The organism is Streptococcus mitis subsp. hohhotensis (assembly GCF_020089495.2).
Classification (GTDB): domain Bacteria; phylum Bacillota; class Bacilli; order Lactobacillales; family Streptococcaceae; genus Streptococcus; species Streptococcus hohhotensis.
Map to the genome: position 1 here is coordinate 1 of NZ_JAIRCA020000003.1, position 115,343 is coordinate 115,343.

Genomic DNA, 115,343 nt, shown 5'->3' on the forward strand with positions numbered 1-115,343 from the left:
CTGGATCAAAACGATAAAGATTATGATATTAAAGCTGAAATTCAAGCTATTTTTACCGAACAAAAAGGAAATTACGGATATCGTCGAATCCATTTAGAATTAAGAAATCGTGGCTTCGTAGTGAACCATAAGAAGGTGCAGCGTCTGATGAAAGTACTTGGTTTAATTGCTCGAATTCGCCGTAAACGAAAGTATTCTTCCTACCAAGGAGAGATTGGCAAGAAAGCAGAGAATCTCATTCAACGCCAATTTGAAGCAACCAAACCAATACAAAAGTGCTACACAGATGTGACAGAATTTGCCATTCCAGCAAGTAGCCAAAAGCTTTATTTATCACCAGTTTTAGATGGCTTTAACAGCGAAATTATCTCCTACAATCTTTCTACTTCGCCGAACTTAGTACAAATGAAAGCTATGCTAGAACAAGCCTTTACAGAGAACCATTACGAAAATACAATTCTCCATAGTGACCAAGGAGGGCAATACCAACACGATTTCTATCATCATTTTTTTAAGAATAAGGGAATCCAACCATCTATGTCACGTAAGGGAAATAGCCCAGATAACGGTATGATGGAATCTTTCTTTGGCATTCTTAAGTCTGAAATGTTTTATGGTTATGAGAAGTCACTTCAGTCTCTTAAGCAATTGGAACAAGCCATTGTAGACTATATTGATTACTACAACAACAAACGAATTAAGGTAAAACTAAAAGGACTTAGCCCCGTACAATACAGAACTAAATCCTTTGCTTAAATTAATTGTCTAACTTTTTGGGGTCAGTACAATATTATGCGTTTTTAATTTTTCTTCAATCCATTACAATAGATAGAGAACTCAATTTCTTATAAGTAAAGGAATTTGAAAATAGCTACTGCCGCAATTGCTGCTGCGATCGGTGCTACTACTGGTACCCAAGAGTACCACCATTTTGAATCGCCTTTGTGCTCACCAAGAACTGATTTTGGAAGGAAAGCATGAAGGAGACGTGGTCCCAAGTCACGGGCTGGGTTCAAGGCAGGTCCTGTAGGTCCACCAAGTGATGTTACCAAGGCCATAACAAGGAATCCAAGTGCCAAGTGAGCTACTGAAAGTCCTGAAGCAGTATGTGGTGCTACTTGGGCTTTGATTGCTAAATCAGAAAAGTCAACATTTTGACCTGCTTGACTAGCCATTTGTTTCATGTATTGAAGCACTTCAGAACCAAAGAAGTTTTTAGTCATTCCAAGGGCTGCAAAGAAAAGAACAAATGATCCAACAAACTCATTTACAAAACCATTAACAGTTGCTGCAAAATGTGATTCTTTTGTACCATTATCCAAACTTGAAATTGTTGAGAAAGTACCCAAAATGTTGTTTGGATTTTCAGTTTTCAAGTAGTATGGGCGGTGTGTTGCCACAACCAAGGCTTGACCAAAGATAGCACCCAAAACTTGTGCGATGATATAAGGCGCAACTTGAGCCCAAGGGAAAAGACCGCTGATTGCAAGTCCAAGAGTGAAGGCTGGGTTGATGTGGTTACCAGATACGTTACCAAACATCAAGGCTGGGATCATAACCCCCATACCATAACCAACAGCGATAACGATCCAGCCACTTTGGTGACCTTTCGTACCTTTAAGTTCAACGTTGGCAACTGCACCATTTCCAAGAATGATCAAAATAGCAGTTCCCAAAAATTCAGTGGCATATTTAATTGCCCATGTGAAATCCATTTGATAGATTCTCCTTAAAATTTTTTAGACAATCCTTATTCTATCAATTTTTACATCTTTTAGCAACTACTTTCCCGAAAGATTGTGACAGAAAACGGTTCCAAATCTTATAAACTAATCTTTTTTCCAAGATATTCCCAGTTCATTATGTTATCTGAGCTAATCTGATGCTTTTATGTCAATTCCTACTGATACATAGTATAGGGAATAAGAAGTATCTTTCCCATTCACAAATAAAAGTTTTGCTATGAAAACAAAACTCTATCCTTCTAATGAAACAATCTTAACCTGATTTATATAAAAATTCTCGTCACATTGCCATAAAACCTCAGCCATATTTTTGTAAGAAATGGATTTATCGTGATCTGCTCTAATCGTAAGATTATAACCACTTTCATTCCTATCCATGTCAATATTTAGATTGTAAAATCCCTTCTGTTCAATGAGAATATTCAAGGTATCTATTGAAGGTTTATTGGTTACAAATCCAGTCATTCTGATATGATAATGAGTATCGCTTTTCAAAAATTTGGAGCTACTTTTCTGAACAGAGACAACAATTAGACTACAAAATAAGCCTAGAAAAGCAAAACCTGCTCCAATCTCCATCCCAATACCTGCAGTTGCCCAAATACCAGCTGCTGTGCTAATACCACTGATTTTTTTATCCCTCATCACCACCAATGAAACTAATTCCACTGACAATTTGGGCCGCAACCCTAGAAGTATCATAATTAGGCGTATCCAAGAAAGCTTCTTTTGATAAAATCATCATTAAAGTTGCAGTTAAGGCAACCAAAATATGAGTCTTTCTCCCAGCCTGCTTGTGCTTAGATTTTCTTTCATAACCAATGATAAAACCAGAAAAACAAGACAATAAAATGAGAATAATATGTCGGACTTCAATCGGTAGAGCTATCGTATCAAGCATTATTTCCCTCCTCTATCACTCATAATTTTATATTATAGTCCTAGTTGAAACTTTTTTCAAGAGAATATATTAGTTGAAAATTGTCCTTTTTAAAACAAAAAACCGCAGTTACTCTCTAGTAATAACTTGCAGTTTTCTGTAACTAATGGATTCTTACAATGTCTCAAACAATTCTTGCATTTGCACATCATCTGGAACCAGTTTTAAGTAAGCTTGAGCATTGACTTTTGCTTCCTCAAAGTAGCCCAATTCACGCAAGAGATAGATATAGTGTTCCAGAAACTCTGGATTGTCCTTTAAATCTACTGCCAACTCTTGGTAAAGCTCATAGGCAGTATCCAAATCGTCCATTTCTTGATAGGAACGAGCAATCATCCACTTGGTCAAGAGATTTTCTGGCTCCTCACTTTGCAAGTCTAGAATATCCTCATAACGTTCCTGCTCCAGATAAATAGTTGCTAGACGGAGTAAGATTTCTTCCGTATCCTCAGCATCTTCTTTAGCAGTAAGGAGGTAGTTCTCTGCTCCACTAGCATCATGCAATTCATAGGAAAATTGTGAAGCTACTAACAAGAGTCTTGTTTCAAAAGGATTTTTCTCCAAGCCTTGCTTAGCGATACGCAGGGCTTCTTGAACTTGATGTTCCTTATGTAAGGCCTGGCTATAACCATATTCATAGCCTTCAAAGTCAGGAGAAATGGTATCGATCTGCTTAAAGTAGAGGACAGCTTTTTGGTATTCTTCTTGATCAAAGTAAAGACTGGCCAACTCAAAAGCTGTCAGGTCATCGTATTCTAACTCCAGGGCTTTTTCTAAAAACTCTATAGCTGTTTCAAATTTCCCTAACTGGGCATAGGCAAAGCCAATTCGTTGATAGGTGGAAATGCCTGTTTGCTCATAAATAGTACGATTATCTAACTGAGCATAGCCTTTAATAGCTTCTTGGTAATTTTCCAACTCACTATCCAACTCTGCTAAACCCAATATCAAGAGAGGATCCTCTGAGTAAGTCAATGCTTCTAACAATTTCTCACGCGCCACATCTGTCAAACCTTCCATCTGGTAAAGGTCTGCCTTCAGAGCCAAAGCAGAAACATACCAGTCACTGTCAGCTTGGATTTCCTCTAGGTAAGCAAAGGCTTCTTCTATTTGACCATCTTCGCTAGCAATTGCTGCTAGATTTAGATTAACCTCTGGAAAGTCCTCTACGATTTTCAGGTAAATTTCCTTGGCCTGAGGATAGAAACCAATTCCTTCTAGATAAGTCGCTAATTCATAAAGAAGCTCACTTGGATCATTTTCTAAAGCTTTGACGAAATAATGTTCTGCCTTAACTAAATCTTGCTCTTCCAAAGCCTGTAACATCTGTTGACTATTGTTCACTCTTAGCTTCCTCTCCCTCTAGTTCATATAGGCCACTGACTACCTTATACCATTCAAAAATCGCTGAAATGACAACTTTAGCAGAGGCATAAACCGGAATACCGAGCAAGACTCCCCAGATGCCAAACATGGATCCTGAAGTTAACAAGACAAAGAGAACATTAATGGGATGGATGTTTAATTGACTTCCCAAAATCAATGGAGAGACAAAACGACCTTCAATAGTTTGTTCTACGATAAAGACAATCACTACTTTCAAAAGCATGACTGGCCCAGCAATCAAACCCAATACTAGGGCAGGAAGCATGGCTAGGAAACTACCAAGATAAGGAACCAGATTTAAGATACCAGCAGTAACACCAAGCGTAACCGCATAGCGTAGACCAATTATCTTAAAGAAGATCATAAACATTACCGCAACAATAATAGCCACTGTTACTTGTCCTCGAACATAGTTAGACAACTGCTGATTCACATCTGATAAAACTTGTCCAACAGGTTCTTTCAATTTCGTTGGCATGAATTGGGTCAAATAGTGACGCAGGCCTTTCCCATCACGTAAGAGATAAAAGAGCATGAAAGGAACGATAATCAAGGCAACAATCACTTGAGATGCCCCACTAATAAAGGCACTCACCCAGTTTACTGCCTGAGAAGAAACCTTGCTCGCCCAAACTGTAGCCTGACTAGAGAAGTTTGTCAAAACTTGCTCTAACTGAGGTCTGAAATCATCTGGTAAACGCTTGGTTACCAAATCATCAATAACCCGATCAGCATCTTCAAGATAGATTGGTACATTTCTTGCAAATGTTAAAACTTGACGTTGCAGATTTGGAATAGCTACTGCCAAGCCCCAAATGATAAAAAGAGCGATGATGACAAAGACAATAGTGATAGCTATAACACGATTAACCTTATGCTTCTCCATCCAATCAACAATAGGATTTAATAAATAATATAGCAAACCAGATAGAATAACTGGCAGCATCACGACTGCCAAAAAGTCTAAAACAGGTGAAAATAGAAAACTAATCTTACTTAAAATAAAAAGATTCAGTCCCAATAATAAGGTTACCAAAAATACCGTAATGGCCTTGTTATCCAAAAACCACTTGAAAAACCAAGACAGGCTAAAATGTTTCTCTTTTTGCTCCATAAATACTTCCTTTCTATTGTTCTCCCATTATACCATTTTTAAATCAAAATAACTCTTTTTTAAAGTGCTTACATGGAGACCGCGACATAAAAAATCTCCTCAAAAGAGGAGATTTGATTAGTCTTGAATATGACGGTCTAAGTTCTTCTGATAATCAGCATTGGATTTGGCTTTTTCATCAGCAAATTTCTTGCGGAACTCATCCATTTCTTTAGTAGTGACAATCTTATCTTGGATTTTCAGATACTTGTAGCTATTTTCACTAGTCTTGTCACCTACCCAGCCACCGGCACCACTGCCAGGAACCATTTTCGTCACTAGCATTTGAGCACCATCAGAGTATACTGGAATAACAAGTGCACTATCTGACAACCAAGCTTGGGCCTTAGAATATTTGGAATAACGTTTTTGAAGGTCTGTTTTCTCACTATTTGCATCATCAATCAGTTCTTTGTATTTATCCAATCCAACTGTTTTAATAACTGGATTGTCTGTTCCTGGTGCCACACCAAGAGCACTTAGGAGACTTGGACCTGAAGTTGGATCAAATACATCTAGATAAGTCGATGGATCTGCAAAGTCTGGAGTCCAACCACTGACTGCATTAATATCCCAGTCAGTATTTGCATTGGAAGTAGCTAGAGTAGTCATACTTCCCAATTCGTCATCAGAAACTTGTTGAATATCAACAACTACATTGTCAGAGCCTAAGGCTTCCTCAATGGATTGTTTATAAGACTGAACCTGACGAATAAAATCTGGATTTGATGAAGAAATTGGCAAATCTAAATGAATTGGGAACTGGACTCCATCAGCTTGAAGAGTTTTCTTAGCAGCTTCAAATTTAGCTTTAGCCTTATCTACATTATGAAGTGAATCCTGGGCATCATCAAGACTGACATCTTTCCATACACCATCTAATTTATCCAATTCTGCCTTAGCTACTTGTCCAAATGACTGCTCTCCTACCTGTACAAATGTTGGAGGGGTTAAACTTGTACGTAATTTACGCGGTGCTACTTCGTCCCCAAATACTTGAGAGATTCCTGCTTTACGATCTGTAGCAAAAGCCAAGGATTGACGGAAATCTTTGTTCAGCAAAGCCTTCTTAGTAGATGATTTTTCTGCATCACTTGTTTTAGCGGTGTGATTGTAGGCAACACGGTCAATATTGGTCGAAATATAGAAAGTAGTTCCTTGTTGTTGACTATAAATAATGTTATCTTTATATTTTTCTTTTAGCCGTTCATAGTTAGCAGAGTTTTTAAAGAGAGGTGCTGCAGGATAATTTCCTTCATCAAAACCACGTCCCAAAGAGTCTGCATCCTGACCATCAAAGTAAGACAACTTAATATCATCAATAAAGACATTTTGTTTATCCCAATAGTTTTGGTTTTTGGTCATTTCGATAGAAGATTTAGAGGTAAGCCCCTTAAGAAGGAAAGCCCCATTGTAGAGAATGCTCGTTACATCAGTCGCCTTACCAAAGTCATCTCCTTTAGAAGCCAAAAAATCTCCACTTACTGGAGCTAGAACTCCCATCGTTGTCTTAGAATTCCAGAAAGATTCTGGATGATTCAAAGTGTAAACAACAGTATAATCGTCTGTTGCTTTTACACCAACAGTAGAAAAATCCGTTGTTTTCCCATTTACATAGTCATCCAATCCTTTGATAGAATCCTGTACAAGATAAAGTGCTTCTGATTTCTTGTCAGCTGCGTGTTTTAAACCAGTTACAAAGTCTTGAGCCTTAACTTCTCCATACTCTTCTCCTTCATTGGTATACCACTTGATACCCTTACGAATTTTATAGGTATAGGTCAAACCATCTTTGGAAACAGTCCAATCTTCTGCAACTGATGGTACTAGATTCCCGTATTGATCATTTTCCAGTAGTCCATCAATGACATTACCAGTAATCTGTTTTGTAGACTTTTGCCCAGAAACTGTATAATCCAGAGTCGCAGGATCTGATGAAAATACATAGGCATAAGTAACTGGTTTAGTTGCTTCCTTATTCCCATTACCAGATGAACAAGCTGCTAGAACAGTTGCTGAGAGTACAGCAACTCCTGCTGCTAAAAAAACTCGTTTTTTCATAGTCAAACTCCTTTGATAATGAGATAGATTTATTATAGCACTTTTCAAAAGGAAATCAATACAAAACTAAGCTTAATTTGATATTTTATTATATTTATTTCTGTGTTATAGAGTTCCTCTAACTAAAATTTTTGTGATATAATAGTATTATCTTTATTATAGAGGTAAAGTTATGAAAGAAACTGTTTATTTTGGAACTTATACACGTCGTACTTCCCAAGGGATTTACAAGGCAGACTTTGATACAGAAACTGGTCAGCTTTCAAATCTAGAACTTTTTGCTCCTGAACCAAGTCCAACCTACCTTGCTTTTGACCAGCACCAACACCTATACACCGTTGGTAGTCAAGACAATAAGGGGGGGATTGCAGCCTATCAAACTGATGGAACTTTATTAAATCATGTCGTTGAAGAAGGAGCTCCCCACTGTTATGTTGCTGTTGATGAAAAGCGTGATTTGGTCTATGCAGCCAACTACCATAAAGGACAGGTCCTTGTTTATAAACGTCAGAAAGACGGTAGTCTTCTACTTAGTGACCTGTGATTTGGGTACTGACCAAGTCATCACTTATGACCTTGATCAAGAAGGGAAATTATCTAAGCTCTATACCTATCACAGCCAGCCAGGATCAGGCTCACGCCATATCGTTTTCCATAACCACTATAAAATTGCTTATCTGATTTGCGAACTCAATAGCACTATTGAAGTTCTAATCTACGATGGTGTTGGCGAATTTGAACGCATGCAGGTCATTTCAACTCTACCAGACGGTTATGAAGGCTTTAATGGAACTGCTGCTATTCGTCTCTCTAAAGACGGTAAATACCTCTACGCTTCTAACCGTGGCCATGATTCTATCGCAGTATATACAATCCTTGCGGACGGTAGCTTAGAGTTGTTAGAAATCGTTCCGACACATGGTCAGACTCCACGTGATTTTGATTTGACGCCAGACCAAGAATTTGTCATTGCTGTCCATCAAGACTCTGACAATGCAACCGTTTTTAAACGCAATACTGAAACTGGTCGTCTAGCCGAACTTTCCAACGACTTCCATGTTCCAGAAGCGGTCTGCATCAGTTTTGCCCCTTAAGAAACCATAAAAAATGAACTTGGTAACTCAAGTTCATTTTTTTCTTATAGTCTTTTTCCGACATTAATACGGTTAATGGCACGTTGCAGTGCAATCTTCGCACGACGTTCTTGATCAATCAAGTTTTTATCTTGTGCTTCTTCAATTTCACGCTCTGCTCGAAGTTTGGCACGTTCTGCACGACTGATATCGATATCACGAGCACGTTCTGCAGAATCCGCAACGATTGTGATGGTATTATTGGCAATTTCAATAACACCTCCGTTTACTGCAATCCAGTTCACGTGATCTTCATCATCAATACGTTTTACCTTTACTTCATCAACTGCTAAAACCGCAATCATATTTTCATGTCGTGGCAAGATCCCCATCTCACCATCCAGAGTTCGAACCGATACATAGCTGGCATGGTGATCATAGACGAGACCATCTGGTGTCACGATCTGGACAGTTAACTGAGCCATAGATCACCTCTTAAAATCCCATTTTTTCAGCTTTTGCAATCACATCTTCGATAGAACCTACACCACGGAAGGCATCTTCTGGCAAGTGGTCATGTTTACCATCAAGGATTTCCTTAAAGCCACGAACAGTTTCAGCAACTGGAACATAAGAACCTGGCTGACCAGTAAATTGTTCCGCAACGTTGAAGTTTTGTGACAAGAAGAACTGGATACGACGGGCACGTGCAACCAAGGTCTTTTCTTCATCAGAAAGCTCATCCATACCAAGGATAGCAATGATATCTTGCAACTCATGGTAACGTTGAAGGACACGTTTTACTTCAGCAGCAACTGCATAGTGCTCTTCTCCAACGATTTCAGGTGCTAAGGCACGTGAACTTGAAGCAAGTGGATCAACGGCTGGGTAAATACCCAATTGTACCAACTTACGTTCCAAGTTAGTTGTTGAGTCTAAGTGAGCGAAGGCTGTTGCTGGCGCAGGGTCAGTATAGTCATCCGCTGGCACATAGATAGCCTGGATAGAGGTTACAGAACCCTTTTTAGTTGATGTAATACGCTCTTGCAATTGACCCATTTCCGTAGCAAGTGTTGGTTGATAACCAACGGCTGAAGGCATACGACCTAAAAGGGCAGATACTTCTGAACCAGCCTGAGTGAAACGGAAGATATTATCGATAAAGAGAAGCACGTCTTGGCCTTCTACATCACGGAAGTATTCAGCGATTGTCAAACCAGTAAGGGCAACACGCATACGTGCTCCTGGTGGCTCATTCATCTGACCAAATACCATGGCTGTTTTCTCGATAACGCCTGATTCTTTCATTTCCCAGTAAAGGTCATTCCCCTCACGAGTACGTTCCCCAACACCAGTAAATACTGAAATACCACCGTGTTCTTGGGCAATGTTGTGAATCAATTCTTGAATCAAGACGGTTTTACCAACTCCGGCACCACCGAAAAGTCCAACCTTACCACCTTTAAGGTAAGGGGCAAGAAGGTCGATAACCTTAATCCCTGTTTCAAGGATTTCAGAAGAGGTAGACAACTCATCAAAAGTTGGAGCTTTTTTATGAATTGGCTGACGCTCTGCGTCTTCTGTAAAAGGAGCTTCCAAGTCAATGGTATCTCCCAAAACGTTGAAGACACGTCCCAAAGTTTCTTTACCTACTGGTACAGAGATTGGACGACCTGTGTCCAATACTTCCATTCCACGAGTCAACCCATCTGTTGATTCCATGGCGATAGTACGGACCATACCATCTCCCAACTCCAAGGCTACTTCAAGGACGATTTTTGTTTTTCTTTCGTCATTTTTGTAGACGACAAGTGCATTGTTAATCTCAGGAAGTTTTTCCCCTGCTGCAAACAAGACGTCTACAACGGGACCGATAACCTGAGCAATTTTAACTGAACTCATCTCCTTCTCCTATTCTATATAAGATACTGTCGGTTCCTAGCTCAACTAGGTCCTAATACTCTTCGAAAATCTCTTCAAACCACGTCAGCTCTATCTGCAACCTCAAAACAATGTTTTGAGCAGCCTGCGGCTAGCTTCCTAGTTTGCTCTTTGATTTTCATTGAGTATAAGTTCATTTTCATACGAGCTGGACTAGAGCCTACTCTAAGGCACTAGCTCCTGCTACGATTTCTGTAATTTCTTGTGTAATCGCCGCCTGTCTGGCACGGTTATACTGAATTGTCAAATCATTAATGACTTTCTTAGCATTATCTGTCGCTGTTTGCATGGCTGTCATACCGGCAGCATTTTCAGCTGTCTTGGCATCGATAATAGCCCCGTAAATCATACTTTCTGCAAACTGAGGCAACAACTGCTCCAAAATTTCTTCTCGGCCTGTCTCTAATTCAAAAGTCAAGCTGTAGTCTTCATCCGCTTCATTTGGATCCAAGTCAACAATCGGAAGCATTTGTTCCACACGCATTTGACTGGTTAGCGTATTGACATGGTGGTTGTAGCAAACATAAAGCTCATCAAAGAGTTCATTTTGGTACATTTCAACAGTTTTCGAAATAATCTTACGAACTTCATCAAAGCTAGGTTGATCTGCCAAGCCACGTAATTCATAAAGTGGTTGAATACCACGAGCCTTAAAGAAGTCAGCTCCCATTCCACCGATACAGATCATTTCAAAACCTTTACCATCTGGATGGTATTCTTCCTTCAACTCCATAACGGCTTTCAGAATAGAAGAATTATACCCTCCAACCAAACCGCGATCTGAAGTAATGACGATATAGCCTGTCTTCTTCACGGGACGGCTAATCAACATTGGATTGGTTGAACCACCAGCTCCATTACCATGAAGGATATCTGTCAAAAGTTTACGAACTTTCTGAGCGTAAACTTGGAAGTTGCGAGCAGCTTCTTCAGAGCGGCCAAGCTTAGCAGCTGAGACCATTTGCATGGCATTAGTGATTTGACTCGTATTTTTTGTTGAGGCGATTTTTGTTTTAATATCATTTAGAGATACTGCCATCTGACACCTCTATTCTTATTGGAAGCTGGTTTGATTGAGAAACTCTGTAATCGCAGCATCCAAGACTGCTTCTTCTGGCAAGTCTTTTGTATCACGAATGGTTTCCAAAATCTCTGGATGTTGAGCGTCAAAGAAGGCATGGAACTCTTCCTCGAAACGAACAATATCATCTACTGGAACAGTATCCAAGAAACCATGTGTCAAAGCATAGAGAATGGTTACTTGTTTCTCAACAGGTAATGGTTTATGAACAGGTTGTTTCAAGACCTCAACGGTACGACGTCCACGGTTCAACTTAGCCTGTGTTGCCGCATCCAAGTCAGAACCAAACTTAGTGAAGGCTTCCAACTCACGGTATGAAGCAAGGTCGATACGAAGTGTACCAGCAACCTTCTTCATAGCTTTGATTTGTGCAGAACCACCTACACGAGATACAGATGAACCCGCATCGATGGCTGGACGAATACCCGCATTGAAGAGACCATCGCCAAGGAAGATTTGTCCATCAGTGATAGAAATCACGTTGGTTGCGATATAAGCAGAGATATCTCCTGCTTGTGTTTCAATAAATGGTAGGGCTGTAATTGATCCACCACCAAGCTCATCAGAAACTTTAGCTGAGCGCTCAAGCAAACGGCTGTGGAGGTAGAAAACATCCCCTGGGAAGGCTTCACGACCTGGAGGACGACGAAGCAAGAGAGACAGTTCACGATAAGCTACCGCTTGTTTTGAAAGATCATCATAAACGATCAAAACATGCTTACCTTGGTACATAAATTCTTCCGCCATGGCAACCCCAGCATAAGGAGCTAGGAAGAGCAATGGAGATGGTTGTGAAGCAGAGGCAGTCACAACGATTGTGTAGTCCAAGGCACCGTACTGACGAAGTGTTTCTACTTGCGTACGAACGGTTGATTCTTTCTGTCCAATAGCGACGTAGATACAGATCATATCTTGACCTTTTTGGTTCAAGATTGTGTCAATCGCAATAGTTGTTTTCCCTGTCTGACGGTCACCGATAATCAACTCACGTTGACCACGACCAATCGGTACAAGGGCGTCAATAGCTTTCAAACCAGTTTGCAATGGTTCTGATACAGACTTACGTTGCATAACACCAGGAGCTGGCGCTTCTACTGGACGAGTTTTATCCGTGTGGATTTCTCCAAGACCGTCAACCGGACGACCAAGTGGGTCCACAACACGACCAATCAGACTTTCACCTACAGGGACTTCCATGATTTTACCTGTACGGCGGATTGTATCGCCTTCTCGGATATCTGTAAAGTCACCTAGGATGATAATACCAACGTCTGTTGACTCCAAGTTTTGAGCCATACCATAAGAGCCGTTTTCAAAAATCAACAACTCTCCACTCATGGCATTTTCAAGACCATGAGCACGCGCGATACCATCCCCGATATAGGTTACAACACCTGTTTCAGTCACATCAAAATTGGGTTTGAAATTTTCAATTTGTTGCTTAATTAAAGCGCTGATTTCTTGTGCGTTAATTGCCAAAAGAACACCACTTTCTATTTCAAATTTTCTTTAACAACTTTAAGTTGTTGTTTAATACTCACATCAATTGTCTTGTGATTGGCAAAAATGACAAAACCACCAATGAGACTTTCATCGATTTCTTCTTTTACACTCCTTACTTTAAGAGACATTTTTTTCTCAATCAAAGGGAGCAAGCGACTCTTCTGTTCATCAGTTAGAGGATGAGCAGATGTAATCGTCACTTCAAATCGATTTGTTTCTTTTTCAAGTCGGTTCAAGCAATCTACAAGCACATCATAAAAAAGATTTGCTCTGTGGTTGTAGGCCAGAACCTGGATCAAGTTTTGCAATAAAGGTGACACAGAGTCTTGGAAGAACGCAATCGTTTTTTCCTTATCAGACTCGTCTACTGCCACTTTTTTTAAAAAAGAAGGTAAACCTGTTTCTTCAGCAACTTGCTTGATTTGAGTCAAGTCTGAAAAGATACGGTCTTCTTCTCCTTTTTCAAGTACCAATTGGACAAAAGGCATGCTGTATTTTTCAATTACCTTTACTGTTTTCTTGTCCATTAAGCTTCTCCTAGCTGATCGATATACTGATCAATGAGTTCTTTATGGGCATGACCGTCAAGGTTTTGTGAGATGATTTTACCAGCCAAGCTGATTGTCAAATCTGCTACCTCACCCTTAATGCTTTGTAAAGCTTCAGCTTTGTTTTGAGCAATTTCTTGGTTTGCTTTTTCTTTTAAGCGTCCTGCTTCTAGTTTAGCATCTGCTAAAATACTAGCCTTACTTTTCTCAGCTGTTTCTTTCGCATTCTCAATGATTGTCTTAGCTTCTTTACGGCTACCAGCCAATTCATCTTCGCGTTTTTGAGCCAATACTTCCGCTTTTTGACGTGCTTCTTCAGCTCTATCAATATCTGAAGCAATTTTTTCAGCTCTTTCTTCGAAAATGCCTGTAATATTAGACCATGCAAATTTTTTAATCAAGACTAGCAAAAGGATAAAAGAGCCAGCGATTAAAATAAAATTACCAATTAATTCACCTACTGTTACGTGCATCAGTTACTCCTTTCTACTCTTCATCATTAATTTTATTTCCTAGGTACATAGAGGATAATAGTGTAAAGACATAGGCCTGTACACAAGAAATGAACACGGAAAATGCAGTCCAAACTAAGTTTGTCCCAAATGCGATTGGATACCAAAAAATAGCCTGATGTGAAAGTAAAAGAAGCAAGCTTGTCATTACTTCACCTGCAAAGATATTCCCAAAAATCCGCAAAGCAAGAGAAAGGAAATTCGTGACTTCTTCAAGTAGATTCATCGGTGTCATAAATGCAGGAGTTACAAAACCTTTTAGGTATTGTTTAATCCCACGACGACGAATCCCCTCAATGTGCGCCATCACAATAATACAGAAAGACAAGACAAGGTCAAATGAAAGATTTGCAGTTGGCGATGTCCAAAGGTTTGTCCCATCTGTTGTTTGAAGTTTAGCCATCAAACCAAGATTATTGGCGATAACCATAAAAAGAAATAAACATAAGTAAAAGAGTGAGTAATCTTTTATGTAGTGGGAACCAAGGTTAGGTTCTGTAAATCCAATTACAAAATCATAGAGATACTCTAGTACATTTTGTTTACCTTTGGGTTTCAAGGTCATATTACGACTTGCCCAATAGATAAATGCAAAAATCAGAAACACAGACAGCAAAGTCAAGGCTGTCAAAGTTAAATCAAAGGTAACAGGACCAATATTGATGGTTGGATTGATACTTTCTTCCATCTAACATTCTCCCTTCTCCAATTTATATTTCGTTATTTAATGATAAATGAGAAGACAAGAGTTACGAAGAAAGTTCCTTCAATAAAGGCAACCCCTAAAAACATCAAGCTACGAAACTCAGCGATAATATCTGGTTGGCGAGCTACCGATTTCAACAAACCATTCATCAATAACCCTTCACCAAGAGATACACCCATACAGGCAAGACATAGACCGAAAAATGTTAAATTCATGATGAATTCTCCTTTTAATTAAAATTTACTTACTTAGTTTAGTCCTAAAAATTCAATTTGTCAACTTTTTACCAACATTGAAAGCGTTTAATGGAAATTATTTACAATTTTACTATTTTTGAGCTTATTATATAGAAAACTTTGGAAAAGACTTGTAATAAATCCGACCATTATCTAGGCCTTTCTGAAAAATGATGAAAAAAATCCGAGATGAAATCTCGGATGGAAATTTATCTATTTTCTTTAACCTAATGCTCTTTTAGTAAGTAGGATTAAAGAGAAAGCAACCAGAAAGCTTTCGTCTCCTATATGTTTATTAAGCACGAACTGTGACGCTGGTTCCATCTTCCTTATAAAGATTGATGAGTCCTTCTTTCAATGCACGAACCATGTCTCCTGCTTGAACGGGTTGAGGCACCTTAATAGTCAAGAGTTCCATTGGATTTGGAGCGCGGTCGATTTTATTGCCTTTGGCATCATGCAAATCTTCGATATACGTTTCAAAATGACGGAAACCTGGGCCGTAAAACTCAACTTGGTCTCCTTCGTTAATAACGTTCCGTTGACGAATAGTTGCTGTTTGTGTCGAATCATCATAAGAAACCACTTCAGCAACAAACTTGTACTCAGGAATTTTACGGCGAGCACCAAACAACTGCTCATTTTCAGATGGTGTACCGTAGTAGAAACCTGTTGCCAATTCACGTTGAGCAACCTTCCACATTTCGTCCACTAAATCTTGTTTAATAGCTTCAAACTTTTCAGGACTTTCAAGATATGCATCCACAGCCGCCTTGTAGCAGTTGGTTACTGTTGATACGTAGTGAATAGACTTCATACGCCCTTCAATCTTAAGACTGTCCACTCCATTTTCAATCATATCTGGAATATGGTCAATCATAGACATATCAACGGCTGACATTGAAAATTCTTCAAGAATTTCACCTTTCAAGCTCTTGCGTTCTTGACCAAATGGCATATCGTAAAGGTCGTATTTCCAACGACAAGACTGAGAGCAACCACCACGGTTAGCATCACGCATACTCATGTGGTTTGAAAGAGTACAACGACCAGAGTAAGAAATACACATGGCTCCGTGGACAAAGGCTTCAATTTCTACATCAGTACGTTTGCGGATTTCAGCTAATTCTTCCATCGAAACCTCACGCGCCAAAACGACACGAGTCAAACCCAATTCTTTCCAGAACTCAAGCGTTTCATAGTTAGTTGCACTGGCTTGGGTAGAGAGGTGGATTTCAAGACCAGGCGCTTCTGTCGCTGCAATCATAATCAAGGCTGGGTCAGACACGATAACTGCCGCAATACCGATATCACGTAGCTTACGGAACCACTCACCAGCACCCGCTTCATTTCCTTCATGCATAACCATATTGGCAGCTACATAAACCTTAGCTCCATACTTAGCCGCAAACTGGACGCCTTCTTCCATTTGTTCAAAGGTAAAGTTACCTGCACGGCTACGAAGACCATAGGCCTGACCACCGATAAAGACAGCATCTGCTCCATACTGAACAGCTACCTTTAGCTTCTCTAAAGTCCCTGCAGGTGATAAAACCTCAGGACGTTTTAATGTTTTTGTCATGTTTTCTCCTATTTGCAATATAAAAGTTTGACGTTTTTCCTTCTCATTTTATAGTAAATAATCCATAAAATCAAGCCTGGACAGATTGTTTTGACAATTCTAATCTTTTAGCAGTTGAAACAAGTAGTAAAAGGAGTCGATAAAGTAAAAACCAGTATCCAAAGATACTGGCTAATTAAACTACATGGAATAATCTAGTACTTAAACGACTATTCCCACTCACTAAAAGTCAGATATTGACTATTTAGGATAGTTGATTAAATAGTGATTGATAATACAATCAATGAGTACTATTTGATATTATTTGAGTCCTTTGTTGTTAAATTGTTGTTAGTATTTTCCCTCTCTTACTAATTCTAGTAAGAGTTTTTTTGTTCTTCAAAACTTATCCATCTATTTATCATTGTTTCAATAAGAGGCTGGATATCAAAGCCATATCTTCTTTTTGAAATATATATTAGTCTATTTAATATTACACTAATTTCTTCACATCTAACTTGTTGATGTTCAAGCTCTGTTAAAATATTATATATCTTAGGTTCGATTTTATTATAATAATCTTCAATCAAGCTAAACTATTAGTGTTTACCGTATTATTAGTTATAAATCATATAATTCCGAGATTACATTTGAAATACTAGTTAGCAACTCTTGCGAGTTTTCCCTATTTATTGCTCACAATATAAATTGAAAATAGGCATGAAAAAGACGATAGATTTTTTATTTCTATCGTCTTTAATACTTTATATTCCGTTCGACAAACTGGGAGCTGTCTTTCCGTTGTTATCAAGAAAGTCTCAATTTATCTATATTTTTCCAATCTCAATAACCCTTCTTCGTCCGGAAGAGTAATCCCATTCTTATAATTATATCCCATCTTTAAATAAAAAGGAGTTGCAGTTATAGAAGCTGGAATTTCTACTCTTTTTGCCCGAAGGAAAAATTCATCTTTCTCAAGTGTTTCAATAATCAGTCGCCCCACACCTTTTCCTTGATAATCCGGTAGTACAAAAATAGTGAAAAGACTACTTTCATCTTCTTTATCCCAATATGGTCCTATCGCTCCACACCCAACAATCTTTTCAGCATCACATACCACATAAAAATGCATCCAGTTAGCTCTTTCTAAAATATTTTGTGGTTGCAAATTCTTTACATCATTTTCTATATACTCTAATGAATAATCTTTGATATTAGTAGTTCTTAAAGTTGTTACAACTAATTCCGACACTTTTTCTGCATCTTTAGGTTCAAATCTTCTCACAAACATCTTATTTTTTCCTCCACACCTTCAAATTTATCATATTATACCATATTATACCATATATACCTATTTAAAAGTAGATTAAAGATAAGTATAGTTTATAGTGAAAATTATAGTTTTGTTGTTAAATTGTTGTTAAAATAAAGTAAAAAGCCTTAGAAAGATTGATTTCTAGGCTTTTTTTAACTCATTAACTCTATTCCCACTCAACTGTTGCAGGTGGTTTACTTGTAATATCGTAGACGATACGGTTCACATGATCCACTTCGTTTACGATACGTACTGAGATTTTTTGTAGGACATCCCAAGGAATTTTTGCAAAGTCAGCTGTCATACCATCGATAGAGGTGATAGCACGGATTGCAATTGTGTAGTCGTACGTACGACCGTCACCCATAACCCCAACTGAACGAACACCTGTATTAACTGTGAAGTATTGCCAGATATCGCGGTCAAGACCAGCTTTAGCAATTTCCTCACGAAGGATAGCATCTGATTCACGAACGGTTTCTAGTTTTTCTTCAGTGATTTCACCCATGACACGAATCGCAAGACCTGGGCCTGGGAATGGTTGGCGCCATACGATGTGGTCTGGCATGCCAAGCTCTGTACCAAGAGCACGAACCTCATCTTTATAAAGAGTATTGAGTGGTTCAATCAATTCAAACTGCATGTCTTCTGGAAGACCACCAACGTTGTGGTGTGACTTGATCGTCTGAGCTGTATCCGTACCAGACTCAATCACGTCTGTGTAAAGAGTTCCTTGAGCAAGGAATTTCACATCTTTGAGTTTGCTTGCTTCGTCATCAAAGACATAGACAAACTCATTACCAATGATTTTACGTTTTTGTTCAGGGTCAGAAACACCAGCAAGTTTGTCAAGGAAGCGTTTTGCAGCGTCTGCTTTGACGATATTCAAACCAAACTTACCACCAAGCATGTCCATAACTTGATCTGCTTCTCCTTTACGAAGAAGACCGTGGTCTACGAAGATACAGATCAATTGATCGCCAATTGCTTTTTGAAGAAGAACACCAACAACTGAAGAGTCAACTCCACCTGATAGACCGAGAAGAACACGTTTATCACCGACTGTTTCACGGATTTTTTGAATCTGCATATCGATGAAATTATCCATTGACCAGTCGCCTTTAGCCTTACAGATGTTAAGGGCAAAGTTACGAAGGATATCATTTCCGTATACAGAATGGCGAACTTCTGGGTGGAATTGGATACCGTAAATGTGTTTGTCTGGATTTTCAATGGCCGCATAAGGGCAGTCAGCTGATGTTCCAGTACGAACAAAATCAGCAGGAATCTCAGTAACTGCATCACCATGGCTCATCAAAACAGTCTGTTCATCCGGTGTTGATTCAAAAAGAGCTGATGGTGTGTGAGTTAGGGTTGATTGACCATATTCACGATTTCCAGCGTCACCTGCAGGAACAACTTTTCCTCCAAGTTTATGGGTCAATAACTGCATACCGTAACAGATTCCCAAAATAGGAATGCCCAGTTCGAAGATTTCTGGGTCAATATCGAATGAACCATCTTCGTATACAGAGTTTGGTCCACCTGAAAGGATAATTCCTACAGGATTGATTTCACGAACTTCAGCAGCTGAAATTTTATGGCTTTTTAGTTCTGAAAACACACCAATCTCACGGATACGGCGTGAAATCAGCTGATTGTATTGGCTACCATAGTCCAATACGATAATTTTTTCTACATCTTGCAAATCAGTTGAAATGTTGCTCATCTTTTTCCTTTCTCAAAAGAAATATCTTTTTCCAATATTCTATCACAAATAAGGGCGAATTACCAACTAAACAAGGCGAAGTTTGACTTTTTCTCGTTTATTGGGGTACAATAGAGAAAAGATAGAAATGAAGTGAAAACATGCTACCTGCTTATATGAAAATCCATGATCAGATAAAAAAGGATATTGACGAGCACCGTTGGTCCATTGGTGAGAGGCTGCCGAGTGAAAGAGATTTGGCTGAACAATTTGAGGTCAGTCGTATGACCCTCCGCCAAGCCGTATCTCTATTAGTCGAAGAAGGCGTTTTAGAGCGCCGTGTTGGAAGTGGCACCTTTGTTTCCAGTACTCGAGTACAAGAAAAGATGCGAGGGACAACCAGTTTTACTGAAATTGTTAAGTCCCAAGGTAAAGTACCCTCTAGCCAACTCATTTCCTACAGAAAAACCATTCCCAATGAGCAAGAAGTTGCCAAGTTAGGAATTTCTCCAACGGAGAATATTATCCGAATGGAACGTGTCCGCTATGCCGACAAAGTTCCCCTGGTTTATGAAGTTGCTTCTATTCCTGAAAAATTTATTAAGAACTTTAAAAAAGAAGAAATCACCAGTCATTTCTTCCAAACCCTACAAAAATATGGCTATCGTATCGGCAAATCACAGCAGACCATCTATGCTCGCCTCGCTAAGGAAAAAATTGCCCACTATTTGGAAGTTGAAAAAGGCCATGCTATTCTTGGTTTGACTCAGGTTTCCTACCTAGAAGATGGGACAGCTTTTGAATACGTAAAAAGTCAATATGTAGGCGAACGATTTGAATTTTATCTTGAAAACAATTAATACTCTTCGAAAATCTCTTCAAATCGCGTCAACGTCGCCTTGCAGTATATATGTTACTGACTTCGTCAGTTCTATCTACAACCTCAAATCAGTGCTTTGAGCAACCTGCGGCTAGTTTCCTAGTTTGCTCTTTGATTTTCATTGAGTATAAAATACTACATAAAACCTCTCTGTCACAGACAAAGAGTCTTTTTATTTTTCCAAGAGTAAATCTTTCAAAGAAATCAGAGTTACAGCAAACAATATCATTGCCATACCAAGAAAATCAATGGGATAAAATTGTTCATTCATGATTAGAAAGGCAAAGAAAACCGCCGAAATTGGCTCGATCGAAGCCAACAAGCTTGACTTAACTGGTCCAATCAAACTGGCTCCCTTTAAGAAGGCTGTATAAGCAAAGACAGTCCCGATAAGGATAATGCCCGCAAACGCAAGGAGAAAATCAAGACTAGTCGGTATAGTGGTCTGTAGAACCCCTGTAAAAGGAAGGGCGACCAAACCTGCTATGACCATTCCCACACCTATGACCAAACTGCTCCCCCACTTCTTAATCAAGGATATGGGCAAAATGATATACAGAGCATAAGTCAAGGCAGAAAAGAGACCCCAAAATAGGCCAGAAGGTGTAATAGATAACTGGTCCAACTGACCATGGGTTGCAATAAGAAAGGTCCCTCCGATAGCTAATATGATAGAAACTATCTCTCCCAGTGTCGGTGCCACCTTATCTTTGATACAGCTATAAATCAAAATCCCAACAGGACAAACGTACTGAAGCACTGTTGCGGTACCTGCATTGGTTTCCTGAATTGCAGACAAATAGGCAAATTGATTGAGAAAAAGACCAATCAGAGCAAAAACGAGAAGAGACAACAAACTTTTTCTATCCTTTAAAAAGGTCAGCATTTTATCCTTTGCAGTAGCATAAGCCAAGAACATGAGAATCCCGCCAGCGATTAAAAGGCGTAAGTTGGTCAAGACCAACGCCGAAATTCCGTGTGCCATCAGATACTGGCCACTCGTTCCTGACAAGCCCCAAGCAATACCAGCAACAACTGTTAATAGAGTCCCTTTTAAACTATTTGACATGTCTCTCCTTACTCTTCTTTACGAATCAAGTCCATCACTTGATTGCGGTCTAAAATCCATTGAGCCCTCTCATCCTTTTCATAGGTACGATTCGATAGAAAAATAGCCGCTTCTTGCTTCTGACGATTCCACATGATAAAGGTACCTGTATAGCCCGTATGGTCTAGCCAATCTCCTTCCAAATTCCATGCTAAAGAACGTTCCTTGTCATCCAAAGGAGAAAAATTTTGACTCAAATCTCTTGCAAAATCATCTGCTAAATAGTGTTCTACAAAGATTTGTAAATCCTTTACAGTCGAAAACAAACCAGCACTACCAGCATGTCTACCCAAGAGACGAGCTTTGGGATCATGCACTATGCCTGCCTCTACACCTCTGACTGTTGGAACAGCAAGCTCAACAGGCCCAAACTGGGTTTCATTCATTCCCCAAGGTTTCAAAACTTGTTCTTGTAAAATCACATCTAGGTCTTGATTAAATATTCTTTCCAAAATAAAGCCCAACAGCAAAAAATGAACATCCGAATAAAGAAAGGCTGGCTGACTTCGTCTGTTGAGATGAAACATCGCTTCCTTTAATTCTGAAGCTGCTAAAAGGTCTCGATTGGGAATAAAAGGATCAAGATTTGTAGCGTGAGTTAAGAGCTGGCGAATAGTGATGTCTGGATAATCACTCTCAGCTAAAAAATCTGTTACCGGTCTGTCAATATCTAATTTGCCTTTTTCCCACAAAAAAGTAAAAACTGTGCCAACTCCAACAACCTTGCTGACACTAGCTAGGTCATAAACAAGACCTGCCTCAGTATCCAAGCCATGCTCTGGGTCACTCTGGCCTAAATAGAACTCCGTCCATTGATTGTCCTTTAAATACGCAAAAGAGGCTCCAGGATAAATCCCTGCCTCGATTTGTTCTTCTATTTTTTTAATAATCTTGGTCCACTTCATACTTCTTCAAACCACAATTCAACATTATTTCTATCTTTACCAAGGAAGAATTTTTCAGACTTAGGAATAAAATATTCTGTAGACTCAAACTTCTTACGAAGACTTGCTATGTCTAATTCATTGACCAAGAACTTGAGCATAGATAAGTCCCAAGTAACCGTATTGTCCACAGTCAGATCCTGCCCCTGAGCTGGGATAAAATCAAGTGATGTCCCAATTTCAGAAAGTTCTAAGAAACTATCTACATCCGTTGGGAGGTGTAATTCCATGGAAATCTCAAATTTACTTAAAGAAATTGATTCCAAACCTGTTTGAAATTCAGGTTTTTCTTCTACTTCTACTAGACTTGCTCTGTCATCTTCTGCATGAATCAAAATCAAATCATTTTCTGGTGAAAAAATTTCAAAAGCGTAGCCATTTTGACCTTTATATAATTGATGAATCGAATCCGTTTTAGATAAGAGTCCTTCCATTTCCAAGGGATTTTCTACCTTGATAATCAATCTAGCCAGTTTTTTTCGTCCCTCTACCTTACGAGTACGCATACTGGGAGCTTCTTCTAAAACTAGCTTTTCAAGACCTGTTTGATCACCTAGTGATAGAAAGGCTGACTCCTCTAACAAGGCCTTCATTCCAAGGGTTTCAATATAAAATGTTTCATTTAATTTTCTATTATTAACTTTTAAAGTAGGAATAATCCGTACAATCTGATTTACATTCATAAATTCCTCCGTCACTTTTTATTTTATAGGATTTTAGAATTTTTTACAAGATATTATGCTCAAATTTACCAATTTTAACCTCATTAAACATCTTTTTGAAGATCCTGAGTAAAAAGTCGATTTTATAGAAAAAGGAAACTAATGAGAATTACAAGAAGTTCATTCGGAGATGGTTGCCTAAAGAAACTAGAAAATGATTCCTAAAATAGAGCTCTTCATCGAGAATTAAATTCATCTGAATAATTAATATATAGTATGTTGAGTATGGAATAGTACATTGTAGCTGTTCAAATATTTCTAGAAATAAATTTGACTTTCCTAATCAATTTGTTTATATCTTATTTCAATCTACTCTATATGCATCCTGTATTCCTAAAACAAGACACAGAAAAACACCCCAAGAATTAGAATTTGAGCTAACTTTTGGGGTTCAGTTCATTAATATAACTAATTGTTTTACAATTAAGAATTAATTATTTTCAACTTTTTCATCGTATTTTGGTCTTAGTGTTGTACCTGAGTTAATAATGGTACGTTTTTGAACAAGAGGAAGGTCTGTACGATTGTAAACTGTACGCCATGGTTCCCAAACAAGACCTGTTTTTTCTTGAATCTTCACACGTACATTACGTACATTTCCTTTAAATTGAAGTTCAGTTTGGAAGCCAGCTGTTCTGTTCTTACCATTATCTTCCCATTGACGTGAGCGAATGCTTTCAACTCCATCCTTATCATAAGTTACTTCATCCCAATAAACATAGTAACGAGCAATATAAGCTCCCTTATGTTGTAAATTAAGATAACCATTTTTGTATGAAGTCACTTTAGTTTCAATGTAGTCTGTATTGCTTTGAATTGTGGCTACTTGATTATCTTTCAAGAATGCAGTCTTATAAGAAATTGGAACAGCAGGATTTTGTGTACTAAATGTAGCTCCTTCTTGAATCAACTTCTTCAAATCTTCTACATTACCTGTCACAACATGTGCAGCTCCATCAGCATTTCCGCCTACGATTGAAACTGTTACAGTTGTATCCTTTAAAACACGAGCCCATTCAGATTCTGGTTTAATAGGTACTCCTTTGATAACAGCATTGATTGCTGCTTTCAACTCTGTACTCTTGCTTGTTGTTTCAAACTTAACATACATTTGACGTCCGTATGAAACGCTAGATACATATACAGGAGGTGTTTTTTCATCAATTCCACGTGCTTTTAATTGATCAACCGTTACTCCTGAGGCAAATACATCTGATGGATTTTTTGGAGCATCAAAGTTAGCAGTAAAGTAAACTTGTTTAAAATCAACAACTTCAACTTGTTTTTCACCCTTGTTCACAGCCTCAAAGTCAATTTTCAAATTAACACCGACTTTTTCAAAGTCACTTCCGAATTTTGCTTTCAATTGATTCATGCTATAAGCAGAAGTGGAAGCGTACTGCATACGTGCTGGAGCAGGATTTTTCGCAGCATATTTTTCATACCAACGGTTTAACAAGGTATTCACACCTTCCTGCATACCACTTGCAGTTGGATTAGCATCTACATAGCTATCTCCGCCCACCATTCCTGGTAAATCAACACTAATTCTACCTTTGCTACGATCTAAGCTAATTTGTTGTGGTTTATTTTCTAGGAGATCTTGATTTGCTTTAAATAAAGCACCTAAGAAGATATCTCCGTTACCATTTAGGGCAACATCAGCAGAACCATTAGAAAGGTTTTTCTTCACTTTTTCCACAACCACAAACTCATTTCCTTGTTGTTTTGTGCTTGTATTAGCGTAATTTTCTAATGCTTCGCCTTTTCTAGTTAAAATATTTAGTTTATCGTAATTTAAACCAAATAAATAGTTATTTAGTTCTGCAGTAAAGTCTGTTTTTACTTTGCTTTCAGGTTTAGCGTTAGTCGCTGCTTTTTCTTTTGCAGAACGATACACTTCTACCTCTGCTAAGCTCAGTGGTGTTTTTGAATTATTTAGCTCCACTTTAACATATCGTGCATTAACTCCAGCGAATTGAACGTCAATTGTTGGTTGATTGTTTAAGCTATCGATGTGTTGATGAGTTACTTCCTTACCATCTTTATCCAACAAAATAACATCAAAATTAGATAAACGATTTGCTACATTTCCATCTCCACGATTGTAAATACGAACAGTTCCTACTGATTCTTCTTTCTCTAAATCAACTTTCCACCAAGAATGATCTTGAAAATCTGTATGGGTAACCGAGTGATGTCCGTAGTCATTATCGCGATTACCATCAACCGCTCTAGCAGCGTCTCCTCCATAAGCAGTCGAACTCTGACTTGCAGATTTATGAGCAGCAATATTTTCACCAGCAATTGTAGCAACACTTGGCTCTGTTGCTTTTACTACATTCGTTTGAAAAATGAGACCAGAACCTAGTAAGAATGTTGCAATGGCAACACCACATACTCCAACGCTACGTTTACGAATAGAATAACGAAATCCTTTATCTTGTTTATTTTGAGACATACAAAACTCCTATATATTTGAACGAATTATTTCTTGAAACAATAAGAGTGTAACATAAAAATATTATAGATGCAATCATTTTCTAAAAAAAATTATTATTTTTTATTAGCTAAACTTGTATAGTTGCCCATATGTTACTAATTTCACATTTAAACATCGAGTGATCTATACCACTAAAAGCAAGAAAACGACCAGGCCTAAGTCCCTATCAGTTGGGAATCAGCACTGTTCGTTTTTGTATATATAATCAGATTCAACTCTTAAATCTATAACTTAAGAAATTTTTTAATGAAAAGCTTTTCATTGTTTTTTATCATCTCTTATATTCAAATTCTTAATAAACTTCCTGAAGATAGGCATCAAAAACTTCTTCATCTGAAATGGTATCGGATATAAAGCTACCATTGCTGGTTCGTTCTGACAAATTCAAATCTTGTAATCGACTTTCATAGATAGTTCCTTTATTAGATTGAACAATCAGAGTTTGATCGTTCCCGTCCACTTCCGTACTGAAGAGATCACCAACAAATCCTTGCTCTGCAACTGCTCCTGCTAAGAAGACACGATGCGGTTTGTTTTTCAACTCACGCAAAACTTGTAAACCACGTTTGGCACGGCTGGTTGCTGGAATTTCCTCAATAGAAACACGTTTCAAGCTTCCACGCTGTGTCAAGAGATAGAAGGAGGAGGTATTACAGATAAAGGCGGATTGGAGGACATCATCTTCTTTCAGATTCATAGCCTTGACACCTGCTGCCTTGGCACCGACAACCGGAACCTCTTCAATATTGAAACGCAGGGCATAACCGTTTTGACTAATCAAGAGAACATCATCTAGTTTGATTGGAGCTACTGCTACAATCTGGTCTGTCTCGTCTTTGAGTTTAGCATACTTAACAGACTTAGATTTATAGGTCCGCCACGGAGTGAATTCTTTTCGTTCTACGCGTTTGATTTGACCAAGCCGAGTCGCTGCAAAGTAGGTTGTCTCATCGTCAAACTGATCCACAACTTCCACATAAAGGATTTCTTCGTTAGTTTCAAAGTTTGTAATTGTTTGGCTCAGATGCTCTCCTATGTCCTTCCAACGAATATCTGCCAATTCATGGATTGGTCGATAGATGACATTTCCAAGACTTGTGAACATCAAGAGGTGCTGGGTTGTCTTGGCAGATTGAACAAAAATCAAACGATCGTCGTCACGTTTGCCAATTTCTTCTAGCGTTGAAGCCGCAAAGGAACGTGGACTGGTACGCTTGATGTAACCTGCCTTGGTCACGCTGACGTAGGTATCTTCCTCAGCGATCAGACTAGCTGTATCAATCTCAATTGCTTTCGCAGTGTCTTCTAAAGAACTCAAACGCGGAGTTGCAAATTTCTTCTTGACCTCACGAAGTTCTTTCTTCATAAGATTGTACATAGTCCGTTCATCACCGATGATGGCTACAAGCATGGCAATCTTCTCACGAAGTTCTGCTTCTTCCTCCTGCAAGACAACCACGTCTGTATTGGTCAAACGGTAAAGTTGCAAGGTAACGATGGCCTCAGCCTGCTCTTCTGTAAAATCATAGCTGACCTTGAGATTTTCTTTGGCGTCAGCCTTGTTTTCAGAAGCACGGATAAGGGCAATGACTTCGTCCAAAATCGAAATCACGCGAATCAAACCTTCGACGATATGGAGACGCTTCTCAGCCTTTTCCTTGTCAAAGCGGGAACGCGCCAAAATCACTTCACGACGGTGGGCGATATAGCTAGACAGGATTGGAACAATCCCAACCTGACGAGGTGTGAAATTGTCAATCGCCACCATGTTAAAGTTGTAATTGATTTGTAGGTCAGTGTATTTAAAGAGATAATTGAGAACAAGCTCCGTATTAGCGTCTTTTTTGAGCTCAATAGCGATACGAAGACCATCACGGTCAGACTCATCACGAACCTCAGCAATACCTGCTACCTTGTTATTGACACGGACATCATCGATTTTTTTAACCAGATTGGCCTTGTTGATTTCATAAGGAATCTCAGTGATAACGATTTGTTCCTTACCACCTTTTAACTTTTCAATCTCAGTCTTGGAACGAACAACCACGCGCCCTTTCCCAGTTTCATAGGCCTTCTTGATTTCATCACGTCCCTGGATGATAGCCCCTGTAGGGAAGTCTGGTCCAGGCAGGAATTCCATGAGCTTATCCACCTTGGCAGTTGGGTGGTCAATCATGTAGACTGTCGCATCAATAACTTCAGCCAAATTATGCGGAGGAATATCCGTGGCATATCCAGCTGAAATCCCGGTTGAACCATTAACCAAAAGGTTTGGAAAGGCTGCTGGCAAGACTGTCGGCTCTTTCTCGGTATCGTCAAAGTTCCAAGCAAAAGGAACGGTCTTTTTCTCGATATCTTGAAGAAGGTAGCCAGCAATTTCAGACAAACGCGCCTCTGTATAACGCATTGCAGCAGGCGGATCTCCGTCCATAGAACCGTTATTACCGTGCATTTCAACTAAAATCTCACGATTTTTCCAGTCCTGTGACATACGAACCATGGCATCATAGATGGAAATGTCACCGTGTGGGTGGAAATTCCCCATGATATTCCCGACAGACTTGGCCGACTTACGGTAACTCTTATCAAAGGTATTACCATCCTTATTCATAGAATAAAGAATGCGACGCTGAACCGGCTTCAAACCATCACGAATGTCTGGCAAAGCCCGGTCTTGAATAATGTACTTGGAGTAGCGCCCAAAACGCTCTCCCATGATGTCCTCTAGGGACATGTTTTGAATGTTAGACATAATAATTCTCTTTTTAGTGTTTTATTGTAAAGTAAATCTATATTTTTAAATTTAACTGTTTCTTTGTAGGTAGTGAGAAAAGAAGAGCAATCCTACTAATCCTAGAATGAACAAAAGATTAATTTTAATAACAAATAAGCTAAGTAGGGTATTAATTAGGCCGTGAAAAATGGCGCAAAAAAGGACCGACTTAGTCTTTTTGAAAACAGCTGCTAGAAGAATACTGAGATAAATTGCAAATAGACTGAATAATATAAAAGGCATACCACTTTGGGAACTTCCAATCACAAACCATAAAGGTATATGCCATATTGCCCAAATACAACCTGTTATCAAACCGGAAATCCAAAAGGAGAATCTAGTTTCCAAAGTTGGTTGCAAGATGCCTCGCCATCCCAATTCTTCTTCGCCACCATAAACACAGACTGCACTCAAAAAAACAACAAACAAATTTCCTAGTGGAAAAGCCGGATTAAGCTCCTTAGATGAGAAAGCAATGACACCTGTTTGCACGAAAATTAGTAAAAGAAATAACAAAATATATTTCTTTGAGTCCCCTAAGATAAAAGAGACTATGCTTTTAATGGATTTTTGAGACAAACAAGAAATGGCTGCAATGGTAGGACCGAAACCTCCTAGTAAATGGAGAAAAACTCCTAGTGGACTTGTTAGACTTAAGAGGCTCATTTGCGTCAGAAAAGCGAGCAATCCCCAACCAAATCCCCAAGAAATGAGAAAACTAATCAGTAAAAATTTTGTTATCTTATTATTTTGTAAATGTTTCATTTGTTTCGAGTCTCTCCTCAGCATACTTAACCATCTTCTCAGCTACTTCTTTATCATAGTCAAATCCCATTTTTTGAGCAAGGTACTGAGCCTCTTGATGGAAAAGTTTCATTGTAGCGTACAAGGATTGGGTAAGTTTTTCTATACTTGAAAAATCAAGCAAATCTGAGAATTCCTTTTCTTTCTCAGCAGGCAAGTAATTAAAGAGGTACTTGTAGTTCTTGTCAATATCAACCGTCCCCTTATCAGCTGCAACTTGCCAAACCAAGACCTTTAGGAGTTCTTGCTGACAAATACCGTAGAGATGGTCAGTGGCATAGATGACTTGATGGCGACAGATTCCTTTGACAACGTAAGCTGACACCCACCAAAATTCATTGCAGGATTTTTCAAAATCCTTTTCAGCAGCTGGGGTTATCCAGTAACGCTCTAGATTTGGTAAATAGGCTTCAAATAAATGTTCTGGATCTTCTAGAACAGTGAAGCCTGCCTCGCTATCCACCCACTCTTGAATGTGTTCTTTAGGGCAGAGAGTCAAATCGATACGGTTGCCGTCTTCAAAAAGCATAAGATATAGACGACGGTGACCAAGGGTGACCTCTTGCTCAATAATGCGTTTGCCAAACTGGTCTAGCCAAGAAATGTCTCTCGTCAGATTATCTAAATCGTCCACAATATAGACCACATCGTAATCCTGAAACTCATCTTTTGGTGCTTTTGTATCAGTTCGTGAACCAGACATGGCGATAGCTTCTACTTGTATAGTTTTGGCAATTTGTAAAATCCGATTTAGCATTTCTGTTTCAGTTCTCATAGGAATACCTACCTTTTTAGTGAAAACTCTCGATTCTGTAGAGGGTATGTCTATAAAGCGGACTATCAGCTGGAACTTTTTCGTTATCAAATTCTTTGACAAATTCCATGCCTAGCTTTTGCATGACTTTTTGCGAAGGGAGATTGTGCAAGGATGTAAAAGAGTAAACTTCTGACAAGCCAGCTTGCTGGAAAGCAAAGTCTAGACAGGCTTAGGCAGCCTCCGTCTCATAACCACGATTCCAAAACTCTTTTCGCAAACGCCAGCCGATTTCTACAGCTTCTTTTCCAGCAAAAATCCGTAAATCCGAATAGTGCAGACCTACTAAGCCAATAAACTCCTGATTGTCTAAGTCACTCAGGGACAAACTTTTTACTTCATATACTTTTTTCATTTTTCTTTTTGAATATTTTTGTGCCAGTCTCTCCCATGAGACAGACAAACTGACTTTTTTTCTGTCAGTCACTTTTTTAGGAAGATATTTTGGGGGAAGTGAGGTACGCAAGGGTATTTGTTAGTCAGTTTCTTCCCTAAGTAAAGAATACTCGCTAATTAGTGATAGTTTTTCTAATAATAAAAGTTGTTTTTCTCGTGATAGACCACAGAAATATTCCATGAAATCTTGCTCAATAATTTCAACTTTATCAATAGGGATTAAGTTATAAAACCACTCATCATTCTGTAAAATATTTTTAAAAAATAGAGTAGAAACTAACGACATCTCCGAAGTCCAAGGATAATCATAATCACTAATACGCTCCTCATTATATTTTAGCCATGATTTAATCCCATAAGAAATAACAAATTGAACTTGGTTGCCTCTGTAATGTGTCATACCATACTTCTGTTTATGTGTTACAGCTTTTTTTACTCCCTGATATAATATACAGTAGACTTTTGACGGCGAATATTCAAATAAAAGATTTCTAATTTCTGTTTTTATAAGTTGCTTAGCCTTATTTTCATCTTTCTCGCTATACCCTGAAGAATATTCAAAATGAAATTCCTCCCTAAATTGATAGTCAAATAGTTTAAACAATTCTTTTTCAGCCAACTCTAACCACAGTTGATTTATTTCAGTCTCAGTAAATTTAAGATTTGTTAAAAACTTAAAATTTGAAAACCAGTGTTCATCTTCCTCTGAATAAACATTTTTTAAATTTTGAAAAGAGAAACGTACTCTTGTCTTATAAAACACATTTGGAAATTTTTCATTTGCAAATGTGGGGTCTTGTTTAATTTCTTTATTACTACAAAATGCAGTTGTAGAGCTTCTTGGGGATATTTCTAAAATATTCTTTTCTTTCAGAAAGTATATTTCATCAATGGGATAATTACCATCAAAAAACATTTGTGGTAATTTTTGATTTTTGATTTCCGAGAAAGAAGGAATATCAAATTCATCTTCACTAATATTAAATCCCTGTAAAATAGTTGATAAATATAGCTGCTCTCGTAGCCCAAACCCGGATATATATCGAATTTCTTCAAGAAAATAAGTGTCCAGTATTTTTCGACGCTTTTCTTTTGAACAATAATCACAAGAGCAGTCATCATCATTATTTTTATGCCCACAACTGAAGCATCTATTGTCTTGAACGAAATAGTTATCTAACTGGTCATTATTAACTAGCTTGTCATAATCCTTTTTTGTCGGTAGTTGGATGTATTTTTCTTTACCACATATCTCACAAATAAACGAAGTAGAAACTTTTGGAAATTCTTTTCTTAAATTAGATGCTATAGTATGAATAGAATATTTTTTAATAATTTCGTTAAGTTTTAAATTGTTTTGATAGTAATCAATAAGAATATTTTTTACTACCTCATCAGTAAATCCCGATAACACATCACCTTTTGTGCTATAGTCAATATTCCTCAAAAATTTAATCATAAATTTCTCCTCGTTTACGGCTATCACTCTTAATCTTACTAAATCATTAAAACACTGTCGCTTCTTCCAGCGTAAACTTGACATTGTCTTCGATCCACTTACGACGTGGTTCGACCTTATCACCCATGAGGACATTGACGCGACGTTCTGCGCGTGCTAGATCTTCAATCGTGACACGAATGAGAGTTCGAGTTTCTGGATTCATGGTTGTCTCCCAGAGTTGGTCTGCATTCATCTCACCAAGACCCTTGTAGCGCTGTAGGGTAGCGCCTTTACCGAACTGCTTGCGGAGTTCTTCTAGTTCTCCGTCCGTCCAAGCATAGGCTACTTCTTCTTTCTTACCCTTACCTTTGGACATCTTGTAAAGAGGCGGAAGGGCGATATAAACATGTCCTGCCTCAACTAGCGGACGCATGTAGCGGTAGAAAAATGTTAAGAGCAAGGTCTGGATATGAGCACCGTCAGTATCCGCATCAGTCATGATAATGATCTTGTCATAGTTGGCATCTTCAATAGAGAAGTCTGCCCCCACACCCGCACCGATGGTATAAATCATGGTGTTAATTTCTTCATTTTTGAGGATATCCGCCATCTTGGCCTTGGCTGTATTGATAACCTTACCACGAAGGGGCAAGATTGCCTGGAACTTGCGGTCACGACCTTGTTTGGCAGAGCCACCGGCAGAGTCCCCCTCGACTAGATAGAGTTCATTTTTTGCAGGATTCTTGGACTGGGCTGGGGTTAATTTACCAGACAGCAAGCCCTTGTCTTTTTTATTTTTCTTCCCATTTCGGCTCTCATCACGCGCCTTACGTGCCGCTTCGCGAGCGTCACGGGCCTTGATAGCCTTGCGGATGAGGTTAGAAGCCAATTCCCCATTTTCCATAAGGAAAAAGGTCAACTTATCCGCCACAATGCCATCCACAACGGGACGAGCCAGAGGGCTTCCTAGCTTATCCTTGGTCTGTCCTTCAAACTGGAGGTGTTCTTCAGGGACTAGAATAGAGAGGACGGCCGCTAGTCCTTCACGATAGTCTGACCCTTCAAGGTTTTTATCTTTTTCCTTGAGAAGCCCTGTCTTACGCGCATAGTCATTCATAACCTTGGTGATAGCAGACTTAAGTCCAGTCTCATGTGTTCCACCGTCCTTGGTACGAACGTTATTGACAAAGGACAAAATATTATCTGAAAATCCATCATTGTACTGGAGAGCTACTTCCACTTGGAAACCATTGTCTTCCCCTTCAAAGTATAGAACTGGCGTCAAGGTTTCCTTGTCTTCGTTCAGATAAGAAACAAAGTCTTGTACCCCATTCTCATAGTGGAATTCAATCGCTTCGTCTGTTCGTTTATCAGTCAGAGACAAGGTCACATTTTTCAAGAGGAAAGCTGACTCATTGAGACGTTCTGAAATGGTATTGTACTTGAAATCTGTCGTAGAAAAGATAGTCGCATCTGGCATGAAGGTAACCTTGGTACCTGTCTTAGACTTGGGCGCTGTACCGATTTTCTTCAAGGTCGTAACAGGTTTTCCACCATTTTCAAAACGTTGCTTATAGACTACGCCATCACGAGTAATTTCAACTTCCAACCAGCTAGAAAGGGCGTTAACAACGGAAGAGCCCACCCCGTGGAGACCACCTGATGTCTTGTAGCCTCCTTGACCAAATTTTCCTCCAGCATGAAGAATGGTAAAGATTACTTCAACCGTTGGAATCCCCATAGCGTGCATCCCCGTCGGCATCCCACGTCCGTGGTCTTGCACAGTCAAACTCCCATCTTTATTGATGGTCACATCAATACGATCACCAAATCCAGACAGGGCTTCATCGACCGCATTATCGACGATTTCCCAGACTAGGTGGTGGAGACCCGCACCATCGGTCGATCCGATATACATTCCTGGACGTTTACGGACCGCATCCAACCCTTCTAGCACCTGAATGGCATCGTCATTATAATTGTTAATATTGATTTCCTTTTTTGACACAAGGAACCTCCTATTCGTTCATCTTTACTATTCTACAGGTTTTCTAAGGATTTTGCAAAATTTTTCTTTCTCCGCTGTGACAATTTCAGAAGAGATTCTCTGCCTTTCTTCTCCATTTCATGATATAATAGGAGTATGATTACAATAGTTTTATTAATCCTAGCCTATCTGCTGGGTTCGATTCCGTCTGGTCTCTGGATTGGACAAGTATTCTTTCAAATCAATCTTCGTGAACATGGTTCTGGAAACACAGGAACAACCAATACCTTCCGCATTTTAGGTAAGAAAGCTGGTATGGCAACCTTTGTCATTGACTTTTTCAAAGGAACCCTAGCAACCCTTCTTCCGATTATGTTTCATCTTCAAGGTGTTTCGCCTCTTATCTTTGGACTTTTGGCTGTCATTGGACATACATTTCCTATCTTTGCAGGATTTAAGGGTGGTAAGGCTGTCGCAACCAGTGCAGGTGTGATTTTCGGATTTGCTCCTGTCTTCTGTCTCTACCTTGCGGTTGTTTTCTTTGGAACCCTCTATCTGGGTAGTATGATTTCACTGTCTAGTGTCACAGCATCTATCGCAGCCGTTATCGGAGTTCTACTATTTCCACTTTTTGGTTTTATCCTGAGTGACTATGACCCTCTCTTCATCGCTATTATACTAGCACTTGCTAGCTTGATTATCATTAGGCATAAAGATAATATCACACGCATCCAAAATAAAACTGAAAATCTTGTTCCTTGGGGACTGAACTTAACCCATCAAAATCCTAAAAAATAAAACGCCAGTTTTGAACAGAACTGACGTTTTTTGTATGCTTATTTTGACTTGATATAGTTGATACCATCTGCTTTTGGTGCAACTGCTTTTCCAAAGAAGGCTGCCAAGACAAGAATTGTCAAAACATAAGGTGCGATTTGAAGATAAACTGTTGGCACACCTTGTAGGAACGGCAATTGAGATCCGATAACAGCCAAACTTTGTGAAAGTCCAAAGAAGAGACTAGATAGCATGGCTCCGATTGGATTCCATTTTCCAAAGATCATCGCAGCAAGAGCGATAAATCCAGGTCCAACAATAGTTGTCACTGAGAAGTTAACTGAGATGGATTGAGCATAAATCGCTCCGCCAATTCCACCTAGGAAACCTGAAATAATAACTCCAAAATATCTCATCTTGTAGACATTGATTCCCAAGGTATCCGCTGCTTGAGGGTGTTCACCGACAGAGCGAAGACGAAGACCAAATCGAGTCTTGAAGAGGATAAACCAAGCAAGGAATGAGAAGGCAATGGCCAGATAACCAAGTAGACTTGTTGACTTGAAGAAGATATCACCAATCACTGGGATATTTGCCAAGACTGGGAAATCAAAGCGTCCAAAAGTCTGACTTAGGTTGTCGGTTTGTCCTTTATTATAAAGCACTTTCACCAAGAAAACAGCCAAGGCTGGCGCCATCAAGTTCAATACCGTACCGCTGACAACATGGTCTGCACGGAAATGAACCGTCGCTGCTGCGTGGATGATAGAGAAGAGACCACCAACCAATCCTGCTACAAGCAAGGATAGCCATGGAGTTGCTGCTCCAAATTGTTCTGCAAATTCAAGGTTAAAGACAACTCCAGAAAAGGCACCCATAACCATAATTCCTTCAAGGCCGACGTTTACCACACCACCACGTTCAGAGAAAACACCACCGATACTTGTAAAGATGAGGGGTGCTGAGTAAATCAGCATAGAAGACACCAAGAGGGTGAGCAAGGTTGTAATAGACATCTTTACTTACCTCCTTTAACTTGTTTTTTCGGTTTGACAAAGCGTTCGATAAGGTAATGAACACTGACAAAGAAGATAATAGACGCTGTTACAATGCTGACAAGCTCAGACGGTACCTGCGCTGCATTCATACCAGGGGCTCCAACTTGGAGAACACCAAATAGGAAGGCTGCAAATAGAATACCAATTGGTGAGTTGGCCGCAAGCAGACTAACCGCCATTCCGTTAAATCCGACAGCTAATGACGCCCCCTGAACATAAACGTTCTGGAAGGTTCCCAGACCTTCAACAGCTCCACCAAGACCAGCTAAGGCACCTGAGATAATCATTGAGAGGATAATCGTTCGTTTTGCAGAAATACCAGCATATTCTGAAGCATGTGGATTAAGACCAACCGCACGGATTTCAAAACCAAGGGTTGTTTTCTTGAGCATGAACCAAATAACTGCAACGGCAATGATGGCAAAGAAAATACCGATATTCATCCGCGAGTTACCAGTCAACTCAGCCAACCAAGGTGTCTGATAGGTTGCATTAGCCCCAACACGAATGGTCGAATCTGTACTTTGCATGAAGTCTTTAGGGAAAGCATGGATAAAGGCATTTCCTACATACAAGACAATGTAGTTCATCATGATAGTTACAATAACCTCTGACGTCCCTAGATAGGCTCTCAGAATACCCGGAATCGCACCGACAATCCCACCAGCAATCAAGGCAATCACGATAGTTGCTAGAATCATCAAGGGACGTGGCATATCTGGATGCGACAAGGCAAACCAACCACTGAGAATCCAACCTGCCAAAGCCTGACCAGGAAGCCCGACGTTAAAGAAACCTGCACGACTGGCAACGGCAAAACCAAGACCAATCAAGACCAAAGGTCCCATAGCACGGAAGATTTCTCCAATTCCACGCAGACTGCCAAAGGCTGTATAGAACAATTCTTCGTAGCCCCAAATAGCATCATAGCCGAAGATCCACATGACAATGGCTCCAAGTAAAATTCCAAGGAAGACAGAAATCAAGGGAACCGAAATTTGTTGTAATTTTTTAGACATCACTCTTCTCCTTTCCCAAGTTTCCACCAGCCATCAAGACACCAAGTTCTTGTTTATTGGTTGTTTCTGGTGATACAATACCTTGAATCTTACCATCGTGGATAACGGCAATACGGTCTGAGACGTTTAAAATCTCATCTAATTCAAAGCTGACAACAAGGACAGCCTTGCCATTATCACGCTCTTCAATCAAGCGTTTGTGGATATATTCAATGGCACCGACATCCAACCCACGAGTTGGCTGGCTGACGATAAGGAGATCAGGATCACGATCAATTTCACGAGCAATAATTGCTTTTTGTTGATTTCCTCCTGAGAGTGCAGCTGCAGGAACAAATTCGCTGGCAGCACGAACATCAAACTCTTCCATTAGCTTTTTAGCATAAGAAGTAATATTTGAATAGTTCAAAATTCCATTTTTACTATGTGGTTCTTTGTAGTAGGTTTGAAGGGCAATATTTTCAGAAATCATCATTTCCAAAATCAAGCCATCACGGTGACGGTCTTCTGGAACGTGCCCCACGCTTAGTTCTGTAATTTGTCTTGGGTGTAAGCCTACAATTGAATTTCCTTTTAGCTCAATGCTACCAGATTCAACCTTGCGAAGACCTGTAATTGCTTGAATCAGTTCAGACTGACCATTTCCATCAATCCCTGCAATACCAACAATCTCTCCAGCACGAACATCCAAGGACAGATTTTTCACAGCTGGGACACCGCGGTTTTCATTGACCACCAAGTCTTTAATAGACAAAATCACTTCTTTTGGTTGAGAGGCTTGCTTCTCTGTCTTAAAGGAAACAGAACGTCCTACCATCATTTCCGCCAAATCAGCATTGGTAGCTCCTGCAATTTCGACGGTTTCAATTGATTTCCCACGACGGATAACTGTAACTCGGTCAGAAACTGCACGAATCTCATCCAACTTGTGGGTAATCAAGATAATTGATTTTCCTTCTTTGACAAGATTTTTCATAATAGCCATCAACTCATCAATTTCTGATGGAGTCAAGACAGCCGTCGGTTCGTCAAAGATAAGGATATCAGCCCCCCGATAAAGGGTTTTTAAAATTTCTACACGTTGTTGGGCTCCGACTGAGATGTCTGCTACCTTGGCAGAAGGGTCAACAGCTAAGCCATAACGTTCAGAAAGAGCCTTGATTTCTTTGCTAGCTCCAGCGATATCTAGCACACCATTTTTAGTCAATTCACTTCCTAAAATAATGTTTTCAGCCACCGTGAAAGCCTCTACCAACATAAAGTGCTGGTGAACCATTCCGATTCCCAAGCCAGCTGCTTTAGATGGGGAGTCGAGGTTGACAACTTGACCGTTGACCGCGATTTCACCACTAGTTGGTTCAAGAAGCCCTGCTAACATGTTCATAAGCGTAGACTTACCAGCCCCATTTTCTCCTAAAAGTGCATGAATTTCACCTTTTCGTAGGTGCAGGTTGATTTTGTCGTTGGCAACAAATTCACCAAACACCTTGGTAATATCACGCATCTCAATGACATTTTCGTGTGCCATGTGCTCTTCCTTTCAGAGTCTTATTTTATTTCAATAAAACTTGCTAGTTTGTCTAGTAGCAAGCTTTACTGAGACAAAATGACTTTGTCTCAACTCTTAAAAAGCGGCCGATGGCCGCTTCCTAAGAAATAACTTCCATCCATTATTTTGCAGGAACTTTTACGCTTCCATCAAGGATTTTAGCTTTAGCATCTTCGACAGCTTTTTTACCTTCTTCTGAAAGGTTTGTTACTGCCAAGTCAACCCCTTTATCTTTCAATGAGTAAACGATCACTTGACCGCCAGGGAATTCACCTTTTTCTGCCTTGTTAGAAATATCTTTTACAGTTGTACCAACTTGTTTCAAAGTAGATGCAAGAACAAAGTTTGATTCTTTGCCATCTTTAGAAGTGTATTTACCTTCTGCTTCTTGGTCACGGTCAACACCGATAACCCAAACTTTTTCATTTTCAGGACGGCTTTCGTTGAGTGATTTTGCTTCTGCAAAGACACCAGCACCTGTACCACCAGCTACTTGGTAAACAATATCTGCACCGGCTGCGTATTGTGCGGCTGCAATTGTTTTACCTTTAGCAGCATCACCAAATGAACCAGCATAGTCAACTTGTACTTTGATAGATGGGTCTACTGAAGCAACACCAGCCTTGAATCCTGCTTCAAAACGAGAGATAACTTCTGACTCCTGCCCACCTACAAAACCAACTTGTTTTGTTTTAGTTGTTTTTGCTGCAGCTACACCTGCAAGGTAACCTGACTCATTATCAGCGAAAGTTACGCTCGCAACATTCTTTTGATCTTTAATCACATCATCAATCAAGACATAGTTCAAGTCAGAATGTTCTTTAGCTGCTTCTTCAACCGCATTGTGAAGGGCAAAACCAACTCCGAAGATTAGGTTGTAACTTCCAGCCGCTTGTTGCAAGTTGTTAGCGTAGTCAGCTTCACTTGTTGATTGGAAGTAAGTGAAACCGTTATCTTTTGAAAGATTGTGTTCTTTACCCCAAGCCTGCAAACCTTCCCAAGCTGATTGGTTGAATGATTTGTCATCAACACCACCAGTATCAGTGACGATTGCTGCTTTTGTCTTCACATCAGAAGATGAATCTGCCTTACGAGAAGAGCGGTTACCACATGCAGCAAGTCCAACTGCTGCCACTGCAACTAGACCAAGGCCTAGCCATTGTTTCTTGTTCATTACTGAACCTCCTAAATAAGATGTGCAACGATGTTGCAAGTATGGATTGATTGGTCACAAGGACCGTGCCACTCAAAGAGCGACTCAGACTAGTTTAAGTCTGTAAAAGAATATGGAAGTAATTCCCCGACCGTCATCTCGACCGTCGATTTATCTTTTGCGACTAAGGTCACTTTTAGATCTTGTTCAAAAAATTCGACCATTACTTGGCGACAAGCACCACATGGTGAGATTGGTTTTTCAGTTTGACCATAAACAATCAGCTCTGAAAATTCTCTTTGCCCTTCAGATACAGCCTTAAAAATGGCTGTTCTCTCACCGCAATTGGTCAAAGGATAGCTAGCATTTTCGATATTCACTCCCGTGTAAACACTTCCGTCTTTTGCCACTAAAACTGCTCCGATAGGAAAGTGAGAATAGGGGACATAGGCATGTTTACTGGTTTCAATTGCCAGTTCAATCAACTCAGTAGTCGCCATCTGCCAATTCTCCTTTTAAAATGGCTACTCCAGCTGACGTTCCAATACGGGTCGCACCTGCTTCCACAAAGGCAAGAGCATCTGCATAAGAACGAGCTCCACCAGCAGCCTTGACACCCATTTCAGGACCAACTGTTTCACGCATTAATGTAACATCTGCTATCGTAGCGCCACCAGTTGAAAAGCCAGTTGAAGTTTTTACGAAGTCAGCTCCAGCTTTTTGAGCTAATTGGCAAGCCACAACTTTTTCTTGGTCGGTCAGCAGGCAAGCTTCAATAATGACTTTCACTAACTTGTCACCACTTGCTTCCACGACTGCGCGAATATCTGACTCTACCAAGGCTAAATTACCTGATTTGAGAGCCCCAACATTGATTACCATGTCAATCTCGTCAACCCCATTTTGGATAGCTTCTTTTGTTTCAAAAGCTTTCACGGCTGAAGTGGTCGCTCCCAAGGGGAAACCAACTACTGTGCAGACCTTGACATCAGATCCTTCAAGCCCTTTTTTAGCATGTTCAACCCAGGTCGGATTAACGCAAACACTGGCAAAATCATACTCCCTAGCCTCAGACAACAAACAATCAATTTGATTTTCTGTCGCATCTTGTTTTAAAAGCGTATGATCGATATATTTATTTAATTTCATATTCGGATTCTCCTGCGGTTTATGAGATAATTTCTATAATTTCTCGTAAACTTTGCACCCTATCATTTATTTTAACATATTTTTGAAAATCTGTAACTAGCTGAGGAGAAATTTTTCCATTTGTGTATACTTTTGCAACAATTTCTCCCTTTTGAACGGAATCTCCAACTTTCTTTTCAAAAACAATTCCTGTTTCATAGTCCAAGGCATCAGACTTAACTGCACGACCAGCACCCAGTCTCATAGCATAAAGTCCAAATTCCATTGCTGGAAGAGCTGAAATGACACCCGTTTCCTGAGCAGGGATTTCCACCACATGGGCTACATTTACAGGACGATAGAGGTCTTCCAAGTCTCCACCTTGGGCTTGGACCATCTCCTCAAACTTAGTCAGTGCTTGACCATTCTCAAGATGTTGGCGAACTTCTTCAACTGACTTGTTAACATTTGCCAAACCAAGCATAATTTGAGCCAACTCACATATGAAGTGGGTAATATCCTGACGGCCTTGACCTTGTAAAATCTCCAATGCTTCAAGGATTTCCAGGCGATTTCCAATCGCTCGTCCCAAGGGCTGACTCATATCCGTAATGACTGCAACTGTTTTACGGCCTACTGCTTTCCCTAAATCCACCATGGTTTGAGCCAGTTCACGCGCCTCATCAACCGTCTTCATGAAGGCACCCTCACCGACAGTCACATCTAGCAAAATAGCATCCGCCCCTGCCGCAATTTTCTTGCTCATCACCGAACTCGCAATCAAAGGAATCGTGTCGACAGTTGCGGTCACATCACGAAGGGCATAGAGAAGCTTATCTGCTTTAACAAGCTGGTCTGATTGCCCAATGACAGATACACCAATGTCCTGTACCTGACGAATGAAATCCTCTTGACTACGTTCCACTTGATAGCCCTTGATAGACTCCAATTTATCAATTGTTCCACCAGTATGGCCGAGACCACGACCACTCATTTTTGCTACAGGCACACCGAAGCTAGCAACAAGAGGAGCTAAAATCAAGGTTACCTTATCGCCGACACCACCAGTAGAATGCTTGTCAACTTTCACACCATCAATGGCAGATAGGTCAAACTCTTGCCCAGTCTTGACCATCTTCATAGTCAAATCAGAAATTTCACGAGTCGTCATTCCTTTAAAATAAACAGCCATAGCAAAAGCAGACATCTGATAGTCAGGAACAGTTCCTAACACATAGCTTTCAACTAGCCATTCGATTTCACTCGAAGTCAGTTCTTGACCGTCTCGTTTCTTTTGGATTAAATCAACTGCTCTCATTCTTTCACACTTCTAAGGATATAGTATCCCTTATCTTTTTTGACGATTTCACAATTGCCAAACACTTCCTCCATCTTTGACTTGGCGCTTGGAGCCCCTTGTTTTTTCTGGATAACAATTGTTAAATCCCCACCAGTTTCCAAGAAATCTTTACTTTTCTCAATGATTTCATGAACTACTTGCTTGCCCGCACGGATAGGAGGATTGGAAATGACATGGTCAAATGTGCCTTCAACTTGTTCATAGATGTTGGACTGGAAAATCGTCGCTTCTACTTTATTTCGTTCAGCATTTTGTCGCGCCAAATCCAAGGCACGATTATTGATATCGACCATGGTAGCCTGAACGCCGTAAGCCTTGACTAAGGACAAACCTAATGGACCATAACCACAGCCGACATCTAGGACTGTCTCTCCTTGGTTGACCTCAAGACACTTGAGCAAAAGTTGACTGCCAAAGTCAACCATTTTCTTGCTAAAAACACCTGCATCCGTCAGAAAGGTCATTTTTTCTCCCAACAATTCTACTCTCAACTCATGAATGTCGTGAGCAGCGTCAGGATTTTCTGCATAATACATTTTACTCATGAAACTATTTTACCATAATTTGACTTAAATTGTAAATCGTTTACATATTCAGAATAAAACAAAAAGATTGAAGGAAGTTGCGTTACAATAACTCCCCTTCAATCTCTTTCAACACTTATAAATAATAAACCATTTAGAACTATAAATATCACAGTCCAGATAAAAACAAAAAGTTTATCACCTATATTATTTCTATTGCTTAACCTTAAAATACTTTATTATCAACAAAATTCCCAACAAGATGTTTAGATAAAAGCCCAACTGATAAGTTTGTGTCAGGATTTCCAAACTGGTCCAAAGTCGTATCAAATCTTCCAGTGACATGCTGAAGAAATAACCCTCTGTAGCAATCCACAAAATCAAAAATAGATAACTTCCAGCAGCAAGCCATTTCGCCCAGCGGTTTTTTAGCAACCGAACAATCAAGAGCGAACAGATAAAGATAGCTGTTACAATAGCATGTTCCATCAAAAAAGTAAAACCGTAATAGATTTCCACAAAACGTCTACCATTATCCGCATTCGCTCCTTTTAAAAAAGGTAGTGCAAAACTTAAAATAAAACAGAGTTCCAATGTGTAACGTTTTAAGATTTTCATAGTACACCTCCTATAAGTGGTGAACTAAAAAGCCCCCTTTATTAGCTTATAAGTCAGGAGAAAGTAGCTCCTACTTCATCAATAAATTGGTCAACCTCTATCTACCTCTATTATACGATATTGGCTTACTATCATCAAGAAACCGCTTTATTTTTTTAGCTTTTTATGGTATGATAGACAAAATATCTAGGGGAAAACAAATGACCAACGAATTTTTACATTTTGAAAAAATCAGCCGCCAGACTTGGCAATCTTTACATCGAAAGACAACACCTCCTTTGACTGAAGAGGAATTAGAATCTATCAAAAGTTTTAATGACCAGATTAGCTTGCAGGATGTTACCGATGTCTATCTCCCCCTAGCTCATCTCATCCAGATTTACAAGCGTACCAAGGATGATTTGGCCTTTTCAAAAGGAATTTTCCTTCAACGTGAAAGTAAATCCCAACCTTTTATCATTGGTGTTTCTGGTAGTGTTGCCGTTGGAAAATCCACAACCAGTCGCCTACTTCAAATCCTACTGTCCCGTACCCTTACAGATGCTACGGTTGAATTGGTAACAACTGATGGTTTTCTCTATCCCAACCAGACCTTGATTGAACAAGGGATTTTAAATCGCAAGGGATTTCCTGAAAGCTATGATATGGAAGCTCTTCTTAACTTCTTGAACCGAATTAAAAATGGACAAGATGTAGATATTCCTGTCTATTCTCATGAAGTCTACGACATCGTACCTGAGGAAAAGCAAAGTGTCAAAGCTGCTGACTTTGTGATTGTCGAGGGGATCAATGTCTTTCAAAATCCACAAAACGAGCGTCTCTACATTACTGACTTCTTTGACTTTTCCATCTATGTTGATGCGGCAGTCGATGACATCGAGAGTTGGTATCTAGACCGTTTCTTGAAAATGCTGAGTCTAGCCCAAAACGACCCCGAAAGCTACTATTATCGTTTTACTCAAATGCCAATCGGGGAAGTGGAGTCCTTTGCCCATCAAGTCTGGACCAGTATCAATCTCACAAATCTACAAAATTACATTGAACCAACCAGAAACCGTGCGGAAGTGATTCTTCATAAAACAAAGAACCATGAAATCGATGAAATTTACTTAAAAAAGTAATTTTCCCTTGTCAAAACGTAAGTTTTCAGATATAATGGTATAGTTAGTAAATATGGAGGTAAGAACATTGGCAAACATTAAATCAGCTATCAAACGCGCTGAATTGAACGTTAAACAAAACGAAAAGAACTCAGCTCAAAAATCAGCTATGCGTACTGCTATCAAAGCTTTCGAAGCAAACCCATCTGAAGAACTTTTCCGTGCTGCTAGCTCAGCTATCGATAAAGCAGAAACTAAAGGTTTGATTCACAAAAACAAAGCAAGCCGCGATAAAGCTCGTCTTTCAGCTAAACTTGCTAAATAAGAAACAGTCCATAGAGGCTGTTTTTTTGTCTCCAAATAGGAAAGGGTAGAAAATGAAAATCGCAATTATCGGATATTCTGGTGCTGGTAAGTCAACGCTAGCTGAAAAGTTATCTCTCTACTACTCCATCCCAAAACTTCACATGGATACACTCCAATTTCAACCTGGTTGGCAAGACAGTGACCGCGAATGGATGTTGACCGAGATGAAAAACTTTCTTACAAAGAATGAATCTTGGGTTATCGATGGAAATTATTCTTGGTGTTTCTATGAGGAAAGAATGGACGAAGCTGACCAGATCATCTTTTTAAACTTCTCTGTTTGGAATTGTTTGCTAAGAGCCTTTAAGCGCTATTTAAAATACAGAGGAAAAGTGAGAGAAAGTATGGCTAAGGGATGCCCCGAGCAATTCAACTGGGAATTTATTCGTTGGATTCTCTGGGATGGTCGAACAAAAAATGCTAAGGATAGATACCAATACTTAAACAATACTTACCCAGAAAAGATGCATATTCTCCATTCTCAAGCAGAGATTGATTGTTTTTTGCGATCTTTAAAAAAGTAAACAATATAGTAGCATTGCATTAAAATCAGCATGCACTGATTGACTAAAAAAGGAAGTTTTTCATCCAGAAAGTCTTCCTTTTTTCCTTTTATTCAACAATTAAAAATAACTCGAGCAATTTATAAATCAACAATAAAATTCCCCTAGAAATGAAGAGAATCTTGTTCATAGTTTCTGAGTTCGTGATACAAAAAAACTGAAGGAAGTATAGTCCTACTTCCTTCAGTTTTTTATTGTCTCAATTTAGAAAAAACTTCTCCAATCTTACCTTCGATAACTAAATCAGCTTGGCTGTCTTGAGGAGTGCTGGACTTGTTGATAACGACAAGATTTGACCCTGAAAAATAATTGATTAGGCTAGCTGCAGGGTAAACAACTAAGGAAGTTCCACCAATGATCAACAAATCTGCTTGCTGAATGGCTCGAGCTGCGCGACTAAATACATCCATATCTAGCGCTTCCTCATAAAGGGTCACGTCAGGTTTGACCACCTTGCCACAATCTAAGCAGTAGGGAACTGGACCTTCAAGTTCCAAAAAGGCAGTCAAATCATAAAAGCGATGACAGCCCAAACAATAATTACGATCTGCACTACCATGCAGTTTCAAAACTTTCTGAGATCCTGCCATTTCATGGAGACTATCGATATTTTGCGTCACAATCGCCTTTAATTTACCTGTTTTTTCCAACGACGCTAGATAATCATGTGCTAAATTCGGCTTGGCATCAGGATAGACCAGATACTTTTTGTAGAAATCAAAAAAATCCTCTGGATAGCGCTCAAACATAGTGCGTGAAACCAGTTGCTCGGCAGTAAAATGGCGACCTAGTTTCAAACTATATATACCATCTGAACTACGAAAATCTGGAATATTAGACTCTGTAGAAACCCCTGCACCACCGAAAAAGACAATGCTCTGACTTTGATCAATAATACCTTGTAATTGTTTAATCTTATCCATTTTGTACTCCTAGGAATTTTCAAGTTAAAAAGTTGAAAGTCTTGACTTCTTGTCAACTTGGCTTCCAACTTTATTTGATTATGATTTAGATATTAAACTGACTAGTCTCGGTCCTTTGACACCATTAGGATTTCTTCAATTTCCTTATTCTTACCTATTTCAGGATTGATTCATTGTTGATAGTTATCATTTTGAGAACAAGAGAAATCATTCTGAATATAGCCTACCTTTAGTCTGCAATCAATGTTTCCAAACCAACCTTCATCATATCAGTGAAGGTGTTTTGACGTTCTTCTGCAGTTGTATCTTCATCTGGATTAACCAAACTATCTGAAATAGTCATAATAGCTAAAGCATCAACATGGTGTTGAGCAGCAAGATAGTAAAGAGCCGCTGCTTCCATTTCCACAGCCTTGACTCCCCACTTACCAAGCTCAATGTTCTTTTCAAAGTAGTTTGAGTAAAAGACATCAGATGATAAAACGTTCCCAACGTGGGTTGTCATACCGAGTTCTTTAGCGATATGGTAGGCCTTATCAAGCAAATCAAAGCTAGCGATTTGTGGAAAATCGTACTGTGGCCAATCGTTGCGGATGATGTTTGAGTTAGTTGCAGCTGCCTGCGCCAAAACCAATTCACGAACATGGACATCTTCATTCAAAGAACCCGCAGTTCCCACACGGATTAATTTTTTCACACCGTAGTCAACAATCAACTCACGCGCATAAATCGAAATAGATGGCATTCCCATCCCAGTTCCCATGACAGATACACGGTGACCTTTGTAAGTACCTGTGTAACCAAACATGTTACGCACTTCGTTAAAGCAAACAGCATCTTCAAGGAAATTCTCCGCAATAAACTTAGCACGAAGAGGATCCCCAGGAAGAAGAATTTTATCAGCAATTTCACCCTGCTGAGCAGCAATATGGATAGACATAATTTATGATACAAAGAGCGACAAGAAAACGACTGAAAATTAGGAATCTGACGAGAAATCCTGATTTCTCAGTCAGATTATCTATTTTCCAAGTTTTCCGCTCGTGTTCAAATCAAAACACACGCTCTACCTTTCTTTTTTGTATATTTAGGATAGCAACAGAGAACAAAGTAAAAATAGGAAATCCGACAAAGATGTAAGGCATCTAGGAGGATTTATCTTTTTTACAAAGCCTCTAGCCCGGGTTCAATTCAAACCCGAACTACCCTTCCTTTCTTTTATTGTTATGAAAAGTTTTCCGCTCGTGTTCAAATCTGAACACGCGCTCTACCTTTCTGTTTAATTTTTGTTCTCTCTCAGAGAACTAGCTGAGTTCTGTTCAAGATCAGCTAGTGCTTTCTTATAAACTAGACAAACTAACTGTCATTGTACCATCAGATTACAAGACATCATCATCACTCACCTTAGAATTCAATGTTGTTCCCCAGTGAGTAATTTTTCGATGTGGTTGGGCAAGAATAGGTCTGTTGTCATAGATTGTTTGCCATCTATTCCAGATAAGACCTGTTCTCTTTTCGATCTTAATTCGAAGATTGCGCATATTAGACTTAATTGGGAGATTGAGGATAGAACCTGCGGTCTGATTGCGCCCATTCTCTTCCCAAGAACGACTTCGGACAACTGATTGACCATTTTTATCTACTGTAACTTCTTCCCACGATATTGAATAACGTGCAATATAAGCACCACTATGTTGAATAGTTAGGGTCTTATCTTTTACAGGAGTGTAGTTTAACAGTTGTACAGGCTTAGAAGCTTGAGTAGTTACATTATTTTTAGCTACAAATCGAAAAACTTCTACTTCTGCAAGGCTGAGAGCTTGATTTTTTTGACGCAATTGAATGCGAACACGGCGGCCTAGTTTACCATTCAACTGGAGATCTAAACTGCTTCCTTCTAAGCGAGAAACATATTGTCTAGCAACTTCTGTCCCTTTTTCATCATATAAAATCACATCAAAGTCTGACAGACGTTTAGAAAGTTCTCCATCCCCACGGTTATGAAGGCGAACAAGTCCTACCTGTTCTGTACGACCTAAATCAACTTCCCACCAAGGTTGGTTTTCAAATTTTGTATGGGTAATTGATTGCTGGCTATAACTACTATTGGTATCGCCATCCAAGGCACGACTAGCATCTCCACCAAAATCAGTAGAACTTTGCTGAGCTTGTTTTTTCCAAGCGATATTCTCAGCACGATACACTTGGACTTCTGCAAGACTGAGAGCATTATATCCATCTAACTCAATGCGTACAAAACGAGCTTTCTTATAATCAATCGAAATCTGAGCGGAACTATCTCGTAAGTATGCAATACGCTTTCTTTCAATTTCTTTCCCAGAACTATCCAAAAGAATCACATTAAAATTGGTAAGCCTATCCTGAGCAGTATCTGTTCGATTATAAATATTGATTTGACGAATCGTTTCTTCCTTGTCTAAATCAACTTGCCACCAAGGTTTTGATTGAAAATCTGTATGAGTGACAGAATTATGTCCGTAATTTCCATCTAATTTCCCATCAACTGCTCTTCTAGCATCTCCTCCAAAAGCTGTCGAACTTTGAGTTACTCGTTTCCCTAGAGCTATATTTTCAAGAGGTTCAGCGCTTGGTTGACTAGATGACAGAGGGACTTGTTGTTTCTTAAAGAAATAAACTTTGTCCAATTTTTGATCACGATATCCCTGTTTATCAAGCGTATCACGTTTTCCAATATTAAAATTCGGGATAGCATTCATTCTACTTTCAAAATAACCACGCGAACGGTGTTTGAAACTAGAGTTACCTGTAAAAGTTACAATATCATTATCATTACGAATCAATGATGTCACAACATTATCATTATCGACCACATAATGTTTTATTTTACCAGATAGAGCTAACTTACGACTTTCTAACCCTACATCCCAGAAACCATTTTTTGCATTCCAAATAGTTCGAGAAGTAATTACTTTAGGAGCGCTAAATGTCGTAACTTTTTTCAAAACATTACTATAAAAAGTAGGATATTTCTGATAAGCTTCAACTGCTGCTATTTGAGCTAAGTAGCCTCCTAGCGAATGACCCGTCATATACAGATTGGTAATGCTAGAATCCTGCGCCAGTTCTTTTACAACATTACGGATATCATCCGCTTGTGCAGGTTTATTTCCTCCAAACAAAACAAAATCTGTACTTAAATCTTTCGCATCATTCAGTCTTGTTCCACGTATAGCCAACATATGCACCGTTCCATCTTTGAGATAAGGGAGATCGCTCTTGGTCTCAAATAAGAAAGCATCCAAGCCACTTGCTGTATGATAAGCCTTTTTCATCTTCCAAAATGGTGCCAGTTCATTGTGCATCATTTTATATTCTTGACGATCAAGATAAAGACTTGGAAAAGGATTTTTATGATCTAGAATTTTGTCAATGTAAGCATCATCACGATAAGCCAACTCCATAAAAAGGAGGGAATCACGATCTGTGACATACCATTGTTTCTTATTATCATCTTCCCCGTCCTCTAGTCCATCTCCATCACTATCTGCTAGTAAAGGATGGCTATGGTATCCTAAGTAGTCTTTCCCATCTTTATTGTAAACATACAATTCATCCTTATTTTTTATTCCATCATGATCATCATCTCCATCAGGATCTAAAAATTTTCCACCGTATAAAGAATTATCGACAAGATCCTTCTCTACATGGAGCTCTCCTTTAGAAATTTTGACAAAGTCTGCCTCTGTTACTGGTCGAGAATTTTTTGGCTCATCCTTTAGAATTTCCTCTTTCTTCAATTCCTCATGAGGTACAGCAGATTCTTTTTGATATAATTCTTCTCCTGCTTTTTCTTTCTGAGTTTTAACAACTTCTTTTGTCTCTAGAGTTGATTGAGCAACTGTAGTTTTCTCCTCTGTAATAGATATTTCCTGTTTTTTATCGGTACTGTCTAGTTTTGCCGGACTATCCGTTGCATTTACTACTAGAGGAGTTTCGTTTTTCACAACTGGACTGCCTTCATTGGCAGAAATTCCTGTCGGTGCTAAAAAAGCAAAACCAACTGCAACAGACACAACTCCGATACTTAGTTTTTTTATACCAAAACGCATAATTCGTTGATTAATTTTCATTTATTCATATATCTTTCTTTTATTTTTTTCACCCTCTTTACCAACAATACTCTCCAATCAGCTAATCTCCTTTAGCATCACAGTTTCATTTTTATACTTGGTTAACAAGGATTTGATGAGGTTTGTAAAAGTATGGGGACCTCATTCAATTTTCATATCATAATTCTATATGGAAGTTAATTATTTCATTCATCTTCCAACTCACCGAAATGCTTTCCTACTTATTTTTTTCTCATAGTTCAGCAAGAATTGCTTTAAGTAAGCCTTTGAAATCACCTTTAACACGTTCAGTCACTTCTACAACTTCTTCGTGATTAAGTTCTTCTTGGAAACCAGCCGCAAAGTTAGTGATACATGAAATACCAAGAACTTTCAAACCTGAGTGGGCTGCTACAATAACTTCAGGAACCGTAGACATACCGACTGCATCAGCTCCCAGTGTCTTATAGGCACGAATCTCTGCTGGTGTTTCATAAGTTGGACCAGTAACACCGATATAGACACCTTCATCGAGCTTAATACCAGTTTTTTTAGCAACTTCATGGGCAGTAGCACGATATTCTGGAGTGTAGGCCTTAGACATATCTGGGAAACGTGGACCAAAGTCATCCAAGTTTTCACCCATCAATGGGTTTTGCCCCGTCATATTGATATGGTCTGAAATAGCCATCAAAGTACCAGGGCCATAACCAATACCACCAGCAGCATTGGTTACAATGACACCTTCACATCCGAGAACTTTCATCACACGTACTGGGAAAGTAACGACTTCCAGAGGATTTCCTTCGTAGAAATGGAAACGACCTTGAAGAGCCAAGACCTTGCGACCTGCAAGGTCACCATATACCAATTTACCAGCATGACCAACTACTGTAGAGCGGCCCCAGTTTGGAATATCAGCATAGTCTACTACAACTGGATTTTCGATTTCTTCTGCCAATTCTCCAAGTCCTGATCCAAGGATTAGACCGAACTCAGGTGCTTGGATTCCCTTGTCTTTCAGGAAGGCAGCTGTTTCCTTGATCTTATTTAAAAACGTCATTGTGTCTCCTTTATTATTTTTTTATCATTTGACCGATTTTGTCAAAAGTTTTAGCATTACGAATGGTGATTTGGCGGTAGAAAGGCATCTTGAGTAAGTATTTGTGATAGGCTGTTTCGTAGTATGATTCTTCGGAGTATTTCCCCCAGAAAATCCCAAGTTTCCCAAAATGAACGACTTCATCTTCCAGTTCCAAACTGTTCACCTTCTCGATCACTTGATCCACATCCAAACCCTCCGTGTAAAAGAGAACGTCTTTTCGTGCCAAGTCTTCACTCCACCAAGCTGGTAGATTCTTCAGCTCTTCTTCATAGTCTTCCTGACTCAGCAAAGAAAAGCTTTGAATAAATGGATAATTGACTGCAAAGAAAGTCTCTAATTCTTCAACCAATCGGGCTTTGGGGTCTGTCGAAGTAAAGAAAATATTGCCACTGTTGATGTAGGTTTCAACCTTTTCCAGTCCCAACTCTGTCAGTTCTTGACGAAGTTGCGCCATGACAACCTTATTTTTCCCACCAACATTAATGCCCCGAACAAGTAAAGCATATCGCGTCATCTTATACCAATTTATCTAAGAAACTTTCCCCAATCATGGCAGTTTCAACACCAAAGTTATCTGCAATAGTCGCTGAGATATCTGCAAAATGTCCAACTGGAATGACACCATTTCCCTTAAAGCTAGGGCTGTAAGCTAAAAGTGGAATATATTCACGAGTGTGGTCTGTTCCTGCATAGGTTGGGTCATTTCCATGGTCAGCAGTAATCAAAAGAAGGTCATCCTCTCTCATAGCTGCGATAATTTCAGGCAAGCGTTCATCAAACTCATGCAAGCAATCACGGTAACCATGAGCATTACGACGGTGGCCGTAAAGGGCATCAAAGTCCACCAAGTTTGTGAATGAAAATCCTTTTTCAAACTCAGCAAGGCTCATAGTCTTCAATAGTGTATCAATTCCGTGACTGTTTGACTTATTGTGTCCCATATCATGGTTGATACCAGCACCGTTAAAGATATCGTTGATTTTACCAACAGCATAAGTATCGATACCTGCTTCATTGAGTTTATCAAGAACGGTTGGAGCAAATGGTGAAACTGCCAAGTCACGACGATTTGCAGTACGGGTGAAGTTGCCTGGTTCACCTACATAAGGACGGGCAATGATACGACCTAGAAGGGCCGGACGCTCAAGTGTAATTGAACGAGCGTATTCACAGATACGGTACAATTCGTCCAAAGGAATAATATCTTCGTGGGCAGCAATCTGCAAGACAGGGTCAGCTGAAGTATAGATAATCAACTCCCCAGTTTCCATCTGACGTGGTCCGAAATCATCGATAACAGCCGTTCCTGAGTAAGGTTTATTAGCTTCACGAATGACCTTACGTCCTGAAAATTCTTCGATTTTTGTCAGGATTTCTTCTGGGAATCCGTTCCAGAAAGTATCGAAGGGCTCAGTAATGTTGAGTCCCATGATTTCCCAGTGTCCAGTCATAGTATCCTTACCAAGAGATACTTCTTCCAATTTTGTTACATATCCTGTTGGATTGCTTTCCGCCGGTACAGTCTTCAAAGGCGTTGCGCGAGGAATATTTCCAAGACCGATTTTAGCCATGTTTGGGACATTCAAACCAACTGTTTTTGAAATGTGTCCCAGTGTATCAGAAGCTCCATCTGGAACCCCTGCATTAACAAAGTTGTTAGCATCTGGTGCAGCTCCGATTCCTACAGAATCCAATACCACCAAGTGAATACGATTAAATTTTGACATAGTGTATCTCCTCCTATTTTCCTTTGTTTGAAGTTAAAATCTGAACTCCATCTCGTCCAGCAACGATGACCTTATCCACCATTTGGTTGAATAATCCATGCTCCACGACACCAACGACATGGTCCAATTCTTGCCCAAAGGCAATTGGATCTTCAATGACATCCAAGGCAAGGTCAATGATAAAGTTCTGCATATCAGTCACAAAACGTTGGCCGTCTTTTTCACGGAAACTTGGTTTGTAGCCAGCTCGCTCAAAACGACGAAAAACCTGTTCTGCGCCATACTGAACCACTTCTACTGGCAATTTAAAAGCACCTAGTTTCTCGACCAGCTTGCTTTCATCCACCACCCAAATGTATTCTTTTGAGGGCGTTGCGACAACCTTCTCCATGAGAAGGGCACCACCGCCGCCTTTGATTCCGTTAAACTGGCTATCCACTTCATCCGCCCCGTCGACTGTCACATCGACAAAGTCTACTTGGTCAATAGACTTGAGCGGGATATTAAGACCTTCAGCCTGTTTACTGGTCACACTAGAAGTCGTTACAGCTGTAATCTGCAACCCTTCTTCCTTGATACGACGACCGATTTCTTCGACAAAATAATAGGCAGTCGAACCTGTCCCAAGTCCGACGACCATTCCATCTCTCACGAACTCAGCAGCCTTGATACCTGCCATTTTCTTCAGATTTTCCACTCAAACACCTCCATTAAAGAGCTACTTCTATTATACCATGTAACGGCTTTTATTTCATCTGGAAATTGAAAACGATATCCATTCTCAAAGAAATTTTGCTAGGGTTGATTTTTTATCATAAAGATGCTTAAATAGTTAAGTATAGAAAAGGAGAAATAAGATGAACCCATTAGATTTATTTAATCAAGTAAAAGAACTAATCGAAACAAAAGATTTCGAAGCTGCAAAAACATTTGTTGCAGAAAATCAAGAACAACTTGGAGAATACCTCTCCCAAGCTCAGCAATTGATTTCTGGTTCAGAAGGTCTAGATAGTCTCGTTGAAAAGATTAAAGGATTTTTCTAAAAATATAAGAGGTTGACAAAACTCAACTGCAAGAGAAAATAAATTAAATTTTCCCACAATAAAACGCATAGAATCAAGGTTTTTGTAAATCTGATACTATGCGTTTTTATGATTAACTATGTTCTGTGATAAACTTGTAAGCTTCTTGACCAGCGATAGCTCCATCTCCAACTGCTGTTGTTACTTGACGAAGCTCTTTCAAGCGAACATCTCCAACTGCAAAAATACCGTCAACTGCAGTTTTCATGTGATTATCTGTCACAATCCAGCCTGCCTGATCTTGGATATTCAATTCTTTAACAAAATCGCTAAGAGGGTCCAATCCAACATAGATAAAGACGCCACCGAAGGTTTGTTCTGTCACTTGACCTGTTTTCACATTTTCAAATACGACAGATTCTACTCTGTTTTCACCCTTGATTTCCTTGACTACAGAATCCCAGATAAAGCTGATTTTCTCATTCGCAAAGGCGCGGTCTTGTAAAACCTTTTGAGCACGAAGTTGGTCACGACGGTGAACAATGGTAACAGTCTTGGCAAAGCGAGTCAAGAAGATAGCTTCTTCGACAGCTGAATCTCCACCACCAACTACCAACAAATCTTGGTCACGGAAGAAAGCACCATCACATACGGCACAGTAGGAAACACCACGACTGTTCAGTTCTTCTTCTCCAGGCACTCCCAAAGGACGGTGTTTTGAACCAGTCGCTACGATAACGGTACGAGTTTCATATGTTTGGTCATCAGTAATCACTTTCTTAAAATCACCATGGTCTTCTACATTTTCAACATAACCATAAATGTGCTCAACACCAAGATTTTCAAGTGGTTCAAACATCTTTTCAGCCAATTCAGGCCCACTAATATTAGCATATCCTGGGTAATTTTCGATATCAGAGGTATTATTCATCTGACCACCTGGCAGACCGCCTTCAATCAAGGCTACTTTCAGATTGCTGCGAGCAGCATACAAGGCTGCAGTCATCCCTGCAGGTCCAGCACCGATAATAATAGTATCGTACATATAGATTCCTTCTTTCTTGTTGTAACTATCTTTATTCTAACTCTTTCTTGTCAATCAAGCAAGGATTATGCCTTGAAAACAAGAATTAAGCTCATAACCGCAAAGGATAATACTGGAACAACCAAAACTCCAATCATAATCATATCATAGAGATGGGCTTGACGAGCCTTGGCTGTCTTATCAACTCCCGACATGGCTCTTAGTCCAATCCAAATCCCTAAAAAAATCAGGACGAGGATGGTGGTCAAGATCAAACTCTCGAAATATAAAGAAAATAGTTGCAGTAGCATGATTTCTCTCATTTCTATCTTTTTTAAAGAGTAAACTCAGCTAGTCCAGCTAACTGAGTTTTTCTCTATCTATTATATCAAATATAAGTCCGTTTGTAACTAGCGAAGAATTCTTTTGTCCGCTCTTCTTTCGGATGGTGGATAATCTCATCCGGTGTTCCAGATTCGATAATTTTCCCCTTATCTAGGAAGAGAATCTTATCAGCTACTTGGGCTACAAAGGACATGTCATGACTGACCAAAATCATGGTTTGACCTGACTTAGCAGCATCTGCAATAGACTTTTCTACTTCACCGACCAATTCTGGGTCAAGGGCTGAAGTTGGTTCGTCTAAGAGCAAAACATCTGGTTTCATAGCAAGCGCACGCGCTAGGGCAACACGTTGCTTTTGTCCACCTGATAAATGGCGAGGGTAATGGTTTTCACGGTCAGAAAGCCCAACCTTAGCCAACTCTTCCTTGGCAATCTTAGTCGCTTCTTGGTCAGATAATTTCTTGACAACAACCAAGCCTTCTTTCACATTATCAAGCGCTGTGCGGCGTTCAAACAAATTAAACTGTTGGAAAACCATAGACAGCTTACGACGTAGGGCAAGGATTTCTTCTTGAGTGATTTTAGAAAAATCAACTGAAAAATCATCAATCTGAATAGAGCCACTGTCAGGTGTTTCAAGATAATTGAGACTGCGAAGGAAGGTTGATTTTCCAGCTCCTGAAGAACCAATCAAGGCTACGACTTCCCCTTTTTGAATATCCAAGTCCAGATGATCCAAGACAGTCTGTCCTGAAAAGGATTTGCTTAAATTCGAAATCTTAATCATTAACGAAGGTCTCCTTTCACATCTGTTTGCACTGTATCGGGTGCAGAAATAGCCATTTTTCTCTCGATGAAACGACCGAAGCTTTCAATTCCGATATTGACTACCCAATAAACAAGGGCTACAGAGATGAATCGCTCAAAGTAACGATAATCGGCACCACCCAAAATCTGAGCTTGGGCAAAGACTTCCACAACACCCGCACTGAAGGCTAGGGAAGTTCCCTTGGTCAAGCCGATGAGGGAGTTAATTAATGTTGGAGTAGCTACCACCGCTGCATTTGGAATAATCACTCGTCGATAAACTTGCGCTCGGGTCATACCCAGACTGCGTGCCGCCTCAATCTCACCAGGATTAACTGAGAGAATGGCTGCACGAATGGTTTCACTAGCATAAGCTGCTTCATTAAAGGCAAAGGCTACAATCGCAAAAACAGCAGCTGGAATCGCATTGATATTGAAACCAGTACCCCATTGCTGATTGAGGGCTTTCAAAGCCAAAGGGATTCCGTAGTAGGTCAACATGAGTTGCACCAAAATCGGTGTCCCTTTTAAGAAACTAACAAAGAAAGCCTGCAAGGGATATAAAATCTTGACACGATTGATTTTCACAATGGCAAAAAGAAGCGCCAAAACCAAGCCAAAAAGGGCACCACCAATTGTCAACATAATCGTTGTTGGAAGTTGTTGGACAATTCTCGGGATTCCATCAAAGACCGAACGCAGGCTAAAAAGCTTGCCATCTGGAATCAATTGCATCAAGTTTTGGTACCAATCTGATGCTAAAATCGTTGTAACATTCATAAAAACATCCTCTCCTGATAATGATTCATTCTACCATACTTCTGCCGTCAATGAAATTATTTGCTACGGTCAGATACAGACTTTGTCTACCTACTAGTTTATCATACTTTGAAACAGGGAGGTTATATATTTTATCTATCAAAGAGATAAGTAAAAACTATTTCAGTCCCAATTCTTCATAAGATTTTCGATAACCAATTTGCTTAACAGTTCCATTTTCTACTAAAATCGGCCGTTTTAACAACATACCGTTGCTTGCTAGCAACTCAGCCGCTTCTTGATTTGACAGACTTCCTACCTTATCTTTCAGCCCCAATTCACGGTATTTGATCCCACTAGTGTTGAAAAATTGCTTCAACTCGAAACCTGAAGTCTCTAACCAGTTTAAAATGACTTCTTGGCTGGGTGTTTCTTCGACGATATGAACGGCTTTATAGTCCACACCGAGTTGGTTTAATTCTTGCTTTGCTTTTTTACAAGTTGAACATTTTGGGTATTCGATAAATTCTAACATGTCTTTCACTTTCTATTGTTTATATCTTTAAAATCTACGCCTTCATGATCCAAGAGCCAAGCTTTCTTTTCCACTCCTGCAGCATAACCTGTCAAACGCTTTCCTGCTCCTAGCACACGATGACAAGGTACTAGAATAGACCACGGATTGCGTCCTACCGCTCCACCAATTGCTTGAGCAGAAGCAACTTGCAGGTCTTGGGCTATTTGCCCATAGGTCACTGTCTGACCATAAGGAATTCCCTGTAAATAGGACCAAACTCTCTTTTCAAAATCCGTTCCTATTGGAGCCAAGGGCAAGTTGGATAAATCCTGAGGCTTGCCTTTAAAGTAAGCATCTAAGCAAGCAATAACTGGATCTAAAATGGGATGACTAACAACTTCTTCTATCGTTTCATCTCCTATCCCCCTCTCAAAATGCTTCTGCTCCTGTACCCAAATTCCATACAAATAATGATCATCAGCTACGAGAGAAAGGGAGCCAATCGGCGAAGAATAGAACATTTTTATGTACTTCTTTTGCATTATTTCTTCAATTTTTGATAGGCCAAGCGTTCGCCATCAACTGGAACCTTACCAACCTGTTTAAAACCCAGTTTTTCAAATATATGCTGCATGGCCTTGTTTGCAACATGCGTATCTGAGCGAAAATCTAGATAATCAAAACCTTCAATCAAGCCCTCTAAAAAGGTTTGAGCCACCCCCTGTCCCTGCACATCTGCTGCCACAGCAATACGGTGAAAGACTAGGTACTCTGACTCTCCAGATTGCCATTTCCCTTCATAAATGGCTTCATAGGCTGCCTCTGGACTCTTGGTCACAGCAGCATAGGCTAGCAGTTCTCCCTCTTCCAAGGCCACATAGGCTTGACCTGAGATAATATCCTCAATAATAATATCAGCATCTGGATAACCATTTTGCCACTGGTCACTACCAGCAGCTGCTAAACATTTCTTAGCATCCTCCATCACCTGCATAATGGCATCTACTTCATTTGGAAAAGCTAAACGAATCTCCATCTTTTCTCCTCTTTTCTGACTAGTTTCTCCCATCATAGCATAATTCAAGCCTTTTCACAAGCAGTTAAAACTTGACTTTTTGTTTTTGTTATTTTATAATCTAGTTATTAAAACTAGATAAAGAGGAGTCGGAAATGAAAACCACCTTTTCCTACCCAAAATGGGCAGAAATTCCAAACATTGACCTCTATCTGGACCAGGTTTTGCTCTATGTCAATCAGGTCTGCGCCCCTATCTCTCCTGATAAAGACAAGGGTCTGACAGCATCTATGGTCAACAATTATGTCAAACATGGTTACCTGACAAAGCCTGACAAGAAAAAATACCAACGCCAACAGATTGCCCGTTTGATTGCTATCACAACCCTTAAGTCTGTATTTTCTATTCAAGAAATCGCCCAGACACTTAATACTCTACAAAATCAAGCAAGTTCAGAGCAACTCTACGATGCTTTTGTGGACTACATGAACCAAGGAATTGATCCAGCAAACTCTATCATCCAAACTAGCTGCCAAACCGTTAAACTCTATCATCAAACTCTAGCCTTAATCCATTATACACAAGAGGAGGTAATCCAATGAACACTAGTCTTAAACTTAGCAAACAACTCAGTTTTGGAGAGGAGATTGCTAATAGCGTGACCCATGCCGTAGGTGCAGTCATCATGCTCATCTTACTCCCCATTTCATCCACCTATAGCTATGAGGCACACGGATTTTTATCATCTATCGGCGTTTCCATGTTCGTTATCAGTCTCTTTCTCATGTTCCTCTCATCCACCATTTACCACTCTATGGCCTATGGTTCGACCCACAAATATGTCTTGCGAATCATTGACCATTCTATGATTTATGTTGCCATCGCTGGATCTTACACGCCCGTCGTCTTGACCTTAATGAATAACTGGTTTGGCTATCTGATCATTGCCATCCAGTGGGGAACGACCATCTTTGGCATTCTCTATAAAATCTTTGCTAAAAAGGTCAATGAGAAATTCAGCCTTGCTCTTTACCTGATTATGGGCTGGTTGGTTCTAGCTATCATTCCTGCCATTATCAGTCAAACGACACCAATTTTCTGGAGTCTCATGGTAACTGGTGGACTCTGTTATACAGTTGGAGCTGGATTTTATGCCAAGAAAAAACCTTATTTCCACATGATTTGGCATCTCTTTATCCTAGTTGCGTCTGCCCTACAATACATCGCTATTGTTTATTATATGTAAAAGAGGTCGGGACAAATCCTAACCTCGTTTTTATTCTCTATGATGTTTTATACCCAATCAAAAAATTACTCTAGCCCATTTTATAGTACCTACTATCGTGCCGTCAATTATGGGATACTGCTTCCCTGCTAGTATGTAAATCAGAATAGTTATACTAAATTCAAACCACGTCAGCGTCGCCTTACCGTACTCAAGTATAGCTTGCGGCTAGCTTACTGGCTTGCTTTTTGATTTTCATTGAGTATTAAATCATAATCATCCGTTAATAAACCGTACCTAGCGAATCAAGACAGACTAATAGTCACATAAGAAAAAACCATTTTCCAACGTTTTTTTGACTGTGATTTCTTTAAATGCATTTTCTCCTAAGGCAAATCATTCCCTGCAGCGATGTAAATTTCATACCATTCTTTTCGAGTCAAGTTTACTTTACTTGCTTGGCTTGCCTCTATCAAATGCTTAGGATTGGTTGTACCTACGACTGCCTGCATTTTGGCTGGGTAGCGTAACACCCAAGCGATAGCAATAGCTGATGGGCTCACACTGTATTTTAATGCTAATAGATTTAGGACTTGGTTTAGTTGTTGGAACTTCTCATTGCCAACAAAATTCCCTTTAAAATATCCGAACTGCAAGACTGACCAGGCCTGAATAACCATGTCGTTTAATTTGCAGTATTCAAAGACGCTTCCATCACGCACAGCTGCCTTGTTGCCTTCCATATTGACATGAAATCCTGATTCAAAACCAGGTGTGAAAGCTGCACTTAATTGTAATTGATTGATCGATAGAGGCTGTTTGACTTCTTTCTTAAGCAATTCCATCATCATAGGATTTTGGTTGGACACACCGAAGTCTCGAACTTTACCTGATGTATGTAGAATTTCAAAGGCTTCCGCCACTTGATCAGCTTCCATTAAAGCATCTGGTCGATGGAGAAGCAAGCTATCTAAATAATCAACCTGCAATCTTTTTAAAATTCCATCTACTGATTCTAGAATATACTCTTTTGAAAAATCAAAATAGGTAAATTCTTCAATGCGAATTCCACATTTGGACTGAATCCATATCTTTTCTCTTAAATCTGGATGATTTTTTAGGACAAGACCTAACAGTTCTTCACAATGACCACGACCATATATATCAGCCAAGTCGAAGGCATTGATTCCAACAGAAAGTGCTGTTGCTACAAGCTCTTCAACTTCTTTTACAGACTTATCTTCTATTCTCATCATTCCGAGAACAATTTCTGATAATTCTTTATCATCTTGACCAAGAGTTATGTATCTCATCAAATTTTTCTCCTTTAATTCTACATTCTTCCCTTCATTATAACAAAAAACCGCTTTGCAACGGCTTTTTGACTATATTTCACTCCATTTTATCTTCTTAAACCCACGGAACAAGAGAAAGATTCCAATAAAAAGAACAGCTAAAGGAATGAATTTTGTAAGGAAAACATTTGAAATGCCCATCCACTCATAGTAACGGAGCAGAGACCCTACAACAAGATGGGCAACAATCATACTGACAAAGGGACGAAAGACCGCTTCTTTCCAATTCCAAATACTGATGACTAGAGAAAGCGTAAAGACAAGGAAACTATCCCAGGGAGCAGGAAGATAAAAGGCTCCTTCTTGTATGAAATTTGCCATTCCTACATATCCTAGAACAACTAGAAGAACTATACTCCCAACGACAATATAAGTGCCAATTTTCATCTTAGGAGAATCTTGAACTAAACTCCATCGTAAGATTGTGGCCACAAGAGCAAAGCCAATCAGAAAAAGATGAAGTTGCCCTAAAAATGTGAGTAAATTGACTGTTAAGAGAGGACCTTTAGAAAAATCGCTTAGTAGTTGATAGTAACGTAATACCACTAGGACAAGAATTGGTGTCAAAATGGACTCCTTGATAGAACTGCGTGGCGCTTCCTTGAGTATCTCTTTCATGATTGTTTTAGGATTCTTACCTAGATAATCCTCAGCACTCATCCCGTCTCGTTCTGCTTCTGAGAAATCTAGCATCATCAAATAGACCTGTTCTCTAAGATAGTCCTCATCATAGAGAAATCCAGCAAGATTAAAACTTTCCCATAGCTCCTCAAAATATTGCCGATTCTCCTCAGAGAATTCATGTAACAAAGCGCTTATTTCTTCGTAATACTTCATTTTTTTCATAGTTTAACCCCTATTCTTAATTCCTTCTACTTTTTGACTCAAATCGTCCCATTGTTGCCAAAAGACCGAGACACGCTCTTCTCCTTCTTTGGTTAACGAAAAATACTTTCGATCTGGACCATCTGACGATGGGCGCATGTCACCTCTTATCCATTGATTTTTTTCTAACTTTTGTAATAAAGGATAAATAGTTCCTGGAACGATAGTGTCAAAGCCAGCCTCTCGCAAAGTTTGAACCAACTCATAGCCATATCGCTCTTTTTGACCAATCATATCCAAGACACAACCTTCAAGAACACCTTTTAATAGTTGAGTTTCTTTCATCACTTCTCCCTTCTATCTATTTTGTAATACCTACTAGTAGCTTCATCTATAATATACCACTTTCACACTAGTTTGTAAAGCATAATAGTCAAAATAAAAAAACAGAACTAGCATAAACTAGTCCTGTCTATTGTTACCCAATCACACTTCCGTTTGGTACAGCTGGATCAACTGTGAGAAGGGTTAATTGTCCATCATGTTCAGCTGAGAGGATCATCCCTTGACTGACATATTTTTTCATCATTTTACGTGGTTTGAGGTTAGCAACGATTTGAACTTTCTTGCCGACCAATTCTTGTTCGTTTGGATAGTATTTTGCAATTCCTGAGAGGATTTGACGATCTTCACCATCACCTGCATCTAGGCGGAATTGAAGCAACTTATCAGAACCTTCTACTTTAGACACTTCTTTGACTTCTGCGACACGGATTTCAACCTTGTCAAAGTCTTCAAACTTGATTTCTTCCTTGTTTAGTTTGAGTTCAACTTCGTCTGGGTTCCACTCTTTTTCGACAGCTGGCTTGTTGACTTCCATTTGTTCCTTGATATAGGCGATTTCTTCTTCCATATCAAGACGTGGAAAGATTGGTGTTCCTTTGGCAACAACAGTCACACCAGCAGGGAAATCTGCCAGGCTCAAGTTTTCAAGGCTAGAAACTTCTGCTAGACCAAGTTGAGTCAAGACTGCACGACTAGTTTCCATCATAAATGGTTCAATCAAGTGAGCTACGACACGAAGGCTAGCTGCCAAGTGACTCATGACACTTGCCAATTGGTCACGGAGTGCTTCATCCTTAGCCAAGACCCATGGAGCTGCCTCGTCTATGTATTTATTAGTACGTGAGATGAGAGTCCAGACTGCTTCAAGCGCACGTGGGTAGTCAACTGCTTCCATATGTGTATGGTAGTCAGCGATTGATTGTTCTGCAACCTGAGCAAGAGCATGGTCAAACTCTGTTACACCTTCTACATAGGCAGGAATTTGACCATCAAAGTACTTGTTAATCATGGAAACCGTACGGTTGAGGAGGTTTCCAAGGTCATTGGCTAATTCATAATTGATACGTGCCACATAGTCTTCTGGAGTGAAGGTTCCGTCTGAACCAACTGGAAGGCTACGCATGAGGTAATAACGAAGCGGATCTAGCCCATAACGCTCTACCAACATTTCAGGGTAAACGACATTCCCTTTAGATTTAGACATTTTACCATCTTTCATAACAAACCAACCGTGGGCAATCAAGCGATTTGGCAATTTGATATCCAACATCATAAGAAGGATTGGCCAATAGATTGAGTGAAAACGAAGGATGTCTTTTCCTACCATGTGGAAAACTGTTCCATTCCAGAACTTGTCAAAGTTACCATGTTCATCTTGACCGTAGCCAAGAGCTGTCGCATAGTTAAGAAGGGCATCAATCCAAACGTAGACAACGTGTTTTGGATTTGATGGGACTGGTACTCCCCATGTAAAGGTTGTACGAGAAACTGCCAAATCTTCCAAACCTGGCTCGATGAAGTTACGCAACATTTCATTGAGTCGACCTGATGGGGTGATAAACTCAGGATGAGATTTAAAGAATTCTACCAAACGATCTTGGTATTTGCTGAGGCGAAGGAAGTATGATTCTTCAGAGACCCATTCCACCTCGTGACCTGATGGAGCGATACCACCAGTTACATTTCCAGCTTCATCACGGAATACTTCTGCAAGCTGGCTTTCTGTAAAGAATTCCTCATCTGATACTGAGTACCAACCAGAGTATTCACCCAAATAGATATCATCTTGAGCAAGCAAGCGCTCAAAGACCTGTGCGACAACTTTTTCATGGTAGTCATCAGTTGTACGGATAAATTTATCGTATGAGATATCTAGTAATTGCCAGAGTTCTTTGACTCCAACTGCCATCCCATCAACATAGGCTTGTGGTGTAATGCCAGCTTCTTCCGCTTTTTGTTGAATCTTTTGACCATGCTCATCAAGACCTGTCAGATAAAAGACATCGTAGCCCATTAGGCGTTTGTAACGGGCTAGGACATCACAGGCGATGGTTGTGTAGGCAGAACCGATATGAAGTTTCCCAGATGGATAGTAAATCGGTGTTGTAATATAAAAATTCTTTTCAGACATAATTTTTCCTTTCCAGGCAAATGAAACCTGTTTTTCTAACACTTCATTATATCACATTTTTAATGATTTTCGATAGGGAAATCCATACAAAAACAAGATAGACAAGCGTCCATCTTGTTGATCTTATTCATATCGAAGGGCTTCGATTGGATCCAGTTTCGATGCCTTGTTGGCTGGCAAGACTCCAAAAATCATACCAACACTAGCCGAAACTGCAAGACTAAATAGGGCAACCGGGATTGACACTCCTACTTCTATACCCGCAATCAATCCTTGCAAGAGTATGCCAGCTATAGCGGTTAAGCCTGTCGCAATGGTTAAACCAATGACTCCACCAAGCAAGGTCAATATCATGGATTCAATCAAAAACTGGATTAAAATATTAGCACGTGTTGCACCCAAAGCCTTACGGAGACCAATCTCACGCGTACGCTCTGTAACAGAAACCAGCATAATGTTCATAACACCAGTTCCTCCAACAAAGAGAGAAATTCCTGCAATGGCACTAATAATCGTAGTTATAAAACCGAACAATTGTTGTACTTCTTGGAAGGCTGCAGTCGCATCTGACACCTGATACTCCCCTTGCTGAAGACCAGCAATTTCGGTCAATTTTCTAGCTAATTCTGGTCCCACAGTTGGTGTCAAACTGGTATCATTAACCCGGAAGACAATATCAGAAATCTCATCCATATTGAAGTTGTTGGCAAGAGAAATATTAGTCGTAATTGGAAGTCCACCAATACCAAAAGTCTTGGCAGTCTTGGCCTCATCGCTAGTATAGACACCAATGACACGATAACTAAAGCCACCAACATCTATAATCTGGTTAACAGCTTCTTGAGCAGATCCAAACAGGCTATTAGCAAGTTCTTGGTCTAGCAAAATGACACTGGCCACATCTTTATAATCCTGAGCTATGAGACTGCGGCCTGCAACAATTTCATTTTCAACCGCCTTCATGTAGGTAATATTCCCACCTGTCAAGCTAGCGCGCTCCACTTTTTTATCTTTATAAGACAAGGTGGTATTGGTCGAGTTGGTTACATAGTAACTGTCCACACCCTTAAGTTTAGCAGCCTCCTTGACCCAGGATTCTTGCGGTTTTGGTGGTTCAACAGGAACTTCCTCTTCTTTCCCAGAAACTGTCAATGCTGATTGTTTTTGGGTAAAAGAGCCATCTTTACTTTTAATAGGTGAGAAAAAAACATGGATATTCTTCTGTGACTTGGTCATATTTTTATTAACCTGACGAGACATAGAATCTCCCAGAGCCATAATCACAACAACTGATGAAACACCGATGATGATTCCAATCATAGTGAGAAAAGAGCGCATCTTATGTGCCATGATAGATGAAAAGGCAAATTTCAGATTCTGCATCTTAGTTTTCCTCCTTTTCTAACTGAGCACTATCAGATGAAATAACTCCATCGCGAATGACAATCTGACGTTTGGCATAAGCAGCGATTTCAGGCTCATGCGTTACCATGATAATGGTTTTTCCTTCTTTATTTAGTTCAACTAATAATTGCATAATTTGATTCCCTGTTTTGGTATCCAAGGCTCCTGTCGGTTCGTCCGCTAGAATAATAGAAGGATTGTTTACCAAGGCACGCGCAATAGCCACACGTTGCTTTTGACCACCAGATAATTCTGAAGGTAAATGGTGACTACGCTCAGTCAATTCAACCTTATCTAGATATTCCTCAGCTAACTTGCGCCGTTTTGAAGCCGAAACTCCCGCGTAAATCAAGGGCAATTCTACATTTTGCAGAGCATTAAGTTTGGATAGAAGAAAGAACTGCTGAAAGACAAATCCGATTTGTTGGTTGCGGACCTTGGCTAGTTGTTTTTCACCAAGTCCAGCCACTTCTTGACCTTCAAGATAATACTCTCCACTGGTTGGTGTATCCAACATGCCTATCGTATTCATCAGAGTGGACTTACCAGAACCAGATGGTCCCATGATGGCAACAAATTCACCCTCATTCACTTCTAGGTTGATATTTTTGAGAACCTGCAGTTCTTGGTCACCATTCCGATAGCTTCTGCAGATATTTTTTAGACTAATTAGTTGCTTCATCAGCCTTCACCTCTTTTCCTTCCTCTAGAGAAGACGTTGGGTTACTGATGACCTTGACTCCAGTTGTCAGACCTGAAGTGATTTCTTGGTTGTCTGCGTCAGCATTACCCAAACCAACTTCCACTTTTTTGGCCTTTTTCTGCTCGTCAAGCACCCAGACATAGTTCTTATCATTTTCAGTCACAATACTTGTTAGAGGAACCAAAATAGCTTTAGTCTTGTTCTTCACCTCAACACTTACTGAGAATCCTTGTTTTAAATCACCGATTTCACTTGTAACATCAATGGTATATGGATATTTAGAACCAGAATTACCACCTGCTGCGGCAGTAGCTGCACTTGCTGCCTCACCATTGTTTTTAGGGTAGTCAGAAATGTAGCTAATCTTACCAGTCCAGCTCTTATCTTGGTAAACTTTAGAAGTAAAGGTTACTTCTTGTCCTACAGAGAGGTTGGCAAGGTTATATTCAGATAGTTCCCCCTTAACTTGCAAGTTTTCATTGCTAACGACATGAACTACCACCTGGCTGGCTCCAGTTGGAGATTTAGAAACATTACGGTTGACTTCGACCACAGTTCCCTCTAAGGTACTGAGAACCGTCATTGCATCCAACTGACTTTGAGCCTTGCTTAATTGCGCTGCTGCATCTGCACGAGCATCACGAGCATCACCTAATTGTGCATCAATAGATGATACCGAATTTCCTGAGACTGCAGCTTGAGTTTGGGCTGCAGCTCCTTCGCCTCCTGCTGGTGTTGGCAACTGTGGAGTAGGAGCTGAAGCGGCTTCATTTCGCGCTTGGTTGAGTTCGTTGATATGACGATCTGCCTTAGCTACTGCTCGACTCGCTGAATCATAGGCCGCCTGTGCTTCTGAACTACTGTACTTGACTAAAGCCTGTCCTTCACTGACTTTATCACCCACAGAAACAAGGATTTCATCTAAATCTCCCTTACTAGCATCAAAATAAACATATTGTTCATTTTTTGCCGTTACTGTCCCTGATAATAAAACAGAGGATGCCACGCTTCCTTCCTTGGCAACAACAAGATGAGTAGCCTCATCTTTTACAGCAGTCTGAGAAGGTTGTCTAAAGAGCAAAATGCCCCCAGCACCCAATACAACTACACTTGCAGCACCAATTGCTGCATACAATTGCCACTTTTTAGCTTTACCATTCTTTTTCATAATGAAACTCCTTTTTGATTTAAAGTTCTTAACAATATTATACAAAAATTATCAATTTGAAACAATAACATTTCAGAACGAAATAATGACATTTCAGGATTTAATTATTGTTCGGAATTTATTTTACAATCATTGTACTAGTTATATAATACACTTTATTTTTCTTTTTTGCAAGCCTTTTCTTTAATTTTTTTGAACGTAGCAGATTTTTGCAATCACATCAAAAAAAAGATAGAATATGACTATCAAAAAATGACACTCTACTATTTAAAAGAGTATAAAGGAGTTTTCAATGAGAGAATATGATATCATTGCTATCGGTGGAGGTAGCGGAGGAATTGCTACCATGAACCGTGCTGGTGAACACGGAGCCAAAGCGGCCGTTATTGAGGAAAAGAAACTAGGCGGAACTTGCGTCAATGTCGGCTGTGTTCCTAAAAAAATCATGTGGTACGGGGCGCAAATCGCTGAAACTTTCCATCAATTTGGGGAAGACTACGGCTTTAAGACTACTGATCTTAACTTTGACTTTGCAACACTACGTCGTAATCGTGAAGCCTACATCGATCGCGCTCGTTCTTCTTATGATGGCAGTTTTAAACGCAACGGAGTAGACTTGATTGAAGGTCATGCTGAATTTGTAGATTCTCATACTGTTAGCGTAAATGGTGAGTTGATTCGTGCTAAACATATCGTGATTGCTACTGGTGCCCATCCAAGTATTCCAAATATTCCTGGTGCTGAGCTAGGTGGCTCTTCTGACGATGTATTTGCTTGGGAAGAATTGCCAGAGTCAGTTGCTATTCTAGGCGCGGGTTATATTGCCGTTGAATTGGCTGGCGTGCTCCACACTTTTGGTGTCAAGACAGATCTCTTTGTTCGCCGTGATCGTCCTTTACGTAGTTTTGATTCTTATATCGTTGAAGGTTTGGTCAAGGAAATGGAAAGAACAAACTTACCACTTCATACTCACAAAGTCCCTGTCAAGTTAGAAAAAACTACTGATGGCATTACCATTCATTTCGAAGATGGTACTAGTCACACAGCTAGCCAAGTTATCTGGGCTACTGGTCGCCGTCCAAACGTTAAGGACTTGCAACTTGAAAAAGCTGGAGTGACTCTGAATGAACGTGGCTTTATCCAAGTAGATGAATACCAAAATACTGTTGTTGAGGGAATCTATGCTCTAGGTGATGTAACAGGCGAAAAAGAACTAACTCCAGTTGCTATCAAGGCTGGACGTACTTTATCTGAACGTCTCTTTAACGGCAAAACAACTGCAAAAATGGATTACTCAACTATTCCAACCGTTGTCTTTTCACACCCTGCTATCGGAACTGTTGGCTTGACAGAAGAGCAAGCTATTAAAGAATACGGTCAAGACCAAATCAAGGTTTATAAATCAAGCTTTACATCTATGTACTCTGCTTGCACTTGCAATCGTCAAGAAACACGTTTCAAATTAATCACAGCTGGTTCAGAAGAAAAAGTTGTCGGACTTCATGGAATTGGCTACGGCGTTGATGAAATGATTCAAGGATTTGCTGTTGCTATCAAAATGGGAGCAACCAAGGCAGACTTTGATGCAACTGTGGCGATTCACCCAACTGCATCTGAAGAATTTGTAACTATGCGTTAATCGAAATAAAAGAAGCAGAGCAAAAAACACTTCTAAATATCAAAAAGCGAGTATTTCCGTAGTTGGAGATACTCGTTTTCTTATGTTTTATTTTATAGTATGTTGAAATAAGATATGCAAAAATCAATTAACAAACCATAGCAAAATATAAGGATTATAACACAATCATCTATTCTTTTCTTTAAAAGATTCATATATTTTTTTATATAAGTCTTTTATCTCTTTTTTCTTAGAATTCAACTCTTCGTTACCGTAGTCAAAATTTGCTACTACAAATCCCTCGTCAGCATTAGAAAAAGTAAAAAATTCTATTCCAATGAGTTTATTATGCTTAGAGTCCTCTATAGTGTCTCCTAAACCATTATTGAATTTCTTCACTTCTTCTTCACGAACTCCGACCCCCGCAGCAGCTCCATTTGCAATGATGTTTGAAAATACTTCTTCTGAAGATGCTAATTCTTTCACAGTTATGAAGTATATAGCTTCTTCCGTTTCTACTTGTCTCACTTTATTCCATTTTTCTGTATCACTAGAAGAAAGCGTATAGACTATTAACTCCAGTGTTGGTTTATTGGTATTTTCTTTTGTAATCATTTGTTTTCCAAAGAAGAAAATAGCAAGTAGCCCAGCTACAAAGATCAAAGCAATATAAATTATCTTTTTCATACATTATCCCCTATATCTTTCATATCAATGATCACATCAACTTCGTTATAGACAGCTGGATCATGTGTCGCTATAATTACATATTTGTCTTCATCTCTTTCATTCAATAATAAACGAATAATTTCTTTTCCAATCTCACCATCTAAAGCTCCTGTAGGCTCATCTGCTAAGATAATTTTTCGTGGTTTCATTAACATTCTGGCAATAGCTACACGTTGAGCCTGCCCTCCAGACAATTCATATATTTTTTGATGTAAATAGTCATTTGACAGTCCTACTTTTTCAAGTACATCAGTTATTGTTTTTTTGTCTTTAGTGATAAGTTTCAAATTATCATATACTGTTTTGTTATCTATTAAAGAATAATTCTGAAATACATATCCAACAGTATTTTTAAAAAAAGTTCTTTCTTTTATCTTCCAAATATCTTGTTTATCAACTAAAACATTCCCACTGTCAATTTTTTCTAATCTTCCTATAATGTTAAGAAGGGTGCTTTTACCAGAGCCAGAACCTCCAATCAATGCATAACTTTTTCCAGATTCAAATTTTAAATTTAAGTCTGTAAAGATCTTTTTTGAGCCGAAACTTTTTGAAACGTTCAAAAGGTCAATTGTCATGTTTCATCTCCTTTTAAAATTTTAGTATAGCTTTCAGATAATTTTCTAAAACTCATGATTATTGACAACATCAAAACGAGCAGAGAAGCGAGACCAATATATAGCAACTCTATTTGACCTGTCATAAGAAATGTAAATAGGATAACGATTGTAATAGTCATCATAAAATACTTGAGACTTGAAATTGCTATATATGTTTTTGACAGACCTAAAATGATTTTCTTCACATATTCATTCTGTTTTAGGGCAATATAAAGTTGGACATATTGATAAATGAGTATAAAGACAATACTGTAAATTATCTTCTGCAAAATTTGTGAAAGTAGAATTTGGTGCTCTAAGGACTGGATCTTTAATTTCACAATTTGGTAAACATCTACTGGATTCATTGAAAAATTCAACTGGCTAGCCATTTCATTTATTTTATTTACCGCCTCAGGACTAAAAAGAGACTTATATGTTATATTACTAGCCAAAGAAAACTTGTTGTTTTCAATCATTTTGTCCGTATCTAACACAACAACAATGTTATCTTTACTATCTGCTACACTTGCGATTGGTAAAAACTCTTTCATTTTATGATTATCATCAGCATCTTCATTAAAATAAAAAATTTTTTTCCCATCAGGAATTATTTGTACTGCAATTTCTTCTTTTGTATAGTTTGTTCCAATAAATTGTTCTGCTACAACTGTATTTTCAATAGATTTCTGATTTTCTTTCCATTTCTCAGGAATATAGATGGTTGCTATCTTATTATCTAAAAGATGATAGTTTGTTCCATTCACTTTATTTTGTAGGTTAGCACCTGTTTGATTGATATAAATCAACTCTTTATTTATTTCTGGATTCGTTATTCCGTCATTTTCTAATTGTTTAGAAAAGTCTTCTAAAACATGAGATGTTTTCATGAAATCTGGAACATATGCCTTAGATCGGTCTATATATAAATAATCTAAGTTTTTTAAGGCAGCAGCTATCTGTAGATACTGACCATCCGAATCATTAACTTCTCCATTTTTAGTAGAGTTACTTTCAATTCCAAGGAACTCAATCCTTCTCCAGTCTTTTACTGTGTCCCATGGTACTAAATTCTGTAGCTGGATGTTAATACTGGATTGACTACTCTTTGTTTCTTGTAAAAAAATTCCTGAGACAAGGATGATAATCGAAATAATGGCAAGCCATACGACAAAAATAAGTTTATTTTTCGCCTTGTTTTTAATAATTTCAATAGGCTTTTCAACCTGAATCGTCAACCAAAATAAAACAAAAGTAATGAGATCAATGATTTGAAATAGTATAAAATTCGTTAAAAGCAGAGAGAAAAATAACTTAGAACTATAGGTGAAGAAACCATTTCCCAAAAAAGAACTGTAAGAAATCATCAATAAAGCCATCATAATCAGTTCAAAAATAAGAGAAATGCCATACTCTCTTCTTAGATCATATACAGGCAAGCCCAAAGAACGTCGTATCACTCCTTCTTTAATCTGCTTCGTTCTAACAACAAATAACACAACTAATAAAGTTAAGTAAATCGAACTCATTAACAGTATTCTTAAAGTTCCAGTAAATTGTAAGATTCCTCCTATATACCAAGGATAAGCCATATATACTGTTTGCAACCCCGTCATCGTAAGTGGTTTCAAACTATCTATATCCATTTTCCCAAGGGTGTAATACATCCCTATTATTGGTGCGGACTTTAATTGTTCATTGTTTTCATCATCGAAATTTACATACTTCAACTGACCAGAACTCTGAACGATTGGTTTGTAAATGGTAACCTTTTCCGTTTTTGATAAGTCACGAACCATTTCGTATATTTCGTTATTAGAAAGATTACTTTTTCCTTGAATAGAAAAAGCACCATCAATTGGTAAAGGTACGGGGGTTTCAGTATCGCTGATAGTGACCAGACCAATTGCAGCAATCAAACAAAAGAAAAATCCAATGATACATAATTTTAATTTCATAAGCACTTACCATATTACAAAAGACCCTATCTTATAATCGGGTCTCTTGTTTTCATAAATTATTTTTAAAATCTATAATAATCCCAATATGCATTTAATCGAATATCGCTCCAAGATTTTTTTTGCACTTGAATATGCCCATCCATAATCTTTTTTATCATAAGCTTTAACGGTTCCCCAATAATTCGTTACTGAAGATTTTGATCCAATATTATCTGGAGAACTAACAAAGTAATTCGAATAACCATAGTTATCATTTACACCATACTGCCATACATCAATAATGGGATATGGAGCAGGGTGTGCTGTAGTTGCACTAACAACACTAGCTGCAGTAGCAAAGCCAAAACTTAAAACACTTGCAACTAGAAAAACAGATGCTTTCTTATTAATTCTTTTTTCATTTTACTTCTCCTTGAAGTTAAATATTTGATGAAGATTAAATAATAGTCCCTTTTTAGTCCATCCATATTACTTTAATATGAATTGATTATATTTAGGTTTTTAATCACCGTTATGGTATCTAGAGTCGTTAAAATATCTCATAACTACCCCTCCTTTTAAAATTGAACACATATAAATGTATCCGTTTACATTTATTAATGTGGCACTTATTTTTTAGTTTGTCAAGTATTTATAGTATATTTTTTATGTATAAAATGGGATTATCTATATATAAAACTGATTTACAAATCGATAAAAAACAATTATCAAATTTCTCTTGTCAATCAAATCGGCCGTTACAGTTTTTGTTACCTTGTTTAAAAAAATTGGTTGACAATAATTACTCTACGAGTATAATAGTTACTATACATCAGAAAAGAGGTTAACTATTTTGAAAAAAGCTCACGTTTATGCTATCCCTGCTATTGGGGCTGCTCTCATTGCTGTTTTGGCACAAATCAGTCTTCCAATTGGACCTGTTCCCTTCACTCTGCAAAACTTTGCAATCGGCTTGATTGCTACTGTCTTTAGACCGAGAGAGGCTGTACTTTCTGTTGGACTCTATCTTCTTCTAGGTGCTATCGGTCTTCCTGTTTTTGCAGGAGGTGGAGCCGGATTGCAGGCGTTGGTTGGTCCTACTGCAGGCTATCTTTGGTTTTATCTTGTATACTCTGGACTTACTTCTTCCCTAACTAACAGCAAGAGTGGTGTTGTCAAGATTTTTCTTGCCAACCTCTTGGGTGATGCCCTTGTTTTTGTCGGTGGGATTCTCAGCTTACATTTTCTTGCTGGAATGGCATTTGAAAAAGCTCTTGTTGTGGGGGTCATTCCCTTTATCATTCCAGACCTTGGTAAACTTCTGGCTATTAGTTTTATTAGCCGTCCACTACTTCAGCGCCTTAAAAATCAGGCTTACTTTGCTAACTAAAAAAGGATATCGAGTTGTCATGACTCAGTATCCTTTTCTTTTATTTTGAAAACTTAGTTGCCTTTAAAGGCATCCACCATCGTTTGAAATTCTTCATTGGAGAGAGTAATCCCTTTGCCCATTTTAGTATGATCTGGACTCCAAGCACGAATATCAAACTTTGCAGGAGCACCATTAAAGCTCACACGGTTGATTTCCTTGGTCCAACCTTTTTCGTTTTCAGAAAGAGTCAACAAGTGCTCTTCAATTTCAAATGTAAATTCTGCCATTTTCTTCTCCTTTTTTAGCTTTCATTTGATTATTCGTAAAATCTTGTAGATTTTACGAAAATTTTATATAATATTGATATAAAAGAAGGGAGGCCACTATGAGACATAAATTCCAGCAAGTTCTAGATAAAATACATGACTTTTTAAATGGACATGACCAACCAGACCAGACTGAAAACAACTCCCTTACAGCCACTATTGAAGAGGCTATCCAGAAACAAACCGCTGTTCACCTTATCTTGTCTGAGACAAGTTTTACAGGTGACATCATCAAATACGATCAACAGCGCCAGCAAATTATCGTGAAAAATTTTGCTAAAAATGTGACTCGTATTATCCGCATAAGCGATATTCAACGCCTACGATTTGTCCCGTCAACTGTCCAAACAGCCCAAAAAAATATATTTAAGAAAGAGTGAGATGTAGTTGCTTCATCCCACTCTTTTTTCTTAGCGAATTTGTTCAAAATGTAAATGAACCGCGATGTGATCTCCATAACCACTTCTTTCCAAGTCACGTTGTAGACGATAGGAAATATAGTGTTCTGCAATGGTAATGTAACCTGCACCCAATAAACGATGCTCAACCAAAGACTGAATCATGCTGATGGTAGCACGTTCCACCTTGGCTTCTTCCAAATCCAAAACCACTTTCTTAGTGACTTGTGCAAGGTTTTGACGCAAATCATCTGTCAATACATAGACAGTCTGAGCTGCCTTTAAGATGGCTTGGTAAATCTTATCTGGATTAAATTCAGCAATTTCTCCATCACGTTTGATTACTTGCATAGGTTTCTCCTTTATTCTTTGTTTTCTTTAATTTTTGCCAGCATTTTTTCTTCTTCTGCTGTCAGTTGATAATTTTCTAACAAATCTGGTCTGCGCTCGTAGGTTTTCTTTAAACTCTCATACAGGCGCCACTGACGAATCTTTTCATGGTGTCCACTCATCAGTACATCTGGGACAACCATGCCTCGGTAATCATAGGGACGTGTATACTGAGGGTATTCGAGAAGGCCTGAAGAAAAACTATCATCTTGGTGGCTAGACTCTTTGCCAATCACTTCTGGAATCAGGCGAACCGTCGCATCAATCATGGTCATGGCCGCCAATTCCCCACCAGTCAGGACATAGTCTCCCAAGGAAATTTCATCGGTTACCAAGGTCTTGATACGCTCATCATAGCCCTCATAGTGACCACAGATAAAGATCAGTTCCTCTTCTTTGGCCAAATCCTCAGCATAGGCCTGATCAAACTGCTTTCCAGCTGGATCGAGGAGAATAACGCGCGGATTTTTCTTTTCAATAGCATCAAAGGCATCGAAAATGGGTTGAGCTCGGAGCAACATCCCCTGACCGCCTCCGTAGGGCTCATCGTCTACATGGCGGGCCTTTTCAGCATTTTCTCGAAAATTATGATACTGGATATCCAAGAGACCTTTTTCTCGAGCCTTTCCAACGATTGAGTGCTCCAGTGGAGAAAACATCTCTGGAAAGAGGGTTAAAATATCAATCTTCATCGTCTAACCCTTCTAAGATTTCCACATCGACACGGTTATTTGGAATATCAACATTGAGAACCACTGGTGGGATATAAGGCAAGAGCAAGTCACGTTTACCTTTTCGCTTGACCACCCAGACATCGTTGGCACCTGGTTGCAGGATTTCCTTGATGGTTCCAACCAAGTTATCTCCCTCATAGACTTCTAAACCGATAATCTCATGATAGTAGAATTCACCATCATCTAGGTCATTCAAATCTTCCTCAGCGACCTTGAGACTGTATCCCTTGTACTTTTCGATAGCATTGATATGGTACATATCTTTGAATTTAATAATGTCAAAGTTCTTCTGCTTACGGTGACTAGCGATGGTCACTGTTTGAACAAACTGATCTCTTTCATCAAACAAGGCCAGCTCAGCCCCTTTTTTAAACCGTTCTTCTGCAAAATCCGTCACAGATAAGACCCGCATCTCACCCTGTAACCCCTGCGTATTGACAATTTTCCCAACATTAAAGTAATTCATCTTGTCTCCTGTAGTCTGTTTCTATCTTTTATTTTATCACGTTCCAAGGATTTTCTCAAGTTGGATAGATCCTATCTTATGGGCCTACTACTTCTTCAAAAAATTCACCAATAAGTTGATTAAACTCTTTAGGATGGTCATTCATCGGTTGGTGTTTGCTATCTTAAATCGTTACTTGACGCGCATTGGGATTTAAGGCAATGATACCATCGTAGATCATTTTTAGGTGTTTGGGAAAATCATTTTCTCCTCTTACTAAAAGCATGGGAGGATTTCCTTGATAACCTTCTATCTCATGGACAGCCCAAAAACCTGTGATTCCAAGGTTCAAAAACATCTCGCCCAGTTTCTATAATGGCCGTCTTGACTAATTCTCTTGTGATAGGATTATCTGTACACATTTTTGAGTTCTTATCTGCAATCATCTTCCAAGGAATCGTTTTATACATAAGGGAACTATATTTTATGCGATTTCTCTCTTTATCTGATAGGTAACGATGCTGTCCCCAACTATCCACCATAACCAAGGCTAGGACTCTTTCTGGATGGCGATAGGTATACTCTTGAAGTGGATTTCCTCCCCAAGAATGACCAACCAATATCACCTTATCTAGCTGGAAATAGGACAAAATAGCATCTACATCTTGAACAGCGCCTTCCAAGTCAGGTAAACCAACTTTCATAGGTGATTCACCCTGTCCTCTAACATTGACAAAGTAGAGGTCAAATCCTTCAAAAGCATCATACTGGTGAGCCCACATCTGACTACGGCCACAAGCTCCATGATAAAAAATAATGTGGCCTTTATTTGTGTTTCCAGGACGATGATAAACAACTAAATCACAATCTACGACTGGTATAATGTGACGTACCAAAGTCTCAGGTTTTCTGTTATAAAAAGCAATAGCTTCAGCTATATCATTTTGCTTCATTTCTAAACTCTCTCTTCTTTATCCTAGTATTATTCTTTTTATCTATTTTATCATGCCATATTAAAATCATCATTTTCTAAACTTAATTACATTAAAATTTTTGAATTTTCTGTATCATTTAGATAAAGAAAAAGACTGCTAAGCAATCTTTACTTTTTTCTCATCAGATTCATGCCTAAAATTCCAGCAATAATCATAGTGGCTCCTATCACATGGTAGCTATAAATTGGTTCGTGGAGGATAAGAGCTCCGGCTAGAATAGTTAAAACTGTTCCAAGATTACCAAAGACACTGACGGTTGATGCTCCAAGTCGAACAATAGCATAGATAGAGAGACTACCAGTAACGATAGAGGCTAAAATTCCCAAATAGAGAATTGAAAGCAGATAGGGCAGCTGTCCGAGCGGTACAAAGTAAGCTAATATGTTCCCCTCTAGATAGTGCGAGGTCAGACTCAGCGTATTAAAGGCGACGAAGCCAACAAATATCACAACAGCTGTCATATCCATAGCCCGATAGCGTCCTCCTTTAGACTTGCTAAGGATATTGTTTAGTGCATTGGCGAGAACAGATCCCAACATCAAGAGAAAACCAAAGCTAGCAGTCTCAGTACCAAAGTTAGCTCCTTTACTAAGGAAGATGAAAACTACTCCTGCTACGGATAAAAATAAAAAGAACTTTTGAAGCAAGCTTGTCTTTTCCTTGAGAAAGGCCGATGCTAAAAGGAGAGTAAAAATCGGGACAAGAGCCTGTAAAATTCCAGCTTCAGAAGACGAAATATACTGTAAAGCAAAGGATTGAAAAATAAAAAAGAGAAGAGGATAGAAAAAACTCATAGGAAGAATAGAAAGAATATCTTTTCTACTTAAACTCACTTTAATAAGTTTGGTTTGATAAAGAACAACCATTACTAAAGCTGCGATTGTATAGCGATGCGCTAAGTTTGTGAGAGGACTGGCATAGCCTAAAGCAATCTTAGTAAATAAAAAAGAAAATCCAATGATTGCTGAAAAGGATAAGACTGCTAGGTAAGCTTTTGTTTTCTCTTTCATAGACTGTTACTCCTTTTAAAAATAGCTATTCTTAAGATTGATAAACTAGAATTCTTTGAGACTGTCTTTCTATTGTAGCATAGTAAAATGCTAGACGCTATTTCTAGGATTAGTATTTTATGCCTACTATCACCGTTTATCTTTTTCATTGCCTAAAAAGGATTCAGCAAGTCTAATCTGCTTTTCTCGTTCTTGTCTCACAAGTTCTAGATTGTATACCTCTTGGAGATTCCTTACTTTGATAGCATAATCTACCATTTTTCTTGCTTTCTCTTTCTTATATTTACTAATACCTTCTTTATTAGTAAAAAATTGATTTCTTATCGTCTTAGAGGTCCCCCTTCAAAAATCCTTCCAAATCCCGATTATGCTGTTACTTGATAGATGCTATTTTAAACTTCTCCACACAAAAAAGCGAGACATCCGTCCCGCCCTTCTTATTTTTCGTCAATAACGATTCTTACTTTTTTGTCTTCAGTTGGGACAGAGTAGACAATCGTTCTTATCGCAGAAATAGTGCGACCCTTACGACCGATTACACGACCCACATCGCTTTGATCAAGATCCAAATGATATTCCAAAAATTCTGGCGTATCTTCAATCTTGATAGTTAAGGCATCTGGTTGTGAAATCAAGGGTTTCACAATCGCAATAATGAGATTTTCAATCGTATCCATCTGTCAACCTACTTTAAACTTATTTTGAGAATTTAGAATCGTGGAATTTTTTCAATACGCCTTCTTTTGAAAGGATGTTACGTACTGTATCTGAAGGTTGAGCTCCATCAGCCAACCATGCAAGAACGCGGTCTTCTTTCAAAGTTACTTGGTTTTCAGCAACAAGTGGGTTGTAAGTTCCAACTGTTTCGATGAAACGTCCGTCACGTGGTGAACGTGAATCTGCTACGTTGATACGGTAGAAAGGTTTTTTCTTAGAACCCATACGAGTCAAACGGATTTTAACTGCCATTTTTAAAGTCTCTTTTCTTATTTTTTATTTCGGTGAAATAGCTGAGCTATTTAGCACATGTTCTATTATAGCAGATTTATGACAGGTGTCAAGAAAAAAACTTGACAGGCTATAAAATTTTTAAACCATTTAGAAATTTGTTATATTTTTAAAGAAAAATCAGAAAGAGAATGTCATAAATACTATTTTAGAAACATTTTATAAAGAACACCAAGTCAAGACCTTCATATCGCCTGAACGAGATTTGGATACTTGGCTTCTAAATCCCAAGCCTGTTCCCAAGCGAAATATCAAGGATTTTAAGAATGATATCTACTAATTAATTTATAAAATATGAATTAATAGATTCTAAATAGGGGAATAATTTAGTTCTGTAAAAATTAACTTCTACACCTACAAAGCTTATTCTGACAGACTTTATAACAGTTTAAGAAAAAAGTAGAGATTCATACAGTATCTAGATTTTCCAAAAATTCTTTATCATCAAATATTATTAACGAAACTATCCAAACCAAATCCTATGCATTTCTTCAAAGAATTCTTTAATTATTTGACTATCAAGGGCTTTTATTAAAAAATTTTTTCAAATAACTGCCATCTTGGCACATAAATTCTTGCTTTCCAAATTCAAATGTGATATATTTATAACATAAAATTTAAGTGTGATATATTTATAAGACAAAAAAGGAGTCTATCATGAAAAAAAGTCAAAAAATGCGTGGCCTCATTGCAATGATTGCCGTAGCTCTCTTTATTGATTTTATTGTTTTATTTGGTTCTAATCTTAGTTGGGGACCCAAGTTAGTTATTACTGGTATTTCAGTGCAAGGTCAAATTGTAGCTATTTGGAGCTGGCTACATATGAAACTATGGTCTCATAAAAGTCAGAAAGGTAAGGGAAAGATTATTTTTGACTTGTCTGCTAAGCTTTACACGATACTTTTGTTTGCAGCAAGCATTTTTTATACAGTAGGAATTTGGGTTGCGACCCCAAGCGAAAGTTCTGGTATTAAAGAATGGATTTTGGGAATGGGCCTCGTTATTGAAGTGATTGCATTTGGTTTTTTCTCTTTAAAAAATGTCAAGGAAACTCCGGACGAACGCTTTTATGCTAATTTAGCAAAGGCAGCTAGCTTGATGTTTGTTTTTATACTAGGCGCACTGATGATCCTAGCAGTTATCATTGGGTATATGGGGTCTCTCACTCTTTACATGGTACAGATATTTATTAGCATAGCTGCCTTGATTTGCATCTTTGCGGTTGTCTATTTTATCTTGGAACGTAGAGGATAAGCATGGCCAAAGAAAGCAAAATTATTACTAATCTCAAATCTGTTCGTGAGTCCATAGGCATGACCCAGCAGGAGTTAGCCGACCTCATCGGCATGCGACGCGAGACAATTCTGCACTTGGAAAATAACCGTTACAATCCTTCGCTAGAAATGGCTCTTAAAATTGCTCAAGTTTTTAATCTGACAGTAGAAGACCTCTTTGAACTCAGACAGAAAGAGGAAGCATAATTCTTTTCGAGACCTAGTATTAAGTTCATTGATTAATTAGGAATTGAAGCCAAAAGAAAAAATCCTTTGAAAATGTGCTCTTTTTAAATATAGTAATTTTTATGGCATTGATATCCCAAAACATTTAGATACGCTTGTTGAAAAAGGATATGCTACTATCGAAACCGCATTTGACTCACTTAACCATCTAAATGCTACTATGAAAAAGAATATTCTGAAAAGCAAGGGAATTACAGGACTGTCTAAGATGAAGGCTACATATTTGGACCCAGACCCTCATGACAACTTTTCAGAAGAAGAATTAGCATATCACTTTTCAATTCGTGGCTACAAATTAACTCCAAAGGGAGAGCAGATACTGGAACAGTACCAGAAAATTATCGACCGTCATCCAAAGAAAAATCTCTAAGCAAGCGACTTTCTGGTTGGCTTCCTCTTAAACTGTCTTGTCACTAATATTTGAAATCCACTTCCTTTTAGGGTACAATGGTAGAAATGAATTTTTGAGAGGAATAGAATGAAAAAACTAGCAACCCTTCTTTTACTGTCCACTGTAGCCCTAGCTGGGTGTAGCAGCATCCAACGCAGTCTACGTGGTGATGACTATGTTGATTCCAGTCTTGCTGCTGAAGAAAATTCCAAAGCAGCTGCCCAATCTGCTAAGGAGTTAAACGATGCTTTAACAAACGAAAACGCCAATTTCCCACAACTATCTAAAGAAGTTGCTGAAGACGAGGCTGAAGTGATTCTCCATACAAGTCAAGGAGATATCCGTATCAAACTCTTCCCTAAACTCGCTCCTCTAGCGGTTGAAAACTTCCTCACTCATGCCAAAGAAGGCTACTATAACGGCATTACCTTCCACCGTGTCATCGATGGCTTCATGGTTCAAACTGGAGATCCAAAAGGGGACGGTACAGGTGGTCAGTCTATCTGGCATGACAAGGATAAGACTAAAGACAAGGGAACTGGTTTCAAGAACGAGATTACTCCTTATCTCTATAACATCCGTGGCGCTCTTTCTATGGCTAATACTGGTCAACCAAACACCAATGGTAGCCAGTTCTTCATCAACCAAAACTCTACAGATACCTCTGCTAAACTCCCTACAAGCAAGTATCCAAAGAAAATCATTGAAGCCTACAAAGAAGGTGGAAACCCTAGTCTAGATGGCAAACACCCAGTCTTTGGCCAAGTGATTGACGGTATAGATGTTGTAGATAAGATTGCCAAAGCCGAAAAAGATGAAAAAGACAAGCCAACTACTGCTATTACTATCGATAGCATCGAAGTGGTGAAAGACTACGATTTTAAACTCAATGAAAATCAAAGAGCAAACTAGGAAACTAGCCGCAGGCTGTACTTGAGTACGGCAAGGCGACGTTGACGCGGTTTGAATTTGATTTTCGAAGAGTATTAAATCTTAAAAACCTAAAAAATACAGTACCCACATTCGGTACTGTATTTCTTTTATCCTCATTTTTAAGTTAGATTATTAAAATCCCAGATTTGGTCCATCCAGCCTTCATAGAAGTCTGGTTCGTGACAGACCATAAGGATAGATCCCTTATATTCTTTGAGAGCACGTTTGAGTTCATCCTTGGCATCCACATCCAAGTGGTTGGTCGGCTCGTCCAGCACTAAAACATTGTTTTCACGATTCATCAAGAGACAGAAACGAACCTTGGCTTGTTCCCCACCTGACAAGACCTGAATTTGGCTTTCGATATGCTTGGTTGTCAAACCACAACGGGCAAGGGCTGCACGAACTTCTGCTTGGTTCAGTGCAGGAAAGGCATTCCAAACAGCCTCTAGTGGTGTTTGGCGATTACCGCCTTCTACTTCCTGTTCAAAGTAACCGAGTTCTAGGTAGTCACCGCGTTCCACTTCCCCAGCGATTGGCGGTATAATTCCCAAAAGACTCTTCAAGAGAGTTGTTTTCCCGATACCATTTGCTCCGATAATAGCAACCTTTTGATTGCGTTCAAAGGTAAGATTTAAAGGCTTTGTCAGAGGACGATCATAACCAATTTGCAAATCCTTGGCTTGGAAAATAAAGCGCCCTGGCGTACGAGCCGGTTTGAAATCAAAGGATGGTTTTGGTTTCTCACTTTGCAGTTCGATAATATCCATCTTATCCAATTTTTTCTGACGGGACATGGCCATGTTTCGTGTTGCAACACGAGCTTTATTACGAGCGACAAAGTCCTTGAGGTCGGCAATTTCTTTTTGCTGGCGTTCGTAGGCTGCCTCTAACTGAGATTTCTTCATAGCATAGACTTCTTGGAACTGGTAGTAGTCACCAGAATAACGCGTCAGCTGTTGATTTTCCACATGGTAGACAATATTAATCACATCGTTCAGGAAGGGAATATCGTGTGAAATAAGGACAAAGGCATTCTCATAGTTTTGGAGATAGCGCTTGAGCCAGTCAATATGCTCAGCATCCAAATAGTTGGTCGGCTCGTCCAAAAGCAAGATATCGGGCTTTTCAAGGAGGAGTTTAGCCAAAAGTACCTTGGTTCTTTGCCCACCTGACAAAGAGGTTACATCCGTATCCATGCCAAAGTCCATGACACCAAGGGCACGCGCTACTTCATCAATCTTAGCATCCAAGGTATAGAAATCACGACTCTCCAAACGATCTTGGAGTTCGCCCACTTCTTCCATGAGAGCATCAACATCCGCTCCGTCTTCAGCCATTTCCATATAAAGGTCATTGATACGGGCTTCAGCTTTGAATAGCTCATCAAAGGCTGTACGGAGAACATCACGAACAGATTGGCCTTCAGCAAGAACAGAGTGCTGGTCCAAATAACCAGCAGTCACATATTTTGACCACTCAACCTTTCCTTCGTCTGGCAACATCTTACCAGTCACAATACTCATAAAGGTCGATTTTCCTTCACCATTGGCACCGACCAGACCGATATGTTCTCCTTTGAGAAGACGGAAGGACACATCTTCAAAAATTGTACGGTCACCAAAACCGTGACTCAAATTTTTAACTTCTAAAATACTCATTTTAATTCCTTATCTTATTTTTATGTAATTGTTTATAGAGGAACCAAGCCAGATAGCCACCCAAGGTATTGGTCCACAAATCATCAATCTCAAAGACGCGATTAAAATCAAAGAAAAAGTCCAAGATTAATTGCGTATACTCAATTCCAAGACTCACTAGAAAACTAAAAAGTAGCACTTTTTTTGTTTTCCGCAAGTTTGGAAGGAGATAAAGGAGTTGGAATACCAAAGGAAAAAGCAAGAAGACATTGAGGATATTTTGTAAAAAAATCCAAGATAATTGTCCTACATCACTCACTTCGCCCAGTTTCCAAAAAGAATTGAAAGGAGTCAAAAGAAAAACCAGGCGTCCAAGATGCTGAATACCTGGAGTTTCCACTCCTACGGGAGAATGTCCTTGAGGAGTAAAGCAAAAATAGACAATACAAATGCTATAGAAAATGACTCCCCAAACTAAAACAGGATTATAAGTTTTCTTCATCATTAAGGATTGACTGCTGCGACTGCTTTCTGGCGGTCACGTTTCATTGTATTAGAACGCAATTGTCCACAAGCTGCATCAATATCAGTACCATGCTCTTGACGAACGACACAGTTGACCCCTTTTTTCTTAAGCGTATCATAGAAGGCCAGGACGCGCTCTTTAGGACTACGGCTATATTGGTCATGCTCACTAACCGGGTTATAAGGAATCAAGTTGACATAAGACAATTTCTTGATGTTCTTGAGCAATTCAGCCAATTCCAAGGCTTGTTCTACACCGTCATTGACTTCATTGAGCATGATGTATTCAAAGGTCACACGACGGTTGGTTGTCTCAATATAGTACTCAATAGCAGCAAAGAGTTTCTCAATCGGAAAGGCACGGTTAATCTTCATGATGCTTGAGCGCAATTCATTGTTAGGTGCGTGAAGGGAAACGGCAAGATTGACCTGAACCCCTTCATTAGCAAAGTCACGAATTTTATGGGCCAAACCTGAGGTTGAAACCGTGATGTGACGAGCACCGATGGCCATTCCTTTATCATCATTGATAGTACGAACAAAATTCAAGACATTATTGTAGTTATCAAAGGGCTCACCAATTCCCATGACAACAATATGGCTGACGCGTTCGTCCTGACCACGCTCATCAAAGTATTTCTGAACCAGCATGATTTGCGCTACGATTTCACCGTTATTGAGGTCACGTTGTTTCTTAATCAAACCAGAGGCACAGAAGGTACAACCGATATTACAGCCGACCTGAGTGGTCACACAGACAGATAAACCGTAATGTTGACGCATGAGTACTGTCTCAATCAGCATTCCATCTGGCAATTCAAAAAGATATTTAACTGTCCCATCAGCAGACTCTTGAACGATACGTTGTTTCAAGGGATTGACCACAAACTGGTCATTAAGCTTAGCAATCAAATCCTTGGAAAGGTTGGTCATCTCTTCAAATGACTGGACACGTTTACGGTAAAGCCATTCCCAGATTTGATCTGCACGGAATTTCTTTTCTCCTTGCTCCAAAACCCATTCCTGCATGGTTTGACGTGTTAAACTATAAATTGACGGTTTCATTTCTTCTCCTTATTCTCTATTCACTTCTGACGAATGACAAAATGACGTTGTCCCTTGTCCTCTTTCTGAGAATGCTGGTCTTTCTGACGACGTCTATTTTTCTTATCTGCATTCGGTTTTCGTTTGGTTTGAGTCGGTTTCTTTCCTTTTCTAGAAGACGGTTCTTCTTCCTTCTTACGCATTTTCTTGTCAAATGATGCTCGCTTAGGGGCTTCATTTTCTAAGACAAAATAGGCACAACCATAACTACAATACTCTAAAAGGTAGTCTTGTAAACGACTGATTTTTTCAAGTTTTTCTTCTGTTCGATCATCCTTATAAAAACCTCGTAGGCGAAGCTGTTCGTTGCTCCAGTCTCCCACTATATAATCAAACTTGGTTAAGACTTCTGAAAAACGCTGATTAAAAGCCGTCACATCGAAGGCATCCTTGATATTTTCCACCAAGGAAAAAGCTATCCCTTCCGTTTCGACCTTGTCCCCGTGTAAATGAAACTCAGGACCAGGAAACTTGTTATAGTTGTATAATTCAGGTGCAATTTCTTTTCGCATAGATATCCTTTTTTCACGATTACTTAATACTTTATTCTACCATAATTTCTAGCAGTTAGCACGTTTCTCATAAAAATGAAAAAAGTCTGACGATTTTGTCAGACCAGAATCATATAACCTAAAAAAGAGAAGAACAATTCTTCCCTCCAACTATCATTATTTAGCTGCTGCGTACAATTCATCTACTTTGTTCCAGTTGATCACTGAGAAGAAAGCTTTGATGTAGTCAGGACGCACGTTGCGATATTTCACGTAGTAAGCATGTTCCCAAACGTCCAAGCCCAAGATCGGTTTTTTACCTTCTGAGATTGGTGTGTCTTGGTTTGCTGTTGAAGTCACTTCAAGTTTACCTTCTTTGTTGACAACCAACCATGCCCATCCTGAACCGAAACGAGTTGTTGCTGCTGCAGTGAAGGCTGCTTGGAATTCTTCAAATGAACCAAATGTTGCATCGATTGCTGCTGCAAGTTCTGCTGAAGGAGCTGTTTTCTCAGGAGTCATCAATTCCCAGAAAAGAGCGTGGTTCAAATGTCCACCACCATTGTTAATAAGCGCTTGACGGATATCAGCTGGGATAGATTCTACATCAGCAAGCAAGGCTTCAAGATCTTCACCGATTTCAGGGTGTTTTTCAAGAGCTGCATTAGCATTGTTGACATAAGTTTGATGGTGTTTGTCATGGTGCAAGTGCATTGTTTCCGCATCGATGTATGGTTCCAATGCGTCGTATGCATATGGAAGATCTGGTAAGATAATAGCCATCTGTAATACCTCTTTTTCTTTCTATATGAAAATGATAACGCAAACATTCACTTTTTTCAAGTTTTTTGCTTATAGATGAAGAAATCACTGAATACTTTCTAATAATACTCTTCGAAAATCTCTTCAAACCTCGTCAACTTCTCCTTGCCGTAGGTATATGTAATTGACTTCGTCAGTTCTATCCACAACCTCAAAACAGTGTTTTGAACAACCTGCGGCTAGTTTCCTAATTTGCTCTTTGATTTTCATTGAGTATAAAACAAGGAAATCAGCAAGAAACCCACGACAAAATAATATTGACGCGGGTTGTAGTTTCAAAAAAATATCAATTTACCTGGCTAGCAATCTGTAAGAGTGCCTTTTCAAAAAGGAAACCTTTTTCATAGAGTCCTGTCTTAATCTGATAGTCTGTCTCAATCAAATAAGAAATAGCTTGCTTCAAAAAGCTCAAGGAAAGTCCTCGCGCATCTCTCAGCGCAAACTTGATTTGATAGGGATTGGGATTGCGTCCGAGAAAGCTGCCTAAACTACTTGCAATCTGAGATTCTGTTTGCCCAGACTCCGCCAAAATTTTCACCTGAGTAAAAGTCCGAAATTGTCCTAGCATGACTGCAATCAACTTGATTTCATCTTCACCTTGCAAGGTCAAGTCTCTCACCAAATCTCGCGCCTGGTCCATCTTTTTAGTCAGAATAAACTGAGTTAAATCAAAAATATTGTCCTGCAAGGTCTTGGGAATTGCGTTAACAATATCCTCTTCTTCGATAACAGAGTCTTCCTTATAGGACTGTAAAAAGAGGAGATTTTTCTGAATTTCGCTAAATTGAAAACCCGACTTGACGAGGAGATTTTCAAAAGAATGATTAGCAAACTGCAGACCTTGTTTCTGACTCCACTTTTGGAAATACTGGCGCAATTCTTGTTCTTTTGCTTCTACTGCATCAAAGATCTTGGCATCACGCTTAAGTAATTTAACCAACCGTCTTTTACTATCCAGCTTTCCTTCTGCAAAGATTAACAACTTGGTTGTTGGCGAAGGATTGTCAAGGTATTCCTCAAATGACTTGAGTTCATCATCTGTCAAAAAGCGTTTCTTGGCTGTTGTGATATCGACAAAATGGTCTAATATCACGATTTTTTCATCGGCAAAGAAAGGAAGGCTGACCAACTCCAGTCCCACATCCTTGTAAACTACTTCTTTCATATCAAAGTAGGCAAAGTTGAGATCTGCAGAATCATAACCAATCTGTTTCAATACCTGACTCTTCATCACTTCAAACTGGCCCTGATCTGTCCCTGTAAAAAGGCTCAGGTTAGGTAAATTTGATAAAGTCAACTTCTGACTTTCTTCAATGGCTAGCATCTTCTCTCCTTTCTTCTGATTTTTTGGTTCATTTAATCGATATAGCGCAATTTCCCACGGAAATCTTCTATGCTTTCGTACCCTTTTTCCGCCATGATTTCTTTCAGTTCATTGGTAATACGTTCGAAAGCACCGACGCCTTCTTTGTGAAGAGTAGTACCTACCTGCACCATACTCGCTCCACAGAGGATATGTTCAAAGGCATCACGACCAGTCAGAACGCCACCTGTTCCAATGATTTGGATTTGAGGATTTAAGCGTTGGTAGAAAGCGTGAACATTGGCTAAAGCAGTCGGTTTGATGTACTCTCCACCAATCCCACCAAAACCATTCTTAGGACGAATCACGACCGACTCATCTTCTATATAAAGACCGTTTCCGATTGAGTTAACGCAGTTGACAAACTTGAGCGGATATTTGTTGAAAATAGCTGCCGCTTGATCAAAGTGAACAATATCAAAATATGGTGGCAATTTAATTCCAAGAGGTTTGGTAAAGTAGGCAAATACTTCTGACAAAATTCGGTCAGTGGTCTCAAAATCATAGGCAATCTGAGGTTTACCTGGAACATTTGGGCATGAGAGATTGAGTTCAGTTAGACCACGGAAGTCACTCTCTTGGACTTTTTTCAAAATAGTATGAGTTTCCTCTGGAGACATTCCAACTAGAGAAAGGAAGAAAGTTCGGTTTGGCTCTTTTTCCTGCAAATCCAAAAGATAATCCAAATAATAGTCTAAGCCATTATTTGGTAGACCCATAGAGTTGATAGAACCAAGCGGAACATCTTGGTATCGTGGCTCAGGATTTCCCTGACGAAAGTCCAAGGTCGCTGTCTTAGTGACAAAGGTTCCTGCCGCTGAGTTTTTAACCCCCTCTAGCTCTTCTATCGTCATACAAGCCACACCTGCTGCATTCATCAAGCAGTTGTCAAACTCAAAACCAGCAATTTGTGTTTTCGTTGATACCATGATTCTGATCCTCCAGATTCCTTTTATTGCTAATATTATACCATATTTTCACAATTTCTCTTTTAGAAAGATATTTCAAAGAAAAACGTTCGTATTTTTATAGATTTTCAAAAAGTCCTAAAACTAAATTGATAGAATTTTTAGAAAATTTTTGTTTTTCTCTTTACAGTTAAAAAAAATTCTGCTATAATGACACACATAATTAAATTAGAATTTAAGGAGAACGATATGACATCTGCTAAAGAATATATCCAAAGCGTGTTTGAAACTGTAAAAGCTCGTAACGGGCACGAGGCTGAATTCCTCCAAGCTGTTGAAGAATTTTTCAATACTTTGGAACCTGTATTTGAAAAACACCCTGAGTATATCGAAGAAAATATCTTGGCACGTATCACTGAGCCAGAACGCGTGATTTCTTTCCGTGTTCCTTGGGTTGACCGTGATGGAAACATTCAAGTAAACCGTGGTTACCGTGTTCAATTCAACTCAGCTGTTGGACCATACAAAGGCGGACTTCGTTTCCACCCAACTGTAAACCAAGGGATTTTGAAATTCCTCGGATTTGAACAAATCTTCAAAAACGTCTTGACTGGACTTCCAATCGGTGGAGGTAAAGGTGGATCAGACTTCGATCCTAAAGGTAAAACAGATGCTGAAGTGATGCGCTTCTGCCAAAGCTTCATGACTGAATTACAAAAACACATCGGACCATCACTTGACGTACCTGCTGGTGATATCGGTGTTGGTGGACGTGAAATTGGTTACCTTTATGGTCAATACAAACGCCTTAACCAATTTGATGCTGGTGTCTTGACTGGTAAACCTCTTGGATTTGGTGGTAGCTTGATTCGTCCAGAAGCAACTGGTTACGGTTTGGTTTACTACACTGAAGAAATGCTCAAAGCAAACGGTAACAGCTTTGCTGGTAAGAAAGTGGTTATTTCAGGTTCTGGTAACGTTGCTCAATATGCTCTTCAAAAAGCAACTGAACTTGGTGCAACGGTTATCTCTGTATCTGACTCAAATGGTTATGTCATCGATGAAAACGGAATCGACTTCGATCTTTTAGTAGATGTTAAAGAAAAACGTCGTGCTCGCTTGACTGAGTATGCTGCTGAAAAAGCAACTGCAAGCTACCACGAAGGTTCTGTATGGACTTACGCTGGTAACTATGATATCGCTCTTCCATGTGCTACTCAAAACGAAATCAACGGTGAAGCAGCTAAACGCTTGGTTGCTCAAGGAGTTATCTGTGTATCTGAAGGTGCTAACATGCCAAGCGACCTTGATGCCATCAAAGTTTACAAAGAAAATGGTATCTTCTACGGACCTGCAAAAGCTGCCAACGCTGGTGGTGTAGCCGTTTCAGCCCTTGAAATGAGCCAAAACAGTCTTCGCCTCTCATGGACTCGTGAAGAAGTTGATGGACGTCTCAAAGACATCATGACAAACATCTTCAACACAGCTAAGACAACTTCAGAAACATATGGTCTTGATAAAGACTACCTTGCAGGAGCTAATATTGCTGCCTTTGAAAATGTAGCAAACGCTATGATTGCACAAGGTATTGTTTAATTAGTCGATACATCCTATCGGAGAACAAATGATGAACTTACGGCCGATGGAAGTAAGAGACAATTTAGCTGTAGCGCAGCTCATTCGAGCTAGCCTAGAAGAATTCGGGCTTGACAAACCAGGAACTGTCTACTTTGATTCTCATCTAGATCATTTGGTCGACTATTATCAACAGCAAGAGAGAGCGGCTTACTTTGTTCTGGAAGATGAAGGTCTGCTGGTTGGCTGCGGTGGCTTTGCACCTGTGTCCGATAAGATTGCTGAATTACAAAAACTGTATGTCACTAAAAATAGCCGTGGCAAAGGTTATTCCAGCAGGTTGATAAAGCGGATATTCCGGGAAGCCCACTTAGCTGGTTATGAACAGCTTTATCTAGAGACCTCTACTGAACTGGCTACGGCTGTGGCCATCTATCAACACTATGGTTTTACAGCATTGCAACAACCACTTTCTAACGCCGCCGGCCACCCAGCTATGAATATCTGGATGATAAAATCCCCCTTATCAGATGAATAGATGGCAGTATACTAATGTAGCAAACGCTATGATTGCACAAGGTATTGTTTAAGAGTCATTTGCTTAATCCTCAATCACTATGATTGGGGGTTTTTATGTTGAATTCAAAAAACTCACCATTAACAGTGAGTTTTAACATCAGAATTTATTTTACTTTCATTAGGGCAGATGACAAACATTCAACAATCTCATCAACTGCTTCATCTATGTTTATAGTTCCTTCATCATTCAACATCATGGGAATAAGATAAGAAAAACTCAATGCTAAAATGTATCGAACAATTCTTTCATTTGACCAATTTAGAATAAGTCTTTTTTCTTTAAATTGATTTAAAACAGGGCTAATTGGTTCTATTATAGATTGAACAATAATACTTCCTAACTGGATAGAAAGATTTTTATCAATAAAAGAACGCCCCAAGAGAATTTTAACATGCATTTGATTCTCCTGAATAAAAAAGAGCCTATCTCGAACAATACTTTTTAAAAAGAAGGGAAAAGTTTCTTGATCTACTGTGAATTTTTTTTCTGAGAAATCCGCAATTACTTCTGGAATAACCTGTTCTAGAAAAGTAGATAAAATGGCTTCTAAGATACCTTCCTTTGTTTTAAAGTAACTAAAAACCGTTCCTTCTGACACTCCAGCGCGTTCGGCAATAAGGCTGGACGTTGTATTCTCAAATCCAATTTCTGAGAATAATTTTAAACTTGATAATAATACTCGACGTTGTTTTAAGCTCAAGTTGCTAGCTTCTAACGTCTGAGCATACTTTTGTTCTAAACTTTCCATCGCTAGCACCTCTCTTCTACTCTCTTACTTTTACGACTTTTTTGCCTCGACTGTGTCCCATTTTCAGACTACGATAGGCTTCTCTAACTGACTTTAGAGAAAAGTCATACACTTGATCAATTTTCAGCTGAACATTCCCTTCTGAGACCATTTCAGATAAAGTGCTAAAATCATCGTATGTAGAATGTCTCGGACCAGTAAACTGAGCACCTTTTATCATAACATAGGGTGAAGGTACTAATGTCCCAATAGCTGTTCCCTTCAAACCTAAACTAAAAGCCAATCCAACATAATCAGATCCATAACAATCCAAAAATTTTGTAATAGGCGTTGGACTAGCTGATAGAAGAGCCTTCTTGATGTTCTCTTCGTAACTTACTGGTATGGCACCTAAAGACTTCAGATACTCTGTATTTTTCTTACTTGCTATTCCGATCACTGTCGCACCCTTAGCAACTGCATACTGTACTGCAATACTTCCAATACCTCCTGCTGCAGCTGAAATAACAACAGTATCTCTTGAATTTAAACCGATTCTTCTAAAAGCCCCACCCACAGTTAGAGAAGCTACTCCCATAGTAGCTGCGTGAGTCATGTCGATCATCTCTGGTTTCAATACAATTTCTGATTCATTGACACAAATTTCTGTTGCTAAAGCTCCCCTCTTAGTTCCCAAACCAGGATCGCTAATCATTGTTCCAAACACCTTATCTCCTACTGAAAACCTAGTTACTTCATTTCCAACTTCTGTAATAACTCCAGAAAAATCTCTCCCCACACCTCTTGGAAATAAAGATGATTTAGATTCAAACCAACGACTTGGTTTCCTTAATTTCGTTATAAAAGATAGAAATCGAAGAGGTTTCGCTCCCTCAAAAGTTTTATAATCAATAGGATTTAAACCAACAGCATGAACTTCTACTCTCACCTGATTTACATCCAAGGCTGTAGAGTCGATCTTCAGCAAATCCAAGATCTCTTCGTTACCGAAACGACTGTACTCTATTGCTTCAACAACCATTTTCTTTACTCCTTAATTTCACAAAAATTGAGTAAACACTCATTTTTATAAATTATACTCTTAATTTGTAAAAAAATCAATATTATCGTTTGATAACGATTTATGACATGATATAAATATCCATCATTTGGGTTTACCAATATGATTCTTTCAATCTAACTCTCCTCACTTTTAAAGATTCCTTGCCCTTTTTTGCCCCTTCTCGAACAAAAAGAAAAACCGCTACTCCTAAGAATAGCGGTTTAATCATGTTTTTAAGCTACTAATGTAGTTGCCCTATTATTTAAGAGTAACTGAAGCTCCAGCTTCTTCCAATTTAGCTTTGATTTCTTCAGCTTCTGCAGTTGCAACGCCTTCTTTAACAAGTGCTGGTGCACCGTCAACAAGTTCTTTAGCTTCTTTAAGACCAAGACCAGTGATTTCACGTACAACTTTGATAACGCCAACTTTTTTGTCGCCTGCAGATGTCAATTCAACGTCGAATGAATCTTTAGCAGCACCAGCGTCAGCAGCACCAGCTGCAGCAACAGCTACAGGAGCAGCTGCAGTTACACCAAATTCTTCTTCGATAGCTTTTACAAGGTCGTTCAATTCAAGGATTGAAGCTTCTTTAATTTCAGCAATAATGTTTTCAATGTTCAATGCCATTGTTATTTCCTCCAAATATGTTTTTAAATTTATAATAGATTTTTCGTAGCTAGGCTACGCTGCGTAGCTTAAAATTAAGCTGCGTCTTCTTTGTTGTCTGCAACCGCTTTGACTGCAAGAGCAACGTTGCGCACTGGCGCTTGAAGTACAGAAAGGAGCATAGAAAGAAGTCCTTCGCGGTTTGGAAGAGTTGCAAGAGCAAGAATCTCTTCTTTAGATGCGACAGCGCCTTCGATTGCACCACCTTTGATTTCAAGTGCTTCAGCGTTTTTAGAAAAGTCGTTCAAGATTTTCGCTGGTGCGATAACATCTTCGTTAGAAAATGCTACTGCAGATGGTCCAACAAATACTGATGCAAGTTCTTCAAGACCAGCTTTTTCAGCTGCACGACGCAAGATTGAGTTTTTAATGACTTTATACTCAACTTCGTTTCCACGAAGCTCACGACGAAGAACTGTATCTTGCTCAACTGTTAAACCACGAGCGTCTACAACGACGATAGATGCAGCAACTTTCATTTTCTCAGCTACTACGTCAACTAGTTCCGCTTTTTTAGCAATAATTGCTTCACTCATTAGTGTGTTCACCTCCGTAATTATTTTGCTTGGGGAAATTTTTCCAAAAGAAAAACGCGCCCAAACCTAGACACGAAAGTACAATACGCTTCTTTTTACATGATACGTTTTGTCCTCGGTAGGATACTTATGAGTCGAGCTCCCCTACTGTCTTAGGCAGTTTTTTCAAACCGTATATAAGTATAGCATAGTCAAAAAAAGAATGCAAGATTTTTGCAAACTTTTTTTAAAATTTTTTCGTGATTTTTCTTTTAAAGTTCTACTGTCAGTACTTGACCTTGCTTAACAACTTGTTCTCCGGCAATATAGACATCATCAACATCACTGGCTTTGACTGCATAGACAAGGTGAGAAAGCATATTTTCCCGGGGTTGAAGATGGATTTTCCCTTGTGGTTGAATGACTAGGAAATCAGCCTGCTTGCCAACTTCTAGACTACCAATCTCTTCATCCATTCCCAACACCTTAGCTCCTTCGATTGTCAGAGCCTTGAGAACTGTTTCGATAGGAAATTGGCTGGCATCTCCACTTTTCATCTTCTGAAGAAGGGCTGCAGTCCTTCCTTCCTCAAACATATCTAGATTGTTATTGGAAGCAACCGAGTCTGTCGCAATTCCGACTGCTACTCCTGCTTTTTGCAGTTGAATGATAGGAGCGATTCCTGAGGCCAGTTTGAGGTTACTGATAGGATTATGGGCTATAGCAACTTGAGAAGTTGCTAAGCGTTCAATTTCTCGCTCGTTTAATTCGACCCCGTGAGCAAAGACAGACGGATGATCTAAGTAACCCAATTCTTCTAGAAAGGCGAGGGGGCGTTTGCCGTAGCGTTTCAGGATAATGCCAGATTCCTCCTTAGTCTCCGCAACATGAATATGGATAGGAATATTCAACTCTTTTGCCATATCTAAGCTTTCTTCCAGCAAGTCTCTACTACAACTGTAAGGAGAATGTGGGGCTACCATAACCTTGAAATTTGGATTTTCATATCCTATGATTGTCTCGATAATAGCTCGAGTTCTGGCTATGGTCTCATCAGTTGTCTCACCCTCGGAAGAAAAGAGGGTCGGTGAGAAATAACAACGCATCTTAGAATCTTTCACTGCCTGATAAATCTGCTCAATATCCACACCATTGGGATTATACATATCATTAAAGGTTGTTGTTCCTGACTGGAGCATCTCTGTTAGAGCTTCTTTGACCGCCTTGGTAGTCATGTCGGGAGTAAACTCAGCTTCTGCTGGCCATATATAGTCATTGAACCATTCATGGAGGTTGCTGTCATCTCGGATTCCTCGCAAACCTGTCATGGCAGAATGGGTGTGGCAATTGACCAAGCCAGGCATAATCCAGGCTCCCTGATAGTCTATAATCTGCTCAGCTTGCTCTAAAATCTCTGGCTTCTCTTGACCGACATAGACAATTTGAGAATCCTTAACTGCTAAGATTCCATCCAAATAAACACGGAAATCTTGGTCACAAGTCACGATATTTACATGCTGATAGACTTTCATTCTAGGCTCCTTTTCTATAAGACAATTTACAGTGAATAATTTTTCTAGCTATTGTAACAAAAAAGTCACCCGAAGGCAACTTTTTTCGTCCATAAAATTTCAAAAGAGAAAGGATTATTCAGAGCTAAAAGCTGCAGCTTGCTGCATTTGGTAATACTTGCCCTTCTTAGACATAAGGTCATGATGGTTCCCATACTCAACAATATCACCATCCACTAAGACTAGAATCATATCCGCATCCTGAATGGTTGACAAGCGATGGGCAATGATAAAGCTTGTACGCCCCTTCATGAGTTTAGCAAATGCATCCTGTACTAGCACTTCTGTCCGTGTATCGATGGAGGAAGTCGCCTCGTCTAAGATAAGAATCTTGGGAATAGCCAGAAAGACCCGGGCGATGGTTAAGAGCTGGGCCTGACCAACAGAGAGAGATTCTCCAGCATTTTCCAACTTGGTATCATAGCCTTGAGGTAACTGTTGGATGAAAAAGTCTACATTGGCTGCTTTGGCAGCAGCAATCACCTGCTCCCGACTGGCTTCAGGATTTCCAAAGGCAATATTATCATGAATAGTTCCTTGCTTGAGCCAGGTTTCTTGGAGCACCATGCCAAACTGCTGGCGTAAGGAGGCACGACGATAGTCATAAATGGATTTCCCATCCAGCAAGATATCTCCTGAGTTAATGGGATAAAAACGCATGAGGAGATTGATAAGGGTTGATTTGCCAGCACCTGTCGGACCAACGATAGCCACCTTGCTACCAGATGGAATATCAATAGATAAATCCTTAATCAAAATCTTTTCAGGATGGTAGCCAAAAGAAACCTGTTTAAAGGAAATAGCTCCCTTAACTTGGTCACTAGTCAACTCTTCCTTACCACTTTCAGCCACCTCAGGACTCTCTAAGACTCCATAAACACGTTCTGCACAAGCGAGAGCACTTTGCAACTCAGCTAGCACTGAAGAAATATCGTTAAAAGGCTTGGTGTACTGTTGAACATAGTTCAAAAAGGTCACTAAGCGCCCAATGGTCAAGGTGGACCCCATCATGATACGATAAGCTCCTACTCCAGCTAGAAGGGCATAAATGAGCGCATTGACAAAGCGAGTCGAAGGATTAACCGTTGAAGAATAAAAGATGGCCGACTGCGAATAGCCTGCGTAGTTGTCATTAGCCTCACGCAGCCTTTGGATAAATTCTGCCTGAGCATTAAAGGACTGGATAATGGTCTGCTGGCTCAACGATTCTTCAATCAACTGAGTCTGAATTCCCCTTGTCTCTGTTTGCTTTTGGAAGAGATGATAGGATCTCTTGGCAATAAAGCGTGAAATCACCATAGACAGTGGCGTCAACAGCAAGACCAAGAGGGTCATGAGGAGGTGAATTTGCAGCATGGCTAGAATACTAACCAAAATCATCAAGATGCCAATGAAAAATTGGTTAAAAATCATGGTCAAACCAGCTGCTAACTGTTCAATGTCCGTGGTTACACGACTAACCATCTCCCCACTGCCTTGTCGATCCACAAAGGCAATCGGTAACCGATGGAGCTTGTTGATTATCCTCTCTCGCAAGTCTCTGGTATAAGAGAAGATTAGGCGATTATAGAGGAGAGGATTGACCCACTGCACAAGGGTATTTCCTATGACCACCAAGATCATTTGGAGAAAAATCTGCCAAAAAACTGGTGAAGAACCAGCCACCATGACTTGGTCAACGACCTGACCAATCAGGATAGGTAGGTAAATTGATAAGCCAACTTGGGCAATAGTTCCTAGAAAGGCTAAGAAAAGGAGGAAGGGATGGCTTGCTAAATCTTTTGCCAAACGTTTGAGAGTCTGGTTTGCAGTTTGTCGTCTCATACTAGTCCTCCTTACCATGTTGGGATGCATTGATTTCGCGATAAACTTGACTAGATTTCATCAAGTCCTCGTGCTTGCCGATAGCTTGGAGCTCTCCTTTTTCTAAGAGGAGAATCTGGTCAGCCATCTGTAAAGTCGAGGTTCGTTGAGAAATCAAAATTAAACTCGTATTTGGCAGATCTTCTCGAATAGCTTTCAAGAGCTTGGACTCAGTGATAATGTCCAGTGCCGAGGTAGCATCATCTAAGATGAGAAACGGAGCCTGGCGCAAGACTGCTCGTGCGATAGACAGCCTTTGTTTTTGTCCAGCTGAAAAATTTCGTCCTCCTGCCTCAACTAGAGCATCCAAGAGTCCTTCCTTATCACTGACAAAATCCTTGGCTTGTGTAATTTCCAAGGCCTGCCAAAGCTCTTGGTCTCTTACTTCTTTATGTAAACCTAGAGTCAAGTTGGAACGAATGGTTCCTTTAAAGAGTTCGACTTTTTGGGGCACATAGGCAATCCAAGACCGCCACTGCTCCAAATTAAGAGGACCAGATCCATCTCGATAAAGGTCAATGCTCCCCTTGTCTACTGGATAAAGTCCAAGAATGAGTTGCACCAAACTTGATTTACCAGAACCTGTTCCCCCAATGATACCAAGGATTTGCCCTTGCTGCATATCAAAGGAAATGTCTCTCAGAGAAGGCTGGGCCGCATCAGGATAGGTAAAGGTCAGTTCTTGAACTTGTAAAACCTGATTGCTGGTAACTTGCTTTTTCTCTAATTCTAAATGAATATCTTCTGTAGCCTCAGCAAAAACTTCCTCGATTCGCTTGGCAGAGATATAGGATTGGTTTAGGGAGTTGATCAGCATGGCTAGCTTGACCAATTCCACCAAAATTTGCAAGAGATAATTAATAAGGGCAATGAGAGCACCTTGACTGAGTAAACCTCCTTGAATAGAAATATAACCCTGCCAGATAATGACTAGGAGAGTTCCATTTACAATCAGATAGGTCAGAGGGGTTAATAAACTAGACCAGAAACCTGTTTTTTCTTGCAATCTTGCATAAATTTGGTTAAGGGTTTGAAAAATTTGTAACTCTCGTTTTTCTTGTCCAAAAGCACGAATAACTCGCATCCCTTGCAATTGCTGGCGCGTTTCCTGAACCAGTTGGTCCGTTTTCTTTCTTAGACTGCTGTAGAGAGGATTGACCAGTCTAGAGAGCCCTACAATGACAATTGTCAAAATGACAACCATGACCAAGAACCAGAAAGTCAGCTCAGATGAGATTCGATAAGCCATAAAAATGGCTCCAAAAACGATAATAGGCGCTCGCAAAAAGAGACGCAGGAATTGATTGATCCCAGTCTGAATCTGATAGGTGTCCGAAGTCAAGCGAGTCACCAAGCTCGAAGTTGTCAGACGGTCTCTGCTGTCCTTAGGCAATGAAAGAATATGACTATAGAGATCATCTGTCAGTCCTTTGGCAAATCCAACCGCAGCCTTAGCTGAGTAGAACTGAGCTATTAAGGCCACTACAACACCAATTACTGCAAAGATAAGGAGCAGGCCAATCTGCATCCATAGATGACCTTGATTTCTTTGGGGCAAGGATTGGTCAACAATCCCAGCAATCACCATGGGAACCAAGAGCTCAAAAACAGCTTCTAACAACTTGAACAGGGGTGCTAAAATCGATTCCTTGATGTAGGGTTTAAAGTAAGATAATAGGTGTTTCATAAATCCCTTCTATTCGTTTTCTAGAAATGAAGAAAGTGGGAAGCACCCACCCTCTCTGTTTTATTTGTTTAAGTAAGGCAGTAGATAGCCATATCCTTCCTCTTCCATCTCATCCTTGGCCACAAAGCGCAAGGAAGCAGAATTGATACAGTAACGGAGGCCACCAAACTCACGCGGTCCATCTGTGAAAACATGCCCCAAGTGAGCATTACCTGACCGAGAACGAACTTCTATTCGCTCCATTCCATGGCTCAAATCCTTGTAGTAGTGAATCAATTCCTTGGAAATCGGACGGCTAAAACTTGGCCAACCACATCCTGAGGCAAACTTATCCTTGGCGAAAAAGAGTGGCTCACCCGTCGTGATGTCTACATAAATCCCTTCTTCAAAGGTTTGGTCATAGGCATTGGTAAATGGAGCCTCTGTAGCAGCTTCTTGGGTAACACGATAGGATTCTTCTGATAAGCTTTCCTTTAACACTTCTTGACTAGGCTTTTCATAGTTAGAGGCATCAATCAATGGTTTATCAGCATCGGTCACATCGATATGACAATAACCTGAAGGATTCTTCTTAAGATAGTCTTGGTGGTAATCTTCAGCCAGAATATAGTGGCGAAGTTTCTCCACTTCTACTGCAATCTTTCGACCAAGCATGCGTTCCTGCTCCCGCACCACTGTGTAGATAGCTGGCAAGTCTGCTTCATCCTGGTAATATATACCGGTCCGATACTGACGCCCACGGTCATTCCCTTGTTGATTGATGGATAATGGATCAATGACACGGAAATAATAAAGTAAAATCTCTCTAAGTGACACTGCATTCTCATCATAAATCACTTGAACCGTTTCTGCATGGTCTGTTTCCTTGAGCAGCTGGTAATTGGTCGTTTCGACTTTGCCATTAGCGTAGCCAACACTGGTTGCTAGCACTCCAGAAATGCGTGAAAAATATTCCTCTAGGCCCCAAAAACAACCACCTGCTAGATAAATTTCTGCCATCTTTATTTCTCCTTTATCAAGTTTTTAACTCGAATTCTTTTCAAAAAAAGGATAGGAAGCCCTCTGGTCGAGAGTTTCCCCATCCTATCTTCTATTCTTTATTTTGCTTCAACACGGACGCCTTGGGTATCAACTTTCAAATCATGAAGTTTTCCTTTGAAAGGTTGCTTTTCCAATTCTGCCTTAATCCTTGGCATCTTGCCATGAGAAGCCAAGATCATAACTGTCGGCCCAGCACCAGAGAGGTAGGTTGCATAGGCACCATTTTCTTTGGCTACTTGCTTAATCGTCGCAAATTCTCTCACCAAGTCCTGACGATAGCGTTCATGGAAGAGGTCTCCCTCGATTGCTTGACCAGCTGTCACCATATCTCCTGCCAACAAGGCAGCAACAGCTACATTGGCGATAGAACTGGCAGCAACAGCTTCCTTGTAAGACAATTTCTTAGGCAAGACACCACGGCTATCTCGAGTACGCAATTCATAGTTTGGAATGTAGGCTAGGAAATCACACTCTGGGAAGTCTGCCACGATAGCAGAGACTTGCCCTTCAATGGAACTTGCAATAACGAGATTACCATAAATGGCTGGAGCCACATTATCAGGGTGTCCTTCAATCTTAGTCGCTAACTGCAATTTTTCATGGTCTGACAAGTTGAGTTGGCCCAGTTGGTTGGCTAGTTCAATCCCAGCAACAATAACCGAGCTAGAAGAACCCAAACCACGCGCCAAGGGAACATCACTTGTCATTTTCAAACGTCTTGGTTGCAAATCTGGCACAATTTGCAAAGCAATTTTGAGCAAGAGATTGCGCTCGTCATGTGGAATCCATTTGCCAATCTGGTGTTCAATCAGCCACTCATCTCGTTCTTCGCAGACCTCAATTTGAAGATACTTGGTTACAGCTACACCGACCGAGTCAAAACCTGGCCCGATATTGGCACTGGTTGCAGGTACAATAATTTTCATCTTATTCTCCTAGCACTTTGAAGGTATTCAAGAGGTCGAATTCTGAAACCTTCTTCAATTCAGCTGAGACATTTTCAAGCTGGGCTTTATTGATCTTATGTGTAATGATCACAACACGCGCCTTGTCACCTTCTTTTCCGTCTTGGAGGATTTGCTTAAAGGAAATATCTTGGTCATTGAAGATTTCAGCCAATTTCAAGACCTGACCTTTTGAGTCTGGAGCCAAGATTGAGAAGTAGTAATTAGCTTTGACATCTTCTGGATTAGCCAAGACCAAGTCACGGCTATACTCGTTGAAGTCTTTACCAATTGTTCCATCATTCAAGCGACGAACAATACGGACAATATCCGCCACAACACTTGTTGCTGTTGGTTTTTGACCAGCACCTGGCCCATAGTACATAGACTCACCAATACCGATAGATTCTACAAAGACAGCGTTCATGACGCCATTCACACTGGCAAGTGGGTGCGCTTTAGGAAGGAAGGTTGGAGTCACTTCTGCAGCAATACCTGAAGGAGTTTCCTCAATAGAACCAACCAATTTCACTACATATCCAAGTTCTTGAGCTACAGCTACGTCTTCTGGTGTGATGTTGCGGATTCCCTTGTGAGCTACATCATCAAAGGCAACCTTCATTCCAAAGGCAAATTGGCTCAAAATGACCATCTTGTAGGCTGCATCGATCCCATCCACGTCATTTGTCGGGTCACTTTCTGCAAAACCTAGTCTTTGCGCTTCCGCAAGAGCATCATCGTAAGACCAGCCTTCTTCCACCATCTTGGTCATCATGAAGTTGGAAGTTCCGTTGACTACTCCAAGCACGCGCGTGATTTTATCAGAAGCCAAGGAATTTGCTAGAGTGCGAAGAATTGGAATACCACCAGCTACTGCTGCTTCGTAGTAAAGTGCTACATTGTTGGCTTTAGCAATTTCTAACAATTCTGCACCATGGACAGCCAAAAGGTCCTTGTTTGCAGTAACAACGTGTTTCCCAGCTTCCAAGGCACGAGTGATAAAGGTTTTAGCAGGTTCGATACGTCCCATCAATTCCACTACGATGGTAATGTCTTGGTCTGATAAAATGTCATCCACATTGGTTACAAAGTTAAAGTCATTCCCTGCTGCAAGCAAGCGATTCTTTTCATCTTCATCCTTGACCAATACCTTGGCAACTTCAATCTCTGAATGCGCTGATTGATTAATTTTTTCTCCATTTTCCTTTAGGAGGAAGGGCACACCACTTGCAACGGTACCAAATCCTAGTAAAGCAATTTTAACTGTCATGTTTGTCTCCTCGAAATTTTCTAATATAGCCATTATAACAGAATTTTGTGAAAATTCCTATTATAGTAAATCACTATTTCAGTCTAAAAAAGAAAAAAACGAATCAAACGATTCGCTCTTCCTAAAATCTAGAAATGATTATCCAATCTTTTGCAGATTGATTACTGCATCGTGATTCATCAAGACTTGACCATATTCCTGCAAGACTGAACGACTGATATCACTATCGTCTGCAAACTCGCGCATACGGGCCAAGAGCCAAGCTGGATATGGACTTGGATGATTTTCAATATCCACTAAAATGGTCAAATAATAGCGCTCGTTCATTTTGTAGAGTTCAGAAGTTTCCATCTCAAAAGTCACTGTCTTAGCAAAAGCCACCAAATCAGCTAACTTAGAAAAAGAAAGGATGTAGTAGATGTAAGGCTCTTTCTTGCTTTCAACTTCTTGTTCAGCCTGCTCTTGCTCTTCTTCCTTGGCTTCGACTTGCTCTAGAGATTGAATCGCTTCGATATCATCCTTAGTCTTTTCTGCAATTCTTTTTTCCAAGGTTTTGATAAATTCATCTGGCGACATTTGAGCCAATTCTTCCATATCTGGTAAATCCGATAAGTCTTCAAAATCTAGATTTTGGTCAATCTTTGATTTAGTTACAAAGACATCTACCTTATCAGGTTTTGGAGTCACACGGAAGCTCAACATTCCTGTATCCAAAAAGCTCTCAGGCATCTCTAACTCATCCAAGATAGCATAAAAGAATTCTTCCGTTTTTTCTTGAGGAACGAGAAAGTCAGCAATCTCCATGCCACGATCCATCAAATCCTCTAAAGACATCGTGATTTTCAAAGTTGTATCACTAATTTGTTTCATTTTCATTGCTAGTAACCTCATACTTTCAGTTCTATCTATTATACTAGATTTTTACGATTTTATCAAAAGAATGAAGCGAGAATGTGATATAATACTAGAGACCATTTTACAATACAAGAAAGAAAGTACAATGAAAAATATAAAAGTTAATGCACTGGCTAGCTTACTAGTCAATGTTCTCAATATCGTTTTTCCTCTGATAACCAATCCTTATCTGACACGGATTCTCAGCAAATCCAACTACGGTTATTTTAATACCGCCAATACCTGGGCTAGCTTTGTCATTCCACTAGCAGCCTTTGGAATCTATAACTACGGGATTCGAGCTATCAGTAAGGTTAAGGACGATAAAGATAAGATTAATTATGTCTTCTCCAAGTTATTCTATATATCTGTAATTACTTCTGTCCTTACAACAAGTATCTATTTTTTGTTTATTTACCTAGATAATAGTATTGAAAATTTGAAAGAACTCTACTACATACTTGGTGTCCAGGCTCTCTTCCAATTCCTTTATATCGAGTGGATGAACGAAGCTTATGAAAATTATGCATTTATCTTATACAAAACCTTGGTTATTCGTATTGCCATGTTGGTCGCTATCTTCACCTTTGTAAAAACTCCAAATGATATCGTACCTTATGCAATCATTATGAGTGCAACGACGATTCTCAACTATCTACTCAGCTTTCTCTGGATTAAGCGAGAAGTTTCCTTTGTTAAGATTGGTCTTGTCGAATTAGTCAAAGCATCTAAACCGCTCTTGACCATGTTGCTTCTAGCTAATGCCAATATGCTCTACACATTGCTTGATAGAATGTTTATCACCAAAGGGCCTGATGAAAACTATATTTCTTATTACACCATTGCTTCCAGCATCGTCATGTTGATTGCCAGTGTCCTGAGTGGAGCTATCAATGTCAGTATTCCACGTCTCGGCTACTATCTCGGTAAGAAAGACTACGAGTCCTATAAGAATCTTCTAAATCAAGGCGCTGCCCTCTTTTACTTCCTCATCATTCAAACCAGTATTGGGATTATGGTATTAGGGAACTACGCAACTGTCATCTACTCTTCTGAAAAATACCTTGAAGCTGGTATTGTGACTAGTGTCTTCGCTTTTCGGACTATCATTTGGGCCATTGAGTTAATCCTTGGTAAACAAATTATCTTCATCAACGACCACGAAAATCGTTTAACAGCCTTTTACTTTATTGGTGGCGGTGCCAATATCCTACTCAACAGTCTCTTGTATTTCAATAATATTTTTGCACCAGAGTATTACATTGCTACTACTATTATTGCAGAAACCGTAGTTGTTCTACTAGAAATTTACTTTATCAAGAAACATCATCTACTTGACTTAAAAGAAATCTTTACTACTTTAACACGCTATACTATTGTATCGCTCGGATTCATTCCCATCTATTTCACATTTAAATTCCTTTTCCAAATCAACTCTTATACAGTCAACCTCAATATAATCCTCATGGTTCTCTCGACTATTGCAACTTGTGGAATCTACTATCTCTTGATACTTTTTATCACAAAAGATAAAACATTCCACTATGCACTCAATCTTGTACTTACTAATATAAAAATGTCTCTATAATATTCGTAGTGGGTAAATCCCCTATGGATCTTATGGAGCCTATTTTGTTGTAGAAAAAAAGTCCCATATGACCTATAATGAAAAGCGACAAAACAACTCATTAGAAAGATTCATATGGAACAATTACATTTTATCATAAAATTACTAGACATTAAAGACCCAAATATCCAAATTATAGATATCATCAATAGGGATAACCACAAAGAAATTATCGCTAAACTGGACTACGACGCCCCATCTCGCCCTAATTGCAGAAGTCAAATGAAGAAATATGACTTTCAAAAACCGTCTAAAATTCCTTACCTTGAAACAACTGGTATGGCTACTAGAATTCTCCTTAGAAAGCGTCGTTTTAAGTGCTATCAGTGCTTAAAAATGGCGGTCGCTGAGACTCCTCTAGTAAAGAAAAATCATCAAATTCCTCGTATCATCAACCAAAAGATTGCCCAGAAGCTAATTGAAAAGACTTCTATGACCGATATTGCCCATCAGCTTTCCATCTCAACTTCAACTGTCATCCGCAAGCTCAATGACTTCCGTTTTAAGTCTGATTTTTCTTACCTCCCTGAGATTATGTCCTGGGACGAGTACGCCTTTACAAAGGGAAAGATGAGTTTCATTGCGCAAGATTTTGACAATCTCAATATCATCATTGTTCTTGAGGGAAGAACACAAGCTATTATTCGAAATCACTTTCTTCGTTACGATAGAGTCGTCCGATGTCGAGTGAAAATCATTACTATGGATATGTTTAGCCCTTACTATACCTTGGCTAAACAGCTTTTTCCAAACGCTAAAATCGTGTTGGATCGTTTCCATATTGTCCAACATATGAGCCGTGCTATGAGTCGTGTGCGTGTCCAAATCATGAATCAGTTTCATCGAAAATCCCATGAATACAAGGCTATCAAGCGTTACTGGAAGCTCATTCAACAGGATAGTCGTAAACTCAGCGATAAACGTTTTTAGCGCCCTACTTTTCGCATGCACTTGACGAATAAAGAGATTTTAGACAAGCTTTTGAGCTATTCAGAGGACTTGAAACACCACTACCATCTCTATCAACTCTTGCTTTTTCACTTTTAGAACAAGGAGGCAGACAAATTTTTCGGACTTATTGAGGACAATCTTAAGCTGGTTCATCCTCTTTTTCAGACTGTCTTTAAAACCTTCCTCAAGGATAAAGAGAAGATTGCCAACGCCCTTCAACTACTCTATTCCAACGCCAAACTGGAAGCCACCAATAATCTCATCAAACTTATCAAGCGCAATGCCTTTGGATTTCGGAATTTTGAAAACTTCAAAAAACGGATTTTTATCGCCCTAAATATCAAAAAAGAAAGGACGAAATTTGTCCTTTCTAGATATTAGCTTTTCTTCAACCCACTACAGTTGACAAAGAGCCAAACTAAAAGGACTTAGTCCTGTGCAATATAGAACTAAATCCTTTCAATAATTATTTTTCCAACTTTTTGGGGTAGTACACAACGTTCTCTCTTAAACTTAAATCGTAACAGAATCTTTATCCTTGAGCATATAGCGTTTTAAACGAGTTAAGCTAGCTAACCAGTACAATAGACCTCCAAAAATTGCAGTGAAGCCACTACCAGTTGTGAGCAGGAACATAGGACTCTGGATGTGCTTTGTTACAGGGTTATAAACAAATAGTACCGCAACTAACAAGGAAATGATTACACAAGATAATCCTACCAGATTAAAGCCATTTGTAAACTCATAAGCTTTATGTCCCTCAAGGAAATAGGCTGAACGCAAATCGACTTTTCGTTTTCTCAAGATAAAGTAGTCGACAACGATCATTCCGATAATGGGTCCTTGAATATAAGCGGCTAGTGAGATGAAGGAACCGAAGTACTCTTCCACTCCTCCCCAAATTGTAAGTAGGCTCACGTATACCATGGCAATCCAAACCATTAGTTTATAGCTTACTTTGGGCATCCCGCTTTTTACAATCATACAGTTCACGTATGATCCTGTCCCTTGGGTTCCAATATTGGCAAAGGCTACTAGTAGTAAACTTAAAAGGGCAAAGGCAGGTGTGCTTAGAGTTGATAGCATGGTTGTTGGATCACTTTCATAAACACCTGTTTTGACAAACATGGCTAGAGCCATAACTCCACCTGTCGCAGCAAAGAATGGAGCAACAACCCCATATGACAAGGCTGTAGCCCAATAGCCACTGCGTTCTGATTTTGCCAAACGTGGTAAGACAAAGGCTTGTGTAGACCAAGAAAAGGCTACGGCCACATTTCCTTCCCCTGACATCATAAAACGTTCAATCGGTGTCAAATTTTCTTGGATGGCAGGTTGGACATTCATAATATCCCTAATCGGAACCGCAACAAAACAGATTCCAACGATGATTAGCCCAACAAATAACAAGGCAACCACCAGAAAGCGATTAGTACCTTTAATCACATCTGGGCCCCCAAGAGCAATCAGCGTTCCAAGGAGAACACAGAGGGTGCCTAGAATCGGTGCCCATACTCCCTTGTCTAAACCAAGCCCAAAATTATTTGCCAAATGAATCATGGAGCTGGCAAAAAGATTAGCGGTAACGGCGTACCAACCAAAATTCGCCAGACTAATCACGGTTGATAGAATGGCCACCCCTTTTTTACCTAGAACGGCTCTCAACCAAATCCATAAATCAATTCCATATTTAACTGCAAACAAGATTGGGAGACATTCAATAAAGACCCAGATAATGTTAAAACTAAAAATATTAATCAACATTTGATTAAAGGTCAAATATTGAGCCACATAGGCTCCTTGGGTATAACACCAGGTTGCGATGGCAAAACCACTTGTCGATAGGAAGAGATCCCAGAAAGAATACTGACGATCCTTGTTGGTCATGGGAACGATTCCCGTTATGGTCTCCTGTTGAATGAAGTCATTCATCTTGGACATTTTATTGAATACCTCCTGTCATGGCTAGGATAATCAGAATAAGGTTAATTAGAACTAAGACGATGACTATAGTAAAATCACTTTTTAGAAATGGCTGGGCAAACACATAGTTTGGTGATTCCATTTCTTCTAGCCTTCTTTTCGTTTCATTTGCTATTAATTCTTCAATTTCTGATGTCGGTTTCATCTTAATTATCCTCTAAGTATAAATCTAATGCAAGTTTTCCATACTGCTTGGTATAACGATACCAGATATAAAGAAATTCACCTACTGGTTTTCCAACGCTTTCTTGGAACAGGGCCCACAAGAACCAATAATATGAAGTCACTGATACATAGGCAAAATAGTGACGTTTGGTTTTCTTGTCTGGAACTTCTTGTAGATAGATTTCAAGTACCTTTTCAGCTTCTTCCACTGTATAATTTGAACATCCAATAAAGGTCCCTAAATCTCCCGCTGGATCTCCCATACCAGAATATTCCCAATCAATCAAGCTCATTTCGCCATCTTCATTCAACAAGAAATTTGGGCTATAAGAATCTCCATGGCAGAGAACCTTTTTCGCTTGATCTTCTTGTAAAAGCTTCTCGAGAACTGAGACATTCTTATCCAACTCTTCAAGCCCATCAAATTCAAAACGATTGCTGGCTTTTAATTTTTGTCTAAAATCATCAATTCCCTCAAATTGATCAAAAGAATGATCCGTTTTTTCTCCAGATTGGTGCAAGCGTCTCAAGAGCTCCATTGCTTTTGCTACATCATCCCAATTATCATAATCTAGTTGCTTGGCGTTAGGAATAAATTCTGAAATTTTCCAGCCCTCATCCTTGTTCATAGCAACAAAAGTACGGTCAATCTTCAATTTTGTAGCAATTTCCATGGAAGCTGCCTCGCTAGCACGATCGATATAATTCTCCGTTCCTCTACCTGGATGACGGTAAACATATTTCTTTCCTAGACAGTCAAATGAAAACGAAGTGTTGGTTAAACCGTCTTTTAGGGGTTTAATATTGACAATATCTGAAGCTATACATCCTAATGTCTTACAGATGTTATCAATGATTTCCGAATTAGTATTCACCAAATAGTGTTCATCAAACTGACGCAACTCATCTAGTGAATCAAACTCCTTAACAATGTCTGCTGAATAATGCCGAGCTTCCAAAGGAAGTTCTTTGACGTGACGACTATAATAATCTTCCCAGAGCTGTTCGCGATACGGCTCATGTTTAAATTCAGTTTCCAAAATATCTACGAATTTTTCACTAAATGCACGATCAAAATAAACGTGCCCCACCATAGCCCAAGTATTCGTCCCACCGATTTGAATATCGATAATCGTGTGATTGGAATCTTCCTTAGAGCAGTATTCGTCTGTGTCCCCTTCTGCAAATATAGTCGAATAATAACCTCTGTAAATGTATCGTTCAAACGGATTTTCTACAAAATAATTATCCGAAGAGCAGATATAAGTGTTGGAAAGTTGATCTCTGACTAGCATGAGAGAAGAACAGTTATTGTATTTGTAGTAATCATTATTCACAACGATTTTAACGCCAAACTTTTCTTCCAGATAGAACATTTTTTCTTGTAGATAACCTACAATAACGGTTATATCTTCTATTCCTGCTTCTTGCAGTTGTCTGATTTGCCTCTCTATCAAGCGTTCCCCCTTGACTTGAAGCAATCCTTTGGGAATTTCATAAGACAAAGGAGCAAAACGACTACTCATTCCAGCAGCCATTATAATAGCATTTTCTACTCGATAGGGTTCTAAAACGTTCTTGCCTAGTTCATTTAAGTGATGTTCCTCATCAATCCACTTCTCTTCTTTAAGTTTTCCAACCAATGCATTGACTGTTCCTAAAGATAAATCTAGCTGTTCAGCCAATTGTCTCTGCGTAAAGTTTTCGTCTTTGTGAATCAACAAAAAACGTAAAAGTTTAAATTGTTTTTCTGATAGCATATCCTTAACCTCTTTCGTTCAATATTTCTATCCATTCGATTATACAATGAACATTTGTTTTTGTCAAGTTAGATTCTATATTAAGAAAATAGGGAACTATAATATTTGCAGTGGGTAAATTCCCTATAGATATTATGAAGCCTATTTGTTGTAGAAAAAGTTCCGTAATATCTAGAATGAAAAATGACCAAACCATCATTAGAAAGAATCGTATGGAACAATTAAATTAACAGGGATACCCACAAGGAAATCATCGCTAAACTGGATAATGATGCTCTATCTCGTCCTAATTGCGCTAGCCAAATTAAGAAATATGAGTTTCAAAAATTGTCTAAAATTCCTTACCTTGAAACAATTGGTATCCCCAATAGAACCCCTTCTTAGAAAAGCTGTTTCAAGTGCTATCATTGCTCGAAAATGACCCTCTCCAAAACTTCTCTCATCAATAAAAATTGAGCAAAAGTTGATTGAAAAGACTTCTATGACTGATATTGCACATCAGCTGTCCATTTCAACTTCAACTGTCATTCGAAAACTCAATGACTTTCACTTTAATCATGATTTTTCTCGTCTTCCTGAGATTATGTCTTGGGACGAGTATGCCTTCACTAAGGGAAATATGAGTTTCATTGCGTAAGGTTTTGACAATCTCAATATCATCACTGTTCTTGAAAGTGGAACACAAGCTATCATAAGTAATCATTTTCTGCGCTACGATAGAGCCGTTTGTTGTCAGGTGAAAATCATTACTATGGATATGTTTAGTCCTTACTATGACTTGGCTAAACTGCTTTTTTCCATGTACTAAAATCGTTCTAGATCGTTTTCATATTGTACAACATCTCAGCCGTGCTATGAGTCGTGTCCGTGTGCAAATCATGAACCAATTCGAGCGAAAATCCCATAAATACAAAGCTATCAAACGTTACTGTAAGCTTATACAACAGGATAGTCGTAAACTGAGCGATAAGCGATTTTATCGCCCTACTTTTCGTATGCATCTAACCAACAAAGAGATTCTAGATAAGCTTTTGAGCTATTCAGAAGACTTGAGACACCACTACAATGTCTATCAGCTCTTGCTTTTTCACTTTCAGAATAAGAAGCCAGACAAATTTTTCGGACTTATCGAGGACAATCTAAAGAAAGTTCATCCTCTTTGTCAAACTGTCTTTAAAATCTTTCTAAAGAACAAAGAGAAAATCGTCAATGCCCTTCAATTACCCTATTCCAACGCCAAATTAGAAGCGACCAATAATCTCATCAAGCTTATCAAACGAAATGCATTTGGATTTCGGAACTTTGAAAACTTCAAAAAACGGATTTTTATCGCTCTCAACAATCGAGTAGGAGATAATCTCTAGCTCCTCTCACACCACCGTACGTGCCGTTCGGCATACGGCGGTTCAACTAAATTTTAACGCATGTCGTTCAAGGTAATAATCCAAACACGAAACCAGTCCACGTTTTTTAAGGACTGGTTTTGATATCGCACGTTTAAGTACCGATTTCTGAGCTACTAATTGATAGTGGTCGCCCCAGCCAGATACCTTATCTGCTATCCATTTAGGAACCCCTAACTTAAGCAATCCCCATAGTCGTCTAGATTTCTTCTTCCATTGCTTCCAGATAATCACTCGTAGGCGAGTACGTAAGCGCTCATCTATGCTGGTGACTATACTTTTCATATTTCCCAATGAGAAATAGTTTATCCATCCTCGAATGGACAAATTCAGTTGCTCAATACGTCTTGTTAAGTCTATACTCCATTTCCTCTGTGTTAGTTTCTTCAATTTAAGCTTAAATCTCCGAACACTATCTTGATGGGGGTGGCTTTTCCAACCAGATGATGATTTCCAGAACCCAAAGCCTAAGTATTTCAACTCGCTTGGTCTGGTAATCTTAGTCTTGGTCATGTTTACTTTCAAACCTAGCCGTTTCTCAATAAAACGACTGACTGAATATATCACACGCTTAGCGGCTGCCTCGCTTCCGACCGTAATTACACAATCATCTGCGTAGCGCACAAATCGAAGTCCCCTCTTTTCTAATTCCTTGTCCAATTCATTAAGCATGACATTGGATAAGAGAGGAGATAAATTTCCTCCCTGTGGTGTACCAACTAGCGTTTTATGACGCTGACCGTTAATGATAACACCTGAATGAAGATACTTACGAATCAAGGATTCCGTATCTCCGTCTTCGATAATATTATGTACTAAGGACATCAATCTATCTTGAGGAACCGTATCGAAAAATTTCTCTAGGTCTATATCCACTATCCACTCATAGCCGTCATTTAAGTACTCTAAGAGCTTCATGATAGATTTTTCACATGACCTATTTGGTCTGAAGCCATAACTCGTATCTGAGAAATGGGGGGTCACAAATGGGGCTAATGACTTGGACAATGACCTGTTGAATCATTCTATCCATAACTGTTGGAATTCCTAGTTGACGGATGCCTTCGTTTGGTTTGGGAATCTCAACTCTAAGAACTGGTTGAGGCTTATATTTTCTCTGTTTTATCAGTTCCTTAGTCAGGCGCCAGTTGTGTCTGAGATAGTCATCCATCTCTTCGATAGTAATTCTATCAATCCCAGCTGAACCCTTATTGGATTTTACTTGATTGTGGGCTTCCAGCATATTTTCGCGTGATAAAATCTTATCTAGCAATTTTGACATGTGCGTATTCCTTTCTTGTTTTGATGCCTGAGGGACATCTTATATTGGTGAACCTTCACCCAGTCAATACGTGACAGAGTCCAGTTCTATAAAACTGCTCGTTTTACAGACACAAGTGAAGTAGGATTACTTCGATTAGTTGGTCACCCCTTCGCTCCACTTCCATTACAGAAGCTTCCTCACTACTATGGGCTCGGCTGACTTCTCATAATTCGTTGTTACTACGCTTTCAGCGCTCATGAGACCTCACGGGATAAGTCGTACATCTTTCCTCGTTTATACAAGATACGAGGACGTTAAAAGGTTACAGTGAAAATAGGAAATCTGACGCAGAGTCTTTAGACTCTAGGAAGATTTATCTTTTTCACACAAACCTTAGTCCGAATTCAATTACTCTCGTGATTTACGCATATAGATTACGACTACCTTTTTGTACTTTAGAGTTTTAAGCCCCCTTATCCACTATATACGCCTTACTATCACGTTCCTGTTCGTAGAGCCACGATGTCGCTATCCCTTCCTCTGACGATTCTTATTTCTAGCGTCAGACTTAAAACGTTCTATCCCCAGACCGTTTTAATCCGCTACCTCACGATAGTCAGGCTTGGGAATCGCTATTGGGTTCACCAGTAGCGAGTGCCCACGGAGGACTTACACCTCAGATGCACGACATGCCCGTCGTACTTAAAAAAGAAAGGACAAAATGTGTCCTTTCTCGATCTTAGCTTTTCTTAAATCCACTACAGTTTACAAAGAGTTGACATATGTACATAATCTAACTGATAATTTCAACTTCCTTATAACTACACAAGCGATGAAATACTTCGCTTAAACTACTTCGATATTGATTATAGACTACTTTTCGTCTATATAAGATGTGATACTTACAGCGCCACTTTGTGTACGATAAACTATGAGACTTTTGTACCATATTTTTTCACTTTTCGATTTACAGAAACAACTTTATTGTATCCCATTTGAAGTTTTTAGGCTATAACCTTCGACGCGCACCTAACGGAGCGAGAAGGATCAATAGTCACATAATTAAAACAAAGTACCCTTAGCTTTCTAAAAGAATAGTATAACTCCCTGACTTAGATTTTACATTAATAAAGTGGATGCGGATAATTTGGCAGCCATATTTAAAGGACATACAAGAAAACTAAATAATATTAAATTTCTTATTATTATGTTCCTCATGTATATCACACTTTCCTTCACCATCTCTACAGACTACAATTTGCAATATTTTCTGCTGATGTATAAAAAATTGGTCTTAGTAAACTAGAACTCCTTTTTGTGTCCAAGCTTGTATAAGAATATCAATGTCCTAATCTCCTCAATAGACACTCACAAGATTTGTTCTCTCATAAAACAGAATTACTTCTCCACCTTGCGAAAAGCTTTTATACTATGACTATACCACTCCTGCATTTTTTTTGAAGGAAAAGTCATGTAATCGCCATACATCTGGGTTAAAAAGACATCATAATTTTTAGGAATTGGTAACATTCTTCCCTCAAACTCTGTTAAGATTAACTCTTTGAAAGTATTTATTTGGAAAACACCCTTCATTCCCTCTTTATCAACTCCAACCATTCCCTCATATTTCGGCTGTTCTACAACACTATTCTTAACTAACTTATCTATTTTCTTATAGAAGTATCTCGGATTGACAAATCTGAGAGCGTACCAGCTACATAATCTAAGAAAATCTTTTAGTTTGCTGTCACCGTGAACTGCGCGTGATTTTTTGATATAAGCCAGTTGACGAAGAGCCACATACTTATAGCTCTTGTCGACAATGCTCAAATCTGTAAAGCGATCAATTGGGAAGACATCGATAAAGAGACTGGTGTCATGGCGCTTGTACTTAACATGGTCTTCGATAACAGTAGAAGTGTCCAAAATCGATGCGAAATTATGGAAGTACCAAGAAGAGGTATCGTAGGAAAGAACCTTGTAGCGAGGGTGATTTTCTTCCTCAATAATCTTCAATAAGCGCTCATAATCTTCACGATAAAGGGAAATATCAATATCATCGTCCCAGGGAATCATACCTTCGTGGCGGATAGCTCCAAGCATAGTTCCATAACTTAGAAAATAAGGAATATCATGTTTCTTACAAGTCTCATCAATATAGTCTAGCAGGGCTAGTTGAATTTCTTTAATTTCTTCTTTTTCTAAATATTGCATCCTAATCCTCCAATTTATAAGCGTGAAATTCATGACTGTAGAAGCGTTTTTCTTCTGGTGGTAGGGTCATATAATCTCCATAAAATTGTGTCAAAATAGTATCAAATTTTTCAGGTGCTGGAAGGCTTAAATTCTCAAATGGGAGATCGATTGTTTTATCAAAGGTACCACTTGGGAAGACTTCCTTTTCCTTAGATTTAGAAGGGATAAAAGCCATATACTGCCCATTATCACGACTATATTTTTGAATTTCTTTCTCGATTTTATTTGCAAAATAACGAGGAGAAACAGGTCGAAGGAGCAACCAAAAGGCTGTTCGTATCCAATCTTTTAAAAGGCTATCTTTATAGACAATATTTTTATGTTTGCTGAAAGACAGAAGTTTGAAGCTTTCCAGCTTATAACAAATATCAATGACCTTAGGATCATCAAAGCGATCCATAGGGAAAATATCGATAAAAACACCAGACTCATAGGTTTTTGTATTCCGAGTATCAATAATTTTAGTTGTACTATCTGTTATTTTGATAAAGTTGTTAAAGTAGTTCTTATCTGTTTCTAAGGATAAAAGTTTGTATTTACTTTTTTCCTTTTGAAAAATGTTTATAAATCGTTGGTAGTCTTCTCGAGGCATGGACAGATCAATATCGTCGTCCCAAGGAATAAAGCCCTGATGTCGAACTGCCCCAATCAGAGTACCGTAGTTAATAATATAGTTGATATTGTGCTTTTTACAGAGAGTATCAATATAATCCAAAATTTCTAATTCAAT

The 115,343-nt window shown here is 39.2% G+C and carries 105 protein-coding genes, 10 pseudogenes and 1 other annotated feature (1 of these 116 running past the window's edge); of the genes and pseudogenes, 22 read left to right on the forward strand and 93 right to left on the reverse strand.

What is annotated here, in order from left to right; translation table 11 throughout:
* Positions 1-756: IS3 family transposase (locus K4Z77_RS01865; RefSeq protein WP_224218267.1), on the forward strand; the 756-nt coding region annotated here is incomplete at its 5' end.
* 89 nt (positions 757-845) lie between these two features.
* Here K4Z77_RS01865 and gla read toward each other — a convergent pair.
* From gla to K4Z77_RS01890, 5 genes and pseudogenes are all read right to left on the reverse strand, one after another.
* The gene (gla, locus tag K4Z77_RS01870; protein WP_049491488.1) at positions 846-1,715 is read right to left on the reverse strand and encodes an aquaglyceroporin Gla; all 870 of its coding nucleotides are present in this window, start codon (positions 1,713-1,715) and stop codon (positions 846-848) included.
* Between the two features lie 261 nt (positions 1,716-1,976).
* Positions 1,977-2,646: pseudogene (locus tag K4Z77_RS01875) on the reverse strand (MgtC/SapB family protein).
* Between the two features lie 153 nt (positions 2,647-2,799).
* The gene (locus tag K4Z77_RS01880; RefSeq protein WP_224218268.1) at positions 2,800-4,029 is read right to left on the reverse strand and encodes a tetratricopeptide repeat protein; all 1,230 of its coding nucleotides are present in this window, start codon (positions 4,027-4,029) and stop codon (positions 2,800-2,802) included.
* Positions 4,019-5,185: an AI-2E family transporter gene (locus K4Z77_RS01885; protein WP_203180453.1), complete on the reverse strand. Its 1,167-nt coding sequence runs from the start codon at positions 5,183-5,185 to the stop codon at positions 4,019-4,021. The genes K4Z77_RS01880 and K4Z77_RS01885 overlap by 11 nt, the downstream gene beginning before the upstream one ends.
* A 117-nt stretch (positions 5,186-5,302) precedes the next feature.
* Positions 5,303-7,285 (reverse strand): peptide ABC transporter substrate-binding protein, encoded by a 1,983-nt coding sequence (locus tag K4Z77_RS01890; RefSeq protein ID WP_224218269.1) that lies wholly within the window; start codon positions 7,283-7,285, stop codon positions 5,303-5,305.
* A gap of 172 nt (positions 7,286-7,457) precedes the next feature.
* On the opposite strand from K4Z77_RS01890, the pseudogene K4Z77_RS01895 reads away from it, so the two are divergent.
* Positions 7,458-8,379, forward strand: a pseudogene (locus K4Z77_RS01895) (lactonase family protein).
* Positions 8,380-8,423: 44 nt separating this feature from the next.
* Here the strand turns inward: K4Z77_RS01895 and K4Z77_RS01900 are convergent.
* From K4Z77_RS01900 to guaA, 11 genes are all read right to left on the reverse strand, one after another.
* Entirely contained in the window at positions 8,424-8,843 is a 420-nt protein-coding gene (locus K4Z77_RS01900) for a F0F1 ATP synthase subunit epsilon (protein ID WP_000068043.1), read from the reverse strand.
* 10 nt (positions 8,844-8,853) lie between these two features.
* Complete coding sequence (atpD, locus tag K4Z77_RS01905) at positions 8,854-10,260, reverse strand: F0F1 ATP synthase subunit beta (protein WP_224218270.1); 1,407 nt, start codon at positions 10,258-10,260, stop codon at positions 8,854-8,856.
* A 199-nt stretch (positions 10,261-10,459) separates the two neighbouring features.
* On the reverse strand, positions 10,460-11,338 hold the full coding sequence (locus K4Z77_RS01910; protein ID WP_000301215.1) for a F0F1 ATP synthase subunit gamma: 879 nt from the start codon (positions 11,336-11,338) through the stop codon (positions 10,460-10,462).
* Positions 11,339-11,353: 15 nt separating this feature from the next.
* Entirely contained in the window at positions 11,354-12,859 is a 1,506-nt protein-coding gene (gene atpA / locus K4Z77_RS01915) for a F0F1 ATP synthase subunit alpha (RefSeq protein WP_000996629.1), read from the reverse strand.
* A gap of 14 nt (positions 12,860-12,873) precedes the next feature.
* Positions 12,874-13,410 carry a F0F1 ATP synthase subunit delta gene (locus K4Z77_RS01920; protein WP_023942965.1) on the reverse strand — a complete coding sequence of 179 codons (537 nt, stop codon included), beginning with the start codon at positions 13,408-13,410 and terminating at the stop codon, positions 12,874-12,876.
* Positions 13,410-13,904 carry a F0F1 ATP synthase subunit B gene (gene atpF / locus K4Z77_RS01925; protein ID WP_000558548.1) on the reverse strand — a complete coding sequence of 165 codons (495 nt, stop codon included), beginning with the start codon at positions 13,902-13,904 and terminating at the stop codon, positions 13,410-13,412. The genes K4Z77_RS01920 and atpF overlap by 1 nt, the downstream gene beginning before the upstream one ends.
* A gap of 13 nt (positions 13,905-13,917) precedes the next feature.
* Complete coding sequence (atpB, locus tag K4Z77_RS01930) at positions 13,918-14,631, reverse strand: F0F1 ATP synthase subunit A (RefSeq protein ID WP_000392860.1); 714 nt, start codon at positions 14,629-14,631, stop codon at positions 13,918-13,920.
* 32 nt (positions 14,632-14,663) lie between these two features.
* Positions 14,664-14,864, reverse strand: a complete 201-nt coding sequence (locus K4Z77_RS01935; RefSeq protein WP_001054557.1) for a F0F1 ATP synthase subunit C — start codon at positions 14,862-14,864, stop codon at positions 14,664-14,666.
* Positions 14,865-15,180: 316 nt separating this feature from the next.
* On the reverse strand, positions 15,181-16,467 hold the full coding sequence (locus K4Z77_RS01940) for a peptidase U32 family protein (RefSeq protein WP_224218271.1): 1,287 nt from the start codon (positions 16,465-16,467) through the stop codon (positions 15,181-15,183).
* 802 nt (positions 16,468-17,269) lie between these two features.
* Positions 17,270-17,737: a GNAT family N-acetyltransferase gene (locus K4Z77_RS01945; protein WP_048788724.1), complete on the reverse strand. Its 468-nt coding sequence runs from the start codon at positions 17,735-17,737 to the stop codon at positions 17,270-17,272.
* A gap of 190 nt (positions 17,738-17,927) precedes the next feature.
* Positions 17,928-19,490 carry a glutamine-hydrolyzing GMP synthase gene (guaA, locus tag K4Z77_RS01950; protein WP_000065711.1) on the reverse strand — a complete coding sequence of 521 codons (1,563 nt, stop codon included), beginning with the start codon at positions 19,488-19,490 and terminating at the stop codon, positions 17,928-17,930.
* Between the two features lie 140 nt (positions 19,491-19,630).
* Here guaA and K4Z77_RS01955 point away from each other — a divergent pair, with 140 nt between their 5' ends.
* A complete protein-coding gene (locus tag K4Z77_RS01955) occupies positions 19,631-20,329 on the forward strand; it encodes a UTRA domain-containing protein (RefSeq protein ID WP_173267853.1) in 699 nt (232 codons plus the stop codon).
* Between the two features lie 192 nt (positions 20,330-20,521).
* Here K4Z77_RS01955 and K4Z77_RS01960 read toward each other — a convergent pair whose 3' ends face one another.
* The 10 genes and pseudogenes from K4Z77_RS01960 to parE all read right to left on the reverse strand — a co-directional run bounded on the left by K4Z77_RS01960 (position 20,522) and on the right by parE (position 33,862).
* The gene (locus K4Z77_RS01960) at positions 20,522-21,418 is read right to left on the reverse strand and encodes a DMT family transporter (protein WP_000071659.1); all 897 of its coding nucleotides are present in this window, start codon (positions 21,416-21,418) and stop codon (positions 20,522-20,524) included.
* Positions 21,419-21,426: 8 nt separating this feature from the next.
* Positions 21,427-22,362 (reverse strand): serine hydrolase domain-containing protein, encoded by a 936-nt coding sequence (locus tag K4Z77_RS01965; protein WP_224218272.1) that lies wholly within the window; start codon positions 22,360-22,362, stop codon positions 21,427-21,429.
* Entirely contained in the window at positions 22,359-23,084 is a 726-nt protein-coding gene (locus K4Z77_RS01970; protein ID WP_224218273.1) for a CppA family protein, read from the reverse strand. The genes K4Z77_RS01965 and K4Z77_RS01970 overlap by 4 nt, the downstream gene beginning before the upstream one ends.
* Positions 23,085-23,553: 469 nt before the next feature.
* Positions 23,554-25,584: a thiol-activated cytolysin family protein gene (locus K4Z77_RS01975; RefSeq protein ID WP_224218274.1), complete on the reverse strand. Its 2,031-nt coding sequence runs from the start codon at positions 25,582-25,584 to the stop codon at positions 23,554-23,556.
* A 334-nt stretch (positions 25,585-25,918) separates the two neighbouring features.
* The gene (gene parC / locus K4Z77_RS01980) at positions 25,919-28,378 is read right to left on the reverse strand and encodes a DNA topoisomerase IV subunit A (protein ID WP_224218275.1); all 2,460 of its coding nucleotides are present in this window, start codon (positions 28,376-28,378) and stop codon (positions 25,919-25,921) included.
* A gap of 51 nt (positions 28,379-28,429) precedes the next feature.
* On the reverse strand, positions 28,430-29,164 hold the full coding sequence (locus tag K4Z77_RS01985; protein ID WP_224218276.1) for a CPBP family intramembrane glutamic endopeptidase: 735 nt from the start codon (positions 29,162-29,164) through the stop codon (positions 28,430-28,432).
* Complete coding sequence (locus tag K4Z77_RS01990; protein WP_224218277.1) at positions 29,145-29,978, reverse strand: aminoglycoside 6-adenylyltransferase; 834 nt, start codon at positions 29,976-29,978, stop codon at positions 29,145-29,147. The genes K4Z77_RS01985 and K4Z77_RS01990 overlap by 20 nt, the downstream gene beginning before the upstream one ends.
* Positions 29,979-29,994: 16 nt before the next feature.
* Positions 29,995-30,444: pseudogene (locus K4Z77_RS09725) on the reverse strand (GNAT family N-acetyltransferase).
* Between the two features lie 48 nt (positions 30,445-30,492).
* The gene (locus K4Z77_RS02000; RefSeq protein ID WP_224218278.1) at positions 30,493-31,872 is read right to left on the reverse strand and encodes a hypothetical protein; all 1,380 of its coding nucleotides are present in this window, start codon (positions 31,870-31,872) and stop codon (positions 30,493-30,495) included.
* Between the two features lie 46 nt (positions 31,873-31,918).
* Complete coding sequence (gene parE / locus K4Z77_RS02005; RefSeq protein WP_224218279.1) at positions 31,919-33,862, reverse strand: DNA topoisomerase IV subunit B; 1,944 nt, start codon at positions 33,860-33,862, stop codon at positions 31,919-31,921.
* A 135-nt stretch (positions 33,863-33,997) separates the two neighbouring features.
* Here parE and plsY point away from each other — a divergent pair, with 135 nt between their 5' ends.
* Complete coding sequence (gene plsY / locus K4Z77_RS02010; RefSeq protein WP_224218280.1) at positions 33,998-34,639, forward strand: glycerol-3-phosphate 1-O-acyltransferase PlsY; 642 nt, start codon at positions 33,998-34,000, stop codon at positions 34,637-34,639.
* 38 nt (positions 34,640-34,677) lie between these two features.
* Here plsY and K4Z77_RS02015 read toward each other — a convergent pair whose 3' ends face one another.
* The 9 genes from K4Z77_RS02015 to K4Z77_RS02055 form a co-directional block, all read right to left on the reverse strand.
* Positions 34,678-35,634, reverse strand: coding sequence for an ABC transporter permease (locus tag K4Z77_RS02015; RefSeq protein ID WP_070527253.1), 957 nt, complete (start codon positions 35,632-35,634; stop codon positions 34,678-34,680).
* 2 nt (positions 35,635-35,636) lie between these two features.
* Positions 35,637-36,695 carry an ABC transporter permease gene (locus K4Z77_RS02020; RefSeq protein ID WP_023942990.1) on the reverse strand — a complete coding sequence of 353 codons (1,059 nt, stop codon included), beginning with the start codon at positions 36,693-36,695 and terminating at the stop codon, positions 35,637-35,639.
* Complete coding sequence (locus K4Z77_RS02025; RefSeq protein ID WP_224218281.1) at positions 36,688-38,223, reverse strand: ABC transporter ATP-binding protein; 1,536 nt, start codon at positions 38,221-38,223, stop codon at positions 36,688-36,690. The genes K4Z77_RS02020 and K4Z77_RS02025 overlap by 8 nt, the downstream gene beginning before the upstream one ends.
* Before the next feature lie 142 nt (positions 38,224-38,365).
* The gene (locus K4Z77_RS02030; protein ID WP_049524889.1) at positions 38,366-39,418 is read right to left on the reverse strand and encodes a BMP family lipoprotein; all 1,053 of its coding nucleotides are present in this window, start codon (positions 39,416-39,418) and stop codon (positions 38,366-38,368) included.
* Between the two features lie 89 nt (positions 39,419-39,507).
* Entirely contained in the window at positions 39,508-39,897 is a 390-nt protein-coding gene (locus K4Z77_RS02035) for a cytidine deaminase (RefSeq protein ID WP_000246089.1), read from the reverse strand.
* Positions 39,884-40,546, reverse strand: coding sequence for a deoxyribose-phosphate aldolase (deoC, locus tag K4Z77_RS02040; protein ID WP_224218282.1), 663 nt, complete (start codon positions 40,544-40,546; stop codon positions 39,884-39,886). The genes K4Z77_RS02035 and deoC overlap by 14 nt, the downstream gene beginning before the upstream one ends.
* Before the next feature lie 19 nt (positions 40,547-40,565).
* Positions 40,566-41,843 (reverse strand): pyrimidine-nucleoside phosphorylase, encoded by a 1,278-nt coding sequence (locus K4Z77_RS02045; RefSeq protein WP_224218283.1) that lies wholly within the window; start codon positions 41,841-41,843, stop codon positions 40,566-40,568.
* Positions 41,840-42,430: a class I SAM-dependent methyltransferase gene (locus tag K4Z77_RS02050; RefSeq protein WP_281459566.1), complete on the reverse strand. Its 591-nt coding sequence runs from the start codon at positions 42,428-42,430 to the stop codon at positions 41,840-41,842. Before K4Z77_RS02050 ends, K4Z77_RS02045 begins: the two co-directional genes overlap by 4 nt.
* Positions 42,431-42,622: 192 nt before the next feature.
* The gene (locus K4Z77_RS02055) at positions 42,623-43,027 is read right to left on the reverse strand and encodes a hypothetical protein (RefSeq protein ID WP_224218284.1); all 405 of its coding nucleotides are present in this window, start codon (positions 43,025-43,027) and stop codon (positions 42,623-42,625) included.
* 200 nt (positions 43,028-43,227) lie between these two features.
* On the opposite strand from K4Z77_RS02055, the gene coaA reads away from it, so the two are divergent.
* The 3 genes from coaA (at position 43,228) to K4Z77_RS02070 (ending at position 45,017) form a co-directional block, all read left to right on the forward strand.
* Entirely contained in the window at positions 43,228-44,148 is a 921-nt protein-coding gene (coaA, locus tag K4Z77_RS02060; protein WP_061088149.1) for a type I pantothenate kinase, read from the forward strand.
* Between the two features lie 67 nt (positions 44,149-44,215).
* Positions 44,216-44,452: a 30S ribosomal protein S20 gene (gene rpsT, locus K4Z77_RS02065; protein ID WP_001274000.1), complete on the forward strand. Its 237-nt coding sequence runs from the start codon at positions 44,216-44,218 to the stop codon at positions 44,450-44,452.
* 52 nt (positions 44,453-44,504) lie between these two features.
* Complete coding sequence (locus K4Z77_RS02070; RefSeq protein WP_224218285.1) at positions 44,505-45,017, forward strand: DNA topology modulation protein; 513 nt, start codon at positions 44,505-44,507, stop codon at positions 45,015-45,017.
* A gap of 230 nt (positions 45,018-45,247) precedes the next feature.
* Here the strand turns inward: K4Z77_RS02070 and K4Z77_RS02075 are convergent, their stop codons facing one another.
* The 7 genes and pseudogenes from K4Z77_RS02075 to rpiA all read right to left on the reverse strand — a co-directional run bounded on the left by K4Z77_RS02075 (position 45,248) and on the right by rpiA (position 53,599).
* Complete coding sequence (locus tag K4Z77_RS02075) at positions 45,248-45,979, reverse strand: NAD-dependent protein deacylase (RefSeq protein WP_173304607.1); 732 nt, start codon at positions 45,977-45,979, stop codon at positions 45,248-45,250.
* A gap of 229 nt (positions 45,980-46,208) precedes the next feature.
* On the reverse strand, positions 46,209-46,919 hold the full coding sequence (deoD, locus tag K4Z77_RS02080; protein WP_012972499.1) for a purine-nucleoside phosphorylase: 711 nt from the start codon (positions 46,917-46,919) through the stop codon (positions 46,209-46,211).
* Between the two features lie 439 nt (positions 46,920-47,358).
* The gene (locus K4Z77_RS02090; RefSeq protein ID WP_263432388.1) at positions 47,359-50,091 is read right to left on the reverse strand and encodes a thiol-activated cytolysin C-terminal domain-containing protein; all 2,733 of its coding nucleotides are present in this window, start codon (positions 50,089-50,091) and stop codon (positions 47,359-47,361) included.
* Positions 50,092-50,323: 232 nt separating this feature from the next.
* Positions 50,324-51,133 carry a purine-nucleoside phosphorylase gene (locus K4Z77_RS02095; protein WP_224218286.1) on the reverse strand — a complete coding sequence of 270 codons (810 nt, stop codon included), beginning with the start codon at positions 51,131-51,133 and terminating at the stop codon, positions 50,324-50,326.
* Positions 51,134-51,689: pseudogene (locus K4Z77_RS02100) on the reverse strand (DUF1697 domain-containing protein); the annotation flags it as partial.
* 1 nt (position 51,690) lies between these two features.
* The gene (locus tag K4Z77_RS02105; protein WP_224218287.1) at positions 51,691-52,902 is read right to left on the reverse strand and encodes a phosphopentomutase; all 1,212 of its coding nucleotides are present in this window, start codon (positions 52,900-52,902) and stop codon (positions 51,691-51,693) included.
* Positions 52,903-52,915: 13 nt separating this feature from the next.
* Positions 52,916-53,599 carry a ribose-5-phosphate isomerase RpiA gene (gene rpiA / locus K4Z77_RS02110; protein WP_033680098.1) on the reverse strand — a complete coding sequence of 228 codons (684 nt, stop codon included), beginning with the start codon at positions 53,597-53,599 and terminating at the stop codon, positions 52,916-52,918.
* A gap of 160 nt (positions 53,600-53,759) precedes the next feature.
* On the opposite strand from rpiA, the gene K4Z77_RS02115 reads away from it, so the two are divergent.
* Positions 53,760-53,945 carry a hypothetical protein gene (locus K4Z77_RS02115; protein ID WP_033680097.1) on the forward strand — a complete coding sequence of 62 codons (186 nt, stop codon included), beginning with the start codon at positions 53,760-53,762 and terminating at the stop codon, positions 53,943-53,945.
* 112 nt (positions 53,946-54,057) lie between these two features.
* On the opposite strand, the gene trxB is transcribed toward K4Z77_RS02115, so the two are convergent.
* The 7 genes from trxB to K4Z77_RS02150 form a co-directional block, all read right to left on the reverse strand.
* Positions 54,058-54,969, reverse strand: a complete 912-nt coding sequence (gene trxB, locus K4Z77_RS02120) for a thioredoxin-disulfide reductase (protein WP_033680096.1) — start codon at positions 54,967-54,969, stop codon at positions 54,058-54,060.
* A gap of 65 nt (positions 54,970-55,034) precedes the next feature.
* A complete protein-coding gene (locus K4Z77_RS02125) occupies positions 55,035-55,259 on the reverse strand; it encodes a DUF4059 family protein (protein WP_000926599.1) in 225 nt (74 codons plus the stop codon).
* A 77-nt stretch (positions 55,260-55,336) separates the two neighbouring features.
* The gene (locus tag K4Z77_RS02130) at positions 55,337-56,080 is read right to left on the reverse strand and encodes an amino acid ABC transporter ATP-binding protein (RefSeq protein WP_000590965.1); all 744 of its coding nucleotides are present in this window, start codon (positions 56,078-56,080) and stop codon (positions 55,337-55,339) included.
* Positions 56,080-56,880 carry an amino acid ABC transporter permease gene (locus K4Z77_RS02135; RefSeq protein WP_033680095.1) on the reverse strand — a complete coding sequence of 267 codons (801 nt, stop codon included), beginning with the start codon at positions 56,878-56,880 and terminating at the stop codon, positions 56,080-56,082. Before K4Z77_RS02135 ends, K4Z77_RS02130 begins: the two co-directional genes overlap by 1 nt.
* 157 nt (positions 56,881-57,037) lie before the next feature.
* Positions 57,038-57,394 carry an arsenate reductase family protein gene (locus K4Z77_RS02140; protein ID WP_224218288.1) on the reverse strand — a complete coding sequence of 119 codons (357 nt, stop codon included), beginning with the start codon at positions 57,392-57,394 and terminating at the stop codon, positions 57,038-57,040.
* Between the two features lie 5 nt (positions 57,395-57,399).
* Entirely contained in the window at positions 57,400-57,918 is a 519-nt protein-coding gene (locus K4Z77_RS02145; RefSeq protein WP_173278275.1) for a methylated-DNA--[protein]-cysteine S-methyltransferase, read from the reverse strand.
* Positions 57,918-58,412, reverse strand: coding sequence for a GNAT family N-acetyltransferase (locus K4Z77_RS02150; RefSeq protein WP_224218289.1), 495 nt, complete (start codon positions 58,410-58,412; stop codon positions 57,918-57,920). The genes K4Z77_RS02145 and K4Z77_RS02150 overlap by 1 nt, the downstream gene beginning before the upstream one ends.
* Positions 58,413-58,546: 134 nt before the next feature.
* Between K4Z77_RS02150 and K4Z77_RS02155 the strand changes: the two genes are divergently transcribed.
* Together K4Z77_RS02155 and trhA are read left to right on the forward strand one after the other, a co-directional pair.
* Positions 58,547-58,993, forward strand: a complete 447-nt coding sequence (locus tag K4Z77_RS02155; protein ID WP_224218290.1) for a DUF1836 domain-containing protein — start codon at positions 58,547-58,549, stop codon at positions 58,991-58,993.
* The gene (trhA, locus tag K4Z77_RS02160) at positions 58,990-59,637 is read left to right on the forward strand and encodes a PAQR family membrane homeostasis protein TrhA (protein ID WP_061088159.1); all 648 of its coding nucleotides are present in this window, start codon (positions 58,990-58,992) and stop codon (positions 59,635-59,637) included. The genes K4Z77_RS02155 and trhA overlap by 4 nt, the downstream gene beginning before the upstream one ends.
* Positions 59,638-60,002: 365 nt before the next feature.
* Here the strand turns inward: trhA and K4Z77_RS02165 are convergent, their stop codons facing one another.
* The 7 genes from K4Z77_RS02165 to K4Z77_RS02195 all read right to left on the reverse strand — a co-directional run bounded on the left by K4Z77_RS02165 (position 60,003) and on the right by K4Z77_RS02195 (position 67,550).
* The gene (locus K4Z77_RS02165) at positions 60,003-60,929 is read right to left on the reverse strand and encodes an aldo/keto reductase (protein ID WP_033680090.1); all 927 of its coding nucleotides are present in this window, start codon (positions 60,927-60,929) and stop codon (positions 60,003-60,005) included.
* Positions 60,930-61,001: 72 nt separating this feature from the next.
* Complete coding sequence (locus K4Z77_RS02170) at positions 61,002-61,817, reverse strand: hypothetical protein (RefSeq protein ID WP_224218291.1); 816 nt, start codon at positions 61,815-61,817, stop codon at positions 61,002-61,004.
* 3 nt (positions 61,818-61,820) lie between these two features.
* Entirely contained in the window at positions 61,821-62,141 is a 321-nt protein-coding gene (locus tag K4Z77_RS02175; protein WP_224218292.1) for a PadR family transcriptional regulator, read from the reverse strand.
* Positions 62,142-62,274: 133 nt separating this feature from the next.
* On the reverse strand, positions 62,275-64,272 hold the full coding sequence (metG, locus tag K4Z77_RS02180) for a methionine--tRNA ligase (RefSeq protein ID WP_033680088.1): 1,998 nt from the start codon (positions 64,270-64,272) through the stop codon (positions 62,275-62,277).
* A 123-nt stretch (positions 64,273-64,395) separates the two neighbouring features.
* On the reverse strand, positions 64,396-65,655 hold the full coding sequence (locus K4Z77_RS02185) for an ABC transporter permease (RefSeq protein ID WP_224218293.1): 1,260 nt from the start codon (positions 65,653-65,655) through the stop codon (positions 64,396-64,398).
* A gap of 1 nt (position 65,656) precedes the next feature.
* Complete coding sequence (locus K4Z77_RS02190) at positions 65,657-66,358, reverse strand: ABC transporter ATP-binding protein (protein WP_000811471.1); 702 nt, start codon at positions 66,356-66,358, stop codon at positions 65,657-65,659.
* Positions 66,342-67,550, reverse strand: a complete 1,209-nt coding sequence (locus tag K4Z77_RS02195; protein ID WP_224218329.1) for an efflux RND transporter periplasmic adaptor subunit — start codon at positions 67,548-67,550, stop codon at positions 66,342-66,344. Before K4Z77_RS02195 ends, K4Z77_RS02190 begins: the two co-directional genes overlap by 17 nt.
* 289 nt (positions 67,551-67,839) lie before the next feature.
* On the opposite strand from K4Z77_RS02195, the gene gor reads away from it, so the two are divergent.
* Positions 67,840-69,186 (forward strand): glutathione-disulfide reductase, encoded by a 1,347-nt coding sequence (gor, locus tag K4Z77_RS02200; protein WP_224218294.1) that lies wholly within the window; start codon positions 67,840-67,842, stop codon positions 69,184-69,186.
* Between the two features lie 165 nt (positions 69,187-69,351).
* Here gor and K4Z77_RS02205 read toward each other — a convergent pair whose 3' ends face one another.
* The 4 genes and pseudogenes from K4Z77_RS02205 to K4Z77_RS09730 all read right to left on the reverse strand — a co-directional run bounded on the left by K4Z77_RS02205 (position 69,352) and on the right by K4Z77_RS09730 (position 72,844).
* Positions 69,352-69,852, reverse strand: coding sequence for a hypothetical protein (locus K4Z77_RS02205; protein ID WP_224218295.1), 501 nt, complete (start codon positions 69,850-69,852; stop codon positions 69,352-69,354).
* Positions 69,849-70,472 (reverse strand): ATP-binding cassette domain-containing protein, encoded by a 624-nt coding sequence (locus tag K4Z77_RS02210; RefSeq protein ID WP_224218296.1) that lies wholly within the window; start codon positions 70,470-70,472, stop codon positions 69,849-69,851. The genes K4Z77_RS02205 and K4Z77_RS02210 overlap by 4 nt, the downstream gene beginning before the upstream one ends.
* A complete protein-coding gene (locus K4Z77_RS02215) occupies positions 70,469-72,451 on the reverse strand; it encodes an ABC transporter permease (protein ID WP_224218297.1) in 1,983 nt (660 codons plus the stop codon). Before K4Z77_RS02215 ends, K4Z77_RS02210 begins: the two co-directional genes overlap by 4 nt.
* A 65-nt stretch (positions 72,452-72,516) precedes the next feature.
* Positions 72,517-72,844, reverse strand: a pseudogene (locus tag K4Z77_RS09730) (hypothetical protein).
* A gap of 442 nt (positions 72,845-73,286) precedes the next feature.
* On the opposite strand from K4Z77_RS09730, the gene K4Z77_RS02220 reads away from it, so the two are divergent.
* Positions 73,287-73,823: a biotin transporter BioY gene (locus K4Z77_RS02220; RefSeq protein WP_224218298.1), complete on the forward strand. Its 537-nt coding sequence runs from the start codon at positions 73,287-73,289 to the stop codon at positions 73,821-73,823.
* Positions 73,824-73,876: 53 nt separating this feature from the next.
* On the opposite strand, the gene K4Z77_RS02225 is transcribed toward K4Z77_RS02220, so the two are convergent.
* Complete coding sequence (locus K4Z77_RS02225) at positions 73,877-74,092, reverse strand: YdbC family protein (protein ID WP_000807422.1); 216 nt, start codon at positions 74,090-74,092, stop codon at positions 73,877-73,879.
* 98 nt (positions 74,093-74,190) lie between these two features.
* Here K4Z77_RS02225 and K4Z77_RS02230 point away from each other — a divergent pair, with 98 nt between their 5' ends.
* On the forward strand, positions 74,191-74,511 hold the full coding sequence (locus tag K4Z77_RS02230) for a hypothetical protein (RefSeq protein ID WP_224218299.1): 321 nt from the start codon (positions 74,191-74,193) through the stop codon (positions 74,509-74,511).
* 30 nt (positions 74,512-74,541) lie between these two features.
* Here K4Z77_RS02230 and K4Z77_RS02235 read toward each other — a convergent pair whose 3' ends face one another.
* From K4Z77_RS02235 to rpsP, 7 genes and pseudogenes are all read right to left on the reverse strand, one after another.
* Positions 74,542-74,880, reverse strand: coding sequence for an ATP cone domain-containing protein (locus K4Z77_RS02235; RefSeq protein ID WP_001196038.1), 339 nt, complete (start codon positions 74,878-74,880; stop codon positions 74,542-74,544).
* 11 nt (positions 74,881-74,891) lie between these two features.
* Positions 74,892-75,611 carry a tRNA (guanosine(37)-N1)-methyltransferase TrmD gene (gene trmD / locus K4Z77_RS02240; protein WP_224218300.1) on the reverse strand — a complete coding sequence of 240 codons (720 nt, stop codon included), beginning with the start codon at positions 75,609-75,611 and terminating at the stop codon, positions 74,892-74,894.
* A complete protein-coding gene (gene rimM, locus K4Z77_RS02245; RefSeq protein ID WP_049534540.1) occupies positions 75,601-76,119 on the reverse strand; it encodes a ribosome maturation factor RimM in 519 nt (172 codons plus the stop codon). The genes trmD and rimM overlap by 11 nt, the downstream gene beginning before the upstream one ends.
* Before the next feature lie 76 nt (positions 76,120-76,195).
* Positions 76,196-77,051: pseudogene (locus K4Z77_RS02250) on the reverse strand (alpha/beta fold hydrolase).
* A 149-nt stretch (positions 77,052-77,200) separates the two neighbouring features.
* Complete coding sequence (locus tag K4Z77_RS02255; RefSeq protein ID WP_224218301.1) at positions 77,201-78,103, reverse strand: DMT family transporter; 903 nt, start codon at positions 78,101-78,103, stop codon at positions 77,201-77,203.
* A gap of 437 nt (positions 78,104-78,540) precedes the next feature.
* Entirely contained in the window at positions 78,541-78,780 is a 240-nt protein-coding gene (gene kphA / locus K4Z77_RS02260) for an RNA-binding protein KphA (protein ID WP_000379617.1), read from the reverse strand.
* 19 nt (positions 78,781-78,799) lie between these two features.
* The gene (gene rpsP / locus K4Z77_RS02265; protein ID WP_000268760.1) at positions 78,800-79,072 is read right to left on the reverse strand and encodes a 30S ribosomal protein S16; all 273 of its coding nucleotides are present in this window, start codon (positions 79,070-79,072) and stop codon (positions 78,800-78,802) included.
* Positions 79,073-79,768: 696 nt separating this feature from the next.
* Here rpsP and K4Z77_RS02270 point away from each other — a divergent pair.
* From K4Z77_RS02270 to K4Z77_RS02285, 4 genes are all read left to right on the forward strand, one after another.
* The gene (locus tag K4Z77_RS02270; RefSeq protein WP_224218302.1) at positions 79,769-80,365 is read left to right on the forward strand and encodes a hypothetical protein; all 597 of its coding nucleotides are present in this window, start codon (positions 79,769-79,771) and stop codon (positions 80,363-80,365) included.
* Positions 80,366-80,367: 2 nt separating this feature from the next.
* Positions 80,368-80,592, forward strand: a complete 225-nt coding sequence (locus K4Z77_RS02275; protein ID WP_224218303.1) for a helix-turn-helix transcriptional regulator — start codon at positions 80,368-80,370, stop codon at positions 80,590-80,592.
* Positions 80,593-80,791: 199 nt separating this feature from the next.
* A complete protein-coding gene (locus tag K4Z77_RS02280) occupies positions 80,792-81,001 on the forward strand; it encodes a hypothetical protein (RefSeq protein WP_224218304.1) in 210 nt (69 codons plus the stop codon).
* A gap of 108 nt (positions 81,002-81,109) precedes the next feature.
* Positions 81,110-81,934 (forward strand): peptidylprolyl isomerase, encoded by an 825-nt coding sequence (locus K4Z77_RS02285; RefSeq protein WP_224218305.1) that lies wholly within the window; start codon positions 81,110-81,112, stop codon positions 81,932-81,934.
* A gap of 140 nt (positions 81,935-82,074) precedes the next feature.
* Here the strand turns inward: K4Z77_RS02285 and K4Z77_RS02290 are convergent, their stop codons facing one another.
* The 7 genes from K4Z77_RS02290 to K4Z77_RS02320 all read right to left on the reverse strand — a co-directional run bounded on the left by K4Z77_RS02290 (position 82,075) and on the right by K4Z77_RS02320 (position 88,829).
* Complete coding sequence (locus K4Z77_RS02290; protein ID WP_125411230.1) at positions 82,075-83,616, reverse strand: ABC-F family ATP-binding cassette domain-containing protein; 1,542 nt, start codon at positions 83,614-83,616, stop codon at positions 82,075-82,077.
* 1 nt (position 83,617) lies between these two features.
* Positions 83,618-84,100, reverse strand: coding sequence for a VanZ family protein (locus K4Z77_RS02295; protein WP_224218306.1), 483 nt, complete (start codon positions 84,098-84,100; stop codon positions 83,618-83,620).
* Entirely contained in the window at positions 84,100-85,185 is a 1,086-nt protein-coding gene (rlmN, locus tag K4Z77_RS02300; protein WP_000804760.1) for a dual-specificity RNA methyltransferase RlmN, read from the reverse strand. The genes K4Z77_RS02295 and rlmN overlap by 1 nt, the downstream gene beginning before the upstream one ends.
* Positions 85,186-85,205: 20 nt before the next feature.
* Positions 85,206-85,736, reverse strand: coding sequence for a YutD-like domain-containing protein (locus K4Z77_RS02305; RefSeq protein WP_049534524.1), 531 nt, complete (start codon positions 85,734-85,736; stop codon positions 85,206-85,208).
* Between the two features lie 156 nt (positions 85,737-85,892).
* The gene (sodA, locus tag K4Z77_RS02310; RefSeq protein WP_000974733.1) at positions 85,893-86,498 is read right to left on the reverse strand and encodes a superoxide dismutase SodA; all 606 of its coding nucleotides are present in this window, start codon (positions 86,496-86,498) and stop codon (positions 85,893-85,895) included.
* 325 nt (positions 86,499-86,823) lie between these two features.
* On the reverse strand, positions 86,824-87,861 hold the full coding sequence (gene holA, locus K4Z77_RS02315) for a DNA polymerase III subunit delta (RefSeq protein ID WP_224218307.1): 1,038 nt from the start codon (positions 87,859-87,861) through the stop codon (positions 86,824-86,826).
* 32 nt (positions 87,862-87,893) lie between these two features.
* On the reverse strand, positions 87,894-88,829 hold the full coding sequence (locus K4Z77_RS02320) for a dihydroorotate oxidase (RefSeq protein ID WP_153225948.1): 936 nt from the start codon (positions 88,827-88,829) through the stop codon (positions 87,894-87,896).
* A 228-nt stretch (positions 88,830-89,057) separates the two neighbouring features.
* Between K4Z77_RS02320 and gdhA the strand changes: the two genes are divergently transcribed.
* Complete coding sequence (gene gdhA, locus K4Z77_RS02325; protein WP_061088174.1) at positions 89,058-90,404, forward strand: NADP-specific glutamate dehydrogenase; 1,347 nt, start codon at positions 89,058-89,060, stop codon at positions 90,402-90,404.
* 31 nt (positions 90,405-90,435) lie between these two features.
* A complete protein-coding gene (locus tag K4Z77_RS02330; RefSeq protein WP_061088175.1) occupies positions 90,436-90,921 on the forward strand; it encodes a GNAT family N-acetyltransferase in 486 nt (161 codons plus the stop codon).
* 145 nt (positions 90,922-91,066) lie between these two features.
* Here the strand turns inward: K4Z77_RS02330 and K4Z77_RS02335 are convergent, their stop codons facing one another.
* The 11 genes from K4Z77_RS02335 to mecA all read right to left on the reverse strand — a co-directional run bounded on the left by K4Z77_RS02335 (position 91,067) and on the right by mecA (position 103,186).
* Positions 91,067-91,711, reverse strand: coding sequence for a TetR/AcrR family transcriptional regulator (locus K4Z77_RS02335; protein WP_061088176.1), 645 nt, complete (start codon positions 91,709-91,711; stop codon positions 91,067-91,069).
* 16 nt (positions 91,712-91,727) lie between these two features.
* A complete protein-coding gene (locus K4Z77_RS02340) occupies positions 91,728-92,732 on the reverse strand; it encodes an alcohol dehydrogenase catalytic domain-containing protein (protein WP_153225949.1) in 1,005 nt (334 codons plus the stop codon).
* Between the two features lie 279 nt (positions 92,733-93,011).
* Positions 93,012-93,380 (reverse strand): 50S ribosomal protein L7/L12, encoded by a 369-nt coding sequence (rplL, locus tag K4Z77_RS02345; protein ID WP_001196965.1) that lies wholly within the window; start codon positions 93,378-93,380, stop codon positions 93,012-93,014.
* 74 nt (positions 93,381-93,454) lie between these two features.
* Positions 93,455-93,955: a 50S ribosomal protein L10 gene (rplJ, locus tag K4Z77_RS02350; RefSeq protein ID WP_084929809.1), complete on the reverse strand. Its 501-nt coding sequence runs from the start codon at positions 93,953-93,955 to the stop codon at positions 93,455-93,457.
* A gap of 39 nt (positions 93,956-93,994) precedes the next feature.
* Positions 93,995-94,130, reverse strand: a sequence feature (ribosomal protein L10 leader region).
* Between the two features lie 76 nt (positions 94,131-94,206).
* Positions 94,207-95,466, reverse strand: coding sequence for a TRZ/ATZ family protein (locus K4Z77_RS02355; RefSeq protein ID WP_224218308.1), 1,260 nt, complete (start codon positions 95,464-95,466; stop codon positions 94,207-94,209).
* A 114-nt stretch (positions 95,467-95,580) separates the two neighbouring features.
* A complete protein-coding gene (locus tag K4Z77_RS02360; protein ID WP_224218309.1) occupies positions 95,581-97,329 on the reverse strand; it encodes an ABC transporter ATP-binding protein in 1,749 nt (582 codons plus the stop codon).
* 1 nt (position 97,330) lies between these two features.
* On the reverse strand, positions 97,331-99,055 hold the full coding sequence (locus tag K4Z77_RS02365) for an ABC transporter ATP-binding protein (protein WP_224218310.1): 1,725 nt from the start codon (positions 99,053-99,055) through the stop codon (positions 97,331-97,333).
* A gap of 60 nt (positions 99,056-99,115) precedes the next feature.
* Positions 99,116-100,054 (reverse strand): peptide-methionine (R)-S-oxide reductase MsrB, encoded by a 939-nt coding sequence (msrB, locus tag K4Z77_RS02370; protein ID WP_224218311.1) that lies wholly within the window; start codon positions 100,052-100,054, stop codon positions 99,116-99,118.
* A gap of 98 nt (positions 100,055-100,152) precedes the next feature.
* Entirely contained in the window at positions 100,153-101,022 is an 870-nt protein-coding gene (gene thrB, locus K4Z77_RS02375) for a homoserine kinase (protein ID WP_224218312.1), read from the reverse strand.
* A gap of 1 nt (position 101,023) precedes the next feature.
* Positions 101,024-102,310, reverse strand: a complete 1,287-nt coding sequence (locus K4Z77_RS02380) for a homoserine dehydrogenase (RefSeq protein ID WP_224218313.1) — start codon at positions 102,308-102,310, stop codon at positions 101,024-101,026.
* 138 nt (positions 102,311-102,448) lie between these two features.
* Positions 102,449-103,186 (reverse strand): adaptor protein MecA, encoded by a 738-nt coding sequence (gene mecA / locus K4Z77_RS02385; RefSeq protein ID WP_224218314.1) that lies wholly within the window; start codon positions 103,184-103,186, stop codon positions 102,449-102,451.
* Between the two features lie 124 nt (positions 103,187-103,310).
* Here mecA and K4Z77_RS02390 point away from each other — a divergent pair, with 124 nt between their 5' ends.
* Complete coding sequence (locus K4Z77_RS02390) at positions 103,311-104,792, forward strand: oligosaccharide flippase family protein (RefSeq protein ID WP_224218315.1); 1,482 nt, start codon at positions 103,311-103,313, stop codon at positions 104,790-104,792.
* A 114-nt stretch (positions 104,793-104,906) separates the two neighbouring features.
* Positions 104,907-106,163 (forward strand): annotated as a pseudogene (locus tag K4Z77_RS02395) (ISL3 family transposase).
* Between the two features lie 132 nt (positions 106,164-106,295).
* Here K4Z77_RS02395 and K4Z77_RS02400 read toward each other — a convergent pair.
* Genes K4Z77_RS02400 through K4Z77_RS02410 form a run of 3 tightly spaced genes read right to left on the reverse strand, consistent with a single transcriptional unit; the run spans position 106,296 to position 109,690 of the window.
* Entirely contained in the window at positions 106,296-107,723 is a 1,428-nt protein-coding gene (locus K4Z77_RS02400; RefSeq protein ID WP_224218316.1) for a cytosine permease, read from the reverse strand.
* Position 107,724: 1 nt separating this feature from the next.
* The gene (locus tag K4Z77_RS02405) at positions 107,725-107,910 is read right to left on the reverse strand and encodes a hypothetical protein (protein WP_060805305.1); all 186 of its coding nucleotides are present in this window, start codon (positions 107,908-107,910) and stop codon (positions 107,725-107,727) included.
* A gap of 1 nt (position 107,911) precedes the next feature.
* Entirely contained in the window at positions 107,912-109,690 is a 1,779-nt protein-coding gene (locus K4Z77_RS02410; RefSeq protein WP_224218317.1) for a phosphotransferase, read from the reverse strand.
* A 225-nt stretch (positions 109,691-109,915) separates the two neighbouring features.
* Between K4Z77_RS02410 and K4Z77_RS02415 the strand changes: the two are divergent.
* Positions 109,916-111,054: pseudogene (locus K4Z77_RS02415) on the forward strand (ISL3 family transposase); the annotation flags it as partial.
* 42 nt (positions 111,055-111,096) lie between these two features.
* On the opposite strand, the pseudogene ltrA reads toward K4Z77_RS02415, so the two are convergent.
* From ltrA to K4Z77_RS02435, 4 genes and pseudogenes are all read right to left on the reverse strand, one after another.
* Positions 111,097-112,375, reverse strand: a pseudogene (ltrA, locus tag K4Z77_RS02420) (group II intron reverse transcriptase/maturase).
* 781 nt (positions 112,376-113,156) lie between these two features.
* A pseudogene (locus tag K4Z77_RS02425) lies at positions 113,157-113,306 on the reverse strand (IS200/IS605 family transposase); the annotation flags it as partial.
* A gap of 449 nt (positions 113,307-113,755) precedes the next feature.
* A complete protein-coding gene (locus tag K4Z77_RS02430) occupies positions 113,756-114,571 on the reverse strand; it encodes a LicD family protein (RefSeq protein ID WP_224218318.1) in 816 nt (271 codons plus the stop codon).
* A 1-nt stretch (position 114,572) separates the two neighbouring features.
* Positions 114,573-115,343 carry the 3' portion of a LicD family protein gene (locus tag K4Z77_RS02435; protein ID WP_224218319.1) on the reverse strand. 33 nt of this gene lie beyond the right edge of the window, so the window shows 771 of its 804 coding nt (coding positions 34-804); its start codon lies beyond the right edge, outside the window; its stop codon occupies positions 114,573-114,575.

Bases quoted from the DNA above. Each gene is read 5' to 3' on its own strand.
- K4Z77_RS01965 (WP_224218272.1), bottom strand. From the start codon at position 22,362: ATGAAGTGGACCAAGATTATTAAAAAAATAGAAGAACAAATCGAGGCA.
- metG (WP_033680088.1), bottom strand. From the start codon at position 64,272: ATGTCTGAAAAGAATTTTTATATTACAACACCGATTTACTATCCATCT.
- K4Z77_RS02330 (WP_061088175.1), top strand. From the start codon at position 90,436: ATGAACTTACGGCCGATGGAAGTAAGAGACAATTTAGCTGTAGCGCAG.
- K4Z77_RS02050 (WP_281459566.1), bottom strand. From the start codon at position 42,430: ATGAGTAAAATGTATTATGCAGAAAATCCTGACGCTGCTCACGACATT.
- atpB (WP_000392860.1), bottom strand. From the start codon at position 14,631: ATGGAAGAAAGTATCAATCCAACCATCAATATTGGTCCTGTTACCTTT.
- K4Z77_RS02135 (WP_033680095.1), bottom strand. From the start codon at position 56,880: ATGAATGTTACAACGATTTTAGCATCAGATTGGTACCAAAACTTGATG.
- K4Z77_RS02095 (WP_224218286.1), bottom strand. From the start codon at position 51,133: ATGACGTTTTTAAATAAGATCAAGGAAACAGCTGCCTTCCTGAAAGAC.
- holA (WP_224218307.1), bottom strand. From the start codon at position 87,861: ATGCTAGCCATTGAAGAAAGTCAGAAGTTGACTTTATCAAATTTACCT.
- K4Z77_RS02130 (WP_000590965.1), bottom strand. From the start codon at position 56,080: ATGATTAAGATTTCGAATTTAAGCAAATCCTTTTCAGGACAGACTGTC.
- atpF (WP_000558548.1), bottom strand. From the start codon at position 13,904: ATGCACGTAACAGTAGGTGAATTAATTGGTAATTTTATTTTAATCGCT.
- mecA (WP_224218314.1), bottom strand. From the start codon at position 103,186: ATGAAAATGAAACAAATTAGTGATACAACTTTGAAAATCACGATGTCT.
- K4Z77_RS01890 (WP_224218269.1), bottom strand. From the start codon at position 7,285: ATGAAAAAACGAGTTTTTTTAGCAGCAGGAGTTGCTGTACTCTCAGCA.
- atpD (WP_224218270.1), bottom strand. From the start codon at position 10,260: ATGAGTTCAGTTAAAATTGCTCAGGTTATCGGTCCCGTTGTAGACGTC.
- K4Z77_RS02015 (WP_070527253.1), bottom strand. From the start codon at position 35,634: ATGTCTATTACAACCTTGCTCACCCTCTTGGTGTCTTCTATGCTGATT.
- K4Z77_RS01990 (WP_224218277.1), bottom strand. From the start codon at position 29,978: ATGAGAACTGAAACAGAAATGCTAAATCGGATTTTACAAATTGCCAAA.
- K4Z77_RS02165 (WP_033680090.1), bottom strand. From the start codon at position 60,929: ATGAGATACATAACTCTTGGTCAAGATGATAAAGAATTATCAGAAATT.
- K4Z77_RS02390 (WP_224218315.1), top strand. From the start codon at position 103,311: ATGAAAAATATAAAAGTTAATGCACTGGCTAGCTTACTAGTCAATGTT.
- K4Z77_RS02140 (WP_224218288.1), bottom strand. From the start codon at position 57,394: ATGTTAGAATTTATCGAATACCCAAAATGTTCAACTTGTAAAAAAGCA.
- trmD (WP_224218300.1), bottom strand. From the start codon at position 75,611: ATGAAGATTGATATTTTAACCCTCTTTCCAGAGATGTTTTCTCCACTG.
- K4Z77_RS02405 (WP_060805305.1), bottom strand. From the start codon at position 107,910: ATGAAACCGACATCAGAAATTGAAGAATTAATAGCAAATGAAACGAAA.
- coaA (WP_061088149.1), top strand. From the start codon at position 43,228: ATGACCAACGAATTTTTACATTTTGAAAAAATCAGCCGCCAGACTTGG.
- K4Z77_RS02175 (WP_224218292.1), bottom strand. From the start codon at position 62,141: ATGAAAGAAACTCAACTATTAAAAGGTGTTCTTGAAGGTTGTGTCTTG.
- K4Z77_RS02360 (WP_224218309.1), bottom strand. From the start codon at position 97,329: ATGAGACGACAAACTGCAAACCAGACTCTCAAACGTTTGGCAAAAGAT.
- K4Z77_RS02410 (WP_224218317.1), bottom strand. From the start codon at position 109,690: ATGCTATCAGAAAAACAATTTAAACTTTTACGTTTTTTGTTGATTCAC.
- K4Z77_RS02320 (WP_153225948.1), bottom strand. From the start codon at position 88,829: ATGGTATCAACGAAAACACAAATTGCTGGTTTTGAGTTTGACAACTGC.
- K4Z77_RS02305 (WP_049534524.1), bottom strand. From the start codon at position 85,736: ATGCGAAAAGAAATTGCACCTGAATTATACAACTATAACAAGTTTCCT.
- K4Z77_RS02155 (WP_224218290.1), top strand. From the start codon at position 58,547: ATGAAAACCACCTTTTCCTACCCAAAATGGGCAGAAATTCCAAACATT.
- K4Z77_RS02210 (WP_224218296.1), bottom strand. From the start codon at position 70,472: ATGACAATTGACCTTTTGAACGTTTCAAAAAGTTTCGGCTCAAAAAAG.
- K4Z77_RS01910 (WP_000301215.1), bottom strand. From the start codon at position 11,338: ATGGCAGTATCTCTAAATGATATTAAAACAAAAATCGCCTCAACAAAA.
- rlmN (WP_000804760.1), bottom strand. From the start codon at position 85,185: ATGAAACCGTCAATTTATAGTTTAACACGTCAAACCATGCAGGAATGG.
- K4Z77_RS02430 (WP_224218318.1), bottom strand. From the start codon at position 114,571: ATGCAATATTTAGAAAAAGAAGAAATTAAAGAAATTCAACTAGCCCTG.
- K4Z77_RS02020 (WP_023942990.1), bottom strand. From the start codon at position 36,695: ATGTCTAAAAAATTACAACAAATTTCGGTTCCCTTGATTTCTGTCTTC.
- deoD (WP_012972499.1), bottom strand. From the start codon at position 46,919: ATGTCTATCCATATTGCTGCTCAGCAGGGTGAAATTGCTGATAAAATT.
- K4Z77_RS01945 (WP_048788724.1), bottom strand. From the start codon at position 17,737: ATGTTTGTGAGAAGATTTGAACCTAAAGATGCAGAAAAAGTGTCGGAA.
- K4Z77_RS02270 (WP_224218302.1), top strand. From the start codon at position 79,769: ATGAAAAAAAGTCAAAAAATGCGTGGCCTCATTGCAATGATTGCCGTA.
- K4Z77_RS02255 (WP_224218301.1), bottom strand. From the start codon at position 78,103: ATGAAAGAGAAAACAAAAGCTTACCTAGCAGTCTTATCCTTTTCAGCA.
- deoC (WP_224218282.1), bottom strand. From the start codon at position 40,546: ATGAAATTAAATAAATATATCGATCATACGCTTTTAAAACAAGATGCG.
- K4Z77_RS02295 (WP_224218306.1), bottom strand. From the start codon at position 84,100: ATGATGAAGAAAACTTATAATCCTGTTTTAGTTTGGGGAGTCATTTTC.
- rimM (WP_049534540.1), bottom strand. From the start codon at position 76,119: ATGAATTACTTTAATGTTGGGAAAATTGTCAATACGCAGGGGTTACAG.
- K4Z77_RS02035 (WP_000246089.1), bottom strand. From the start codon at position 39,897: ATGGCGACTACTGAGTTGATTGAACTGGCAATTGAAACCAGTAAACAT.
- K4Z77_RS02225 (WP_000807422.1), bottom strand. From the start codon at position 74,092: ATGGCAGAATTTACATTTGAAATTGAAGAGCACTTGTTGACTCTTTCT.
- K4Z77_RS02205 (WP_224218295.1), bottom strand. From the start codon at position 69,852: ATGAAAAAGATAATTTATATTGCTTTGATCTTTGTAGCTGGGCTACTT.
- K4Z77_RS01900 (WP_000068043.1), bottom strand. From the start codon at position 8,843: ATGGCTCAGTTAACTGTCCAGATCGTGACACCAGATGGTCTCGTCTAT.
- K4Z77_RS01940 (WP_224218271.1), bottom strand. From the start codon at position 16,467: ATGACAAAAACATTAAAACGTCCTGAGGTTTTATCACCTGCAGGGACT.
- K4Z77_RS02230 (WP_224218299.1), top strand. From the start codon at position 74,191: ATGAGACATAAATTCCAGCAAGTTCTAGATAAAATACATGACTTTTTA.
- K4Z77_RS02335 (WP_061088176.1), bottom strand. From the start codon at position 91,711: ATGGAAAGTTTAGAACAAAAGTATGCTCAGACGTTAGAAGCTAGCAAC.
- K4Z77_RS01935 (WP_001054557.1), bottom strand. From the start codon at position 14,864: ATGAATTTAACATTTTTCGGTCTATGTCTTGCCTGTATGGGTGTATCT.
- trxB (WP_033680096.1), bottom strand. From the start codon at position 54,969: ATGTACGATACTATTATTATCGGTGCTGGACCTGCAGGGATGACTGCA.
- K4Z77_RS02170 (WP_224218291.1), bottom strand. From the start codon at position 61,817: ATGAAAAAAATGAAGTATTACGAAGAAATAAGCGCTTTGTTACATGAA.
- K4Z77_RS02025 (WP_224218281.1), bottom strand. From the start codon at position 38,223: ATGGCACACGAAAATGTCATTGAGATGCGTGATATTACCAAGGTGTTT.
- K4Z77_RS02275 (WP_224218303.1), top strand. From the start codon at position 80,368: ATGGCCAAAGAAAGCAAAATTATTACTAATCTCAAATCTGTTCGTGAG.
- parC (WP_224218275.1), bottom strand. From the start codon at position 28,378: ATGTCTAACATTCAAAACATGTCCCTAGAGGACATCATGGGAGAGCGT.
- K4Z77_RS02075 (WP_173304607.1), bottom strand. From the start codon at position 45,979: ATGGATAAGATTAAACAATTACAAGGTATTATTGATCAAAGTCAGAGC.
- K4Z77_RS01885 (WP_203180453.1), bottom strand. From the start codon at position 5,185: ATGGAGCAAAAAGAGAAACATTTTAGCCTGTCTTGGTTTTTCAAGTGG.
- msrB (WP_224218311.1), bottom strand. From the start codon at position 100,054: ATGGCAGAAATTTATCTAGCAGGTGGTTGTTTTTGGGGCCTAGAGGAA.
- K4Z77_RS02125 (WP_000926599.1), bottom strand. From the start codon at position 55,259: ATGCTACTGCAACTATTTTCTTTATATTTCGAGAGTTTGATCTTGACC.
- K4Z77_RS02215 (WP_224218297.1), bottom strand. From the start codon at position 72,451: ATGAAATTAAAATTATGTATCATTGGATTTTTCTTTTGTTTGATTGCT.
- K4Z77_RS02380 (WP_224218313.1), bottom strand. From the start codon at position 102,310: ATGACAGTTAAAATTGCTTTACTAGGATTTGGTACCGTTGCAAGTGGT.
- thrB (WP_224218312.1), bottom strand. From the start codon at position 101,022: ATGAAAATTATTGTACCTGCAACCAGTGCCAATATCGGGCCAGGTTTT.
- K4Z77_RS02235 (WP_001196038.1), bottom strand. From the start codon at position 74,880: ATGCAAGTAATCAAACGTGATGGAGAAATTGCTGAATTTAATCCAGAT.
- K4Z77_RS02185 (WP_224218293.1), bottom strand. From the start codon at position 65,655: ATGCAGAATCTGAAATTTGCCTTTTCATCTATCATGGCACATAAGATG.
- K4Z77_RS01920 (WP_023942965.1), bottom strand. From the start codon at position 13,410: ATGGACAAGAAAACAGTAAAGGTAATTGAAAAATACAGCATGCCTTTT.
- K4Z77_RS02365 (WP_224218310.1), bottom strand. From the start codon at position 99,055: ATGAAACACCTATTATCTTACTTTAAACCCTACATCAAGGAATCGATT.
- rplJ (WP_084929809.1), bottom strand. From the start codon at position 93,955: ATGAGTGAAGCAATTATTGCTAAAAAAGCGGAACTAGTTGACGTAGTA.
- K4Z77_RS02280 (WP_224218304.1), top strand. From the start codon at position 80,792: ATGAAAAAGAATATTCTGAAAAGCAAGGGAATTACAGGACTGTCTAAG.
- K4Z77_RS01960 (WP_000071659.1), bottom strand. From the start codon at position 21,418: ATGTCAAATAGTTTAAAAGGGACTCTATTAACAGTTGTTGCTGGTATT.
- guaA (WP_000065711.1), bottom strand. From the start codon at position 19,490: ATGAGCAACATTTCAACTGATTTGCAAGATGTAGAAAAAATTATCGTA.
- K4Z77_RS02355 (WP_224218308.1), bottom strand. From the start codon at position 95,466: ATGAAAGTCTATCAGCATGTAAATATCGTGACTTGTGACCAAGATTTC.
- K4Z77_RS01955 (WP_173267853.1), top strand. From the start codon at position 19,631: ATGCTACCTGCTTATATGAAAATCCATGATCAGATAAAAAAGGATATT.
- plsY (WP_224218280.1), top strand. From the start codon at position 33,998: ATGATTACAATAGTTTTATTAATCCTAGCCTATCTGCTGGGTTCGATT.
- K4Z77_RS02145 (WP_173278275.1), bottom strand. From the start codon at position 57,918: ATGCAAAAGAAGTACATAAAAATGTTCTATTCTTCGCCGATTGGCTCC.
- K4Z77_RS02400 (WP_224218316.1), bottom strand. From the start codon at position 107,723: ATGTCCAAGATGAATGACTTCATTCAACAGGAGACCATAACGGGAATC.
- K4Z77_RS02285 (WP_224218305.1), top strand. From the start codon at position 81,110: ATGAAAAAACTAGCAACCCTTCTTTTACTGTCCACTGTAGCCCTAGCT.
- gor (WP_224218294.1), top strand. From the start codon at position 67,840: ATGAGAGAATATGATATCATTGCTATCGGTGGAGGTAGCGGAGGAATT.
- K4Z77_RS02290 (WP_125411230.1), bottom strand. From the start codon at position 83,616: ATGAGTATTTTAGAAGTTAAAAATTTGAGTCACGGTTTTGGTGACCGT.
- rplL (WP_001196965.1), bottom strand. From the start codon at position 93,380: ATGGCATTGAACATTGAAAACATTATTGCTGAAATTAAAGAAGCTTCA.
- K4Z77_RS02055 (WP_224218284.1), bottom strand. From the start codon at position 43,027: ATGAAAATCTTAAAACGTTACACATTGGAACTCTGTTTTATTTTAAGT.
- K4Z77_RS01985 (WP_224218276.1), bottom strand. From the start codon at position 29,164: ATGAAACATTTACAAAATAATAAGATAACAAAATTTTTACTGATTAGT.
- K4Z77_RS01970 (WP_224218273.1), bottom strand. From the start codon at position 23,084: ATGAATGTAAATCAGATTGTACGGATTATTCCTACTTTAAAAGTTAAT.
- K4Z77_RS02150 (WP_224218289.1), bottom strand. From the start codon at position 58,412: ATGGAGATTCGTTTAGCTTTTCCAAATGAAGTAGATGCCATTATGCAG.
- K4Z77_RS02070 (WP_224218285.1), top strand. From the start codon at position 44,505: ATGAAAATCGCAATTATCGGATATTCTGGTGCTGGTAAGTCAACGCTA.
- gla (WP_049491488.1), bottom strand. From the start codon at position 1,715: ATGGATTTCACATGGGCAATTAAATATGCCACTGAATTTTTGGGAACT.
- K4Z77_RS02030 (WP_049524889.1), bottom strand. From the start codon at position 39,418: ATGAACAAGAAACAATGGCTAGGCCTTGGTCTAGTTGCAGTGGCAGCA.
- trhA (WP_061088159.1), top strand. From the start codon at position 58,990: ATGAACACTAGTCTTAAACTTAGCAAACAACTCAGTTTTGGAGAGGAG.
- kphA (WP_000379617.1), bottom strand. From the start codon at position 78,780: ATGGATACGATTGAAAATCTCATTATTGCGATTGTGAAACCCTTGATT.
- K4Z77_RS01975 (WP_224218274.1), bottom strand. From the start codon at position 25,584: ATGTCTCAAAATAAACAAGATAAAGGATTTCGTTATTCTATTCGTAAA.
- sodA (WP_000974733.1), bottom strand. From the start codon at position 86,498: ATGGCTATTATCTTACCAGATCTTCCATATGCATACGACGCATTGGAA.
- rpsP (WP_000268760.1), bottom strand. From the start codon at position 79,072: ATGGCAGTTAAAATCCGTTTGACTCGTATGGGTTCTAAGAAAAAACCT.
- K4Z77_RS02340 (WP_153225949.1), bottom strand. From the start codon at position 92,732: ATGGTTGTTGAAGCAATAGAGTACAGTCGTTTCGGTAACGAAGAGATC.
- K4Z77_RS02045 (WP_224218283.1), bottom strand. From the start codon at position 41,843: ATGAGAGCAGTTGATTTAATCCAAAAGAAACGAGACGGTCAAGAACTG.
- K4Z77_RS02090 (WP_263432388.1), bottom strand. From the start codon at position 50,091: ATGAAAATTAATCAACGAATTATGCGTTTTGGTATAAAAAAACTAAGT.
- K4Z77_RS02105 (WP_224218287.1), bottom strand. From the start codon at position 52,902: ATGTCAAAATTTAATCGTATTCACTTGGTGGTATTGGATTCTGTAGGA.
- K4Z77_RS02190 (WP_000811471.1), bottom strand. From the start codon at position 66,358: ATGAAGCAACTAATTAGTCTAAAAAATATCTGCAGAAGCTATCGGAAT.
- K4Z77_RS02115 (WP_033680097.1), top strand. From the start codon at position 53,760: ATGAACCCATTAGATTTATTTAATCAAGTAAAAGAACTAATCGAAACA.
- gdhA (WP_061088174.1), top strand. From the start codon at position 89,058: ATGACATCTGCTAAAGAATATATCCAAAGCGTGTTTGAAACTGTAAAA.
- K4Z77_RS02000 (WP_224218278.1), bottom strand. From the start codon at position 31,872: ATGATTAAATTTTTGAGGAATATTGACTATAGCACAAAAGGTGATGTG.